The 112,599-nt window shown below is 70.5% G+C and carries 102 protein-coding genes and 2 pseudogenes (1 of these 104 only partly in view); 46 read left to right on the forward strand and 58 right to left on the reverse strand.

Annotated elements, in window-relative coordinates; translation table 11 throughout:
• Positions 1-405: 405 nt before the first annotated feature.
• The 3 genes from EV375_RS15350 to EV375_RS15360 are packed head-to-tail and all read right to left on the reverse strand — an operon-like array spanning position 406 to position 1,219.
• Positions 406-708 carry a hypothetical protein gene (locus EV375_RS15350; protein ID WP_130299931.1) on the reverse strand — a complete coding sequence of 101 codons (303 nt, stop codon included), beginning with the start codon at positions 706-708 and terminating at the stop codon, positions 406-408.
• Complete coding sequence (locus EV375_RS15355) at positions 705-974, reverse strand: DUF7848 domain-containing protein (protein WP_130299932.1); 270 nt, start codon at positions 972-974, stop codon at positions 705-707. The genes EV375_RS15350 and EV375_RS15355 overlap by 4 nt, the downstream gene beginning before the upstream one ends.
• On the reverse strand, positions 971-1,219 hold the full coding sequence (locus EV375_RS15360) for a hypothetical protein (RefSeq protein WP_130299933.1): 249 nt from the start codon (positions 1,217-1,219) through the stop codon (positions 971-973). Before EV375_RS15360 ends, EV375_RS15355 begins: the two co-directional genes overlap by 4 nt.
• A gap of 201 nt (positions 1,220-1,420) precedes the next feature.
• Between EV375_RS15360 and EV375_RS15365 the strand changes: the two genes are divergently transcribed.
• Positions 1,421-2,188 (forward strand): helix-turn-helix domain-containing protein, encoded by a 768-nt coding sequence (locus EV375_RS15365; RefSeq protein ID WP_486588494.1) that lies wholly within the window; start codon positions 1,421-1,423, stop codon positions 2,186-2,188.
• The gene (locus EV375_RS15370) at positions 2,185-2,406 is read left to right on the forward strand and encodes a DUF397 domain-containing protein (protein ID WP_130299935.1); all 222 of its coding nucleotides are present in this window, start codon (positions 2,185-2,187) and stop codon (positions 2,404-2,406) included. The genes EV375_RS15365 and EV375_RS15370 overlap by 4 nt, the downstream gene beginning before the upstream one ends.
• A 367-nt stretch (positions 2,407-2,773) precedes the next feature.
• Here EV375_RS15370 and EV375_RS15375 read toward each other — a convergent pair whose 3' ends face one another.
• From EV375_RS15375 to EV375_RS15445, 15 genes and pseudogenes are all read right to left on the reverse strand, one after another.
• Positions 2,774-3,334: a hypothetical protein gene (locus tag EV375_RS15375; RefSeq protein ID WP_130299936.1), complete on the reverse strand. Its 561-nt coding sequence runs from the start codon at positions 3,332-3,334 to the stop codon at positions 2,774-2,776.
• A 146-nt stretch (positions 3,335-3,480) separates the two neighbouring features.
• A complete protein-coding gene (gene nuoN, locus EV375_RS15380; protein ID WP_130299937.1) occupies positions 3,481-5,175 on the reverse strand; it encodes an NADH-quinone oxidoreductase subunit NuoN in 1,695 nt (564 codons plus the stop codon).
• Positions 5,172-6,836, reverse strand: a complete 1,665-nt coding sequence (locus EV375_RS15385; protein ID WP_130299938.1) for an NADH-quinone oxidoreductase subunit M — start codon at positions 6,834-6,836, stop codon at positions 5,172-5,174. Before EV375_RS15385 ends, nuoN begins: the two co-directional genes overlap by 4 nt.
• 3 nt (positions 6,837-6,839) lie before the next feature.
• The gene (nuoL, locus tag EV375_RS15390; protein WP_130299939.1) at positions 6,840-8,783 is read right to left on the reverse strand and encodes an NADH-quinone oxidoreductase subunit L; all 1,944 of its coding nucleotides are present in this window, start codon (positions 8,781-8,783) and stop codon (positions 6,840-6,842) included.
• Between the two features lie 13 nt (positions 8,784-8,796).
• On the reverse strand, positions 8,797-9,096 hold the full coding sequence (nuoK, locus tag EV375_RS15395) for an NADH-quinone oxidoreductase subunit NuoK (RefSeq protein ID WP_028437880.1): 300 nt from the start codon (positions 9,094-9,096) through the stop codon (positions 8,797-8,799).
• Complete coding sequence (locus EV375_RS15400) at positions 9,093-10,052, reverse strand: NADH-quinone oxidoreductase subunit J (RefSeq protein WP_130301867.1); 960 nt, start codon at positions 10,050-10,052, stop codon at positions 9,093-9,095. The genes nuoK and EV375_RS15400 overlap by 4 nt, the downstream gene beginning before the upstream one ends.
• Positions 10,053-10,206: 154 nt before the next feature.
• Positions 10,207-10,756 (reverse strand): annotated as a pseudogene (nuoI, locus tag EV375_RS15405) (NADH-quinone oxidoreductase subunit NuoI); the annotation flags it as partial.
• 73 nt (positions 10,757-10,829) lie between these two features.
• Positions 10,830-12,227 (reverse strand): NADH-quinone oxidoreductase subunit NuoH, encoded by a 1,398-nt coding sequence (gene nuoH, locus EV375_RS15410; protein WP_130301868.1) that lies wholly within the window; start codon positions 12,225-12,227, stop codon positions 10,830-10,832.
• A gap of 313 nt (positions 12,228-12,540) precedes the next feature.
• A complete protein-coding gene (locus EV375_RS15415) occupies positions 12,541-15,090 on the reverse strand; it encodes an NADH-quinone oxidoreductase subunit G (RefSeq protein ID WP_207228129.1) in 2,550 nt (849 codons plus the stop codon).
• Entirely contained in the window at positions 15,087-16,436 is a 1,350-nt protein-coding gene (gene nuoF / locus EV375_RS15420) for an NADH-quinone oxidoreductase subunit NuoF (RefSeq protein WP_130299940.1), read from the reverse strand. The genes EV375_RS15415 and nuoF overlap by 4 nt, the downstream gene beginning before the upstream one ends.
• Positions 16,436-17,332, reverse strand: coding sequence for an NADH-quinone oxidoreductase subunit NuoE (nuoE, locus tag EV375_RS15425; protein ID WP_207228131.1), 897 nt, complete (start codon positions 17,330-17,332; stop codon positions 16,436-16,438). Before nuoE ends, nuoF begins: the two co-directional genes overlap by 1 nt.
• Entirely contained in the window at positions 17,329-18,660 is a 1,332-nt protein-coding gene (locus EV375_RS15430; protein ID WP_130299941.1) for an NADH-quinone oxidoreductase subunit D, read from the reverse strand. Before EV375_RS15430 ends, nuoE begins: the two co-directional genes overlap by 4 nt.
• A complete protein-coding gene (locus tag EV375_RS15435) occupies positions 18,660-19,448 on the reverse strand; it encodes an NADH-quinone oxidoreductase subunit C (RefSeq protein ID WP_130299942.1) in 789 nt (262 codons plus the stop codon). Before EV375_RS15435 ends, EV375_RS15430 begins: the two co-directional genes overlap by 1 nt.
• The gene (locus EV375_RS15440; RefSeq protein ID WP_130299943.1) at positions 19,445-19,999 is read right to left on the reverse strand and encodes a NuoB/complex I 20 kDa subunit family protein; all 555 of its coding nucleotides are present in this window, start codon (positions 19,997-19,999) and stop codon (positions 19,445-19,447) included. The genes EV375_RS15435 and EV375_RS15440 overlap by 4 nt, the downstream gene beginning before the upstream one ends.
• Before the next feature lie 13 nt (positions 20,000-20,012).
• Positions 20,013-20,372 (reverse strand): NADH-quinone oxidoreductase subunit A, encoded by a 360-nt coding sequence (locus EV375_RS15445; RefSeq protein ID WP_055488006.1) that lies wholly within the window; start codon positions 20,370-20,372, stop codon positions 20,013-20,015.
• Between the two features lie 882 nt (positions 20,373-21,254).
• Here EV375_RS15445 and EV375_RS15450 point away from each other — a divergent pair.
• Entirely contained in the window at positions 21,255-22,022 is a 768-nt protein-coding gene (locus EV375_RS15450) for a C40 family peptidase (protein WP_130299944.1), read from the forward strand.
• Positions 22,023-22,151: 129 nt separating this feature from the next.
• Here EV375_RS15450 and EV375_RS15455 read toward each other — a convergent pair whose 3' ends face one another.
• Together EV375_RS15455 and EV375_RS15460 are read right to left on the reverse strand one after the other, a co-directional pair.
• Positions 22,152-23,036, reverse strand: a complete 885-nt coding sequence (locus EV375_RS15455) for a hypothetical protein (RefSeq protein WP_130299945.1) — start codon at positions 23,034-23,036, stop codon at positions 22,152-22,154.
• 31 nt (positions 23,037-23,067) lie between these two features.
• Positions 23,068-23,919, reverse strand: coding sequence for a peptidoglycan recognition protein family protein (locus EV375_RS15460; RefSeq protein ID WP_130299946.1), 852 nt, complete (start codon positions 23,917-23,919; stop codon positions 23,068-23,070).
• Between the two features lie 284 nt (positions 23,920-24,203).
• Here EV375_RS15460 and EV375_RS15465 point away from each other — a divergent pair, with 284 nt between their 5' ends.
• The gene (locus tag EV375_RS15465) at positions 24,204-25,217 is read left to right on the forward strand and encodes a winged helix-turn-helix domain-containing protein (protein ID WP_130299947.1); all 1,014 of its coding nucleotides are present in this window, start codon (positions 24,204-24,206) and stop codon (positions 25,215-25,217) included.
• Positions 25,218-25,293: 76 nt separating this feature from the next.
• Here the strand turns inward: EV375_RS15465 and EV375_RS15470 are convergent, their stop codons facing one another.
• Positions 25,294-26,577: a geranylgeranyl reductase family protein gene (locus EV375_RS15470; protein WP_055488008.1), complete on the reverse strand. Its 1,284-nt coding sequence runs from the start codon at positions 26,575-26,577 to the stop codon at positions 25,294-25,296.
• 172 nt (positions 26,578-26,749) lie between these two features.
• Between EV375_RS15470 and EV375_RS15475 the strand changes: the two genes are divergently transcribed.
• Positions 26,750-27,295, forward strand: coding sequence for a putative immunity protein (locus EV375_RS15475; protein WP_207228133.1), 546 nt, complete (start codon positions 26,750-26,752; stop codon positions 27,293-27,295).
• A gap of 65 nt (positions 27,296-27,360) precedes the next feature.
• Here EV375_RS15475 and EV375_RS15480 read toward each other — a convergent pair whose 3' ends face one another.
• The 3 genes from EV375_RS15480 to EV375_RS15490 all read right to left on the reverse strand — a co-directional run bounded on the left by EV375_RS15480 (position 27,361) and on the right by EV375_RS15490 (position 30,322).
• Complete coding sequence (locus EV375_RS15480) at positions 27,361-28,095, reverse strand: demethylmenaquinone methyltransferase (protein WP_130299949.1); 735 nt, start codon at positions 28,093-28,095, stop codon at positions 27,361-27,363.
• Positions 28,096-28,159: 64 nt separating this feature from the next.
• The gene (gene mqnC, locus EV375_RS15485) at positions 28,160-29,356 is read right to left on the reverse strand and encodes a cyclic dehypoxanthinyl futalosine synthase (protein WP_130299950.1); all 1,197 of its coding nucleotides are present in this window, start codon (positions 29,354-29,356) and stop codon (positions 28,160-28,162) included.
• 93 nt (positions 29,357-29,449) lie between these two features.
• Positions 29,450-30,322, reverse strand: coding sequence for a menaquinone biosynthesis protein (locus tag EV375_RS15490; protein WP_130299951.1), 873 nt, complete (start codon positions 30,320-30,322; stop codon positions 29,450-29,452).
• 286 nt (positions 30,323-30,608) lie between these two features.
• Here EV375_RS15490 and EV375_RS15495 point away from each other — a divergent pair, with 286 nt between their 5' ends.
• Positions 30,609-30,812: a cold-shock protein gene (locus EV375_RS15495; RefSeq protein WP_028432886.1), complete on the forward strand. Its 204-nt coding sequence runs from the start codon at positions 30,609-30,611 to the stop codon at positions 30,810-30,812.
• A gap of 462 nt (positions 30,813-31,274) precedes the next feature.
• Positions 31,275-32,147: a hypothetical protein gene (locus EV375_RS15500; protein WP_130299952.1), complete on the forward strand. Its 873-nt coding sequence runs from the start codon at positions 31,275-31,277 to the stop codon at positions 32,145-32,147.
• Between the two features lie 248 nt (positions 32,148-32,395).
• Here EV375_RS15500 and EV375_RS15505 read toward each other — a convergent pair whose 3' ends face one another.
• Positions 32,396-32,899 carry a spore-associated protein A gene (locus EV375_RS15505; RefSeq protein WP_130299953.1) on the reverse strand — a complete coding sequence of 168 codons (504 nt, stop codon included), beginning with the start codon at positions 32,897-32,899 and terminating at the stop codon, positions 32,396-32,398.
• 288 nt (positions 32,900-33,187) lie between these two features.
• Here EV375_RS15505 and EV375_RS15510 point away from each other — a divergent pair, with 288 nt between their 5' ends.
• From EV375_RS15510 to EV375_RS15545, 8 genes are all read left to right on the forward strand, one after another.
• Positions 33,188-34,132, forward strand: coding sequence for a TetR/AcrR family transcriptional regulator (locus EV375_RS15510; RefSeq protein ID WP_130299954.1), 945 nt, complete (start codon positions 33,188-33,190; stop codon positions 34,130-34,132).
• Positions 34,133-34,309: 177 nt separating this feature from the next.
• Positions 34,310-35,203, forward strand: a complete 894-nt coding sequence (locus EV375_RS15515; protein WP_486588495.1) for a beta-keto acid cleavage family enzyme — start codon at positions 34,310-34,312, stop codon at positions 35,201-35,203.
• Positions 35,204-35,548: 345 nt separating this feature from the next.
• Positions 35,549-36,577 carry a 3-hydroxyacyl-CoA dehydrogenase NAD-binding domain-containing protein gene (locus tag EV375_RS15520; protein WP_130299956.1) on the forward strand — a complete coding sequence of 343 codons (1,029 nt, stop codon included), beginning with the start codon at positions 35,549-35,551 and terminating at the stop codon, positions 36,575-36,577.
• 155 nt (positions 36,578-36,732) lie between these two features.
• A complete protein-coding gene (locus tag EV375_RS15525) occupies positions 36,733-37,185 on the forward strand; it encodes a thioesterase family protein (RefSeq protein WP_486588739.1) in 453 nt (150 codons plus the stop codon).
• 416 nt (positions 37,186-37,601) lie between these two features.
• Positions 37,602-38,537 carry a TauD/TfdA family dioxygenase gene (locus EV375_RS15530; protein ID WP_130299957.1) on the forward strand — a complete coding sequence of 312 codons (936 nt, stop codon included), beginning with the start codon at positions 37,602-37,604 and terminating at the stop codon, positions 38,535-38,537.
• Between the two features lie 157 nt (positions 38,538-38,694).
• Entirely contained in the window at positions 38,695-39,354 is a 660-nt protein-coding gene (locus tag EV375_RS15535) for a hypothetical protein (RefSeq protein WP_130299958.1), read from the forward strand.
• A gap of 16 nt (positions 39,355-39,370) precedes the next feature.
• Positions 39,371-40,324, forward strand: a complete 954-nt coding sequence (locus tag EV375_RS15540) for a transporter substrate-binding domain-containing protein (RefSeq protein WP_130299959.1) — start codon at positions 39,371-39,373, stop codon at positions 40,322-40,324.
• Between the two features lie 162 nt (positions 40,325-40,486).
• Positions 40,487-41,731, forward strand: a complete 1,245-nt coding sequence (locus EV375_RS15545; RefSeq protein WP_130299960.1) for a lipase family protein — start codon at positions 40,487-40,489, stop codon at positions 41,729-41,731.
• A gap of 110 nt (positions 41,732-41,841) precedes the next feature.
• Here EV375_RS15545 and EV375_RS15550 read toward each other — a convergent pair whose 3' ends face one another.
• From EV375_RS15550 to EV375_RS15565, 4 genes are all read right to left on the reverse strand, one after another.
• Complete coding sequence (locus EV375_RS15550) at positions 41,842-42,309, reverse strand: ASCH domain-containing protein (RefSeq protein ID WP_130299961.1); 468 nt, start codon at positions 42,307-42,309, stop codon at positions 41,842-41,844.
• A 4-nt stretch (positions 42,310-42,313) separates the two neighbouring features.
• Positions 42,314-42,529, reverse strand: a complete 216-nt coding sequence (locus EV375_RS15555) for a hypothetical protein (RefSeq protein WP_130299962.1) — start codon at positions 42,527-42,529, stop codon at positions 42,314-42,316.
• A 60-nt stretch (positions 42,530-42,589) separates the two neighbouring features.
• Positions 42,590-44,512: a long-chain fatty acid--CoA ligase gene (locus EV375_RS15560; RefSeq protein ID WP_486588496.1), complete on the reverse strand. Its 1,923-nt coding sequence runs from the start codon at positions 44,510-44,512 to the stop codon at positions 42,590-42,592.
• A gap of 81 nt (positions 44,513-44,593) precedes the next feature.
• Positions 44,594-45,898: an acetyl-CoA C-acetyltransferase gene (locus EV375_RS15565; protein ID WP_130299963.1), complete on the reverse strand. Its 1,305-nt coding sequence runs from the start codon at positions 45,896-45,898 to the stop codon at positions 44,594-44,596.
• Positions 45,899-45,970: 72 nt separating this feature from the next.
• Between EV375_RS15565 and EV375_RS15570 the strand changes: the two genes are divergently transcribed.
• Positions 45,971-47,368 carry a 3-oxoacyl-ACP reductase gene (locus EV375_RS15570; RefSeq protein WP_130299964.1) on the forward strand — a complete coding sequence of 466 codons (1,398 nt, stop codon included), beginning with the start codon at positions 45,971-45,973 and terminating at the stop codon, positions 47,366-47,368.
• 5 nt (positions 47,369-47,373) lie between these two features.
• Positions 47,374-48,405 carry a MaoC/PaaZ C-terminal domain-containing protein gene (locus tag EV375_RS15575; RefSeq protein ID WP_130301874.1) on the forward strand — a complete coding sequence of 344 codons (1,032 nt, stop codon included), beginning with the start codon at positions 47,374-47,376 and terminating at the stop codon, positions 48,403-48,405.
• Here the strand turns inward: EV375_RS15575 and EV375_RS15580 are convergent.
• The gene (locus EV375_RS15580; protein WP_130301873.1) at positions 48,374-49,006 is read right to left on the reverse strand and encodes a TetR/AcrR family transcriptional regulator; all 633 of its coding nucleotides are present in this window, start codon (positions 49,004-49,006) and stop codon (positions 48,374-48,376) included. The two genes, EV375_RS15575 and EV375_RS15580, sit on opposite strands and share 32 nt — an antisense overlap.
• A gap of 284 nt (positions 49,007-49,290) precedes the next feature.
• Here EV375_RS15580 and EV375_RS15585 point away from each other — a divergent pair, with 284 nt between their 5' ends.
• On the forward strand, positions 49,291-49,926 hold the full coding sequence (locus EV375_RS15585; RefSeq protein ID WP_486588497.1) for a TMEM175 family protein: 636 nt from the start codon (positions 49,291-49,293) through the stop codon (positions 49,924-49,926).
• A 103-nt stretch (positions 49,927-50,029) separates the two neighbouring features.
• On the forward strand, positions 50,030-50,926 hold the full coding sequence (locus tag EV375_RS15590; protein ID WP_130299965.1) for an MIP/aquaporin family protein: 897 nt from the start codon (positions 50,030-50,032) through the stop codon (positions 50,924-50,926).
• Between the two features lie 305 nt (positions 50,927-51,231).
• Here EV375_RS15590 and EV375_RS15595 read toward each other — a convergent pair whose 3' ends face one another.
• Positions 51,232-52,731: an MFS transporter gene (locus EV375_RS15595; RefSeq protein WP_130299966.1), complete on the reverse strand. Its 1,500-nt coding sequence runs from the start codon at positions 52,729-52,731 to the stop codon at positions 51,232-51,234.
• Positions 52,732-53,335: 604 nt separating this feature from the next.
• Here EV375_RS15595 and EV375_RS15600 point away from each other — a divergent pair.
• Positions 53,336-54,715: a hypothetical protein gene (locus EV375_RS15600; RefSeq protein ID WP_130299967.1), complete on the forward strand. Its 1,380-nt coding sequence runs from the start codon at positions 53,336-53,338 to the stop codon at positions 54,713-54,715.
• A gap of 269 nt (positions 54,716-54,984) precedes the next feature.
• Here EV375_RS15600 and EV375_RS15605 read toward each other — a convergent pair whose 3' ends face one another.
• From EV375_RS15605 to EV375_RS15615, 3 genes are all read right to left on the reverse strand, one after another.
• A complete protein-coding gene (locus EV375_RS15605) occupies positions 54,985-55,653 on the reverse strand; it encodes a class I SAM-dependent methyltransferase (protein WP_130301876.1) in 669 nt (222 codons plus the stop codon).
• Positions 55,654-55,843: 190 nt separating this feature from the next.
• Positions 55,844-56,482 (reverse strand): DUF4142 domain-containing protein, encoded by a 639-nt coding sequence (locus tag EV375_RS15610; RefSeq protein ID WP_130299968.1) that lies wholly within the window; start codon positions 56,480-56,482, stop codon positions 55,844-55,846.
• 422 nt (positions 56,483-56,904) lie between these two features.
• Complete coding sequence (locus tag EV375_RS15615) at positions 56,905-57,099, reverse strand: hypothetical protein (RefSeq protein WP_130299969.1); 195 nt, start codon at positions 57,097-57,099, stop codon at positions 56,905-56,907.
• A gap of 215 nt (positions 57,100-57,314) precedes the next feature.
• Between EV375_RS15615 and EV375_RS15620 the strand changes: the two genes are divergently transcribed.
• Complete coding sequence (locus EV375_RS15620; protein ID WP_130299970.1) at positions 57,315-57,662, forward strand: putative quinol monooxygenase; 348 nt, start codon at positions 57,315-57,317, stop codon at positions 57,660-57,662.
• Between the two features lie 160 nt (positions 57,663-57,822).
• Here the strand turns inward: EV375_RS15620 and EV375_RS15625 are convergent, their stop codons facing one another.
• The 5 genes and pseudogenes from EV375_RS15625 to EV375_RS15645 form a co-directional block, all read right to left on the reverse strand.
• On the reverse strand, positions 57,823-58,239 hold the full coding sequence (locus EV375_RS15625; protein WP_130299971.1) for a cupin domain-containing protein: 417 nt from the start codon (positions 58,237-58,239) through the stop codon (positions 57,823-57,825).
• 36 nt (positions 58,240-58,275) lie between these two features.
• Positions 58,276-59,106: a phosphoenolpyruvate hydrolase family protein gene (locus EV375_RS15630; RefSeq protein ID WP_130299972.1), complete on the reverse strand. Its 831-nt coding sequence runs from the start codon at positions 59,104-59,106 to the stop codon at positions 58,276-58,278.
• Entirely contained in the window at positions 59,096-60,325 is a 1,230-nt protein-coding gene (locus EV375_RS15635) for a Tm-1-like ATP-binding domain-containing protein (protein WP_130301877.1), read from the reverse strand. The genes EV375_RS15630 and EV375_RS15635 overlap by 11 nt, the downstream gene beginning before the upstream one ends.
• A 204-nt stretch (positions 60,326-60,529) precedes the next feature.
• Positions 60,530-61,806: pseudogene (locus EV375_RS15640) on the reverse strand (cytochrome P450).
• Positions 61,806-62,558: an alpha/beta hydrolase gene (locus tag EV375_RS15645; RefSeq protein ID WP_130299973.1), complete on the reverse strand. Its 753-nt coding sequence runs from the start codon at positions 62,556-62,558 to the stop codon at positions 61,806-61,808. The pseudogene EV375_RS15640 and the gene EV375_RS15645 overlap by 1 nt, the downstream one beginning before the upstream one ends.
• A 453-nt stretch (positions 62,559-63,011) precedes the next feature.
• Here EV375_RS15645 and EV375_RS15650 point away from each other — a divergent pair, with 453 nt between their 5' ends.
• The gene (locus EV375_RS15650; RefSeq protein ID WP_130299974.1) at positions 63,012-63,458 is read left to right on the forward strand and encodes an SRPBCC family protein; all 447 of its coding nucleotides are present in this window, start codon (positions 63,012-63,014) and stop codon (positions 63,456-63,458) included.
• A 323-nt stretch (positions 63,459-63,781) separates the two neighbouring features.
• Here the strand turns inward: EV375_RS15650 and EV375_RS29715 are convergent, their stop codons facing one another.
• Positions 63,782-64,156 carry an EF-hand domain-containing protein gene (locus EV375_RS29715; RefSeq protein ID WP_486588498.1) on the reverse strand — a complete coding sequence of 125 codons (375 nt, stop codon included), beginning with the start codon at positions 64,154-64,156 and terminating at the stop codon, positions 63,782-63,784.
• A 668-nt stretch (positions 64,157-64,824) separates the two neighbouring features.
• Between EV375_RS29715 and EV375_RS15660 the strand changes: the two genes are divergently transcribed.
• Positions 64,825-65,070, forward strand: a complete 246-nt coding sequence (locus tag EV375_RS15660) for a hypothetical protein (RefSeq protein WP_130301879.1) — start codon at positions 64,825-64,827, stop codon at positions 65,068-65,070.
• Positions 65,071-65,305: 235 nt separating this feature from the next.
• Here EV375_RS15660 and EV375_RS15665 read toward each other — a convergent pair whose 3' ends face one another.
• From EV375_RS15665 to EV375_RS15675, 3 genes are all read right to left on the reverse strand, one after another.
• Positions 65,306-66,586 (reverse strand): dicarboxylate/amino acid:cation symporter, encoded by a 1,281-nt coding sequence (locus EV375_RS15665; RefSeq protein ID WP_486588740.1) that lies wholly within the window; start codon positions 66,584-66,586, stop codon positions 65,306-65,308.
• A gap of 288 nt (positions 66,587-66,874) precedes the next feature.
• Positions 66,875-67,165, reverse strand: a complete 291-nt coding sequence (locus tag EV375_RS15670; protein WP_254666154.1) for a DUF4229 domain-containing protein — start codon at positions 67,163-67,165, stop codon at positions 66,875-66,877.
• Between the two features lie 229 nt (positions 67,166-67,394).
• A complete protein-coding gene (locus EV375_RS15675; RefSeq protein WP_130299977.1) occupies positions 67,395-67,919 on the reverse strand; it encodes a GNAT family N-acetyltransferase in 525 nt (174 codons plus the stop codon).
• Positions 67,920-68,095: 176 nt separating this feature from the next.
• Between EV375_RS15675 and EV375_RS15680 the strand changes: the two genes are divergently transcribed.
• The 9 genes from EV375_RS15680 (at position 68,096) to EV375_RS15720 (ending at position 80,264) form a co-directional block, all read left to right on the forward strand.
• Positions 68,096-69,184 (forward strand): DUF3344 domain-containing protein, encoded by a 1,089-nt coding sequence (locus tag EV375_RS15680; protein ID WP_486588499.1) that lies wholly within the window; start codon positions 68,096-68,098, stop codon positions 69,182-69,184.
• Between the two features lie 66 nt (positions 69,185-69,250).
• A complete protein-coding gene (locus EV375_RS15685; RefSeq protein WP_486588500.1) occupies positions 69,251-70,417 on the forward strand; it encodes a glycosyltransferase family protein in 1,167 nt (388 codons plus the stop codon).
• Positions 70,414-71,949, forward strand: a complete 1,536-nt coding sequence (locus EV375_RS15690; protein ID WP_130299979.1) for an exopolysaccharide biosynthesis polyprenyl glycosylphosphotransferase — start codon at positions 70,414-70,416, stop codon at positions 71,947-71,949. The genes EV375_RS15685 and EV375_RS15690 overlap by 4 nt, the downstream gene beginning before the upstream one ends.
• A gap of 212 nt (positions 71,950-72,161) precedes the next feature.
• Complete coding sequence (locus EV375_RS15695) at positions 72,162-73,520, forward strand: O-antigen ligase family protein (protein WP_130301881.1); 1,359 nt, start codon at positions 72,162-72,164, stop codon at positions 73,518-73,520.
• Positions 73,517-75,397, forward strand: coding sequence for a lipid II flippase MurJ (locus EV375_RS15700; RefSeq protein WP_130299980.1), 1,881 nt, complete (start codon positions 73,517-73,519; stop codon positions 75,395-75,397). Before EV375_RS15695 ends, EV375_RS15700 begins: the two co-directional genes overlap by 4 nt.
• A gap of 139 nt (positions 75,398-75,536) precedes the next feature.
• Positions 75,537-76,304, forward strand: coding sequence for a polysaccharide deacetylase family protein (locus tag EV375_RS15705; protein WP_130301882.1), 768 nt, complete (start codon positions 75,537-75,539; stop codon positions 76,302-76,304).
• Positions 76,301-77,494: a glycosyltransferase gene (locus EV375_RS15710; RefSeq protein ID WP_130299981.1), complete on the forward strand. Its 1,194-nt coding sequence runs from the start codon at positions 76,301-76,303 to the stop codon at positions 77,492-77,494. Before EV375_RS15705 ends, EV375_RS15710 begins: the two co-directional genes overlap by 4 nt.
• Before the next feature lie 8 nt (positions 77,495-77,502).
• Complete coding sequence (locus tag EV375_RS15715; protein ID WP_130299982.1) at positions 77,503-79,110, forward strand: hypothetical protein; 1,608 nt, start codon at positions 77,503-77,505, stop codon at positions 79,108-79,110.
• Positions 79,107-80,264, forward strand: coding sequence for a GNAT family N-acetyltransferase (locus tag EV375_RS15720; RefSeq protein WP_130299983.1), 1,158 nt, complete (start codon positions 79,107-79,109; stop codon positions 80,262-80,264). The genes EV375_RS15715 and EV375_RS15720 overlap by 4 nt, the downstream gene beginning before the upstream one ends.
• A gap of 82 nt (positions 80,265-80,346) precedes the next feature.
• Here EV375_RS15720 and EV375_RS15725 read toward each other — a convergent pair whose 3' ends face one another.
• Complete coding sequence (locus EV375_RS15725; RefSeq protein WP_130299984.1) at positions 80,347-81,675, reverse strand: glycosyl hydrolase; 1,329 nt, start codon at positions 81,673-81,675, stop codon at positions 80,347-80,349.
• Positions 81,676-81,818: 143 nt separating this feature from the next.
• On the opposite strand from EV375_RS15725, the gene EV375_RS15730 reads away from it, so the two are divergent.
• Both EV375_RS15730 and EV375_RS15735 read left to right on the forward strand, forming a co-directional pair.
• The gene (locus EV375_RS15730) at positions 81,819-83,240 is read left to right on the forward strand and encodes an ATP-grasp domain-containing protein (RefSeq protein WP_130299985.1); all 1,422 of its coding nucleotides are present in this window, start codon (positions 81,819-81,821) and stop codon (positions 83,238-83,240) included.
• Complete coding sequence (locus EV375_RS15735; RefSeq protein WP_130299986.1) at positions 83,225-84,577, forward strand: NAD(P)-binding domain-containing protein; 1,353 nt, start codon at positions 83,225-83,227, stop codon at positions 84,575-84,577. Before EV375_RS15730 ends, EV375_RS15735 begins: the two co-directional genes overlap by 16 nt.
• A gap of 115 nt (positions 84,578-84,692) precedes the next feature.
• Here EV375_RS15735 and EV375_RS15740 read toward each other — a convergent pair whose 3' ends face one another.
• The 3 genes from EV375_RS15740 to EV375_RS15750 all read right to left on the reverse strand — a co-directional run bounded on the left by EV375_RS15740 (position 84,693) and on the right by EV375_RS15750 (position 87,322).
• Complete coding sequence (locus EV375_RS15740) at positions 84,693-85,394, reverse strand: UdgX family uracil-DNA binding protein (RefSeq protein ID WP_130299987.1); 702 nt, start codon at positions 85,392-85,394, stop codon at positions 84,693-84,695.
• A gap of 189 nt (positions 85,395-85,583) precedes the next feature.
• A complete protein-coding gene (gene mqnE / locus EV375_RS15745; RefSeq protein WP_130299988.1) occupies positions 85,584-86,750 on the reverse strand; it encodes an aminofutalosine synthase MqnE in 1,167 nt (388 codons plus the stop codon).
• A gap of 116 nt (positions 86,751-86,866) precedes the next feature.
• On the reverse strand, positions 86,867-87,322 hold the full coding sequence (locus EV375_RS15750; RefSeq protein WP_130299989.1) for an Lrp/AsnC family transcriptional regulator: 456 nt from the start codon (positions 87,320-87,322) through the stop codon (positions 86,867-86,869).
• A 240-nt stretch (positions 87,323-87,562) separates the two neighbouring features.
• On the opposite strand from EV375_RS15750, the gene EV375_RS15755 reads away from it, so the two are divergent.
• The 3 genes from EV375_RS15755 (at position 87,563) to EV375_RS15765 (ending at position 90,293) form a co-directional block, all read left to right on the forward strand.
• On the forward strand, positions 87,563-88,246 hold the full coding sequence (locus tag EV375_RS15755) for a UbiX family flavin prenyltransferase (RefSeq protein WP_130299990.1): 684 nt from the start codon (positions 87,563-87,565) through the stop codon (positions 88,244-88,246).
• 49 nt (positions 88,247-88,295) lie between these two features.
• A complete protein-coding gene (locus EV375_RS15760; RefSeq protein WP_130299991.1) occupies positions 88,296-89,543 on the forward strand; it encodes a hypothetical protein in 1,248 nt (415 codons plus the stop codon).
• Positions 89,544-89,660: 117 nt separating this feature from the next.
• Entirely contained in the window at positions 89,661-90,293 is a 633-nt protein-coding gene (locus EV375_RS15765) for a rhomboid family protein (RefSeq protein ID WP_130299992.1), read from the forward strand.
• Positions 90,294-90,409: 116 nt separating this feature from the next.
• Here the strand turns inward: EV375_RS15765 and mqnP are convergent, their stop codons facing one another.
• Both mqnP and EV375_RS15775 read right to left on the reverse strand, forming a co-directional pair.
• Positions 90,410-91,294 (reverse strand): menaquinone biosynthesis prenyltransferase MqnP, encoded by an 885-nt coding sequence (gene mqnP, locus EV375_RS15770; protein ID WP_130301883.1) that lies wholly within the window; start codon positions 91,292-91,294, stop codon positions 90,410-90,412.
• 38 nt (positions 91,295-91,332) lie between these two features.
• A complete protein-coding gene (locus tag EV375_RS15775) occupies positions 91,333-92,784 on the reverse strand; it encodes a menaquinone biosynthesis decarboxylase (RefSeq protein ID WP_130299993.1) in 1,452 nt (483 codons plus the stop codon).
• A 247-nt stretch (positions 92,785-93,031) separates the two neighbouring features.
• Here EV375_RS15775 and EV375_RS29720 point away from each other — a divergent pair, with 247 nt between their 5' ends.
• Entirely contained in the window at positions 93,032-93,583 is a 552-nt protein-coding gene (locus EV375_RS29720) for a PLD nuclease N-terminal domain-containing protein (protein ID WP_486588501.1), read from the forward strand.
• A gap of 214 nt (positions 93,584-93,797) precedes the next feature.
• Here EV375_RS29720 and ccsB read toward each other — a convergent pair whose 3' ends face one another.
• The 6 genes from ccsB to hemL form a co-directional block, all read right to left on the reverse strand.
• Positions 93,798-94,961, reverse strand: coding sequence for a c-type cytochrome biogenesis protein CcsB (ccsB, locus tag EV375_RS15785; RefSeq protein WP_130299994.1), 1,164 nt, complete (start codon positions 94,959-94,961; stop codon positions 93,798-93,800).
• A complete protein-coding gene (resB, locus tag EV375_RS15790; RefSeq protein ID WP_130299995.1) occupies positions 94,958-96,937 on the reverse strand; it encodes a cytochrome c biogenesis protein ResB in 1,980 nt (659 codons plus the stop codon). Before resB ends, ccsB begins: the two co-directional genes overlap by 4 nt.
• Position 96,938: 1 nt before the next feature.
• The gene (locus EV375_RS15795) at positions 96,939-97,751 is read right to left on the reverse strand and encodes a cytochrome c biogenesis protein CcdA (RefSeq protein WP_130299996.1); all 813 of its coding nucleotides are present in this window, start codon (positions 97,749-97,751) and stop codon (positions 96,939-96,941) included.
• Positions 97,752-97,758: 7 nt separating this feature from the next.
• Positions 97,759-98,361: a TlpA disulfide reductase family protein gene (locus tag EV375_RS15800; RefSeq protein ID WP_130299997.1), complete on the reverse strand. Its 603-nt coding sequence runs from the start codon at positions 98,359-98,361 to the stop codon at positions 97,759-97,761.
• Between the two features lie 197 nt (positions 98,362-98,558).
• Positions 98,559-99,200, reverse strand: coding sequence for a histidine phosphatase family protein (locus tag EV375_RS15805; protein WP_486588741.1), 642 nt, complete (start codon positions 99,198-99,200; stop codon positions 98,559-98,561).
• 86 nt (positions 99,201-99,286) lie between these two features.
• The gene (hemL, locus tag EV375_RS15810; RefSeq protein WP_207228135.1) at positions 99,287-100,603 is read right to left on the reverse strand and encodes a glutamate-1-semialdehyde 2,1-aminomutase; all 1,317 of its coding nucleotides are present in this window, start codon (positions 100,601-100,603) and stop codon (positions 99,287-99,289) included.
• Positions 100,604-100,801: 198 nt separating this feature from the next.
• On the opposite strand from hemL, the gene EV375_RS15815 reads away from it, so the two are divergent.
• On the forward strand, positions 100,802-101,356 hold the full coding sequence (locus EV375_RS15815; protein WP_074466950.1) for a hypothetical protein: 555 nt from the start codon (positions 100,802-100,804) through the stop codon (positions 101,354-101,356).
• A 187-nt stretch (positions 101,357-101,543) separates the two neighbouring features.
• Here the strand turns inward: EV375_RS15815 and EV375_RS15820 are convergent, their stop codons facing one another.
• The 3 genes from EV375_RS15820 to EV375_RS15830 form a co-directional block, all read right to left on the reverse strand.
• Positions 101,544-101,987 (reverse strand): SRPBCC family protein, encoded by a 444-nt coding sequence (locus EV375_RS15820; protein WP_130299999.1) that lies wholly within the window; start codon positions 101,985-101,987, stop codon positions 101,544-101,546.
• 245 nt (positions 101,988-102,232) lie between these two features.
• Positions 102,233-102,883, reverse strand: a complete 651-nt coding sequence (locus tag EV375_RS15825; protein WP_130300000.1) for a TetR/AcrR family transcriptional regulator — start codon at positions 102,881-102,883, stop codon at positions 102,233-102,235.
• A gap of 95 nt (positions 102,884-102,978) precedes the next feature.
• Positions 102,979-103,722, reverse strand: coding sequence for a FadR/GntR family transcriptional regulator (locus tag EV375_RS15830; RefSeq protein ID WP_130300001.1), 744 nt, complete (start codon positions 103,720-103,722; stop codon positions 102,979-102,981).
• 213 nt (positions 103,723-103,935) lie between these two features.
• On the opposite strand from EV375_RS15830, the gene EV375_RS15835 reads away from it, so the two are divergent.
• From EV375_RS15835 to EV375_RS15865, 7 genes are all read left to right on the forward strand, one after another.
• Entirely contained in the window at positions 103,936-105,717 is a 1,782-nt protein-coding gene (locus tag EV375_RS15835; RefSeq protein WP_130300002.1) for an L-lactate permease, read from the forward strand.
• Positions 105,718-105,771: 54 nt separating this feature from the next.
• A complete protein-coding gene (locus EV375_RS15840; protein WP_130300003.1) occupies positions 105,772-106,476 on the forward strand; it encodes a helix-turn-helix domain-containing protein in 705 nt (234 codons plus the stop codon).
• Between the two features lie 293 nt (positions 106,477-106,769).
• Positions 106,770-108,374: an FAD-dependent oxidoreductase gene (locus tag EV375_RS15845; protein WP_130300004.1), complete on the forward strand. Its 1,605-nt coding sequence runs from the start codon at positions 106,770-106,772 to the stop codon at positions 108,372-108,374.
• Positions 108,375-108,492: 118 nt separating this feature from the next.
• Positions 108,493-109,287: an SDR family NAD(P)-dependent oxidoreductase gene (locus EV375_RS15850; protein ID WP_130300005.1), complete on the forward strand. Its 795-nt coding sequence runs from the start codon at positions 108,493-108,495 to the stop codon at positions 109,285-109,287.
• A 264-nt stretch (positions 109,288-109,551) separates the two neighbouring features.
• Positions 109,552-110,517, forward strand: a complete 966-nt coding sequence (locus EV375_RS15855) for a hypothetical protein (RefSeq protein WP_130300006.1) — start codon at positions 109,552-109,554, stop codon at positions 110,515-110,517.
• Positions 110,518-110,544: 27 nt separating this feature from the next.
• Complete coding sequence (locus EV375_RS15860; RefSeq protein WP_130300007.1) at positions 110,545-111,255, forward strand: DUF3558 domain-containing protein; 711 nt, start codon at positions 110,545-110,547, stop codon at positions 111,253-111,255.
• Between the two features lie 109 nt (positions 111,256-111,364).
• Positions 111,365-112,599: the 5' portion of a DUF2637 domain-containing protein gene (locus EV375_RS15865; protein ID WP_130301885.1), read on the forward strand. The gene runs 328 nt beyond the window's last position; the window shows 1,235 of its 1,563 coding nt (coding positions 1-1,235); the start codon lies at positions 111,365-111,367; its stop codon lies beyond the right edge, outside the window.

Raw genomic sequence — 112,599 nt, forward strand, 5'->3', positions numbered from 1 at the left:
GGCTTCGTGCCCGCAGGTGATTCGGCACTGGCCGGTGATCTCCAATGCCAAGGACTGGAGTTGAGTGGTCGGCCACGTGTCCGTCATGGTCAGGGCCTCGTGGACGGTTTGCCGCGTGCGGGTCTTCCGTCCGCCTCTCCGCCTCCCTCGCGGGAGGGAAGCGGAGACTGGTCGGTGTCCGCGCCCCCGCCGGGGCGGGACCGGGTGGGACAAACCGGAAACAGGTCATCGCCGGCAAGGGGCGGAGTCGTCACAGGTAGAGCTGTACGCCGCACTTCGCGCAGCAGACCTTGCCGTTGACCTTCTGCGTTGCGGGATGGGCGCATCGGATGGGTTGGGGTTCCGAACTTCGCGGTGGCGGCTCGTCGAGTTGCGGGTCGTCCCGATGCGGTCCGGGCGGTGAGGTCATCGCCTCCACCTCCACCAACGGCCTGCCGAACTGCCCGCTGTCTCACGCGCCTTGGAACAGTCCTTGTGGCGCAACTGCCGGTAGATCATGTAATCCAGTTCCGCTATGCACTGGCCGCAGCCGTACATCTCGCCGGTGGCCCCGGACACGTACACAGGCCCGAGCCACAGCACCCGCACGTCGTCGCGGCGGCAGTAGAGCATGCACAGGCCCGTCACCCATGGGTTGCCGTCATCGGTCTGTGCGACCAGCGGCCGCGCGTGGTCCCGGGACCGCTCGGTGGCCACGGTGAAGGTCACGGCCTGCCCCCGATCGCCCGGGCCGGCCGCTCGTCCTGGGGCCGCATGACCGCATGGTCCGAGAAGATGCGCAAGTAACGGCGGTGGCCGGTGTCTTGGGCGTGCTTGCGCATCCACTCCTCGACCGGTTCCGGGTCGTGCTGCGGCCCGGACTCCGCGCGGCATTCGATTGCCTCGCCCGAGACGCATTCAGCTTCGTAGATCGGTTCCGATGTCTCGTCCTGCTCGATGGTGAACGGGACGTAGCGGAACTTACGCCGGGTCATCGCGTTGCCCCCTGCGAACAGTTGAGGCCGCTGTGACGGAGAGCGGCGGCGAGCGCGCGGGCCGTCTCCACATTGCAGCACCCCAAGTCGATGAGCGCGCCCGGCCCCGGCCCGGTGCACGAGACCGTGTCGAGCGACAGCGACGGCAACTGCACCCCTGCGTGACTCAGCGCGTCGCTCAACTCGCCGCGCACCTCTTCCGCTTCCTTGAGCTTCCCCGAAGCTCCTTGTTTCTCCGTCGTCATACCTACCCAATCCGCACATTTGCCTGCAGCCCCGACCGGGGATGTACTACGTTGCGTAGTCATAGCGTTGCCCTGAATGACGGGCGATGACCAGGTGTTCATGTCCCCAGCCGCCTTTGGGGAGACGGGAGTTGCCCGGTGCCAGCACGTCCCCGCCAACTGACCCCCGACCGAAGTGCCCGCCATCTGTTCGGAGCGAAGATGCGCGCCCATCGGGAGCGCGCGGACATGAGTCTTGAGGGTCTGTCGGACATCGTGAACGTCAGCCGCAGCCACCTCGCCCGCGTCGAAGCAGCCGAAGCGATGCCGCCGCCGTCGCTGCCGGCGCGGCTGGACGCGGCATTCGGAACGGACGGGATCTTCGAGGAGCTGTACCGCCTGGCGAGCAGGGAGATCCACCCGGACCAGTTCCGGCGGCGAATGGAACTGGAAGCGCGGGCCAGGCTCATCGAGGAATACGCCTCGCAGATCGTGCCGGGTCTGGTGCAGACGGAGCCCTACGCCCGCGCTCAATTCGTCGTGTCCAATCCGAAGGCAACACGGGACGAGATCGAGGAGTTGGTGACAGCCCGGATGAGTCGGCAAGCGCTGCTTCGGGGCGATCCACCGCCCGACCTCTCCCTGATCCTCGACGAGGGGGTCCTACGGCGGGGCTTCGGCGGACCGGCAGTCATGCAGGGCCAGTTGGACCGTCTCGCTGAGCTGGCACACACGCCGACGAGCGTGGTGCAGGTTCTCCCATTCGACCAAGGGGGACATGCCTTGGTGGGCGGCGCTCTCACGCTGTGGGCCCTGGACGATGGGGCGCGGGTGGCCTACGAGGAGAGCATCTCAACCGGGACGCTGCTGGAGGATATTGGGATCGTGGCGGAGCGCCAGCGGGCATACGATCTGCTGAGGGCGTGCGCCCTGTCGCCGCGCGACTCGGCGGCGTTCATCAGGTCCGCAACGGAGGCGCTACCGACATGAGCAACAACCCCGACCTCTCCCATGCGGAGTGGGTCACGTCGAGCTACAGCGGCAATGGAGGCGGCAGTTGCGTCGAGTGGGCACCGGCTTACGTCAACTCAGGCGCCGTCCCCGTCCGCGACAGCAAGAACCCGGACGGCCCGGCGCTCACCTTCGGTCTCTCGGCCTGGACGTCGTTCATCGCCACCGTCCAGCAAGACGAGCTGCACATGCAGTGACCCCAATCCGACGACGTGACGCCCTGCCACTCCACACCAGCGAGTAACGGGGCATCACTCATATCACCGGGCACCCGACCAACGACCCCCGAGTAACCAGTTCGGAGTCGGCTCCTCCCAACTGGGCTACGCCGCATGCGACTTCCTCGTCGGCCCAGCAGGTTCGAGGTAAAGGACGCGAAGCAGATGACATTGATCTCACGGATCGAAGAACTCGCCACGATGTCGGACGTGGTTGCCGAACTCACTCCTGCGGACCGAGCGGAGTCGACCGCATCAAGCGGGAGATGCTGGAGGCAGAGCGCGACTACGCCTCCCGAGGGGACGTGCCCGCTGACTCGGGCTCAGTCGCCCCGCGCCAACATCCTCAGGACTTCGGGCTCTCGGGCAGCTTCACCGGTACGTCGGAGACACGGGCGTAGACCTCCGTCGGGCCGCCCTTCCAGGTCACCTTGAACGACTTGGCCTGGACGGCGCCGACCTTGCCGTTCGTTCGGCTCTGGTCACCGCCGTCGGGGCACTTGAGCTTCAGGGTCGTCCCGCCCGTGTCGCCGAGGGTGCCCGTGCAGTTCCGGCCCCGCTCGCGCAGCAGCGTCACCTTGTCGCCGACGAAGGTCAGCACGTACTGCTTGCCCTTCGCCTTCCAGATGCCGGTCAGCTTGCCGGACTCGCCGGACTCGCCGGACCCGTTGCCCCCGGCCTCGTCGGATGCGTCGTCCGGTGCCCCGGAGTCGTCGCCGGACGGCTGGTCCGGCTCCTCCGCGGACCCGGACGCGGACGCCGACGCGGATGTCTCCGGCTTGCCGCCCCCGCCCTCTCCCTTGCCGCCCTTGGCGTCGTCGTCGCTGCTCCCGCAACCGCTCACCAGCAGCGCACCGGCCGCGATCACGGCCACCGCTCCCGCTGCCCTCCGCGCTGTCGTGCGCACCCGAACTCCTTCGCAGTTCTCCGGCTCCGGCCCGCAGTTTGCAGGGCCACGTCAAGTTAGCAGGCGCCCGGCCCGCTGAAAACGCCGCTGCCCGGACCTCGTTGGAGGTGCCGGGCAGCGGCGTGGTGCGGCGTGGAAGAGCCGTGCTAGCGGACGAAGACGCCCGCCTGGCTCGCGAGGTCCAGGAAGTACTGCGGTGCGACGCCCAGCCCGATCGTCACCACCACACCGACCGTGATGGCGGACGTCGTCCAGACGCTGGGAACGGCCACCGTCGGCCCGTCCGCCTTCGGCTCGCTGAGGAACATCAGCACGATCACGCGGATGTAGAAGAACGCCGCGATCGCCGAGGCGATCACACCGACGACGACGAGCGCGCCCGCACCGCCCTCCGCGGCCGCCTTGAACACCGCGAACTTGCCCGAGAAGCCGGACGTCATCGGAATGCCCGCGAACGCCAGCAGGAACACCCCGAAGACGGTGGCCAGCAGCGGTGAACGGCGCCCCAGCCCCGCCCACTTGGACAGGTGCGTGGCTTCGCCGCCGGCGTCCCGTACGAGCGTCACCACCGCGAACGCGCCCAGCGTCACGAACGAGTACGCGCCCAGGTAGAAGAGCACCGAGGAGACGCCGTCCCGCGAGGTGGCGATGACGCCGGCGAGCAGGAAGCCCGCGTGCGCGATCGAGGAGTAGGCCAGCAGCCGCTTGATGTCGGTCTGAGTGATGGCCACGATCGCGCCCGCCAGCATCGTCAGGATCGCGACGCCCCACATCACCGGACGCCAGTCCCAGCGCAGGCCCGGCAGCACCACGTACAGCAGACGCAGCAGCGCGCCGAACGCTGCGACCTTCGTCGCGGCCGCCATGAAGCCGGTGACCGGCGTCGGGGCGCCCTGGTAGACGTCGGGCGTCCACATGTGGAACGGCACGGCGCCGACCTTGAACAGCAGGCCCATGACGACCAGGGCACCGCCGATCAGCAGCAGCGCGTCGTTGCCGGTGGTCTCGGCGAGGACGGCGCTCGTGGCCCGGTCGGCGTTGCCGATGGCGCGGGCGATGCCCGAGTAGCCGAAGGTGCCCGCGTACCCGTACAGGAGGGCCGCGCCGAAGAGCAGGAACGCCGAGGAGAAGGCGCCCAGCAGGAAGTACTTGACCGCCGCCTCCTGCGAGAGCAGCCGCCGGCGGCGGGCCAGCGCGCACAGCAGGTACAGCGGCAGGGAGAAGACCTCGAGCGCGATGAAGAGCGTCAGCAGGTCGTTGGCTGCGGGGAAGATGAGCATGCCGCCGACCGCGAACATCAGCAGCGGATAGACCTCTGTGGTCGTCCAGCCGGCCTTCGTGGCCTCCCGCTCGCCCTCGCCGCCCGGCACCGACGCGGGCTGCGCGGCGAAGGAGTCGACGTGGGCGGCCAGCTTCCCCTGGGAAGCTCCCTCGGCGGCCTTGTGCGAACGCGGCTCCAGCCGTCGCTCGGCGAAGACGAACACCGAGACGAGCCCGACCAGCAGGATCGTTCCCTGCAGAAAGAGCGTCGGCCCGTCGACGGCGATGGCGCCCATGCCCGCGACGGCCGCCTTGGTCGTCGCATGTCCCGTGACCGCGAGGCCCAGGACCGCCGCGAAGGCGGCGACGAGTCCGAGCCCGGCGAGGATCAACTGCGCGCCGTAGCGCAGCTTCCGCGGCAGGAACGCCTCGAGGACGATTCCGATGACGGCCGCCCCCAGCACGATCAGCGTCGGGGACAGCTGCCCGTACTCGATCTTCGGGGCCTGGAGTTGCTCCGCCCCCAGTGTCCACAGGCTGGGGACGGCCGCTGCCGTCCCCGCCGTTGCCACCGCGCTCACTCGTGGTCACCTCCGGCGTGCTCAGCCGGCTTGTTGTCGGACCGGCCCGTCTCTGCGACTTGGTGGTCCGGTTTCGGGTCCTTCTTCTGCACGTCCGACAGCGTGTGCTCGACGGCCGGATTGACGATCTCCGTCAGGGGCTTCGGGAAGACCCCGAGGAAGATCAGCAGTGCGACGAGCGGTGCCGCCACGGCCAGTTCACGCGCCCGCAGGTCCGGCATCGCCCGCACCTCGGGCTTCTCCACCGGCCCCGTCATGGTGCGCTGGTACATCAGCAGCACGTACAGCGCGGCGAGGACGATGCCCACCGTCGCGACGACGCCCGCCACCGGGTAGCGGCTGAACGTGCCGACCAGCACCAGGAATTCGCTGACGAACGGGGCCAGGCCCGGGAGCGACAGCGTCGCCAGACCGCCCACGAGGAACGTCCCCGCCAGCACGGGCGCGACCTTCTGCACCCCGCCGTAGTCCGCGATGAGACGCGAGCCGCGGCGGCTGATGAGGAAGCCGGCCACCAGCATCAGCGCGGCCGTGGAGACGCCGTGGAAGACCATGTAGAGCGTGGCGCCGCTCTGGCCCTGGCTGGTCATCGCGAAGACACCGAGGATGATGAAGCCGAAGTGGGAGATGGACGCGTAGGCGATCAGCCGCTTGATGTCCCGCTGGCCCACGGCCAGCAGCGCACCGTAGATGATGCTCACCAGCGCCAGCACCAGCACCACCGGCGTCGCCCACTTGCTCGCCTCCGGGAAGAGGCCGAGGCAGAAGCGGAGCATCGCGAAGGTGCCGACCTTGTCGACGACGGCGGTGATCAGCACCGCCACCGGCGCCGTCGACTCGCCCATGGCGTTGGGCAGCCAGGTGTGCAGCGGCCACAGCGGCGCCTTCACCGCGAAGGCGAAGAAGAAGCCGAGGAAGAGCAGCCGCTCGATGTTCGTGTCGAGCTGGAAGCCGCCGTCGGCACGGGCCTCCAGGATCCGCTGCAGCGAGAAGGTGCCCTCGCCCAACTGGTCGGAGGTCACGACGAAGAGGCCGATCACCGCGGCCAGCATGATCAGACCGCCGGCGAGGTTGTAGAGCAGGAACTTCACGGCCGCGTACGAGCGCTGCTTCGCGGCCTCCTCCTCGCCCGCCGCGTGCGCGCGGTCCCCGAAGCCTCCGATGAGGAAGTACATCGGGATGAGCATCGCTTCGAAGAAGACGTAGAAGAGGAAGACGTCCGTCGCCGCGAAGGAGATGATCACCATCGCCTCGGTGGCGAGCATCAGCGCGAAGAAGCCCTGAGTGGGACGCCACCGGCGGTTGGGGCGTGCGGGCTCCAGCTCGTCCGCGTCGTGCCAGGCCGCTCCGATGATGAACGGCAGCAGCAGCGCGGTGAGCGCGATCAGTACGGCCGCGATGCCGTCCACGCCCAGCTCGTACCGCACGCCGAAGTCCGGGATCCACGCGTGCGATTCGGTGAGCTGGTACCGCGCACCACCCGGTTGGAAGCGGGCCAGCACGATCAGTGAGAGCACCAGCGTCGCCACGGAGAAGAGCAGCGCCACCCACTTCGCGGCGTTCCTCTTGGCGGCGGGCACGGCCGCGGTGGCGACCGCGCCGACCGCGGGAAGCGCGGCCGTGACCGTCAGCAGGGGAAATCCTGCGCTTGCTGTAGACATGACTCAGACCGCCCTCATCAGCAGGGTCGCGGCGACCAGGACCGCCGCGCCGCCGAACATCGAGACCGCGTACGAGCGGACGAAACCGTTCTGGACCCGGCGCGCACGGCCGGAGAGCCCGCCGAAGGCGGCGGCGGTGCCGTTGACGGCGCCGTCGACCACCTTGTTGTCGGCGTAGACCAGCCCGCGCGTCAGGTACTCGCCGGGCTTGACCAGGACGACGTGGTTGATGTCGTCCTGGAGCAGGTCGCGGCGCGCCGCCCGGGTCAGCAGGCTGCCGCGCGGCGCGACCGACGGCACGGGCCGGCGCCCGTACTGCAGCCATGCCCCGGCGACGCCGAGGAGGAGGGCCACGACCGTCATGCCCGTCACCACGGCCGCGGAGAAGGGCGAGTGCCCGTGCTCGAACTGCGTGACCGGCTCAAGCCAGTGCACGAAGGACTCGCCGATGCTGAACAGGCCGCCCGCGAAGACCGATCCGAAGGCGAGCACGATCATCGGGATCGTCATGACCTTCGGGGATTCGTGCGGGTGCGGGCCCTCGTGCTCGCCGTGGGCCTCGGCCGCGGGCTCCACGTCGGGCTCGTCCGCCGACGGGGACGTGCTGCGCCAGCGCTCCTCGCCGAAGAAGGTCATCAGCATCACGCGCGTCATGTAGTACGCGGTGATGGCGGCGCCGACCAGCGTGACCGTGCCGAGGATCAGGCCCTGCGTGCCGCCCTTGGCGAACGCCGCCTCGATGATGAGGTCCTTGGAGAAGAAGCCGGACAGCCCGGGGAAGCCGATGATGGCGAGGTAGCCCAGGCCGAACGTCACGAACGTGACCGGCATGTACTTGCGCAGCCCGCCGTACTTGCGCATGTCGACCTCGTCGTTCATCCCGTGCATCACGGAACCGGCGCCGAGGAAGAGGCCCGCCTTGAAGAAGCCGTGCGTGACCAGGTGCATGATGGCGAACGCGTAGCCGATCGGGCCGAGTCCGGCCGCCAGCACCATGTAGCCGATCTGCGACATCGTCGAACCGGCCAGCGCCTTCTTGATGTCGTCCTTCGCGCAACCGACGATCGCACCGTAGAGGAGCGTGACCGCGCCGACCACGACGACCACCGTCTGCGCGTCCGGCGCTCCGTTGAAGATCGCGCCGGAGCGGGTGATGAGGTAGACGCCCGCGGTCACCATCGTCGCGGCGTGGATGAGGGCGGAGACCGGCGTCGGGCCCTCCATCGCGTCACCCAGCCAGGACTGGAGCGGCACCTGTGCGGACTTGCCGCACGCGGCGAGCAGCAGCATCAGGCCGATCGCCGTCAGCTTGCCCTCGCCCGCGTCCGTCGCGTTCTCCAGCACGGGCGCGAAGGTGAAGGTGCCGAAGGTGGTGAACATCAGGAAGATGGCGATGGCCAGGCCCGCGTCACCGACGCGGTTGACCAGGAACGCCTTCTTCGCCGCCACCGCGGCGCTCGGCTTGAACTGCCAGAACCCGATGAGCAGGTACGAGGCGAGGCCGACGCCCTCCCAACCGACGTACAGCAGCAGGTAGTTGTCGGCGAGGACGAGGAGCAGCATCGCCGCGAGGAACAGGTTGAGGTACCCGAAGAACCGGCGGCGGCCGACGTCGTGCTCCATGTAGCCGACCGAGTAGATGTGGATCAGCGTGCCCACACCGGTGATCAGCAGCACGAACGTCATGGCGAGCTGGTCGAGCTGGAAGGCGACGTCCGCCTGGAAGCTCTCCACCGGCACCCAGCTGAACAGGTGCTGGTGCAGGGCGCGTTCGTCGGTGGGCCTGCCCAGCATCCCGGCGAAGAGGACGACGCCGGTCACGAACGAGGCCCCGGAGAGCAGCACGCCCAGCCAGTGCCCGCTCCGGTCGAGTTTCCTGCCGCCGCACAGCAGTACCGCCGCGCCCAGCAGCGGGAAGCCGACGAGCAGTCCGATCAATGACTCCACTGGTTCGTACCCCTTACAGCTTCATCAGGCTGGCGTCGTCGACCGAGGCCGAGTGACGGGAGCGGTACATCATCACGATGATCGCCAGCCCGACCACTACCTCGGCCGCCGCGACGACCATGACGAAGAACGCCATGATCTGGCCGTCGAGATTGCCGTGGATGCGGGAGAAGGCGACCAGGGTCAAGTTCGCCGCGTTCAGCATCAGTTCGATGCACATGAACACCACGATCGCGTTCCGCCTGATCAGCACGCCGGCGGCACCGATGGTGAACAGCACCGCGGCGAGGTAGACGTAGTTGACGGGACTCACTTGGCGGCCTCCTCTTCCCGGGCCTTGCGGGCCTCACGGCCGCCTTCTCCCGCGTCGTCGGCGTCCTGCACGTCCCGCTCCGGGTCGTGCGGTTCGCCGTACATCCGTCCGGTGTGCTCGGTCTGGCCGTGGCTGTCGGCCGTGCGCTGTTCGAGCGCGGCCACCCGGTGCAGCGCCTCCTTGCCGACCTCGCGGACCTGGCCCCGCCGGCGCAGCGTCTCGCTGACGGTCAGCTCGGACGGCGTGCCGTCGGGGAGCAGGCCGGGGCGGTCGACGGCGTTGTGCCGCGCGTACACGCCGGGCGCGGGCAGCGGCGGAAGCTGCGTGCCCCGCCTGACGCGCTCCTCGGCCTGCTCCCGCTGCGACTTGGTCTTCTCGATGCGCTCGCGGTGCGTCAGCAGCGTCGCGCCGACGGCGGCGACGGTGAGCAGCGCGCCCACCACCTCGAAGGCCACGACGTACTTGGTGAACAGCAGCGTCGCCAGCGCCGGTACGTTCCCGCCCGCGTTGGCACGGGCGAGCCCCTCGAACGAGCGCACCGAGGCCTGGCCGATGCCGGCGACGAGCAGGATGCCCAGGCCGAGGCCGCAGGCGGCCGCGAGCCAGCGCTGGCCCTTGAGCGTCTCCTTGAGCGAGTCGGCGGCGCTCACACCCACCAGCATCAGCACGAAGAGGAAGAGCATCATCACGGCGCCGGTGTAGACGACGATCTGGACGATGCCCAGGAAGTACGCGCCGTTGGCGAGGTAGAACAGCGCCAGGATCACCATCGTGCCCGCGAGGCACAGCGCCGAGTGCACAGCGCGGCGCAGCAGAACGGTGCCGAGTGCGCCGATCACGGCCACGGTGCCCAGGACCCAGAACGCCGCCGTCTCACCCGCGGAGGTGGACGTGGCGGCGAGGTCGAACGCGCCGGCGGTCTGCGGCAGGGCCGCCGTGGCGGACAGTGCGGGCATGGTCACCGACCCTCCTTCGAGTCGTTCCCGGAGCGGTTGCCCTCGGCCCGCGCGGCGGCGCCCCGGAGGGCGACGTTCTCCTCGTCGGCGTCCTGCGCGGACGGGTCGACGCCGTCGGCGTCGGCGGCGGCGTCCGCGGGGGCGTCGGTGACGACCGGCTGGGCCGCGGGCTCGGCGGAGCCGAAGTCCCGTGCCGACTCCTGCGGGTCGCCGGTGTCGGTGGCCCGCTGCTGCTCGGTTCCCGGGGCCGCCTCGGTGACGAGGCCGCGGTAGTAGTCCTTCTCCGTCATGCCCGGGTAGATGGCGTGCGGCGAGTCGACCATGCCCTCCTCCAGGCCCGCGAGCAGCTCCTTCTTGGTGTAGATGAGCGATTCGCGGGAGGAGTCGGCGAGTTCGTACTCGTTCGTCATCGTCAGCGCGCGCGTGGGGCAGGCCTCGACGCACAGGCCGCACAGGATGCAGCGCAGATAGTTGATCTGGTAGACGCGGCCGTAGCGTTCGCCCGGCGAGTAGCGCTCCTCGTCGGTGTTGTCCGCGCCTTCGACGTAGATGGCGTCCGCGGGGCAGGCCCATGCGCACAGTTCGCAGCCGACGCACTTCTCGAGCCCGTCGGGATGCCGGTTGAGCTGGTGGCGGCCGTGGAAGCGCGGTGCCGTCGGCTTCTTGTACTCCGGGTACTGCTCGGTCAGCCGCTTCTTGAACATGTCCTTGAAGGTCACGCCGAAGCCGGCCACGGAGCTGCGGGGAGTCTCGGGGTGCAGCCCCTGGGCGTCGTTGTCAGGCACCGTCGGCCTCCTTTCCGTCAGTGTTCTGGGCTGCCTGCCCGTCCCGGTCCCCGCCGTCCGCGGACTCCGAGGCACCGGACGGTCCGACCAGCTCACGGTCGTGCCGTGAGCGGCGGCGCGGCACGGGCGGCAGGGTCTGCCCGGGCAGCGGCGGCACGGGGAAGCCGCCCGCCATCGGATCGAAGACCTCCGAGTCCGCCTCCTTCTTGGCGGCCTCGTCCTCGGCCTCCTCCTTGCGTCCGCGGAAGACGTCGACGACGAAGGAGATCAGCAGGATCGCGAGGGCCGCGCCGGCGACCCAGTAGACGATCCCCGCGAAGTCGTACCCCTCGTTGCGCATGGCCCGCACGGTCGCGACGAGCATCAGCCACACCAGGGAGACGGGGATGAGGACCTTCCAGCCCAGCTTCATGAACTGGTCGTAGCGCACACGCGGGAGCGTGCCGCGGATCCAGACGAAGAAGAAGATCAGGGCGCAGACCTTCAGGAAGAACCAGAGCAGCGGCCACCAGCCGTGGTTGGCGCCCTCCCAGTACGTGGAGATCGGCGCCGGAGCCCGCCAGCCGCCCAGGAACAGGGTGGCCGCGAGAGCGGAGAGCGTCACGATGTGCACGTACTCGGCCATCATGAACAGCGCGAACTTGATCGAGCTGTACTCGGTCTGGTAGCCCGCGACCAGGTCGCCCTCGGACTCCGGCATGTCGAACGGGGCGCGGTGCGCCTCACCGACCATCGAGACCATGTAGATCAGGAACGACACCGGCAGCAACGCCGCGAACCAGGTGTCCTGCTGAGCGTCCACGATCGCCGAGGTCGACATCGAGCCGGAGTAGAGGAAGACGGCCGCGAAGCTCAGGCCCATCGCGATCTCGTAGCTGATGACCTGCGCCGTGGCGCGGACCGCGCCGAGCAGCGGGTACGTCGAGTTCGACGACCAGCCCGCGAGGACGACGCCGTACGCACCGATGGATGCGGTGGCCAGGATGTACAGCGCGGCCACCGGAAGGTCGGTGAGCTGCATCGCCGTGCGGGTGCCGAAGATGGACACCTCGTTGCCGGGAGGCCCGAAGGGGATCACGGCGATCGCCAGGAAGGCGGGGATGGCCGCGAGGACGGGCGCGAGCAGGTACACGACCTTGTCGGCGCCCTTGACGACGACGTCTTCCTTGAGCATCAGCTTGATGCCGTCGGCGAGCGACTGCAGCATGCCCCACGGGCCGTGCCTGTTGGGGCCGACGCGCAGCTGCATCCACGCGACGACCTTGCGCTCCATGACGATGGAGATCAGCACGGTCACCATCAGGAACGCGAAGCAGAAGACCGCCTTGAGCGCGATCAGCCAGAGCGGGTCGTTGCCGAAGAAGGACAGGTCCTCCTCGGCCAGGAACATGCCGCCTGTGCGCGTGGCGTTCACGCGGCCACCTCCCCGGTGCGAGTGCGCGCGCTGCGCACGTTGCGCGGGTCCCCGGCGACGGCCGCGGACCGCTGCCGGACCTGTAGGAGCGCGGTCACGCGCTCACCTCCTCCTGTACGACGCGGAGTCGGCGCGCTCGCGCCAGGGCTCGCCTGCGGTTGCCGATGCACGGGTGCGAGCGCCAGGGCTCCATTGCCCGCGAACCCCCGCGCGGAACGCGCGCCTTCACTGCGCGCGGCCGGAACGGCGGTCACGCTGCCGCACGGAGCGCAATGCGCGTGACGCGCGCTCACGCGCCCACCTCCTCGTCTACGGCGCGATCGCGCGCTGCCGGTGCCGGCGCGATGCGGACCAGCTCGCCCGGGAGGGCACCGGTGTCCGCCTGTACGCCGCCGCCCACCGAGTTCAGCGGAAGCCACACGACGCGGTCCGGCATCTGCGTGATCTCGAGCGGGAGCCGGACGCTGCCGAGCGGACCGGAGACCGCCAGCATCCCGCCGTCGGCGACACCCGTCTCGGCCGCGGTGGCCCTGGAGAGCCGCGCGCGTGCCGGGTGCCTGGTGCCGGCCAGCGCCTCGTCGCCGTCCTGCAGCCGGCCCTGGTCGAGCAGCAGCCGGTGCCCGGCGAGCACCGCCTCGCCCTTGCCGGCCTGCGGAGTCGAGGACCCGGTCGAGGACGCCTCAGGAGCGGCCTGCCCGGGGACCCCGCGCGAGTCCGACTCCTGCCGGTCCCACTGGCCCAGCCTGTCGATCTCGCCGCGGATCGTCCGTACGTCCGGCAGGCCCAGGTGCACGTCGAGGGCGTCCGCGAGCATGTGGAGGACGCGCGCGTCGGGCTGTACGTGGCGGCGCGTCATCTGGTCCGCCTTGAGCGACGCCTCGAACGGCCGTGCCCGGCCTTCCCAGTTGAGGAAGGTGCCGGACTTCTCCGCGACGGCGGAGACGGGAAGGACGACGTCCGCCCGTGAGGTCACGTCGCTGGGACGCAGCTCCAGGCTGACGAGGAAGCCCACCTCGTCCAGCGCCTGCGCGGCACGCGCCGGGTCGGGCAGGTCGGCGAGTTCGACGCCGCCGACGAGCAGTGCGGCCAGCTCGCCGTCCACGGCTGCGTCGATGATGCCCGCCGTGTCCCGGCCGGCGCCCGAGGGCAGTTCGGCCAGGCCCCAGGCGCGCGCGACCTCGTCGCGGGCGCGGGCGTCGGAGGCGGGACGGGCACCGGGAAGCAGCGTCGGCAGCGCACCCGCCTCGATGGCGCCGCGCTCGCCGGCACGGCGCGGGATCCACACCAACCGGGCGCCGGTCGCGGCGCTCGTGCGTACCGCCGCGGTCAGGGCGCCGGGCACCGCCGCCAGCCGCTCGCCGACGATGATCAGCGAGCCCTCGGCGCGCAGCGCGTCGGCCGCGCCCTCGCCGGCCTCGTCGAGGCCGACCCGTCCGGACAGGGCGTCCAGCCACTCGGTCTCGGTGCCGGGGGCGGCAGGCAGCAGCGTGCCGCCCGCCTTCTCCAGACCGCGGGTCGCGTACGAGGCGAGGGAGAAGGTGCGCTGGCCGTGCTTGCGCATGGCCTTGCGCAGCCGCAGGAAGACGCCGGGCGCCTCCTCCTCGGCCTCGAAGCCGACGAGCAGTACCGCGGGCGCGGCCTCCAGTGCGCTGTTGGTGATGCCCGCCCCGTCCAGGTCGCGGCCGTGGCCGGCGACGTGGGAGGCCAGGAACTCGGCCTCCTCGCGCGAGTGGACGCGTGCGCGGAAATCGATGTCGTTCGTGCCCAGGGCGAGGCGGGCGAACTTCGCGTAGGCGTAGGCGTCCTCGACGGTGACACGGCCACCGGTCAGCACACCCGCTCGTCCACGCGCACCGGCCAGGCCGCGGGCAGCGGCCTCCAGCGCCTCCGGCCAGCTCGCCGGGGCCAGTTCACCGTCCTCGCCGCGCACCAGCGGCGTGGTGAGGCGGTCGGGGCGCTGCGCGTAGCGGAACGCGAAGCGGCCCTTGTCGCAGATCCACTCCTCGTTGACCTCGGGGTCGTGGCCGGCCATGCGCCGCATGACCTTGCCGCGCCTGTGGTCCGTGCGGGTCGCGCAGCCACCCGAGCAGTGCTCGCACACGGACGGCGAGGAGACCAGGTCGAACGGCCGCGAACGGAAGCGGTACGCCGCCGAAGTCAGGGCGCCGACGGGGCAGATCTGGATCGTGTTGCCGGAGAAGTACGACTGGAAGGGTTCGCCCTCACCCGTGCCGATCTGCTGGAGAGCGCCGCGCTCCAGCATCTCGATCATCGGGTCGCCGGCGATCTGGTTGGAGAAGCGGGTGCAGCGCGCGCACAGGACGCAGCGCTCGCGGTCCAGCAGCACCTGGTCGGAGATCGGCACCGGCTTGGCGAAGGTGCGCTTGGCGCCCTCGAAGCGGGAGTCGGCCGACCCCGTGGACATCGCCTGGTTCTGGAGGGGGCACTCGCCGCCCTTGTCGCAGACGGGGCAGTCCAGCGGGTGGTTGATGAGCAGCAGCTCCATCACGCCGCGCTGCGCCTTCTCTGCGACCGGCGACGACAGCTGCGTCTTGACGACCATGCCGTCGGTGCAGGTGATGGTGCAGGACGCCATCGGCTTGCGCTGGCCCTCGACCTCGACGATGCACTGCCGGCAGGCGCCGACGGGGTCGAGGAGCGGGTGGTCGCAGAAGCGCGGGATCTCGATGCCGAGTTGCTCGGCGGCGCGGATGACCAGGGTGCCCTTGGGCACGGAGATCTCGGCGCCGTCGATGGTGAGCGAGACCATGTTCTCGGCGTCTCCAGGCGGACGTCCCTCGCCCCCCGAGGAGGTCTTCGCGTCTGTGGTGACTGTCACGCCTTCACCTCCGGGTGAGCGCTGTGGTGGTGGTCGTCGGCCCAGATGACCGACTTGGCCGGGTCGAAGGGGCAGCCGCCCTCCTCGATGTGCTGCTCGTACTCCTCCCGGAAGTACTTCAGCGACGAGTAGATCGGGGAGGCCGCGCCGTCGCCCAGCGCGCAGAACGACTTGCCGTTGATGTTGTCCTGGATGTCGTCGATCTTGTCGATGTCGGCCTTGGTGGCCTTGCCTGCCTCGAAGTCGCGCAGCAACTGGACGAGCCAGTACGTGCCTTCGCGGCAGGGCGTGCACTTCCCGCAGGACTCGTGGGCGTAGAACTCGGTCCAGCGCGTGACGGCCCGCACGACGCAGGTCGTCTCGTCGAAGCACTGGAGCGCCTTGGTGCCGAGCATGGAGCCGGCGGCGCCCACACCCTCGTAGTCCAGTGGCACATCGAGGTGCTCATCGGTGAGGAGCGGCGTCGAGGAGCCGCCGGGCGTCCAGAACTTCAGCCGGTGGCCGGGACGCATGCCGCCGCTCATCTCCAGCAGCTGGCGGAGCGTGATGCCGAGCGGCGCCTCGTACTGGCCGGGGCCGGCTACGTGGCCGCTGAGCGAGTAGAGCGTGAAGCCCGGGGACTTCTCGCTGCCCATGGAGCGGAACCACTCCTTGCCCTTGTTCATCAGGGCGGGCACCGAGGCGATGGACTCGACGTTGTTCACGACGGTCGGGCACGCGTAGAGACCGGCGACGGCCGGGAACGGTGGCCGCAGCCTGGGCTGCCCGCGACGCCCCTCGAGGGAGTCGAGCAGCGCCGTCTCCTCGCCGCAGATGTACGCTCCGGCCCCGGCGTGCACGGTGAGTTCGAGGTGCTTGCCCTCGCCCAGGGCGTTCCTGCCGAGGAGGCCCGCCTCGTACGCCTCGCGCACGGCCAGGTGCAGCCGCCGCAGTACGGGGACGACCTCGCCGCGCAGATAGATGAACGCGTGGGAGGAGCGGATCGCGTGGCAGGCGATGATGATGCCCTCGATGAGGGAGTGCGGGTTGGCGAACATCAGCGGGATGTCCTTGCAGGTGCCCGGCTCCGACTCGTCGGCGTTGACGACGAGGTAGTGCGGCTTGTCGTCGCCCTGCGGGATGAACTGCCACTTCATGCCGGTGGGGAAGCCCGCGCCGCCGCGGCCGCGCAGGCCGGCGTCCTTCACGTAGGCGATCACGTCGTCCGGCGGCATGGCGAGGGCCTTCTTCAGGCCCTCGTATCCGTCGTGGCGGCGCTTGTACGTCTCCAGGGTCCACGCCTCGGGGGCGTCCCAGTGCGCGGAGAGGACCGGGGTGAGCAGGTTCTCCGGGGATTCGGTCGCCATCACTCGCTCTCCTCCCCCGACTCCGGCCGCACGGGGCCGGACTCGCTGGCCGGGTCGGACGCGGCCGTCGGCTGGGGCATGTCGTGCGAACTGGGGTGGGTCGCGGGCGCCTCTTCGCCGGGGCGCGGCATGGGCTGGTCGGCGGGACCGGCCGGGCCTCGCGGGTGTGCGCGCCTGCCCTCGGGCGCCTCGCCCCTGGCCAGCCGCAGCCCTGCGGTCGACGGTGCACCGCCGCCGCCGGTGGCCTCGACGGCGCCGGGGCGCTGGTCGGGGAAACCGGCGAGGATGCGCGCCGTCTCCTTGAAGGTGCACATCGGGGCGCCGCGGGTGGGCGTGACTTCGCGTCCGGCGCGCAGGTCGTCGACGATGCGCCGCGCGGACTCGGGCGTCTGGTTGTCGAAGAACTCCCAGTTGACCATCACGACGGGCGCGTAGTCGCAGGCCGCGTTGCACTCGATGTGCTCCAGCGTGACCTTGCCGTCCGCGGTGGTCTCGTTGTTGCCGACGCCCAGGTGCTGCTTGAGGTCGTCGAAGATGGCGTCGCCGCCCATCACCGCGCACAGCGTGTTGGTGCACACGCCGACCTGGTAGTCGCCGGAGGGCTTGCGCCGGTACATGGAGTAGAACGTCGCGACGGCGTTCACCTCCGCCGTCGTCAGGTCCAGCATCTCGGCGCAGAAGCGCTGCCCGGTGGGCGTGACGTGGCCCTCCTCGGACTGCACGAGGTGCAGCAGGGGCAGCAGCGCGGAACGGCTGTCGGGGTAGCGGGCGATGATCTCCCGCGCGTCCGGCTCCAGCCGCTCGCGCACGTCGGCCGGATAGTCCGGCGCCGGCATCGCGGGGATGCCGAGCATCGGTGCTTCGGGGCTGTTGCCCCGGTCGGGCGCGGTGGTCATCGGTCGACGCCTCCCATCACGGGGTCGATGGACGCCACGGCCACGATGACGTCGGCGACCTGGCCGCCTTCGCACATCGCCGCCATGGCTTCGAGGTTGGTGAAGGAGGGGTCGCGGAAGTGCACGCGGTACGGGCGGGTGCCGCCGTCGCTCACGGCGTGCACGCCGAGTTCGCCCTTCGGGGACTCCACCGCCGCGTACGTCTGCCCCGGCGGGACGCGGAATCCCTCGGTGACGAGCTTGAAGTGGTGGATCAGGGCTTCCATGGAGGTGCCCATGATGTTCTTGATGTGGTCCAGGGAGTTGCCCAGACCGTCCGGGCCGAGCGCGAGCTGCGCGGGCCAGGCGATCTTCTTGTCGCCGACCATGACCGGCCCGGGCTCCAGGCGGTCGATGCACTGCTCGATGATGCGCAGCGACTGGCGCATCTCCTCCAGGCGCAGCAGGAAGCGCCCGTAGGAGTCGCAGGTGTCGAGCGTCGGCACCTCGAAGTCGTACGTCTCGTAGCCGCAGTACGGCTGCGACTTGCGCAGGTCGTGCGGGAGCCCGGCGGAGCGCAGGATCGGGCCGGTGGCACCGAGCGCCATGCATCCGGCGAGGTCGAGGTAGCCGACGTCCTGGAGGCGGGCCTTGAAGACGGGGTTGCCGGAGCACAGCGCGTCGTACTCGGGCAGGTTCTTCTTCATCTTCTTCAGGAATTCGCGCAGCGCGTCGACCGTGCCGGGCGGAAGGTCCTGCGAGAGTCCGCCGGGGCGGATGTACGCGTGGTTCATCCGCAGGCCGGTGATCAACTCGTACAGGTCCAGGACCAGTTCGCGGTCGCGGAAGCCGAAGATCATGACGGTCGTGGCGCCCAGCTCCATGCCGCCGGTGGCGATGGCCACCAGGTGCGAGGAGAGACGGTTCAGCTCCATCAGCAGGACGCGGATGACGTTGGCGCGGTCCGGGACGTCGTCCTCGATGCCGAGCAGCTTCTCGACCGCCATGCAGTACGCCGTCTCGTTGAAGAACGGCGTGAGGTAGTCCATGCGCGTCACGAACGTCGTGCCCTGCGTCCACGTCCGGTACTCGAGGTTCTTCTCGATGCCGGTGTGCAGGTAGCCGATGCCGCAGCGGGCCTCGGTGACGGTCTCGCCGTCGATCTCGAGGATGAGCCGCAGCACTCCGTGCGTGGAGGGGTGCTGCGGGCCCATGTTGACGATGATCCGCTCGTCGTCACTCCTGGCCGCAGCGGCTGCGACCTCGTCCCAGTCGCCCCCTGTGACGTCGTAGACGGTGCCCTCGGTGGTCTCACGGATGCCCGCGGGTGCGTGTGTTGGCGTGCTCATCAGCTGTACGACCTCCGCTGGTCGGGAGCCGGGATCTGGGCGCCCTTGTACTCGACGGGGATGCCGCCGAGCGGGTAGTCCTTGCGCTGCGGATGGCCCTGCCAGTCGTCGGGCATCATGATCCGCGTCAGCGCGGGGTGGCCGTCGAAGACGATGCCGAAGAAGTCGTACGTCTCGCGCTCGTGCCAGTCGTTGGTCGGATAGACCTCGACGATCGAGGGGATGTGCGGGTCGCTGTCCGGTGCGCTGACCTCGATCCGGATCACCCGGTTGTGAGTGATCGAGCGCAGGTGGTTGACGGCGTGCAGCTCGCGGCCCTTGTCGCCGGGGAAGTGCACGCCGCTGACCCCGGTGCACAGCTCGAAGCGCAGCGCCGGGTCGTCGCGCAGCGTCCGCACGACCTGGACGAGGTGCTCGCGCGCGATGTGGAAGGTGAGCTCGCCGCGGTCGACGACGGTCTTCTCGATCGCCTCGCCGGGGGCCAGTCCCTGCTCCTCCAGGGCGCCTTCGAGTTCGTCCGCGATCTCGTCGAAGGATCCGTACGCGGTTCCGCCGCGTGGCCCGTACCCCTCTTCGCCGCGCGGGCCCCCGTAGGGGCGTGTGCTCGCGCCGGGCAGCCGGACCGTACGGACCAGGCCCCCGTAACCCGAGGTGTCGCCGCCGGCGCTGGCGCCGAACATGCCGCGGCGGACTCCGATGACCTCGCCGGCGTCCTGACGGGGCGCGGGCACGGAACCGTTCGCGTTCTCCCCGTTCACGTTGCTGTCGTCGTTGTTCTCACCAGTCAACGAAGGAGCCCCTTCATCTCGATCGTCGGGAGCGCCTTGCGCGCCGCCTCCTCCGCCTCGCGGGCGGCCTGTTCGCGGTTGACGCCGAGTTTCTCGCCCTGCACGTGCTTGTGCAGCTTGAGGATCGAGTCCAGGAGCATCTCGGGCCGCGGCGGGCAGCCGGGCAGGTAGATGTCGACGGGGACGATGTGGTCGACGCCCTGCACGATCGCGTAGTTGTTGAACATCCCGCCGGACGAGGCGCAGACGCCCATGGAGATGACCCACTTGGGGTTCGGCATCTGGTCGTAGACCTGCCGCAGCACCGGAGCCATCTTCTGGCTGACGCGCCCGGCCACGATCATGAGGTCGGCCTGGCGCGGCGATCCGCGGAAGACCTCCATGCCGAAGCGTGCGAGGTCGTAGCGCCCGGCGCCCGTCGTCATCATCTCGATGGCACAGCAGGCGAGTCCGAAGGTCGCCGGGAACATGGACGACTTGCGCACCCAGCCCGCGGCCTGCTCGACGGTGGTCAGCAGGAAGCCGCTCGGCAGCTTCTCTTCGAGTCCCATTGCGTACCTGCCCCTAATCCCATTCCAGGCCGCCGCGCCGCCAGTCGTAGGCGTACGCGACGCCGATGAGGGCGACGAAGACCAGCATTTCGGCAAGGCCGAAGATCCCGAGGGAGTCGAAGTGGACCGCCCACGGGTAGAGAAAGACGATTTCGATGTCGAAGACGATGAAGAGCATCGCCGTCAGGTAGTACTTGACCGGGAATCGCCCGCCGCCGGCCGGCTGCGGAGTCGGCTCGATGCCGCACTCGTACGCCTCCAGCTTGGCCCTGTTGTAGCGCTTGGGGCCGATGACCGATGCCGCGACCACCGAGAAGATCGCGAAGGCCGCCGCGATGGCTCCCAGTACAAGGATTGGCGTGTAGGCGTTCACCGCTCCCCGCTCCTTCCAGTCGACCCTGGGGACCCTCCCGGACCGGTGGGCCCAGTGGGACCGTCGACGCTGACTGCCGGCTGTCCGCCGGGCGAATGTCCTGCCCCCACGAAGATCGCTTCTATGTGAGGCAGTTCACAAGCCCTTGCGGGAGGCATCCTATGCCCGGGCCTTGTGATCTGCGACACGGGGTCCCGTCAGGAGTTTGTGATCTCCACCACCCGGGGTCGAAACCGCACGTCAGAGGGGGTGTGGATCTCCAAGTGCGAGGGCCCGCGCAACCCTTCGCCGCACGGGCGGGAAAGCTGCCGAACGAGCAGCCCACACGCCTCGTTGCGGGCCACGGACGCACCCGGCGGATCCGTCCCACGAACCCGCGGACCGGCAGGACCGATACACGAAAGAGACCCCTGCGCAGCGCGAGCGAGACCTCCGGGCAGCGACTGGAAGGCGCTCCTCGGTCCGGGCCGGTACCGCTCTGCGGGATTCCGGCGGCGGACCGTTTGTGAACGCCGGAACAAAGCTTCCCGGTCCGGCCACTTTCTTCACGCTTCACACATCGTCTCCTCAGCATCCAAAAGGTGTGACAGGGGTTCAATCGCCCATTCATGAACAGAATTGACGGCAGCGATGTGACCTGCGCCACGGAGCCTGCTGGCAGCTCCTGCCACCTTTGCGCGGCGGACACAAGAGGTGATATGCACCAGATCAATGCGCGCAATCCGGACAACTGCGTGGTCACGGGCCCGTATTCGGGCGTCCCGCCGTGACCGGGCCGAGACCTTCGAAGATCAACTCATTCCCAACTGGGCCAATACGGACTCACTGTGGCGCATCGCACCTTCTTTGAACGGATCATCCCGGCCCTGCTATCCATGCCTCATGTCCCGGAACGCTCACATACCCAGACACCGCAAACCGCGCACGACCAGCAACCTGAACAAGGCGCTGCGTGCGGGTGCGACGGGCGGCGTCATGGGCACGGTCGCCCTGACCACGGCGATTTCCCCGGCCTCCTCGGCAGCCGAGAAGCACGACAAGGCCGCCGACACCGCCGAGATGGCTGTGGTCAGCCACTCCGTAGAGGGGTCCACCACCAGGGCAGCCGACTCGCTCAAGACCAACGCCCTCCAGCGCGAGGTGAATCAGGCCGAGACCAAGGCGGCCAAGAGTGCGCAGACCACCGCGCACAAGGCCAAGCAGGCCGCCGAACGCAAGGCGGAGGCCGCGCGCAAGAAGGCCGCCGAGGAACGGGCTTCGCGCAGCACCGAGCGCACCACCCTCCCGACGAGCAGCGGCAACGTCGCCGGACTCATCAGCTTCCTCAAGGCCCAGGTCGGCAAGTCCTACGTGCTGGGCGCCAGCGGGCCTTCCTCCTACGACTGCTCCGGTCTGACCCAGGTCGCCTTCAAGCAGCTCGGTGTCAGCCTGCCGCGCACCTCCCAGGCGCAGTCCACCGAGGGCACCTCCGTCTCCCTGGACTCACTGCAGAAGGGCGACCTCCTCTACTGGGGCGGCGCCGGCAGCGCGTACCACATCGCCGTCTACATCGGGGACGGCAAGTTCATCGGCGCGCAGAACTCCTCCACGGGCGTCGTCGAGAAGCCCCTGGACTACGACCCGCCCACAGGGGCCGTCCGCGTCCTCTGACAACTCCCCGCTTCACACGGCACGAAGAAGGAAGGGGGCCCGCCGTTCGCGGCGGGCCCCCTTCTTCTGCCTCCGTACGGTGCCGGACGTTCCCGCGCCCGGATCCGTCCTTCCGCTGCCGACGCCCGGTCAGCGCTGAGGGACGTCCGGGAGCAGGGCGTCCGGATGGTCGATGAAGATGTTCGTCATGAAGCCGTTGAACGCCGGGATGTGGGCCCACCAGGGATTGCTGAAGCCCTCGGTGTCGACCAGATCACCGCGCTGCTGGAAGTCGACGGTGACCTTCGTCGGGCCATTGATGGTGTGCACCACGGGCGAGCCCAGCTTGGGCTCGCTGTGCACCTTCACGCCCGTGCCCCACGTCCCGAACTCCCGACCCCCCGGCTGCGGCTCACCCGGACCAGGCTGAGGCGGCGCCGGCCGGCCGCCGTCGACGGCCGCCGCCGTCTGTTCGAGGAGCCTGCGTGCCTCTCCCTCCGCCTGGTCGTACCTCTCCGGGTAGGCGGAACGCTGCACGCTCTGCGCCAGGTGTCCGGTGGACTGGTTCTTGTCCTCCGCGTCGGACGTGATCGCCCTCTCGAAGTACGAGCGGGCCGCGTGGTCGACGTCCAGGATCTGCTCCGGCGTGCCCCAGCCCTGCGACGGCCGCTGCTGGAAGACGCCGAGCGAGTCGCTGTCACCGTGGTTGAGGTTGCGCATGCCGGATTCGACGATGCCCGTCTCGAAGGCCGAGAGCATGACCTTGTCGTTGACCTTCAGATCCCTGCCGGCCCGGTAGATGGTCTTCGCTGCTTCGAGGTCGTATGCCATGGATTTCCCCCCGGTCTGTCGTGAGCCCTTCTCCTGCGCGGAATTCGCCGCCGCAGGAGCCTGTTCCGCTGCGCCCTGCGCTCCTCGCCCGCCATGTGCGTTCGCGCCCTGAGCGTCCTGTGCGTTCGTCGTGTCCTGCTCGTCCGTGTCACCGAGGCGGGCCAGTTGCCGCTTTCCCCAGTCCCGGATCTCTTCGAAGGCCATGGTGCTCCCTTGCGTCGGCTCTCCCGTCGCCTCAGCGCTGGGGGACTCCCGGCAGGAAGGAGTCCGGGTGATCGATGTAGATGTTCGTCATGAAGCCGTTGAACTCCGGGATGTGGGCCCACCAGGGATTGCTGAACCCGTCGGTGTCGACCAGATCACCGCGCTGCTGGAAGTCGACGGTGACCTTCGTCGGGCCATTGATGGTGTGCACCACGGGCGAGCCCAGCTTGGGCTCGCTGTGCACCTTCACGCCCGTGCCCCACGTCCCGAACTCCCGGCCCCCCGGCTGCGGCTCACCCGGACCAGGCTGAGGCGGCGCCGGAGCCGGCCCGCCCTGCCCGCTCAGATGCTTCTCGACCTCCTTGCGGAAGCCGTCCATGTCGCCCGGCCAGAACGCCGGGTCGCTCTTGCGCTCCGGTGCCCACTCCTTGTGCCCGATCGCCCGCGACGCCGGCTGGTGCACGTGCCTCAGCAGCGCCGCCACCCCGCGCGGGTACGAGTCGAGCTGCTCCGGGGTCCAGTCCGGGCGCGTGCCAACGGACTCGGCCTCGACCCCGATCATGTACTCGTTGCCTTCGTCCTTCGGCACGCTCTCCCAGGGGCCGCCCTTGCCCGCGTGGTACGCCACCCCCGCGGCGATGACGATCCAGGTGCCGTCCCTGGCCAGACCGAGCTGGGCGCGGGGCCCGGGCAGCGAGGCGTCGCCGTCCCTGACGATGTTCAGGCTCGGGTAGTTGCCTTCGGCGGGGCCCGCGGTGTGGTGCAGCAGGACCCCCCTCACGTCACCCATCTCGCCGTGACCGCGCGTCTGCCACCCGCCTTCCTCCTGGACCTTCAGGCCGCCCTGCCTCAGCACATCGGCCAACCACGTCATGTTCGGCATGAGGTGTCCCCCCTGTTTCCTTGCCGGCGATCCCAAGGGCCGTACGGTGCGGGGCAGTTGGGCCGCCCCACATCGGCCCGGGTCCGTTCGCTCCCAACACTCGGCGGAAAGCACCCGCGCACCCAAACACCTTCGATCTGACTCGAAAAGTGCAGGTCGCGAACGGTCTGGCTGAAACAGGAAGTTGACAGCGAAAAGACCGGGCCCTGCATCCTGAACAGGCAAGAACCCCCGAAGAGCTCGTCCTCTTCGGGGCCACGGGGGACAGAAACGAGGTACCAGCCATGCCCATCCGCATCCACTTCGAGACAGAGGACCTGGCAAAAACTCAAGTGGCAGGAGCGCCCGACCCGTTGTGGGAGACGCTGCTCAGCCTGCACGTACTTCAGGAGCGGGAAGGGACATCGATCTTCGGGAAGTGGAGGAAGCGCACGCGCGCGCTGGTCCCGGCATGGGTCGGGCAGCTCCTCTGCGTGCTCGCACCGCCCCGCGGATACTCACCGGACTTCCTCACTCCCGCCGAGTCCGCGAACGGGCTGGAGCCGGGGCTCGAAGCCCTGCTGTCCACTTCCCGCGAGCGGCTCGGCACGGACCTGCGCAGGCTCGCCGTCAACCGCCATGTCCCGGAGTGGGCGAGAGATGTCGGCCCGCGCGGCCTGGAGCGCCTGGCCGACGCCATCAGCAGCTACCACGCTCGGGCGATCGCTCCGTACCACACGCAGATCCGCGGCCATCTGGAGGCCGACCGCGCGGAGCGGGCCCACCGCGTGCTGAACGGCGGGGTGGAGCACCTGCTCGACGGACTGCACCCGAAGCTGCGCTGGGAACCTCCCGTGCTGGAGGTACGGGGCACTCACGTGGACCGCGACGTTCCGCTGGGCGGGCGCGGTCTGCGTCTCGTCCCGTCGTTCTTCTGCCGGCGCAATCCGGTCACGCTGCGGGAGGTGTCCCTCCAGCCGGTCCTGGTCTACCCGGTCGAGCACCAGCCGGGATGGGACGAGGCGGACTTCAAGGTGCGCCCGAAGACGGACACCGAGGAGAGCCCGTGTGCCGCGCTGCTCGGGCGGACCCGCGCGGCGGCACTCGAAGTCGTGGCCTCCGGCTGCACGACGTCGGAACTGGCCCGCCGCCTCAACATCTCACCGGCGACGGCCACCCACCACACCACGATCCTGCGGGAGGCGGGTCTGATCACCTCACACCGCGCCGGCGCAAGCGTCCATCACACCCTGGGGTCTCTGGGCTCGGCACTGCTGCGGCGGGCATCGCACACGGGAGACACGCTGCCTGCCGCGTGACAAAGGACCGGGGCGGCCTGAACGCCGGCCGCCCCGGATCGCACCGCACGCCGGATCGGCGCCGGACCCGCGCACGCTAGGCGCGCGGAGCGACCTTGCTCAGGCCGTTGATGACCCGGTCCATCGCGTCGCCGCCCGACGGGTCCGTCAGGTTCGCCAGCATCTTCAGCGCGAAGCGCATCAGCAGCGGGTGGGAGAGGCCGCGCTCGGTGGCCACCTTCATCACCTTCGGGTTGCCGATCAGCTTCACGAACGCGCGGCCCAGCGTGTAGTAGCCCCCGTAGGTCTCCTTGAGGATCTTCGGGTAGCGGCGCAGGGCCAGTTCGCGCTGTGCGGGCGTGGCACGCGCGTGCGCCTGGACGATCGTCTCCGCGGCGATGACGCCCGACTCCATGGCGTACGCGATGCCTTCGCCGTTGAACGGGTTCACCAGGCCGCCCGCGTCGCCGACGAGCAGCAGACCGCGCGTGTAGTGCGGCTGCCGGTTGAAGGCCATGGGGAGCGCGGCACCGCGGATGGGGCCCGTCATGTTCTCCGGGGTGTAGCCCCACTCCTCCGGCATGGAAGCCGTCCACGCCTTGAGGATCTCCCGCCAGTCCAGCTCCTTGAAGTCCTCCGAGGTGTTGAGGACGCCGAGGCCGACGTTGCTCGTGCCGTCGCCCATGCCGAACACCCAGCCGTAACCGGGCAGCAGGCGGTCCTGCGCGCCGCGCCGGTCCCACAGCTCCAGCCAGGACTCCAGGTAGTCGTCGTCGTGGCGCGGCGAGGTGAAGTACGTGCGCACGGCGACGCCCATCGGACGGTCCTCGCGCCTGTGCAGGCCCATCTTGAGGGAGAGGCGCGTGGAGTTGCCGTCCGCGGCGACGACGAGGGGCGCGTGGAAGGTGACCGGGGTCTTCTCCTCACCGAGCTTGGCGTGGACACCGGTGATGCGGCCCGCGGAGTCCAGGATGGGCTCGCCCACGTTGCAGCGCTCGTACATGCGGGCGCCGGCCTTCTCGGCCTGCCGGGCGAGCTGCTCGTCGAAGTCGTCGCGCTTGCGCACGAGTCCGTAGTCGGGGTAGGTGGCCAGCTCCGGCCAGTCGAGTTCGAGGCGCTGTCCGCCGCCGATGATGCGCAGCCCCTTGTTGCGCAGCCAGCCGGCCTCCTCGGAGATGTCGATTCCCATGGCGACGAGCTGCTTCGCGGCCCGCGGCGTGAGGCCGTCGCCGCACACCTTCTCGCGGGGGAAGGCGGTCTTCTCCAGGAGCAGCACGTCCAGGCCGCTGCGGGCCAGATGGTAGGCGGTGGTGGCCCCGGCGGGGCCGGCACCTACGACGATCACATCGGCGGTCCGCTCGGAGGTGACGGTGTCAGTCACAAGGACTCCCGCAAAGGCTGGGTACTGGGCAGTTGCAGTCTAAGAGGCCGTGCCGGGACCTCCTGCACGCCCCTTCGAATGGGCTCCCCGACCGGCGCCGCGTTGGGACAGTTCACGGGGCGCTTCCGCCCCGCCAGTATGGTGTGGCCCCGCCGCAGGCACACCGGCAAGGATGGGGCACGTGCCGACCGGACCGGGCGACTTCGAGCTGACGATGGACGAACTGCGGGCCGTGGCCCGCTACGCGGTCGAGAGCGCGCAGGAAGTCCTCGACGTCTTCGAGGACGCTCATCCCGAAGACGCGCGGCCTCGCACCGCCGTCGAGGCCGCATGGACCTTCACGAACGGCGCTCCACGGACAAGGCTTCAGCGCGTCGCCTCGCTGGACGCGCACCGTGCGGCGAGAACCGCCGCCGGCGAAGCCGCCGCCCATGCCGCGCGTGCTGCGGGCGACGCGGCGGCCGCCGCGTACCTGCATCCGCTTGCGAAAGCGACCCAGGTCGGCCACATCCTGCGGGCGGCCGCAAGCGCGGCGCGGGCAGCCGAGTTGCGCGCCGGCGACGACCCCTGCGTGGGGGACGCGATGATCCGGCGAGCGCGTCAGCGCGCGACGCCCGTCCTCATCGACGTCCTCGGTCGCTACCCCCTCGCCCCCACGGGACGGAGCCGCGTCGCACACCTGATGAAGTCCCTGGACGGCTCACTGCGGACGCCGTAGTGCGGGCCTCTGCGCCCCCCGTCGCCATGCGCCTGCCCCCGTCGCGTGCCCGGCAGGCAGGACTGTCACAGCGCCCCGCGGTCCAGACGGGACTTTGCGGACGCGCCCTGGGGACGTACGCCGCGGTGCAGGGCCACCACACCGCCCGTCAGATCCCTCCAGGCCACCTTCTCCCAGCCCGCCTGCTGGAGTTGGCGCGCCAGCGCGGGCTGGTCGGGCCAGGCGCGGATCGACTCGGCGAGGTAGACGTACGCGTCGGGGCTGGAGGAGACGGCCCTGGCGACCGGCGGCAGCGCCCTCATCAGGTACTCGCTGTAGACGGTGCGGAACGGCGCCCAAGTGGGATGGCTGAACTCGCAGATGACGACGCGGCCGCCCGGGGCGGTGACGCGGTGCAGCTCCCGCAGGGCGCCGTCGGTGTCGTGCACGTTGCGCAGTCCGAAGGAGATCGTCACGGCGTCGAACACGCCGTCGCGGAAGGGCAGCCGGGTCGCGTCGCCGGCGGTGAACGGCATCCACGGGAGCCGCTTCTTGCCCTCCTTCAGCATCCCGAGGCTGAAGTCGCAGGGCACCGTGTACGCGCCCGCCGCCGCGAACGGCTGTGACGAGGTGCCCGTCCCGGCGGCCAGGTCGAGCACGCGCTCACCCGGCCGCGCGTCGACTGCACTGGCGACGGCCCGCCGCCACAGCCGTGTCTGCCCGAGGGAGAGCACGTCGTTGGTGATGTCGTACCGCGCGGCGACGTCGTCGAACATCGCGGCGACTTCGTGCGGCTGCTTGTCCAGGGATGCGCGGGTCACGTCCCCATTGTGGCCCGTACCGCACGGCCACGCGCCGCCGGGGGCGCGCGGCGGCGGCCGGGGACTACTTAGCCTCGATCAGGTTGAGTTCGGGATGCGCGCTGCCGCCCTCGATCGCCGTCGAGGAGAAGTGGGAGACGACGCGGTCGTCGGAGGGGTCGTCCGCCGGGTCCTCGTGGACGACCAGATGCTCGTACGTCGTGCTGCGCTGCGCGGGCACCCGGTCCGCGGAACGGATCAGTTCGAGCAGCTCCATCCGGTTCGAGCGGTGCTTGGCGCCCGCGGAGGAGACCACGTTCTCCTCCAGCATCACCGAGCCGAGGTCGTCGGCGCCGTAGTGCAGGGAGAGCTGGCCGACCTCCTTGCCCGTCGTGAGCCAGGAGCCCTGGATGTGCGCCACGTTGTCGAAGAAGAGCCGCGCGACGGCGATCATCCGCAGGTACTCGAAGAGCGTGGCCTGCGTCCGGCCCTTCAGGTGGTTGTTCTCCGGCTGGTACGTGTACGGGATGAAGGCGCGGAAGCCACCCGTGCGGTCCTGCACGTCGCGAATCATCCGCAGGTGCTCGATCCGCTCGGCGTTGGTCTCGCCGGTGCCCATCAGCATCGTCGAGGTGGATTCCACGCCGAGGTTGTGGGCGGTCTCCATGATCTCCAGCCAGCGCTCGCCCGACTCCTTGAGCGGCGCGATGGCCTTGCGCGCCCGCGCCGGAAGCAGCTCGGCGCCGGCGCCCGCGAAGGAGTCGAGGCCCGCGGCGCTGATGCGGCGGATCGCCTCCTCCGGGGTGACGCCGGAGATCTTCGCCATGTGCTCCACCTCGGACGCGCCGAGCGAGTGGATCACGAGCTGCGGGAAGCGCTCCTTGATGGCGGCGAAGTGCTCCTCGTAGTACTCCACCCCGTAGTCCGGGTGGTGGCCGCCCTGGAACATGATCTGGGTGCCGCCCAGTTCGACCGTCTCGGCGCAGCGGCGCAGGATGTCGTCGAGGTCGCGCGTCCAGACGTCGTCGCTCTTCGGCGAGGCGTAGAAGGCGCAGAACTTGCAAGCGGTCACACACGAGTTGGTGTAGTTGATGTTCCGCTCGATGATGTACGTCGCGATGTGCTCGGTGCCCGCGTAGCGCTTGCGCCGGGCGGCGTCGGCCGCCGCGCCCAGGGCGTGCAGCGGAGCTGAGCGGTAGAGGTCGAGCGCTTCCTCGGGGGTGATACGGCCGCCCTCGGCGGCGCGGTCGAGAACGGCCTGACGGTCGGCGGTTTCGGGCACCGGGGCGTCCCTCCGGGGGTGGCTGGCGGCATTCCTTTGCCAGGCCAGCGTACGCCAGGGGCGTGTGGCGGCCTCGGCCAGCGCCCCCGGGCCTCAGCGCCCGGCAGGCTCGTGCAGCAGGTCGACGCGCACGTCCGCGGGATAGTCGCCGGTGGCGGCGGTGCGGCGCACGAACTCGGCGACGCCCTGCAGCTGCCGGCTCGCGAGGCGGAAGTCGAGGGTGGTGAAGTACCGCTCCAGCACCGGTGGTTCGAAGACCTCCCAGCGCGCGGCGTGCTCGGCGACCTTGGCGACCTCCTCCAGCGCCAGGTCGCGGGAGGAGAGGAAGCCGCGGTGGACCTCCTCCACCGTCTCCGGGTGCCTCGCGAGGTAGTCCCGGCGCACGGCCCACACCGCCATGACGAACGGCAGGCCCGTCCATTCCTTCCACAGCTGCCCCAGGTCGTGGACCTCGAGACCGGGCTCGGGCAGGTTGCGCAGATATGCGCGGAGCCCCAGGTCGCCGATGACGACGGCGGCGTCGGCCTCGCCCATCATCCGCTCCAGATCCGGCTCGCACGTGAAGTAGTCGGGCCGCACACCGAAGCGCTCGGAGAGCAGCAGCCGGGCCAGCCGTACGGACGTGCGCGAGGTGGAGCCCAGCGCGACCTTCGCTCCGTCCAGCCGCTCCAGCGGCACCCGCGAGACGATCTCGCACGACATCACCGGACCGTCGCAGCCCACCGCGATATCCGGAAGCGCGACGAGCTGATCGGCATTCCTGAGGAATTCGACGAGTGTGATGGGGCCGATATCCAGATCCCCGTTCACCAACTGGTCGCTCAGCTTTTCGGGGGTGTCTCTGGTGAGGTCCAGATCGAGCAGGGAGCCGGTGTGAACAAGGCCCCAGTACAGCGGGAGGCAGTTGAGGAACTGGATGTGCCCCACACGCGGGCGGGATCTGGCAACAGTCGGGAACTCAGTCACACCCCGGAGCGTACGCCGGAGCCCGGGAGGGGCCCGCACAGCCCCGGTCCGGGGGCACAGGCCCGTTCCCCGGGGGGCGGCCGCCGGGGAAACCCAGCAGCGCACGGCCGAGATCGTCCACCCTTCCGCGCCACGCGGCACCGTGCTAGGCTCGCAGCAAGTTGCAGTTTGGTTTCCTTGCAGTACAGAGCCTGCGGAGCATGTGACCGCAGGCTCTCGTCGTTTTCAGAGACTTCTTAGCGGGGTTCTGGGAGCAGGGCGACCCTTATAGGCCCAAGGAGGGCTTATGGCTACCGGAACCGTCAAGTGGTTCAACGCTGAAAAGGGCTTTGGCTTCATCGCCCAGGACGGCGGCGGTCCCGATGTCTTCGTCCACTACTCCGCGATCAACGCGACTGGCTTCCGCTCCCTGGAGGAGAACCAGCTCGTGAGCTTCGACGTGACCCAGGGTCCGAAGGGGCCGCAGGCGGAGAACGTCACCCCTCAGTGACCTGAGTCGTAACACCCAAGGAGCCCCTGCCGGACTTGCCGGCAGGGGCTCCTGCCGTGCGGTGCCGCTGTGCCGCGGCGTCCGCGGGGTTCACCGCGTTGCCCGCGTCCTCCGCGTCCTCCCCGTCCTCCGCGCAGGAGCGGTCCGCGGGGCCTGGACCTCGGTGCCGGGGACGGCGGCTCCGGATGCGCGGCGGAGCGGCCGTGCGCAGCCGAGGAGGGAGGGGCGGGGCCGGGCCGGCTGCCGTGCCCGCCGCCCTCACGGTCCCGGCGCGGCCCCTCGCGCAGTCGCCGCGATTGACACCGAATACCCCCGCATGTACGGAAGTTGCCCTGCTCAGGGTCTGTACGTGTGTGCTAAAAGTGCGTCCGCGCCGGGGGCAAATTGTGGCCGCCGCAGTACCGTCTGTCAGGCACCGGGTTAAGGGGACCATCGGGAACGCTCGGAGCACGGGAGCTGCTCATGCTGACCACATGCCCGCACTGCGGCACCAGATCGCCGGCCACGGCCGACGCATGCGCGGGATGCGACCGCGCCCTGTATCCACTCACGGCGCCACCGCCGCCACCACCGTTCAAATTCCGCACCAGGACGAACTATGTCCGGCTGGGCATCACCCTGGGCGTCATGGCCCTCCTGGTGGGTGCGGGCACGTCCTCCGGGATTCTGATGAACCGTGAGGACGCCCGGGACAACCGTGCGGCCGACAATCAGGTCTCGCAGTACAAGATGGTCGACACGGGGGCCTCCCCCGAGCCTTCGGTCACGTCCGAGGCGGCGTCGCCGAAGCCCAAGAAGAAGAAAAAGACCGAGTCCCCCAGCCCCACCACGAGCAAGCCCGCCACCAGCGCACCCCCGAAGCCCAAGCCTCCCGAGGAATCCCCCGGTGACGGACTGCCCGCCGGCTTCCACACCGTCATCGACGAGAAGGGCTTCTCCCTTGCCGTGATGGATGGTTGGGAGCGCAGGGAACTGAGCCCCAACCAGATCGGCTATCTGCCGCCGACAGGTGACGAGTACCTCCACGTCAGCGAGGTGCCCGGCGCGCCGAAGGCCTCTTTCATCAAGTTCCTGGAGATGGAGGAGGCGATGCAGGGGTCCAACGGCTACGAGCGGATCAGCCTTGCGCACGTCACGTTCCAGGGACACGCGGGGGCGCGCTGGGAGTTCGTCTACACGCCGGACTCCGGCGAGACGATGCACGTCGTCCAGCAGGCGTACATCGACGACAAGGGCACCGAATACACCATCTACTTCGAGGCCAGGCACCGCCTCTGGGACTCCAAGAAGGAAAAGGTCTTCAGCACGGCTCTCGACACCTGGAAGCAGCCTTAGGGCCTGTCCGGCGGACAGCCCCTGGCGATCATCTGGCGACAGCCCCGGAGAGCGGCGGGAACAGCGAGAACGGGTGAGGGCACGACGGCCGGCCGAAGGGAGCAGGTTCCAAGTCCCTCACGGTCAGGGGCGGTTGACCATTCCCCCAGGTCAACCGCCCCTGACGTCTCAGCACCGTGCGAGCGCCTCGCGGGGCCTCACACCGCTCGCGTGAATGCCCCGCCCGGCGGCGGACGGGCGTCCGCGCGCTACTTCAGAACGCCGCAGTTCGAGCCGCTGTTGTAGTACTCCTCGTCACCGATGACACCGCTCCACTCGATGCAGTGCCCGGCCCCCTTCTCCACGTACACCGGACCCGCGTAGGTAGTGAACTCGCCCTCGTCGACGACGGGTTCGGTCTCCTCGTCGTCGAGGAGCACGCGAACGGATGCCGCCATGTGGATCGGGTCGTCCTTCGCGTTGCGCACGGTGACGACGCAGTTCTTGCCGGTCCTTGAGTTGTACGTCAGGAAGACGGTGCCCAGGTCGGCGATACCGGCGGAGTTCACCACCGAGTACCCGGCACCGCACGCCCCGTTGTAGGCCGCCTTCGGTGCGGGGCTCGCGGGACCGGCGGTTGCACCCGCCGTGGCCGCACTCGGCGTCGCGCCGGTGGCCGTCGTCGCCGCGGAGGCGGAGCCCGCGGTCGCCAGCAGGCCGGTGCCCGCGACGAACAGGGTGACGGCTGCCAGAGCGGCACTCTTGGAACGCATAACTGTTCCCCCAGTCATGGTCATTGGTCTTGCCCGGTCGATGGTCGGTCGATCGGGATCAGCGGCGTCCGCAGATCCACCAGAGGAGACCTGCCAGGCGGTGCGGGGGTTGTACACCGATCCCGGACGGACCGGCGAGGCACCGGTGGTGCCGGTGGCACCGCGAGCGGGCGTTGCGCTACTGACCGGCACACCAGTCAGCATCACAACGGCCCTTCACCTTTACTTTTCCATGGAAACGACGATGCAGTGTTGCGTTTTCCTCAACACGCTCGTACCGTGACGCACATGCAGCAGGAACCGGGCAGCCGGGTCGCGGACGCCGTCGGCGACGTCTCGGCACGCGTACGGCAGGTGATCGGCGAAGCCGGTTGCAGCCAGCGGGAGTTCGCGCGGCGGATCGTCATGGACCCCTCGAAGCTCTCCCGCTCCCTGGGCGGCAGCCGGCGCTTCACCGTCGCGGAACTGGCGCGCATCGCCGACGCGGGCCACGTGGACGCCGCGTGGCTGCTGGGTTCGGGCGTCGGCGGTGCAGGCGCACGCACCGGCCCCCGGCGGAGCAACGGCCACGGGGGCGACAGCACCGTCCCCGCGGCGCCCGCGGGTGGCCGGCCGCTGCAGATCGTCCGCGAAACGGTGCGCCTCGTCGCCGAATCCGGCTTCCATGCCGTCCGCGTCTCCGACATCGCCGAGGCCTGCGAGACGAGCACCGCAGCCATCCACTACCACTTCCCCGGCCGTGCCGATCTGCTTGAGGCCGCCATCCGCTGGTGCATGGACGAGGACACGGCGCGCCGTGCCGCCCGCACCGCCGAGGCCGGCGACGCGGCGGACGAACTCCGCCAGTTGATCGAACTGCAGATCCCCTCCAGCCCGCAGCAGCGCCGGCAGTGGCTGGTCTGGCTCGACCTGTGGGCGGAGGCGGCCCGTTCGACCGCCGTCGGGCAGCTTCACGTCGACTACTACCGGCAGTGGCGCACGACCGTCGCCGACGTCATCCGCCGCGGCATCGCGCAGGGCGTGTTCCGCGACGTGGACCCGGAGTTCGCAGCCGTGCACCTCACCGCGCTCATCGACGGTCTCGCCGCCCAGGCACTGGCCACAGCCCCCTCCCCGGGCGATTCCGGACAGGGGGACGGCGCGGCCGTCGGCCAGGGGGACGGCGTCGAGACCATGCGGGCCGTACTCCTCGCCCACATCGGGACGGAGCTCGCCGCGAAGCCCGCCCCGTAGCCGGCGCCGCCCCAGCCCGCCCGACCCGTCCGACTTATTCGTCCCGTCCCTCTCGTCCGACTCATCCGATCCTTTCGGCCGGCACCCCGATCCGGCCCGCCCGCACCCGTACCGAGTCCCGTACCGAGTCCCGTACCGAGTCCCCGTCCCGTCAGGCCCCAGCAGCGGAGGAAGACCATGCCCATGAACGACTCCGTCATCATCACGTGCGCGCTCACCGGCGCCGGCGACACCGTCGGCCGCAGCCCGCACGTCCCGGTGACTCCCGAGCAGATCGCACGCTCCGCCGTCGAGGCCGCGGAGGCGGGCGCCGCGGTGGTGCACATCCACGTGCGCGACCCCGAGACCGGCGCGGGCGCCCGCGACCCCCGCCTGTACCGGGAGGTCGTGGAGCGGATCAAGGAGACCGGAACCGACGTCGTCATCAACCTGACGGCGGGCATGGGCGGCGACCTCGTCATCGACCCTGAGAACCCGCTCACGCACCTGCCCGGCACCGATCTCGTCAGCGGCATCGAACGGCTGCCGCACGTCGAGGACCTGCTCCCCGACATCTGCACCCTCGACTGCGGCTCGCTCAACTTCGGCGAGGGCAGCAACCTCTACGTCTCCACGCCGGACATGCTGCGCGAGGGCGCCAAGCGCATCCAGGAGCTGGGCGTACGCCCGGAGCTGGAGATCTTCGACACGGGCCAGCTGTGGTTCGCCAAGCAGCTTCTGGCGGAGGGGCTGCTGGACGACCCGACTGTCTTCCAGCTGTGCATGGGCATCCCGTGGGGCGCGCCTGCGGAGCCCGGCGTGCTGAAGTCGATGGTCGACATGCTGCCGGAGGGCGCCCAGTGGGCCAGCTTCGCGCTCGGGCGGATGCAGATGCCGTGGGCGGCGCAGTCGATCCTGTTCGGCGGCAACGTACGCGTCGGCCTGGAGGACAACCTCTACCTCAGCAGGGGAGTCAAGGCGACCAACGGCCAACTCGTCGAGCGTGCCGTGCAGATCACCGAGTTGCTGGGTGCGCAGGTCGCCACACCGGACCAGGCCCGCGAACGGCTCGGGCTGAAGCCCCGCGCCTGAGCCGCACCCCGCGACGCGCGGTGCCGGGCCGGGCCGGGCCGGGCCGGGCCGGGCCGGGAGACAACTCCCGGTGTCAGGGCGCACGTTCGGCCCCGGAGCACAACTCCCGGTGTCAGGGCGCACGTTCGGCCCCGGAGCACAACTCCCGGTGTCAGGGCGCACGTTGGGCCCCGGAGCACAACTCCCGGTCGCAGGGCGCACGTTCGGCCCCGGAGCACAACTCCCGGTCGCAGGGCGCACGTTGCGGCCCGGTCGGCCGGCTGCTCCGCCCTTGCCGCAACTGCGCCTCCCCCCTCCTTCCCACAGCAGACTTCCCGCAGCAGAGACCGTGAGGACACCACCACCATGACCGCACCCTCCCCCGGCGCATTCGCCGCCGTCTGCCCGCCCGAGGCCGTGCGCCGCGTCGCCTGCGTCGGTGCCGGCGTGATCGGCGGCGGCTGGGCGGCGCACTTCCTGGCCCGTGGCTACGACGTCACCGCTTGGGACCCGGCGCCCGACGCCGGACAGAAGCTCCGCCGCCTGGTCGACGCCGCCTGGCCCGCCCTGGAGCAGCTCGGCCTCGCCGAAGGCGCGTCCCCGGCACGGCTCACCGTCGTGCCCGAACTCCGGGACGCCGTCGCCGACGCCGAATTCGTGCAGGAGAGCGCACCGGAGAAGCTGGAGCTCAAGCGCTCGCTGCTGGCGGAACTGGACGCCGCCGCCCGGCCGGGTGTCGTCATCGCCTCCTCCACCTCCGGCTATCCCATGACCGATATGCAGGGCGAGGCCGCGGACCCGGGGCGGCTGCTGGTCGGCCATCCCTTCAATCCGCCGTATCTCATCCCGCTCGTCGAGGTCGCCGGCGGCGAGTCGACCCACCCGGGCGCCGTCGGGTGGGCGTCGCGCTTCTACGAGCTGGCAGGCAAGTCCGTCATCACGATGGACCGCGAACTGCCGGGCTTCATCGCCAACCGCCTCCAGGAGGCGCTGTGGCGCGAGGCGCTGCACATGGTCGCCAACGGCGAGGCGTCCGTGCGCGACATCGACGCCTCGATCACCGAAGGCCCCGGCCTGCGCTGGGCGTTCATGGGGCCCTGCCTCACGTTCGCGCTCGCGGGCGGTGAGGGCGGGATGGCCCACATGCTGGACCACTTCGGCCCGTCGCTGAAGTCGCCCTGGACGAGGCTGGAGGCACCGGAGCTCGACGCACCGCTGCGTGATGCCATGGTCGAGGGCTGCGAAGAGGCGGCCGCCGGCCGCTCCATCGCCCAGCTCGTCGCCGAGCGCGACCAGGGAGTCATCGACGTGCTCCGGGCGACGGGCCGTCTGCCGCAGGGCAACGGCGGGCACAAGGACCGAGGAGACTCAACAGCCGAGGGAGAGAGCACGTGAGCACCGATCAGGGCGAGACGACCGAGACGCAGGCAGCGGCCCAGAGCGAGCCGCCGGCCGGGCTGCCGAACGAGGCGGGCGCGACCGCGCCGGTTCCCGGTTCCGGTTTCGGTTCCGGTTTCGGTTCCGGTTTCGGTTCCGTACACGGCGGGCCGATCCCGGACCACACGGCGACAGTGCGCCCGGAGTGGATCGACTACAACGGCCACATGAACGAGGCGTTCTACGTGCTCGTCTTCGGGCACGCCACGGACGCCATGATGATCGAGACCGGCATGGGCCAGCAGTACCGCGGGGAGAGCGGATGCTCCCTTTACACGGCGGAGGCCCACGTCCGCTATCTGCGCGAGGTCACCGAGGGCACCGAACTCACCGTGCGGACGCGGATTCTGGGCGTCGACGCGAAGAAGGTGCGGCTCGTGCTGGAGATGCGCGCCGCGGACCGGGCGGAACCCGTCGCGACTTCCGAGCTGCTGATGATCCACGTGGACCAGGCGGCGGGCCGCGCCGCGCCCTTCCCCGACGCGGTACGTGAACGCTTCGAGTCGCTGACGGAGAAGGCGCCGGAGTGGGCAGGACGCTCGATCGGCCCCGTGCCCAAGTCGTAGCCCGTGCCCAAGTCATGGCCCCGTGCCCAAGTCATGGCCCGTGCCCAAGTCATGGCTCCTGGGCGCCGGTCACAGCTCCGGCGCCCCCGGCCTCAGGGCGCAGCGGCCCGCGCCCACGGGGCCCGTGCGTCGCTGCGCGGCGTCTCACATGTGCGTCCGCATCGCGGGCGTGCGTTGACGTCGCCGAGGCGCCGCGCACAGAATACGGTCATGATCCCCCGCACCCGTACCGCCGCTCTCGGACGCTTCTGCGTGCCGTGGCGGCGCGGGTGTGAGCGGTCCGGTCGCTAGCGCGTCTCGCCTCGCGCACGCGCGCATGGCAGTGCACGCACGCGTGGCACAAGCACGCGTGGCACAAGCGGGTGTGCGCACGCCGACTTCCCCCGCAGACCGCCGACTTCGAAGGATCATCACCCATGACCGTCACCTCCTCACCCACCCCTGTCCTGCGCGACGCCTGCGTCCCCGCCGACGGCATGTACGAGGGCCGCCGCACGCTGCGCCGCCTGCCGGAGGGCACGCCCGACCTGCCCTACGAGCTCTTCGAGCTCGTGCCGCAGGGCCGCGTCATCGGCGCCGAGGTCCGCGGCGTCGACCTGTCCCTGCCTCTCACGCCCGAGCTGCGGGAGGAACTGAACAGGGCGCTCCTGGAGTGGAAGGTGCTCTTCTTCCGCGGCCAGGGCCTCAGTTCACAGCAGCAGCGCGAGTTCGCAGCGAACTGGGGCGAACTGGAGACCAACCCGCTGCTGGCGCGCGGCTCCTCCGCCGAGGTCGTCCGGTTCGAGAAGGGCGGCAGCGGCGCGCCGACCTTCGAGAACGTCTGGCACGCGGACGTCACGTTCCGCGAACGGCCCGCTCTCGGCGCCGTGCTCCAGCTCCACGAGGTGCCGCCCGTCGGCGGCGACACCATGTGGGCGGACATGGCCGCCGCGTACGACAACCTCCCGGACACGGTGAAGGCACGCATCGACGGTGCGACTGCTGTGCACGACTTCATCCCGGGGTTCGCCCGCTTCTACGGCCCGGAGAAGCTGATCCCGATGCAGGAGCAGTTCCCGCCCGTCGAACACCCTGTTGTGCGCACGCACCCCGAGTCGGGCCGCCGGATGCTCTTCGTCAACACCTCCTTCACGACGCACATCGTGGGCATGGACCGCGAGGAGAGCGACCGTCTGCTGAGCTTCCTCGTCCGGCAGGCGCACGTGCCGGAGTACCAGGTGCGCTTCCGCTGGCAGGCGGGCGACGTCGCCTTCTGGGACAACCGCGCGACACAGCACTACGCGGTCGACGACTACGCCCCGCACCGCAGGGTCGCGGAACGCGCCGCGATCGCCGGCGACCGGCCGTTCTGACCGCAAGCGCTTCCCCGGCGACGCGGCCGTCCCGCCGCCGCAGCGCTGTCCCTTGGTATATGCCGTTTTCATGAGGGCAGCGCTGCGATGTCGTCTTCTGTGGCATTCTGGCCCCTCCATCGAACTCACGTGCTTGGGGGGGCATTTGATCGGGGACATGCTGCCCCCGTCGGGGGACGAGGCCACGAGTTCGGCTTCCGAGAGCAAGCGGTACCACCGGTGGCTGTTCGTCTTCTATCTGGTCGCGCTGCTGATCCCGTTCGCGGCCGCCGCACTGGCCCTGCGTACGAAGCACGACCTGGTGGCCGTGGTGGCCGTCCTCACCGCGATCTTCCCCCTGGCCCACGCGGGCGGCGTCACCAGGCGGGAGGACCGCCTCGTCGTCATGCGGCAACTGCAGGTCTTCCTGCTGGCGTTGCTGACCGCCGCCGTGGTGGCCTCGCTCGCCCTGTGGCTGGTGATGGGTGCACTCGGCGAGGACGTGACGGATGAGTCGGAGCTGACACGGGCCACCGGCCTCGGCGACGAAGCCACCACCGAGTTACGGGTGAGCAGCGGGCCCGGCCTCCACGACGAACTGAGCGTCACTCTCTCGGTGAAGGACGGGAGCGGCGGACACTCACCGTGCATCTCCCTCGGCAGCCTCGAGTTCAGCGGCGAGGACCTCAGGAACAGCGTGACCACAACCATGGACGACAAGGTCTCGGCGGTGCTGCCCCTTCACGTCGTCGGCCCCGAAGTCTCCGTCGAGATCAAGGTGATCACGACAAGGGGCTGTCGTCTGGCGCTCGAGCCCGAGCAGGTCGGCTACCACTGATCAGGAGGAGGACGCGATGATGCACGCCGGTCGCCGCACACGTCTGCGCCGTGCGGTTCTGTGTCTGGCGGTGCTCGCCCTGATACCGACGGCAGCCTGCGACAAGGAGCGTGCCAAGGCCCCGGAACCGAAGCCCTCACAGTCGCAGAAGCGTCCGACGATCTTCGACGGCTCCGTGATCGTCGGCGTCAAGAAGGGGCAGCCGGGTTTCAGCACGCGCAGCGGCTACGACTACGCGGGCTTCGAGATCGCCCTCGTGGACCAGCTCGCCGAGTACACCCCCTTCAAGGGCGCCGAGAAGCTCGACCTCCCCTCGTTGCGGCGCGAGACGATTCTCCAGAACGGCGGGAGGGACATGGTCGCCGCCACCTACAGCATCACGCCGGGGCGCGACAGGAAGGTCGACTTCACGGCGCCGTACTTCAAGACGTATCAGGGGCTGCTGGTCGCCAAGGACGACGACAGCATCAAGAAGCTCGAGGACGTCAAGGGCAAGCGGGTGTGCACCGCCTCGGGTTCGACGTCCGATCCCGACAACCCCGAGGACGAGAGAGCACGCAAGGAGGCGAAGGAGGCGCTGGGGAACGGCGTCATCCCCAGCACCCGTACCGATTACAAGGAGTGCGTGAAGGGCCTCGTCGACGGCAACTTCCAGGCGGTGTGGACGGACGAGATCCTGCTCCAGGGCTTCGCCCATGCGAAGAAGTACTCGGACGACGTCAAGGTCGTGCCCGGGATCGAGATCGGGCGGCTGGAGTGGTACGGCATAGGCCTGCACGAAGGCCAGGTCTCGGACTGCCGCAGGCTGAACCGCGCGCTGAAGAAGTTCCTCCGTGAGGACTGGCGCTCGAAGTTCCGGGACTACTTCCCCGAGCTCGCCGAAGAGGCGAGCTTCGAGCAGAAGTACAAGCCGTCCACCGACCAGTTCGAGAGGTTCGAGAGGGACTCCTGCGGCGCCAGGGACAAGTAGGGACTGTCGCGGCCGCTCCGCCGCCGCGTGACGTGACTGTCCGCGGAGTACAACGTTGTCTCGTGGGTGCGCACTTACTACGCGACCCCTTCCCGAGATACTGACGGGTCAGTACGTTCCATCCCAACGAGCCCAGCTCTTCGAACCGTTGGGAGACCCCCCATGCAGATCCCCATCCGAAGAAGAGGCCCTCGTACCGGAGGAGCCAGAATCAGAGCGGTCATCGCGGCGACGGCGGTGACCGCTCTGTGCGTTTCGGGCGGCGCCGCCGCCCCGGCCGCCGCGGCGACGGGTGACGCGTCCGCCTCCGAGCCGCGCGGCGCCGCCGCGGCCGGGCAGCCCGGTGACGTCGTCAGCGCGGAACCGAGCGAGTTCCAGGTCTTTCCGGGCGTACCGATCCCCACGCACGCCTGGACGATCCAGTACAACTCGACCGACGCGAAAGGGAAGTCCAACACGGTCTCCGGCACCGTCCTCGTCCCCAAGGACAACCGTGAGGGCCCGCGTCCCCTGCTGACCTACGCGGTGGGCACCGTCGGGATCGCCGACCAGTGCGCGCCGTCCGTGAACTTCCCGGTGGGCAAGACAAAGGAAGCCCCGCTGATCGAAGGAGCCCTGCTGCGCGGCTGGGCCGTCGCCGTCACCGACTACGAAGGGCTGGGCACACCGGGCACGCACACCTACACCGTCGGCCGGGCCGCCGGCACCGCGGTGCTGGACGCGGCACGCGCGGCGCAGCGGCTGCCCGAGGCACAGGAGTTGGGAGTCACGCAGGACTCGCCTGTCGGCATCATGGGCTACTCGCAGGGCGGGCAGGCCAGCGGCTGGGCGGCGGAACTCGCCTCCTCCTACGCCCCCGAGCTGAAGGTCAAGGGCACCGCGAGCGGCGGCGTCCCGGCCGATCTGCCGAAGGTCGCGGAGTACAACGACGGCGACGAGGAAGCCGGGCTGGTGCTGATGTCGGCCATCGGCCACGACGCCGCGTACCCCGAACTCGGCCTGGACGGCTACCTCAACGACGAGGGCAGGCGGATCACCGGGATCATGAAGGAGGGCTGTCTCGCCGAGGCGCAGGAGGCCGGCGCGAACAAGTCCGTGGAGGACGTCACCACCAAGGACCCCAACCAGGAACCGGACTGGCAGCAGCGCCTCGCCGAGGACAAGCTCGGCACGAAGGCACCGGGTGCGCCCGTGTACCTCTACCACGGTGAGGCCGACGAGATCATTCCGCACGACGTCGGGCAGCAGCTGCGCGCCGACTGGTGCGCCAAGGGCAACACCGTCGAGTGGACGAGCTTCCCGCTCTCCCCGCACGCGGCCACGGCGGTCCTCGCCTCCATCCCGGCGATGAACTGGCTCTCCGACCGCTTCAAGGACGAGCCCGCGCAGGGCGACTGCGGCAGCTGAGCCCCGCCCGAAGCCCCGCCGGCACGGATCACCGCCGGCGGGGAGCTCGCCCGGGACCGACCTCGCCCGGGACGGACCTCCGGCCCCGCCGACCTGCGCACGAGCGCACGTCAGCGGGGCCGGTAGCCGGGGATTCCCTCGATGAGGCGGAAGCGCTCCAGGACGACCTCGGTCGCGTCGTCGACGGTGAATTCCGGGTCGCCGAGCGCCGTGCGCATCTCGGCGCTGTGCCAGAACTCCTCGTGGGCCGAACGCCAGGAGGCCACGGACTCGTGGCCCTCCCCCTCGTCGCGTGCGTGCGCGAGGTCGACCTCCGACAGCGCGACGACGCGGACATCCGTGACCTCGATGACGCCGACGGGAGTCGCGGCCGAGTCGATCACGACGGCCCGGGAGCCGGCCTCGGGCAGCGGCTCCCCGTCGTGCCGGTACTCGCGCAGCAGGCTCGTGGTCGCGGTCTTGCGGCCCTGGAGGACGGCGGCGACGAGCTCTTCACGGAGCGGCCCCGGGAAGCCGAATTCGACGCGCGGCAGCGAGGCGTGCTCCTGTGAGAGTGCGGATTCCGATGAGGAGGTCATGCACTCACCCTAGGGCGGTGGGCGCGCGCTCCGGAGCCGCACCGCAGTGCCGCGGGTGCGGACCCGTCCGGGCGAGCGCGAGGACGCGGGCCGGGCCGGGCAGCCCGTCCGCGTCGAGCCCGTCCGCGTCGAGCCCGTCCGCGTCGAGCGGTTCCGGGCCGCTCCCGTCCGGGCCGATCGGCCCGGACCTGCTGACGACCGCCCACGGTTCCCCGTTCACGGGAGCCCCCGGGACGCCGCTCCGCTCGGCGCCCGCATCGGGTGCCGGCGCCGGCCCGCGTCACCGCTCGTAGAGCTGCGCGATCTCCCGCTCGAAGTCGCGGACGATCGCCGCCCGCTTCAGCTTCAGCGACGGCGTCAGATGCCCGCCCTCCTCCGTGAAGTCGTGCGGTAGGACCGCGAAGCGGCGGATCGACTCGGCGCGCGAGACCATCCGGTTCGCCTCGTCGACCGCCTGCTGGAGGTTGGCGAGCAGATCGCCGTCCTCGACAAGCTGCTCGGGGGTGAGGTCCTGCTTCTTGTGCATCTGCCGCCAGTGGGCGAGGCCGTCCGGTTCGAGGGTGATCAGCGCGGTGATGTACGGACGGTCGTCGCCGACGACGAGGCACTGGCTGACGAGCGGATGCGCGCGCAGCCAGTCCTCCAGGGGTGCCGGGGCGATGTTCTTGCCGCCGGAGGTGATGATGAGGTCCTTCTTGCGGCCGGTGATCGTCAGATAGCCCTCGTCGTCGAGGGTGCCGATGTCACCCGTCGCGAACCATCCGTCGTCCCCGGTGTCCGGGACGGCCGCTTTCCGCCGCGGGTCCCAGTAGCCGCCGAAGACGTGCGCCCCCTTCAGCAGCACCTCCCCGTCGTCGGCGATGCGGACGGCCGTACCCGGTACGGGCCAGCCGACCGTGCCGAGGCGGGGCTTGAGCGGCGGGGTGCAGGTGGAGGCGCCGGTGGTCTCCGTCAGCCCGTAGCCCTCGAACACCGAGATCCCGGCGCCCTCGTAGAACGCGGCGAGACGCGAACCGAGCGGTGAGCCACCGCTGATGACGTAGCGGCAGCGCCCGCCGAGCGCCGCGCGGATGCGGCGGTAGACCAGCAGGTCGTACAGGCCGCGCGCCGCCTTCAGAGCGGGACGGGGACCGCTCCCGCGTCCGTGCTCCTGTTCCTCGACGGCCTCGCCGTAGCGGCGGGCGATGCGCGCGGCACGGTCGAAGGAGGAGGCGCGGCCCATCTTCTCGGCCGTGGCGCGTCCGGTGTTGTAGACCTTCTCCAGCACGTAGGGGATGCCGAGCAGGAACGTCGGCCTGAAGCCCGCGAGATCGGCGAGGAGTTCCTCGGTCTGGATGCTCGGCGCGTGCCCGAGCCGTACGCGAGCCCGCATGCACGCGACGGCGACCATCCGCCCGAAGACGTGCGAGAGCGGCAGGAACAGCAGCGTCGAGGCCGGGTCCTTGCTGACGGACTTGAAGACGGGGTGCAGCAGTTCGATGTCGTTGTCGATCTCGGCGAAGAAGTTGCCGTGGGTCAGGACGCAGCCCTTGGGCTGCCCCGTCGTGCCCGAGGTGTAGATGAGGGTCGCGATGTGCTCCGGGCCGACGAGCCCGCGCCGCTCCGCGACCGCTTCGTCGTCCAGGTGCCGGCCCTCTCCGGCGATCTGGGAGAGCGCACCGGTGTCGAGCTGCCAGAGGTGTTCGAGGGCGGGCATGGCCTCCCGCTCGGCGGCGAGCAACCGCGACTGTTCGACGTTCTCCACGGCGCAGCCGCGCGCCCCGGAGTGCTGGAGGATGTAGCGGGCCTGCGCGGCGGAGGACGTCGGGTAGATGGGCACGGTGACAAGCCCCGCGGCCCAGCCGGCGAAGTCGAGCAGGGTCCATTCGTACGTGGTGCGGGCCATGATGCCGATGCGGTCCCCTGCATCGAGACCGAGACCGATCAGCCCCTTCGCGAGGTTCAGGACCTCCTGTGCGAACTCGGAGGCGGTCACGTCCCGCCAGGTCCCGTCGGGCTGCTTCCGGCTGAGCACCGCCTCGAAGGGCGCCTCGACGGCGTTGTTGAAGGGGATGTCGCCGAGTGAGCCGCTCGTGACCGCGGGTGCGAACGGCGGCATGACGACCTGCCGTACGACGCCGTCCACCACCTCCCTCTCCGGCTCGACGAGCGTGGGGCCCGCGGAGGCGGGCGCCTGGACTGGGCTGGCGGGCTGGGTCGTCACGAGCGGCTCCTGTTCGTGCGGTACCTCGTCGATGCGGTTGAACCAGTTGACCGGTGGCGCCGAAGGATTCGGGGGAGGACCTCAGGCCCTCTCCAGTACGGCGGTCACCCCCTGGCCCCCCGCCGCGCAGACGGAGATCAGTCCCCGGGCCCCCGCCTCGGCGCCGTCGCGTTCCGCGAGGAGCTTGGCGAGGGTGGCGACGATGCGGGCGCCGGTGGCGGCGAAGGGGTGCCCGGTGGCCAGCGAGGAGCCGGCGACGTTGAGGCGTTCGCGGTCCAGGGGCGCGAGCCCGCGCTTCTCCCAGGCGGCGAGGGTCGCAAGCACCTGCGACGCGAACGCCTCGTGGATCTCGAAGAGTTCGAAGTCCTCGATGCCGAGGCCGGCGCGCTCCAGCATGCGGGGAACGGCGTATGCGGGCGCCATCAGCAGCCCGTCCTCGCCGGGCCCGCCGTCCTCGTCGTAGAAGCTGACGGCTCCCGTCTCGTAGGCGGAGAGGTACGCCAGCGGCGCGAGACCGTGCCTCTCTGCCCACTCCTCACTGGCGAGCAGCACCGTCGCGGCGCCGTCGGTGAGCGGTGTGGAGTTGCCGGGCGTCATCGTCGCGTCCGGTTCGGAGGTGCCGAAGACCGGCTTCAGCTCGCCGAGTTTGTGCACGGAGGTGCCGGGACGCAGGTTCTGGTCCCGTGCCAGGCCCCTGAAGGGGACGACGAGGTCGTGCAGGAAGCCGCTGTCGTAGGCGGTGGCGAGGTTGCGGTGGCTGGCGGCGGCGAGCACGTCCTGGTCGTGCCGCGTGATGCCCCAGTCGCGTGCGGTGCGGGCTGCGTGCTCCCCCATGGACAGGCCGGTGCGCGGCTCGGCGTTGCGCGGGATCTCCGGTACGAGGTGACGCGGGCGCACGCGGGCGAGTTCCCTCGCCCGCGCCTTGAACGACTTGGCCCTGCGCGTCGCGAGGAGGATGCGCCGCAGCTCGTCGTTGACGCCGAGCGGGGCGTCGGAGGCGGTGTCCGCGCCGCCCGCGATGCCCGCGTCGGTCTGGCCGAGGGCGATCTTGTTGGCCACGGCGATGACCGCCTGCAGTCCGGTGCCGCACGCCTGCTGGATGTCGTAGGCGGGCGTGCGCGGGTCCAGCCGGGAGCCGAGGACGGTCTCCCGCGCGAGGTTGAAGTCACGGCTGTGCTTGAGCACGGCGCCGGCCACGAACTCCCCGACCCGGCGCTCGCCGGTCAGCCCGAACCGCTCGATCAGCCCGTCGAGAGCGGCCGAGAGCATTTCCTGGTTCGAGCAGGTCGCGTACGGTCCGTCCGAACGCGCGAAGGGGATGCGGCTGCCGCCGATGACTGCGACGCGGCGTGGGGTGCCGGCATGTGTGAGGCCGCTGGGACTCATCCTCGACCAAACTCCTGACCTGTAAGTAACCTTACTCGGAAGTAAATCTACGCGAGCTGGAGGATTCGGGGAATGGCTGACCGGTATCTGCATTGGACCAACACAACGCCCGGCCGTCTCCTCACCCGCCGTCTCGGCCTCCCCCGCCCGGTACCGCTGCACCGCTGGTCGGCGGAGCGACCGCTGCTCGGCGACGGCTCCTTCCCCGTGCTGCACCTGACGCCCGTGCCGCCCCGCGGCAGCGGGAACGACGCAGGCACGCACACGAAGGAGCTCACGGCGGTGCTCGCCGGCACCGGCCTCCCCGTCCGTACGGAAACCGGGGGCGCGGAACCGGGCGAACGCCATGCCGCCGTCGTCGTCGACGCTACGGGCATACGCGGCGTACCGGAACTGCGACGAGTGCACGAATGCCTCCACCCGGTCCTGCGGTCCGTCGTTCCGTGCGGCCGCATCGTGGTCCTCGCCGCGCGCCCCGACGACGGCGACCACCACCAGGCCGCGGCGCAGCAGGCGCTGGAGGGCTTCGTACGCTCACTGGCGAAGGAGACCGGCGGCGGACGCACGGCGCAGCTGGTCCGGCTCGCGCCGTCAGCCACGGTGGCCGACGCCGAGTCGACGCTCCGCTTCCTGCTCTCCCCCAAGTCGGCCTACGTCAGCGGCCAGGTCGTCGAGATCGGCGAGCACGCGTCCGCCGGGGCCGCGGCGGAGACCGCGCCGGCAGACCGGCACCGCCCCCTCGAAGGGCGCACGGCCCTGGTCACCGGCTCCGCACGGGGCATCGGGGAGTCCGTCGCGGCGACGCTGGCACGCGACGGCGCGCACGTCGTCTGCCTCGATGTCCCCCAGGCGGAGGCCGACTTGAACCGCGTCGCCGAGGCCCTGGGCGGCACGGCCCTGCCGCTCGACATCACCGCCGACGACGCGGGCGCCCGCATCGCTGAGGCGCTGCCGGGCGGCGGTCTGGACGTGCTCGTGCACAACGCGGGCATCACCCGCGACCGCAGGCTCGTCAACATGAAGGCCGAGCGGTGGGACCAGGTGATGGAGGTCAACCTGGCCTCCGTGCTGCGCACCACCGACCATCTGCTGGCGGCGGGCGCGCTGCGCCGCGGGACGGGACGCGTCGTGGCCACCGCTTCGATCGCCGGCATCGCGGGCAACGTCGGCCAGACCAACTACGCGGCGAGCAAGGCCGGAATCATCGGTCTCGTGCGCTCCCTCGCGCCGCGCGCCGCGGCGGAGCACGGCGTCACCGTCAACGCCGTGGCACCCGGGTTCATCGAGACGAAGATGACGGCCGCCGTGCCCTTCTTCATCCGGGAGGCCGGCCGGCGCATGAACTCCCACTCCCAGGGCGGCCTCCCCGTCGATGTCGCCGAGACCACCGCGTGGCTGGCGGACCCCGCGTCCTCCGCCGTCAACGGCCAGGTCGTCCGGGTCTGCGGCCAGAGCCTGCTGGGGGCGTGAGCACCATGACAGTCCGCCGTCTCTCCGCCCCGCCCCGGCTGCCCCTGGTCCTCGCCCGGGGAGCCCTCGCCTCGCGTTCGAAGCGCGGCCCGTACGAACAGGCACGGCTGCCCGGCGAGCGGCTGGTGCTGCCGGACGCGCGCATCGACGCGGGGAGGCTGCGCGCGTACGCCCGCGTCTGCGGGTTCGACGGCGACACCTGGCCGGCGGCGCAGCGTCCGGACGGGGGGCCCGGCGAGGTTTCCGGTGGGGGGCCGCCCGGTGGGGGGCCCGGCGCACCGGGCGCCTCCCTGGTGCCGCCCACCTACCCGCACATCCTCGGCTTCCCCCTCGCGATGCAGCTGATGGCGCGGCCCGACTTCCCCTTCCCGATGCTCGGCCTCGTCCACACCGGCATCGAACTCACCCAGCACCGCGCGCTGCGCCCGGAGGACCGCCCCGAGATCTCCGTGCACGCCGAGGGCCCGGCACCGCACCGCCGCGGCAGCAGCTTCGACGTGGTGACGGAGGCACGGCTGGGCGGTCAGCTGGTGTGGCATTCACGCAGCACCTACCTGTGCCGGCACCGCACCGCGGACACGTCCGGCGAGGGGCGGGGCGGCCGGGGCGGCCGGCGCCGGGACGACGAGGCGGAAGCGGCGGCCGCGCCGCTGCCCCTGCGCGAGCAGTGGGACCTGCCCTCCGGCCTCGGACGCCGCTACGGGCGTGCGTCCGGCGACCGCAACCCGATCCACCTGCACCCGCTCACCGCGAAGCTCTTCGGCTTCCCCCGTCACATCGCGCACGGCATGTGGACCTTCGCCCGCTCACTCGCCGCGACGGGCGCCGCCGCGGGCTGCGAACAGCTCACCGCACGCGCGGAGTTCAAGGCGCCGGTGCCGCTCCCCTCGACCGTCGCCCACCACGCCGACGAACCGACGGCCTCGGCAGGCGGCTACCGCGCTCCCGTGCGCGTGCACCGCTTCGAGCTGCGCAGCGGCGAAGGGGAACGGCAGCGGCTGCACCTCACCGGTGAGGTGACCAGCGAACGCCCTTGATCATTTGCTCCAGGCCCGTCCAGCAGAAGTTCATCAGCGTGGCCGCGGTCTCCTTCGGTGAAGGGACGGCGTCCGTACGGGCGTTGGCCCACACCGCCAGCGATTCGGCCGCGCCGACCATGGCGTGCGCGAGCCCGGAGACTTCCCGCTCGGCGAACTTCTCGTCGCAGCCGGCGTCGACGGCGGCCCGGGCCAGCAGCAGCGTCACCAGTTCGGTGATCTCCGCCCGCATCGCGGCGACTTCACGGGCGAACGGCTCGCCCTGGGTGTCGGCCCTGTGCAGCACCGACCAGCCGTCGGGCCGCGCCGCGGTGTGCGCGAAGAAGGCGCACAGCCCGTTCCACAGCTGCTGTTCGGCACGGGCGCCGGGGACCTCGTCCCTGCCCGTGACGCCCCGCACGGCCTCGACGAGAGCGGCCCGCTCCCTCCGTATGCACGCCGTGAACAGGTCTTCCTTCGACTTCAGATACAGATAGACCAGCGGTTTGGAGACTCCCGCCTGCTCGGCGATGTCGTCCATCGACGCAGCCTGATAGCCGTGCCGCGCGAAACCCACGACAGCCGCGTCGAGCATCTGCCGCTCGCGCACCTCCCGCGGCATCCGCCGGCGTCCCCCGGTTCTCGTGCTGTTGGTCCCCACCTGTACGCCCCTCCGCTCCGTTCCCCCGTCTCCCCACGGAATTCCCGGATGTCAGAGTACGCGGACCCTGCGTCAACTCACCTGGCGAGCGCCCGACTGCCCCGCTTCATAAGCGGGGCAGTCGCCTCCACCGCTCCAGTCCTCCGCCGCGCGCCCGCAGGCGGCAGCACAGCACTCGCGTGCGATTCGCCGGGCACTGGCGCGGGACGAATCCCCCCATACCAACAGCCCCTAACATCCCCGGCGTGGATCACGAAGCGGCCGCCGGCCGGGAACGCGGAGGACTGGAACGCCTGGAGAACCTCTCGGACAACGTCTTCTCCATCGCCATGACGCTGCTGGTGCTCGACATCACCGTGCGGCGCGGGCTCAGCACCGAGGGCTTCCGCGAGGCCCTGGGCCTGACCCTTCCCCACATCGCCGCGTACGCGCTGAGCTTCGCGGTCATCGCCGAGTTCTGGCTCGACCACCGCCGCATCCTGGCGGCCTTCCCGGAGGTGGACTCGAAGGTCACCGGAATGACCCTGCTCGGACTCGGACTGACCGCGCTGGTCCCCTTCCCCACCGCCCTGCTCGCCGAGTACAGCAGCCAGCCGCAGGCCGTGGCCGTCTACGGCCTGAACGTCGCCACGTTGAACGCCGTCCATCTGTCGCTGCTGCTCAGCTCACACCGGCGCCTCGGACGCACGACCGACACCGCCGAGATCCGGCGCCGCCGTCTCGACTCCTTCGACCTGGCCAGCACCGTCATCGTCTTCGGTGTCACGGTTCCCCTCGCCTTCGCCTCCCCCTCAACAGCCAAGTGGGTCTGGCTCGCCCTCATTCCGGCCAAAGTCCTGATCGGACGCATGCAAGGGCGCGCCCGTAGGCCATCGGGTTGAGATACGGGGTGACGCGCGCTCAGCCTCGCCTCGTCACAAGCCCCCCTGCTTACGGTTTCGCAAAGGGGCAGGCAGGGCCGTTCCGAACGACCAAGGAGAGCCGATGGCTGAGCAAGCCGCGAGGATCAGTCGACGCCGCGGTTACAGGACCGGACTGGGAGGCGAACTCCTCGCCGAGTTCCTCGGCACCTTCGTCCTCCTTCTGATCGGCTGCGGATCGGTCGCCGTCGCCGTCGTCGGTCTCTCCGGTTCGGGCCGGCAGGCCGGGGCCTTCGGCCCCGCGAACTGGCTCATCATCTCCTGGGGATGGGGTCTGGCCGTCGTCTTCGGTGTGTACGTCGCAGGAGGCATCAGCGGCGCCCACATCAATCCGGCCGTGACGCTCGGCTTCGCGGCGCGCGGCCACTTCCCCTGGAAGAAGGTGCTCCCCTACTGGGGTGCGCAGCTCGTCGGCGCGTTCATCGGCGCCGCGATGGTGTACGCCACGTACCACTGGGCGATCGACGCGTTCAACGCCAAGGAGGGCATCGGACGCGAGAAGTCACTGCCGACCTTCTCCATCTTCGCGACGTTCCCCGCCGAATACTTCGGTGATTCGTGGTGGGGTCCCTTGCTCGACCAGATCGTCGGCACCGGTTTCCTGCTGCTGCTCGTCTGCGCACTCATCGACATGCGCAACACGGCCCCGATGTCGAACATGGGCCCGTTCCTCATCGGTCTCGTCGTCGTCGCGATCGGCCTGACCTACGGGACGAACGCGGGCTACGCGATCAACCCCGCGCGCGACTTCGGCCCCCGCCTGTTCACCTTCTTCGAGGGGTGGGGTTCCATCGCCTTCCCGGGCAGTTTCGACTGGTTCAGCAGTTACTGGTGGATCCCCATCATCGGGCCGCTCATCGGCGGCGTCATCGGGGCGTTGGTCTACGAGCACCTGATCAGCAGGGTCATCGTCGCCCGTGGCGAGATGCACCCCGAAGGAGAAGCGGGCCCCGCGGAGTAGCGAGATCGCGCTCCCTCCGCACCACCGGAAAACGACGAAGACCTCCGCGACCGGAAGCCCCGCACGGCTCCGGCACCGGGGGTCTTCGTCGTGTCCGCGCGCTCCGGCGGGCACGACGGACGAGACGGCGGCGGCCGGCGGGAAGGGAGCGGAGGAGATGGGGAGGCGAGGAGAGGCAGTCGGAGGTGCGGTCGGGGAAGACCCCGGAATCTCCGCCCCCGGAAAGGCTCGCCGGTACGTCCCGGCCAGGACGCCGTGACGCGTCCCGGCACAGCACGTACCGGCGAGCCGGACGGCCGACCGGATCAGGATGCCGAGGGCTCCCGCGCGGAGAGCGGCGCGGCGATGTCCTCGAGGGAACGCCGCTCCGCCGGTACCGCCAGGAACGCCGCGACCACACCGGCGAGGCACATCAGTCCCGCGCCGATCTGGAAGGCGAGGGTCGTGTCGCCGAGGACGCCGTTCTCCGTGAGCTCGGCGAAGATCAGCGGACCGGTGATGCCTCCGACCGCCGTGCCGAGCGCGTAGAAGAACGCGATGGCCATCGCCCGGGTCTCCATCGGGAAGATCTCACTGACCGTGAGGTAGGCCGAACTGGCGCCCGCGGACGCGAAGAACAGCACGACGCTCCAGCAGACGGTCAGCGTCGTCGCCGACAGGTGACCACCGGAGAAGAGGGCCGCGGTGCCGAACAGCAGCACCCCGGACCCGATATAGGTGCCGGAGATCATTATTCGGCGCCCCACCGTGTCGAAGAGCGGACCGAGGAGAATCGGGCCGAGGAGATTGCCGATCGCGATGGCCACGAAGTAGTAACCCGTGGAACCGGGCGGCACATCGTAGAAGGCCGCGAGAATGGCGCCGAATCCGAAAGTGACGGCGTTGTACAGAAACGCCTGGCCGACGAAGAGGGAAAGCCCCAGAAATGCGCGGGAGCGGTACTTGGAGAAGACCGTGCGCGCGATCAGTCCGAAGCCGACGGCCTCGCGCTGGTTGATGACCATCTCCCCGGCCGGCTCGGGCAGGCTGCCCTCGCCGTACTGGGCGATGCAGCGCGCCTCGGCGTCCTGCACGATGGCTTCGGCCTCCTCGCCGCGGCCGTGGATGAACAACCACCGTGGACTCTCCGGCACGTTTCTCCGCACCAGCAGGATGACCAGGCCGAGGACGACGCCGAACGCGAAGGTCAGGCGCCAGCCGACGTCCTTCGCGAAGATGTCGGTGTCGAGCATGGGGATCGAGAGCATCGCCCCGGCCGCGGCTCCGAGCCAGAAGCTGCCGTTGATCGCGAGGTCGACGCGGCCGCGGTAGTACGAGGGAATGAGCTCGTCGATCGCGGAGTTGATGGCCGCGTACTCGCCCCCGATACCGAATCCCGTGATGAAACGGCACAGGAAGAACCACCAGCTGTCGAACGACAGCGCCGTCAGGGCCGTCGCCGCCAGATAGACGGCGAGCGTGATCAGGAAGAGCTTCTTGCGTCCGAAACGGTCGGTCAGCCACCCGAAGTACAGCGCGCCGAGACACGCCCCCGCCACGTACAGGGCGGCCGCCAGTCCCGTGACCTGCGCCGAGGTGATGTCGAGTCCGCTCCCGGACTCAGACAGCCGCCCCGCGATGTTGCCGACGAGGGTGACCTCCATCCCGTCGAGGATCCAGACCGTCCCGAGGCCGATCACGATCATCCAGTGCCAGCGCGACCAGGGCAGCCTGTCCAAGCGCGCCGGTACCGCTGTTCTGACTGTGACGGCGCCCGTGCCCGTGCCCGATGAAAGCGTCCCGCTGCTTCCACCTTCAACTGCCATTGCATACTCCGTCTGAATTGTTCGGTGTTTTCAGGTCATGCCCGCTCGTCCCCCTGCTGTCGGAAGACGAGCTCAACGGGCCTTCCTGGCCGGACAGTTAACACCCTCGATCACCCGCGGAAGGGCCGTATCGAAACACAGGTCCGTACGGTTTCCGGTCAAGTGACGGGCAGCGGACCGCACTTCACCCATGGCAGAACATCCCGGACGGCGAATTACTTCAAGAACCCTTCGAAATAAGATTGAAACCATTCGGCGGAGAGACAGTGAAATGTCATATGCCCCGCCTTCGCCGGCGGTTCGGCGGATATGAACAAGCGCACTGGACGCGGGCTACGGGCCGCCGGTGGGCGAGGCCTTCCACAGCCTGCCTGCCCCCTGCGCGTCGCCTGCGCACTGAGCACTCGCGTCGAACCCGTGCTCCTCGGCGCCGGACACCCCACGCGGTGGAGCCGAGTCGTCGCGCGCACGGCACGCACAGAGCACGCGCCACGGCCCATTAGCCGTGTTGCACAAGAAACTTCGGCCCCGGACGACTCAGTAGTAGGTTCTCCGATCCAATCCCCCCACGGGCCCCGTGCCCGCGCGAGCGAAGAGGTTCCACGTGAAGCGTGTTACCAGCCGCGCCATGATCACCGTGGCCTGCATATCCGGCCTGCTGATCGCGGGCACCGCGATGCCCCACGCGTTCGGCACCACGACGAAGCCGGCCGGCGAAGCCGCCGGGCCGGACGGTCCCTCCGCGGACGACGGCCGAAGACGCGGCGCCGAACTCTCCGTCAAGCAGGGCCGCTCCGAATCCGCGAGGATCAGCCGCCCCTCGGACAGACGCGGGCCCAACACTCTGAAGGACACGGACGTCAAGCTCTCCTCCTACGACGCCGAGGCCGGCCGGGCCGTTCTCGGCCGGAGTGACCGGGCCGGAGAGGACGGCGGCATCGACGTCCGCAAAGGCGATGTGATCGCCAGCCCACCCACCAAGGCGGCCCCCGAGGGCGCGCTGGTCAAGGTCGATGACGTGAAGGCCGAGGACGGCGGGAAGGCCGAGATCCTCACCTCTCGGGCCAGCCTCACGGAGGTCTTCGGCGGTGCGAAGGCCGACGGGAAGATCCCGGTCTCGCCCTCGGAGTGGAAGATCGACCCGCTGGTCAAGGAACTCGACGTGGCCCGGGGCGCGGCGAAAGCCGGGCGCGGGGCCGACGGCGAGAACCTGCATCTCGACTTCGGCACCGGACTGCCCGGCGGCGACGAGGCGGGGCAGGAACAGCCGACCGAAGTGGACGGCTACCTCGACATGGCGCCGAAGGTGGACTTCTCCTACGACGGGCACGGCTCGGCCGATCCCCGCGACGCGACCGCCTCCCTCGGAGTCGGAGGAGCGTACAAGGCCGGCTGGCACGTCAAGGGCACTGTCGCCGAATCCGGGTTCGCACGCCGCATCCCCCTCGCCGAGGTCACCGCACATCCCGTGATCATGGTCGGTCCTGTGCCGGTCGTCGTCTCCGTGAAGCTGACGCTGGTACTGAAGGTGCAAGGGAACGGCCGGATACAGGTGGACGTCCAGAAGGACGTCAGCGGAACGGTGAAGGTCGGCACGGAGTACTCCAAGGCGACGGGCTGGGAGTCGGACGCCGACGCCGACGGCACGACCCTTCCGGGTGGCAGGGCGGAAGTCTCCGGGCAGGGTGAGCTGCGCACGATGCTCGGCCCCGAAGCGAACGTCGGCCTGTACGACACGGTGGGCGTGACCGCGTTCTTCGGCCCGTACCTGCGGGCGACCGCCCAGTACTCGGAACAGCTCCCCGAGACCGACGGTCAGGGAAACGGCGAGTGGCAGCTGAACGGGGGCCTGACCCTGGAAAGCTCCCTCTACGTGCAACTGCCGTTCGTGATCATCGGCAACCGTCCGTCGAAACAGATCAACTTCCCGCCCGTGACCCGCGAGTGGTTCATCACCAAGGGCCGGATCCCGGCCGGCTCCTGACCACCGGCAGAGCGGAGAGGCACTGGCCCGGCACACGAGCTGCGCTCGCGACGTGCGCGGCGCTCGCGACGCGTACAGCGCTCGCGACGTGTGCGGCCACCCTGGCTCACGGTTCCGAACCAGGGTGGCCTCGCGTTCGGCACGCCCGGGCGTACGAACGGCGTGGCCCGCTTCTTGCCGACGACTGATCTTCCATGCACAGGCGGGCACGAAAGTACGGCAGACGGCTCCTCGAAGCCCACCCGGCCACCGAGGGCCGAAGACCGATCTCAGTCCCCGCGCCGGGCAAGGACCAGGCGGCAGCGAGGGCTGCCGTCCGGCCGACGGCCGAGAGCCTCCAGGGCGAGGGTCGTGACCGTGAAGCCCGCGTCGGTCAGATCGCGACGCACCTCGGGGAGGCGGAACCTCCGGTAGTACATGACGAAACGGGGGTGCCAGAGCGCGTTGCGCACCCGCATCGCGGCGTCGAACCCCCACAGCGCCCAGTACTGGCCCGACCCCACACGCGGCGGCGCCGCGACGGGGAAGGCGAACAGGCCGCCGGGGCGCAGCGCGGCGTGGACCTGCGCGAACAGCGTGGGCCGCTCACTCGGGTAGAAGTGGCCGAACGCCCCGAAACTGACCACCAGTCCGAAGGCGTCGCGGGCCGGCAGCGCGCGTGCGTCGGCGCGCACCCACTCCGCGCCTGGTACCGTCCGGCGGGCCTCGGCGAGCATGCCCTCGCTGAAGTCGACACCGGTGACGGAGCCGGTGCACACCCGCCGCAGCACCCGGTCCACGCCGAGCCCGGTGCCGCAGCAGAGGTCGAGCCCCGCCTCGAACGGCCCGAGCGGACGCAGCGCGCGAGCGGTGGCGTCCAGCACCTCGTCCGGGGTCCGGAACGGCGTGCTGCGGAACTTCGGCGCGAGCAGGTCGTACCCGCGCTGCGTGGAGGACATCGCCTGCCGGGCCAGTTCGAGGAGGCCCGGTCCGTCCGGGGAGATGAACAGCGTCACACCCTCACGCTAGCCCGAGCCGCGGCCGGCGGCTGCTGCCCGTCCACACGCCGCTCCGGGAAAGGCGTGAAGAGCGGATCCACGGCAACCGCGTCGACGGGGCCGGTGCCGGACGTCGCCCCGGAGACGCCTTTCACTTCACTTGCGCCAGCGCGTCGTAATCCACCAGCCCGGTCTCCTCCTCGACGGCGATGTGGTCGAGGACGATGGTGTTGGCCCTGGTCGCCAGCGAGCGCACCATCGAGTTGCGGGTCTGGTCGCGTACCAGGCTCAGCAGGTTCAAGGTCGTGCCGTCCTGCTTGCGCATACGGTTGACGAGGACGCGCTCGAACTCCTTGCCCCTGGCCTTCTCGATGTCCTCCAGGTACTTCTGCTGGGAGGCCGTCGACCGGTTCGGCAGCGTCACGCGCAGCGTGCGGGCCACCTGGATGACCCGCTTGTCCAACTCGGCGTCCCCGTCGACGACATGGTCTCCCACGAGCCGTACCGACCGCTCCGCGCTCCGCTCCCGTGCGGCACGGCCGGCAGGCAGTTCCCACAGAACCGCGGCGCGCACGTTGCGCATGAAGTCACGGTCGAGCGAGGTGAGTGGCCCGTACTCGGTCTTCCAGGTCCCCTTGCCGTCGTCGTGCCAGCCGGATCTGGAGAGAGCGGCGGAACGGTTGCCGTCGAAGAAGTAGACGGGTACCAGCAGCGAGAGCAGCGTCGCGACCAGACCGAGAATGACCAGCGCAGTCCCGGCTGCCCGCCCCGACGGCACGGTGGAACGCATCTGTCTCCCTCTCCACACGGTCTTCGAAACGCGCCCCGCACGATTTTCGAAACGCGCGAACGATAACGGACATTAACGGTGCGCGTGAGACCGCGCCGGGGGCTTCATACCGATCTGACAAAGCCCTCCCGGAACCTGCCGACGCCGCTGCCGCCGGCGGACGGGAGCCATGTCGTGGAGGCGGTCACAACCTGCGGACCCTGGCAGCCGGCACAGAGGGCCCCTCGCGCGAAGTCCGGCAGCGGGCCTCACATACGCGGTCCGGTCCGCGTGGGAGCCGCCCCTCCCCCAACGTGCGTGGCGGCGACGTGACTTGGCGCTCCATGCACGCTCGGAGCCGCTGCTGCACCGTGGCCGGCTCCGGACTCCGCGCGGAAAGCGTCCAGGCCGACGCTGCGGGCCCGCGGCACGCCGGGGGAGGCTCACTCCGAAGCGCGCACCGCTTCCGCGATCTCCTCGTCCGCCAGGGCGATGGCAGCGTCGGCCCGCCGGTACCAGACCTCGCGCCGGGCAGGGGCCAGGGTCGTCCAGGGGTGACGCTCGGCGGAGAACCCGAGCGTCGCGTACAGCGCCATCGCGTACCGCTCCCGGCGGTCGGGATTGCCGTCGGAGGTCACTTGGTCTCCTCGGTGCTTGTGGGTCGGACGAGGTGGAGCCGTCGGTCTCGGAACGCGGCGACTCCCGGCCCGCCAGGTTCGCCGCCGCACACCAACTATGTATGTTGGCCCGTGCGGTTGACCGACCGAGGGACCGCTTTCAGTTCACCGACTGCCGGCACCGGTCCCCATGCAGCGCCCCACAGGCAACCTGCGGGCCGGGGAGAGAGAGCAGCATGATCTTCATCACGGCGAAGTTCCGGGTACTGCCCGAGCACGCGGACCGCTGGCCCGACATCGCGCGCGACTTCACCGAGGCGACGCGTGCGGAACCGGGCTGCATGTGGTTCGACTGGTCCCGCAGCATCGACGACCCGACGGAGTACGTCCTGGTCGAGGCCTTCCGTGACGACGAAGCCGGCGCCGCGCACGTCGGTTCCGAGCACTTCAAGACCGCGCGGCGCGAACTGCCTCCGCATCTCGCCGGGACTCCCCTGATCATCAACGCGAACATCGACCAGGACGACTGGTCGGAGCTCGGCGAGATGTCCGTCGACCAGGCAGGTCCCGAGGACGGGAGCTGAGCACCGGCGGCCGGCCCGCAGGGTGCCGCGGTCACCGAGGGCACCGGCCCGCGCGCGTCCCCTGCAGCGGTATCACCGATCGCCCCGTCACCTTCGTCGCCGGACGGCGACCACCGCTCGGCCACGGGTGCCGCGTGGCCGCCCGCGGTGGGACTTGTGCTCACTCACGGGACGCCACCGCCCACGTGGGCGCCTCCCCCGGCGCCAGCTCGACGAAGCCGGGCAACCCGCGCAGAGCGTTCTCGGCACCGCCCGGCGTGTACGTCGCCACCAGCCGCAGCGGGCGCCAGCCGGTGTTGAACGTGGAGTGCGGCGTCCCCTTCGGGATCCAGACGGCGTCGCCCGTACGCACCGTGAACTCGGGGTCGTCGCCGACCGTCTGCCTCCCCTCGCCCTCGATGACGTAGAGGATCTCGTCGGCGTCCGGGTGCTCGTGCCGGTCATGGCCCTTGTTGGGATTGATGACGACCTCTCCCAGAGTCGATGACGCACCCGGAACGGCGTCCGGCGTCACGTGCCACTTGATCGATCCCCAGTCGAAGACCATCGTCGGGATCGTGCTCGGCTCTCGGCGCATGGAGAACTCTCCTCTCAACAGGGTTGCTTACGCACGTCACTGGCCGGAGACGGGAAGCTGCTTGAACGCACGGAGCCGGCCGGCGATGGCGCGTTCCGTGGGCAGCCGTTCCATCGACGAGGCGCCGAAGAACCCCGAGACGCCGTGCGTCCGGTCCAGGACGTGGCGCACGTCGTCCGGCTCGGCGAGCGGCCCGCCATGGCACAGCACGTGGATGTGGGGTGCCACGGCGACGGCGGCGTCGCGCATCTCCTGGATGCGTTCGACGGCCTGGTCGAGAGTGATCGCTGTCCTGGCGCCGATGCTGCCCTTCGTCGTGAGGCCGAGGTGCGGAACGATGATGTCGGCACCGGCCTGCGCCATGGCTGCGGCCTGCTCCGCGTCGAACACGTAGGGCGCGGTGAGGAGTTCGCGCTCGGCGGCGAGCCTGATCATCTCGATCTCGTGGTGGAAGCCCATGCCGGTCTCTTCCAGGTTGGCCCGGAAGAGGCCGTCGATGAGGCCGACCGTCGGGAAGTTCTGCACGCCGGTGAACCCGATGGCGCGCAGTTGGTCGAGGAACCACGGCATCCGGCGGAACGGGTCGGTGCCGCAGACGCCGGCGAGGACGGGTGTGGATTCCACGACGGGCAGCACCTCGCCCGCCATGTCCAGCACGATCGCGTTGGCGTCGCCGTACGGCATCAGCCCGGCCAGCGAGCCGCGGCCGGCCATCCGGAACCGCCCGGAGTTGTAGACGATGAGCAGGTCGGCGCCGCCTGCCTCGGCCGCCTTGGCGGACAGCCCCGTGCCCGCACCGGCACCGATGATCAGTTGTCCTTCGTCGAGCCGGCTGCGGAAGGCGGCGAGTGCCTGATCACGATCCATGGCGCTCCCTCTGGATGAGCCGGTGCAGGTGGTCGGCGGCCGATTCCGCGAACTCCGCGTCGTTGACGTGCAGTTCGGTGTCGACGACCTCGACGGCACTGCCGTCGACAGCCTCGAGCGCGGCTGCGACGCACGCGGCGTCCGCCCGCGGGTCCCAGAACGGCCCGCCCGGAGCGTCGAGGGCCGAGAATCCGCCACGCGGTACGAACAACGCGGCCGGGCCGGCCGACGCGGCGAGCTTCGCGCCCAGCACACCGCCGATCTCGGCGGACTCGGCCGTGCTCGTGCGCATCAGCGTCACCGCCTCGTTGTGGGCCAGCAGTGTGCGGTCCTCGAACTGCTTCGGCACGGTGCTCCGCGGACCGAAGTTCACCATGTCGAGCGCACCGAGACTGACCACCTGCGGCACGCCGGCCGTAGCTGCCGCGGTGAGCCGGTCCGGGCCGGCGGACAGCACGCCGCCGCCGACCTCGTCGGCGATCTCGGTGGTGGTCAGGTCGAGCACTCCCGCGAGGTGGCCGTCGGCCGCGAGCGCCTCCATCGTGCGACCCCCCGAGCCGGTCGCGTGGAACACCAGGACCTCGTAGCCCAGTTCTTCGAGCCGTCGCCGCGCCGTGTCCACGGCGGGTGTGGTGACGCCGAACATCGTCGCAGCGACGAGTGGCTTGTCCTGCGGTCCGGCGCGGGCGGTTCGCCGGGCGTCGTATGCGGAGGCCATCCCGGCGATCGCTGCCGCCGCGTTGGCGAGGACCTGCCGGGAGACCGAGTTGACGCCCGCAATGTCGACGACGCTGTACATCAGCGTGACGTCGGACGTGCCGACGTAGGCCGAGACATCACCGGCGGCCATCGTCGAGACGAGCAGCTTCGGCATACCAACGGGCAACGCCTGCATGACGGCCGCAGCGATCGAGGAGCCGCCGCTGCCTCCGAGGGCGAGCACACCACTCAGCCGGCCGCGAGCATGCAGCTCCTCCGCAACGGCCTTGGCTCCGGCAGCCATCGTCGCCAGCGCGTGCCCCCGGTCGCGCCGGGACCTCAGCGTCTCAAGGTCTGTGCCCGCCGCCTCGGCGACAGCGGCGGCCGTCACGTCTGCCGCGACGTCCGGCGTCCCCAGCACTCCCGTGTCGACGAGCACCACTTCGAGCCCCCGCTCGACGACGAGGTCGCGAACGAATGCGTACTCCCGGTCCTTGGTGTCCAAGGACCCGAACAACATCACTGCCAAGCCGGTTCCTCCTGCGGTTTCGCGCGTGACGATCGACCGCCTCATACTCTGGTCGGCCGACCGACCCCTCTCAAGGGCGATTTCCAGCGGCAATGGCCCGAAGACCGGGGGTGGCTGCACGTGACCTCACCGCGCGTCACGCACGTCGCCCGGTGGGGAATCCGGACGGTGCCGCCGAGAGCGCCGCTCATTCGGTCAGCGGTGGGCCGGGGTCCGGGGCGGGGTCCGGCGCACCGGCAGGTGCGTGATGCCGTTGATGAAGTTGGAACGCAGGCGGACCGGCGGCCCGTCGAGTTCCAGCTCCGGCACGCGGGCGAGCAGCTGGCTGAAGAAGATCCGCATCTGCATGCGGCCGAAGTGCGCGCCGAGGCACATGTGAGGGCCCTGGCCGAAGGCCAGGTGATCGTTGGGCGTGCGGGTGATGTCGAACCGGTAAGGGTCGGGAAAGGCACGCTCGTCGAAGTGCGCGGAGGCGTGGTAGACCACGACCTTGTCCCCCGCGCGATCCGCTGCCCGGCGAGTTCGGTGTCCCGAGTGGCTGTGCGGCGGAAGCTGAGCACCGGCGGGTGCCAGCGCAGCATCTCCTCGACGGCCGACGGCACGAGCCCGGGGTCGGCGCGCAGCCGCCGGTAGGCGTCGGGATGTTCCAGGAGGGCCAGGACGCCGCCGGGCAGGGCGCTGCGCACGGTGTCGTTGCCGGCGATCACGACGAGGAAGAAGAACATCGCCAGTTCTTCCCCGGTGAGTGGACGGCCGTCCTCGACGGTGGCGGTGGCCAGCGCGGTCATCAGGTCGTCTGCTGGGTGGCTGCGCTTGTGCCGGGCGAGTTCGTGCGCGTAGTCGAACATGTCGCGCAGCATCGCGGGCGAGCGCGGGTTGACGGGTCGTCCGTCGGCGTCGCGTACGACGTCGGCGTGCTCGGGGTCCTGGTAGCCGATGACCCGGTTGGTCCACTTCAGCAGCAGACCGCGGTCGGAGGCGGGGACGCCGAGCAGTTCGGCGAGGTTGGCGAGCGGGAAGTCGTCGGTGACCTCGGCGGGCAGGTCGAAGCTCTCGCGCTCGGCGACCGCGTCCAGCAGTGCGGCGGCGCGTTTCGTGATCTGCTCGGTGAACTGTTCCAGCCGTCGCCGGGTGAAGAGGGCGGCGGCCAGGCGGCGGATCCGGCTGTGCTCGGGCGGGTCCATGTTGAGGATCATCCGCCGGATGAAGTCGAGGTCGTCGGGGGCGGGGTCGCGGATCTGGGTGGCCCCGAGCCAGGACGAGTACACCGCGGGGTCGCGCAGCACGGCACGGACGTCCCGGTAGCGGGTGACGGCCCAGTAACCGGGCCCTGCCGGCCAGTCGTCGACCTCGTGCTCGTCCTGCCGGCAGACGGGCGCCTCGTCGCGGAGGCGGTGGAAACTGTCGTGCGGGATGCCGCGTGCGAACACGCGCGGGTCGAACACGTCGGGTCTCGCGGCGGGTGCCGCCATCAGTGCCTCGCGAGGAAGCGCTCGACGCAGGTTGCGAGGGCCACCGGAGACTCGTCCATCGCGTAGTGCCCGGCATCGGGGAAGATCTCGAGTTCGAGGTTCGGGTACCAGGCTCCGAAGGTGGCCCGCATGGTCTCGGCGCCCAGCGCGGGATCGTGCCGCCCGGCGATCACTTGGATCGGCACGTTGCTGCCCTCGACCTCGGTGTGGAAGTCGGTACGCGCCCACGCGTGCAGATAGGCGGCCAACGCGTCGCGGTCCGAGTTCTCCAGCGAATGCCGCACCATGGCGTTCAGCCATGTACCGGTATGCCGGTTTCCGGTGGTGAAGTCGATGATCGCGCGGCGGTTGCCGGGGCTGTCGGCGGCGCCGGCGAACAACTGCCAGCTCTGCTCGTCGAACGGCACACCGCTCGCCGGCACCGGTGACACACCGACGAGCGCCCTCACCCGGTCCGGCGCATCGGCGTACACCCGCTGCATGACGGATCCGCCCATCGAGTGCCCCAGCAGCGAGAACCGGTCGACGCCGAGGTCGTCGGCCGCGGCCAGCACGTCGCCCGCCGCCTCGGCGATCGAGTACCGGCCCGTCTCGCCGCGACGCTCGCCGTAACCGCGGTAGTCCAGGAACACATAGCTGAACGCCTCCCCGTCCAGGTGCGGCAGCAGGGCCTGCCATGACCGCGACGAGCCGAACCAGCCGTGCAGAACCAGCACGGTGTGCGCTCCGGTGCCGACACGCTTGATGCTCATCTTCCGCCCTCCGTCACCGAGTTGGGACTCCGGCGATGCTAGGGCGAAGGCCGGGGCCAGGGAACACGGCACCTCGCTGCCACGACGACCGGGCGTCGCCTCAGTACGACGCGCCGACGCCCGGTCACGCCCTGCTTGCCGGGGCTCGCCGGGTGGAACGCGGCATGTGCCGGGCCCAGCCGTACCCACGGAGGAGACACTCCACCAGGACCCGAACGGGGCAACTCCTCCGGTCCTCCCCGTACGGCTCGGGCGGCTCCGGCCAGCGGGTCGGCGGTAGACCGGGGCCTGAAGACGGGCGTGAGCACGAGTCCCGCCACGAGCCATGGGCCGGTGTCACACCCCGCGGCTAGCCTTCCCGGGCAGGCACCGGTCGGTGACGCGGAACCCCGGCTCGACTGATGAACCGGCCATCCCCCCGACCCCTTCCAGGACTCGACGAGTGGAGATCTGATGGCAGGACAGTTCGATGTGATCACGGAGATCGACCGGCCGATCGAGGAGGTCTTCGCCTTCCTCGCGGACGGTGAGAACGACCCGAAGTTCAGCCCCCGGGTCCTGGAGATCGCGAAAACGACGGACGGTCCGACGGGCGTCGACACCGTCTATCGGAGCACGGTCAAGGACGCCGGGATAAAGACCCGCAGAGATTTCCGGATCACCGAATTCGACCCGCCCCGCAGCATCCGATGGACGGAGACGTCGAAGAACCTGGTCACGGGCGAGGGCGGTTACGACCTGGAGCCCGTCGGCGACCGCAGGACGCGGGTGCGGTTGTTCAACACCTTGACAGGACACGGCCCCGGCAAGCTGATCGTCGGCGCCGCGCTGAAGGCGGCCCGCAAGGAGGCGGACGAATTCGGCAAGCGCATCAAGACCGCGGTGGAGTCCGCCCGTTGAGGACGGCGTACCCGCGGCACGAGCCCGGTGGTTCGCGGGTGACCGGGAACCGGACACTCGACGGCCACATCCAGGAGCTCATCCACCGACCCACCCGCATCGACCTGGCAGCAGGCTGCCATCGACGTCCTTCGAGGTAGTGCTCTTCCGGGAAGTCGTCGATGACACGCGTGAGGTGTTCGAGGGGCGCCAACAGCATCTAGCCGAAAGACGTTGAGGTGCAGTCAGCCTCCCATGCTCCCGTGCGGGACCGGCCTCCGCAGCGGTTGCCGTACAGCAGTGAAGTACAGCACCGCCGCGCAGGGTGACCGGAACGGCCGTGGTCAGTCCGCGCCGCCCTGCATCGGGGCCCAGAACTCCTCGAACGACATCGTGCCGTCGCCATCCGTGTCGAGTACGTCGATGAATTGCTGCGCCTGCTCGTCGGTGAGGTGCTCACCGCGCAGCTCGGCGACGACCTGCTGGTACTCCTTGGCAGTTATCTTCCCGTCGCCGTCGAGGTCGTATGAATCGAAGACCTTGCGCGCGGCCGCTTTCATGTCCACCACGTGGGTTCGCCCTTCCTCGTTGTCGGATGTTGCGCGATGGTACTGCGCGACGATCCCCTGCAGCACACCGAAGCGGGGCGCGCACCAGGCCGGCCGGATGACTATCAGGACGCCGATGGGCAGGGACAGCAGGGACCCCAGGTGTTGCACGTGATGCACCGCTTGGCAGCTGCTCTGAAGGCTCTGGATATGCAGCCCGACGCGGGCAATCTCTTTGCCGCGCCGCGGACTTCAGGCCGCACCTTCGTGATTGTTCGTGTGCGCCCGGCGGCTTGCTCATGATCCTCCGCCAGCGTGCGGTGAACTCGTTACGCAGTTTGCAAAGCTTGCCTGAACGCGTCCGTCACAAAGAATCCACAAGCATCCACGAGATCAGTGTGACAGTTGCGACCTCCTACGGCGCAGAGGGATGTGCGGCTGGCTGGTCCCGGCCGTATGCGGAACGAAAAGACATCTTGCGTCCTTTCATTCCACGCCCCGCGGCGCGCGACGGTTCAGGGCTCAAGGGCCTGGCCTGCACCCGGCCCCGTCGGCGCCGCGGGTATCGACAGATGACCGGCGCCTAGGTTCACACACCGAAAGAGCGCGTCGGCACGCACATGGAGTCAGATGATTCGCAACGTCGAAGGCGGTGAGTTCGTGCCGGCAGCAGGCCGGTAGAGGGAGCTCAGGCCGGGTTGTCCTCCGGCGCTCCTGAGACACATGCACCCAAGAGATCGGACGTTATGAGTCACGCTCACGAACCCGCCCCCACAAGCCATCGCCAGGGCGGGCCCCGTGATGAATCGCGATCACGATGGAGAGCCTTCGTGGTCCACATGATCGCCGACATCGCAGCTGCTTATGTGGGCCTGTGGATCGTCTTCCACCTGCTCGGTGCCGACCGAGCCAACTTGTTCGTCCAGTACGTTCAAGACATGGCGTACTGGCTCGCCGGCTGGTCCCAGAACATCTTCTCAGTGGAGAACGAAGGTCTACGCCTCGTCCTCAACTACGCCCTGCCAGCTCTCGTCTACCTCCTCGTCGGGCACGCAATCGCCGCCAAGATCCGACGCACTCGGTGAATTCACCGGCGGGAACGCCGGCTCGACGACAGCAAAATCCAATCGCAGATTTCCGGATTCCCGGGGAAGCCCTCAGCGAGAACTGCGACGCCGAGTTGCTCCCCCCGACCTCGGGGGTTCTTATGCCACTTCGCTGCCAGACACCTTGAGGGCACCTGGCATGGAACCGGAACAAACAACTCCCCCGACCTCCGGTAAGGCCAGGGGAGTTGGCAAGCCGCGCGGCAGGAGCGCCCTACGCCGCCGCCGTCGCCGTCCGCGTCTCCGGCTCGAAGCCGTCCAGGTCGATGCTGCGCGCCCCGGCGTACTTGTCGCGGTCCAGGATTCCCTCCCGGGCCGAGACCAGCACCGGAATCACTGCCTGACCCGCGACGTTCGTCGCCGTCCGCATCATGTCCAGGATCGGGTCGATCGCCAGCAGCAGGCCGACGCCCGCGAGGGGAAGTCCCAGCGTGGAGAGGGTCAGGGTGAGCATGACCGTGGCGCCCGTCAGGCCCGCGGTGGCGGCGGAGCCGATGACGGAGACGAAGACGATCAGCAGGTACTCGCGCAGGCCCAGGTCGATGCCGTAGAACTCGCCGATGAAGATGGCGGCGATGGCCGGGTAGACCGAGGCGCATCCGTCCATCTTCGTCGTCGAGCCGAAGGGCACCGCGAAGGAGGCGTACTCGCGGGGGACGCCGAGTCGTTCGGTCACCTTCTGCGTGAGGGGCATGGTCCCCACGGACGAGCGGGAGACGAAGGCCAGTTGGATCGCCGGCCACGCACCGCGGAAGAACTGCAGCGGGTTGACCTTCGCGACGGTGGCGAGCAGCAGCGGGTAGACGCCGAAGAGTACGAGGGCGCAGCCGATGTAGATGTCGGCGGTGAAGGTGGCGTACTTGCCGATGAGGTCCCAGCCGTAGTCCTTGATGGCGGTGCCGATGAGACCGACGGTGCCGATGGGGGCGAGCCGGATGATCCACCACAGCGCCTTCTGCAGCAGGGCCAGCACGGCCTCGCCCACCGACAGCAGGGGTGCGGCCTTCTCGCCGAGCTTGAGGGCGGCGACGCCGACGACCGCGGCCATGAACACGATCTGCAGCACCTGGAGTTCGGTGAAGGGCGTGATGATGTCGGTCGGGATGATCCCGGTGAGGAAGTCCAGCCATGATCCGGACTCCTCGGGCTTCCCTGCGTCGCCGGCCGAGAGGCCGGTGCCCGCGCCGGGGTTGGTGACCAGGCCGATGAGGAGGCCGATCGCCACGGCGATCAGCGAGGTGGCCATGAACCACAGCAGCGTCCGGGTCGCGAGCCGCGCCGCGTTGTGGACGTTGCGCAGGTTCGTGATCGAAACCATGATCGCGAAGAAGACGAGCGGAGCGACGGCCAGCTTCAGCAGCTGGACGAATATCTCGCCGGTCTTCGTGAGTGCCGTCCCGAGCCAGGCGACGTCGCCGCTGCGGGCGACCCAGCCGAGCAGCACGCCCAGGAGGAGGCCGAGCAGGATCTGGGCCCAGAACGGGACCCTGGGTATCCGTCCGCGCGAGGACGAGGGCGAGGAGGCAGGCGGAGCGGAGCCACCGGGCGGTGTGTCTGAAGTGGTTTCTGAGGGCCCGGAGAATTCTGAGGACGAGGGCACGGTCGGACTCCCGCTGGAGAGTGGGCTTCGGTCCCCGGAAAGAACTCCGCCGGGGCGTTACGAGCACCCACAACGCCCCCGGGACGGGCTGCCATTCCCAGCGGGCGTCAGGAGCGTGTGACAAGCCTTACGTGCGGCGGGCGACCCTACGGAGGCCGAGCGCGGGAAGCAGCGGGCGCGGCGTCACGCGACGCCGTCCTCCTGGCTCTGGTTCGCCGAGAGCCGTTCCTTGGCCCGGCCCACCCCGTCGACGAGCTGTTCCGACATGGCGTCGCGCTGCTTGCGCAGCAGTACGAAGCTGAGCGGGGCCGAGACCACGAGAGCGAGCAACACGATCCACAGCGGGTTGGACCGGCCGATGCCTTCGGGGATGATCCCGGTGTACGCGAGGACGGCGACGACGAGGAGACAGCCGGCGAAGACGCCGGCCCGCATGGCGGTGTAGCGGAGCGTTGCGTGCGACTTGCTGCTCACGAGGGTCTTCTCCGGGCTTCTCGGCTTGTTGGGGTCTCCCCCGGCCGCAGGCCGAGGGGAAGTGCGCCGCTCCTTGTGCGGCGCCGGCCGTTCGGCGCGGCGCTGCCGGGCGCCGGGCGGCTCCATCCAGTCAAACACAGCGCCGTGGACGATCACTCCGGCCCCTTCCCACGGCCGGGACCCCCGCGGCAGGCCGTCAGGGCGTGGTGCTCCGCCGGAGGTCCGTGATCTATACGAGGTCCATCCAGAGTGTGACGTCGTCACGCAGCTCGCCGTCCGCGACCTTGATCGCGCCCGGGAGACGTCCGACCTCGCGGTACCCGCAGGCCGCGTAGAACTGCTCCAGGCCGAGGCCGCCGCGGCAGGTCAGCCGCAGAGCGGTGATGCCGTCCATTCCTCTGGCCGCCTTCTCGGTCGCGGACATCAGGTCCCGGCCGTGCCCCTTTCCCTGGAGCGAGGGGTGGACCATCACCGTGTAGACCGAGCACCAGTGGCGCTTGAGCCTGTGCGTGTTGAGGACGAGGAAGGCGCCGGCGGCGATCGCGCCGTTCTCGTCGCGGCCGATCAGCATGCGCGTGCGTCCGGCGTCGACGGATACGAGGTGGGCCAGCAGGTCCTGGCGTATCGCGTCCGGTGTCACCGGCGGCACGAAGCCGATGGCGCCTCCGGCGTTGGTCACGTCGGCCCACAACGTGCACAGTCCGTCTCGCAGTTGAGCGTCGATAGGCGGATCCAGTTCGAACGTGAGCGGCATGGGACCGACCTTATCCGAGCATTCACCGGCGGTTTTCAGTGACCCGTCCGGCCTCATACCGGCCTCCAAGTATCGGCTAGTCAGTGAAAAGGTAAAGATGACCGGCGTGCCGTCTGAATCTTCGTGATCGCCTTTGTAAAGGTCTCTCTGTTTCGTGACGGGAGACGGAGTCATCCATGGTGGAAAAGAGAAAATCAGCGGTTCGCGGACTGTGCTGCGCGGTGTTCTGCGCGGCCACGACGATGTCGCTGGCGCCGCCGGCGTCATCCGCGCCGGCCCCCGAACCGCGTCAGGCGCTCAAGGAGCGCTATCACGCGACGGTCAACGGCGGGATCGCCACCGCCGCGAACTCGTCGATCACATGCCTCAAACCCGTGGCGAATGCCGCTTCGTGCGACTCGGCGCAGAAGGGCGGGGCCGGCCGGAACAGCGAGTACGACATGTTCTACTCCGACATCGACCGTGACCCGAACACGTACAACTCCACACGGGCCGCACTGAGCATGCCGGCGAACTCGCAGGTGAAGTACGCGCGTCTGTACTGGGGCGGCAATCTCCGCGTCGGAGAGGTCAAGCCCGCCAAGGACAACGGACGAGTCCTGGTGGCCGAGCCCCGCGGGTCGTACCGCGCGCTGAAGGCGGACACGATCCGAACGCACCGCCGCTCGGACGGGGCGGACGCCTACCAGGCCTCCGCGAACGTGACGTCCCTGGTGAGAAGCAGCGGGCCCGGCGCCTACAGGGTGGCGCAGCTCAACGTCGCGAAGGGCCAGTCCAAGGCCGGTGCCTGGGGCGGCTGGACGCTCGTGGTGGCGTACGAGAACAAGAAGTCGCCGCGACGGCACCTCAGTGTCTGGGACGGATTCGCCGCGACCGACGGCTACAGGAACGGCTTCTCCATCGCGACGCGGCCGATGAGTTTCCCCGCGGGCGCCAAGGGTTCCGTCGGCGTCGTCGGCTACGACGGCGACCGCGGTTCCGGCGGAGACTCGATTCTCCTCTCCGCCAACAAGCGCGAGGGAACGCCGCTTTCGGATTCGGCGAACCCCGGGAGCGACGCTTTCAACTCCACGATCACCAATCTGGGCCGCGAGGTTTCAGGACGCGTTCCCGCGCACCGCAACACCCTCGGATACGACTCCGACCGGTTCGATGCACAGAAAGCGCTGCGTTCCGGCGGGAACAGCCTTCTCTTCCGCTTCACGTCCGGAAGGGACGACTACCTGCTCGGCGCCCTCTACACGCAGGTGAACGCCCGCCGCTGAGATCCGGCGATCCACCCTGTTCCGCTCAAAAAGCCTGTCCGGTAGTGACGTTGAGGAGACGTTCGGGTGCTTTCGCAGCGCAGAGAGCGAAGAGACCGGCTCACGGTCCTTCATCTGGCACAACCGGTGGACGGCGGGGTGGCAAGGGTCGTGACCGATCTGGTCGGGGCCCAGACGAAGGAAGGCGTACGCGCCATCGTGGGCTGTCCGGAGGGCGGAAGCCTCTCCCGGCAGGCCGCGGCGGCGGGTGCGCAGGTGGAAGTGTGGGAGGCCGGACGTGAGCTCGGCCTCCGAGTCGCCGCAGAGACCCGGCGGGCGCACCGGCTGATCCGGCGCGTGGCACCCGACGTCGTCCACGCGCACAGCGCGAAGGCCGGGCTGGCCGCCCGGCTCGCCCTGCGGGGCGGTGTCCCCACCGTGTACCAGCCGCACGCCTGGTCGTTCGAAGCGGTCGGAGGGCTCACGGCGCGGCTCGCGCGCGCCTGGGAGCGCCGCGCCGCGCACTGGACGGACCGCGTGCTGTGCGTCAGCGAGGCCGAGCGCCGCACCGGCGAGCGGGCCGGCGTCGCGGCGCGCTGGGCCGTCGTGCACAACGGTGTGCCGGAGGCCGAGATCGAGGACCGCAAAGCGGCACGTGCCGCTTCGCCCCTCCTGAACGAAGTACCGGCGCGGGCCCCGATCGTGGTCTGCGTGGGCCGGCTGTGCCCGCAGAAGGGGCAGCGGATCCTGCTCGACGCATGGGCCGGCGTCGCCGAGCACGTGCCCGATGCCTGGCTCGTTCTCGTCGGCGACGGACCCGACCGGCGGGAGCTGGCCGCGGCCGCCCCGGACAGGGTGCTGTTCGCGGGCGCGAGCGACGAGATCGGCCGCTGGTACGCGGCGGCCGATCTGGTCGTGCTGCCGTCCCGGTGGGAGGGCATGGCGCTCACTCCGCTCGAGGCGATGGCCTGCGGGCGGCCCGTCGTCCTCACCGATGTCGGAGGCGCACGGGAGTGCCTGCCGCCGGAACAGCAGGACCAGTGCCTGGTGCCGCCCGGCGACGCGCGGGCCCTGGCCGACGCGGTCGCACGCCTGCTGGGCGAACCGGAACTGCGGGACTTCATGGGCGAGGCCGCACGCAAGCACGTACGGGCCGACTTCGACGTGCGCCGCACCGCGGAGTCCGTGCTGGCCCTGTACCGCGACGTGCTCGACGCGCACGCACCGGCGAGCCGTTGGCGGGCCGCACGATGACGACGGACCGCACGGACGAGAGAGCCGGCAGCGCACGCATCGCGACCCGTCCGGAGCCGGGAGGGGCCCCGGACGGAAGCACCGCGGTGAAGACCCCTCACCCGGCGGGCGACCGGACCGTACCCCCGCCCGTGGGCGGCCTGCGCAAGCGGCGGAACCTGCTGCGCCTGCGCCACCGGGGCAGCGCGGCGCTCGCCGCCGCCGACGCGGCCGCCTCCGCGTCCGTCGTCTCGGCGGTCGGCGGCGGGACGGACGCGGACAGCCTGCTGCTCGTGCCCGTCGTCCTCGGGGCGCTCGCCCTCAACGCCCAGGCGGGCCTGTACCGGCCGGGGCTGCGGACGTACGCGCTCGACGAGCTTCCCGCGCTGACCGCCCGAGCGGCACTGGCCTGGTGTGTGGCCGCCGCCCTCCTCGCTTCGTCCGACAGCCCGTCGGCCCTGAGCTGGATGGTCCTGCTCGCAGCCGTCGCGGCGAACGCCGCTCTCGCGGGCACCGGGCGCGCCCTGGTGCACGGCTTCCGGAGGATCAGGGCACGGCGCCGGCCGCGCCCGGCGCTCATCGTCGGCAGCGGGCGCCTGGCCCGTACGGTCGCGGACGTCTTCACCGAGCACCCCCGCTACGGGCTGCGGCCGGTCGGCTTCGTCGACCTCGTCGGCGGAGCGGACGGCGGCGGCGACGCCGAGGACGGTGACGCGCCGCTTCCCGTGGTCGTGGTGCTGCAGGACGCCACGAGAGCGGTCATCCAGAACACCGTCCGGGACGTGGTGTTCCTGCGCTCTCCCTGGGAGGAACCGCAGAACGCCCTGCTGGCACGGGCGTTGGGCGAACGCGGAGTGGCCGGCTGGCTGGTACGGCCCGGCTGCGCCGTCGGAGTGCACGGCACGCACGACACCGGCCCCGCACACGTGTGGGGGTTCTCGTGCAGACGCCTGTCCCTGGAGTGCCCCGGTTCCGGGTGGAGCTGGCGCAAGCGGCTCCTGGACCTGGCGCTGGTCGTTCCGGCGCTGGTCGTCGCCGCTCCCCTGCTGGCCGCGTGCGCGGTGGCCGTGCGGATCTCGGACGGGCCCGGCGTCGTCTTCCGGCAGGAGCGCGTGGGCCTCGGGGGCGGCCCGTTCACACTGCTGAAGTTCCGCACGCTGCGGCCCGCGAACGAGACGGAGTCGGCGACGCGGTGGAGCGTCGCGGGCGACGAGCGGATGAGCGCGGTGGGCCGGCTGCTGCGCCGTACATCGCTGGACGAGCTGCCGCAGTTGTGGAACGTGCTGCGCGGCGACATGAGCCTGGTCGGGCCGCGCCCCGAACGCCCCTATTTCGTGGAGCAGTTCAGCAAGGACCACCCGGGCTACGCCGAGCGGCACCGTTCGCCCGTCGGCATCACCGGCCTCGCCCAGGTGTACGGGCTGCGCGGCAACACCTCCATCGAGGACCGGGCGCGCTTCGACAACCACTACATCGAGACGTGGTCGCTGTGGCAGGACGTACGGATCATGTTCCGCACCGTGACCTCGTTCTTCCGCCTCGAAGGACGGTGATCGGGGTGACGGTCGCACTGCCGGAGAGCCGGCGTCCGCCGCTCGGCGACGGCGGCCGGAACGTCCCGGGGCATGACCGGGAGACGAAGGGACTGACGAGCGCCGCGGGCGGACCGGGGGGCCCGGACGGAACAGGCGCAACGGGCGGCGACCGGTACGCACGGCAGCGGCCCCCCGTGACGAGTGCGGCGTTCTGGCGCCAATGGGCGCCGATGGCGCCCGCCGTGGCCACCGTTCTGGTCCTGTGCATGCCGGTGCAGACCGGCGACGTGACCATGTCGGCAAAGGTCACCCCCGCAGACGCGGCCTCCCTGGTGCTGGTGGTGTGGTGCCTGGTGAGGCTGCTGCGCGGACGCGGCGGTCGGTTGACACCCATGGCGGCTTCGGTGCTCGGGGCACCGGCTGTCGCCTTCGCGGTGGCGACCGCCGCGTCCGCCGATCCCTGGGCGAGCCTGCCGGGCTTCGTCCGGTATCTGCAGATCTTCGTGCTGATCCCCGCTGCGCTGCTGCTCCTGCTGCGCGGCACCCGGGACTTCCGGCTGCTGTGCTGGGCGATGGTCGTGCTGGCCCTGGTGCAGGGCTCGGTCGGTGTCGTGCAGAGCGTGACGCTCACCGGTGCCTCGTACATGGGCAAGGACGTGCGCGCGGTGGGCACGTTCGGGCCGCTGGACGTCATGGGGATGTCCACAGTGGTGTCGCTCGGGCTGGTGGCCGCGTTCGCGCTCTGCCTCGCGGACCCGCGCGAGAGTTCACGGCGGCAGCGCGTCACCGCGATGTGGTGCGCCGCCGCGCTCGTGCCTCCGCTGGTCCTCTCCTACAGCCGCGGCGCGTGGATCGCCACGGCAGTCGCGTGCCTGGCGGTGCTGCTGCTGGCGGGTGCGCGCCGGGCCGTGGCCGTTCTCCTCGCGCTGACCGCCGCGTCGGTGGTGCTGGTGGGCGGCTTCGGAGTCGGCTCGTCCATGGTCGAGGAGCGGCTGACCAGCATCACCGACATCGGTTCCGCCCCGGACCGCTCCGTCACCGACCGCTACAGCCTCTGGTCGGCGGCCACCTCGATGTGGCAGGACGATCCCCTGACGGGCGTCGGCCCGAAGAACTTCCCCGCGCACCGCGACGGGCACGCCTCGGTGGGGCTCTCCTCGGGCAGCGACACCGCAGGAGCCGGCATGCAGTTCCAGAAGGAACCGCTGCTCTCCCCGCACAACATGTATCTGCTCGTCCTCAGCGAGCAGGGCCTGATCGGCGCCGTGGCGCTCGTCGGCGGAGGTGGCGTACTCCTCCTGTGCGGGCTGCGGCGCCTGTACACCGCCCGCCGGGCCCGGCCAGGCGCATCGACGGACGCCCCCGGCACCGCCGACTGCGGGCTGGCTGCCGTCGGGCTCTTCGTGTGGCAGGGCGTCGACTTCCTCTACGCGGACATCGGCGGCCCCTCGACGGTGATGACCGCGGTTCTCCTGGGCGCCATCACCTGGTGGGCCCTGGTCTCCTCCCCCGCGGCCCCGGCCGCCGCCCCCCGTCCGGACTCACCCGCGACCACCGCCGACGGCAAGGCAGAGGCGCCCGCCCGATGACGGAAACGCACGCCTCCAGCACCACTACCCAGGACGCGGCGACGTCAACGGGCCCCGGCACCGCGAGCGACGGCCTCGACCGGAACGGCATCAACGGCGGGAAGGGCGACGGAAGCCCTCCGCCGCTGGGCAGGTTCCTCGCCCGTGCCGCCGTGATCACCGCTGCGCTCACGGCGGCCGGCGCGCTCTTCGGCCTGCTCCGCGACCAGGCGATCGCCAGCCTCTTCGGCGCCGACGCCGACACCGACGCCTTCCTCGTCGCATGGACCGTCCCGGAACTGGCCGCGACGCTGCTCATCGAGGACGCGATGGCGCTGATCCTCGTCCCCGCCTTCAGCCTCGCCCTCGCCCGGCGCGGCGCCCCTCCCGGCCCTGCGGACGGCGGCACCCTGCTCGGCGCGGACGCCGCCGCAGGCGACCCGGTGCTGGGTGTCGTACGGCGGACCCTGCCCCGGCTGATGCTGGGCCTCACCGCGACCGCCGCGCTGATGCTGCTCGCCGCCCCGCTGCTGGTACGGGTGCTGGCACCGGGTCTGCAGGACGCGCGTACGGCGGTGGACTGCATGCGCCTTACGTCTCTGACCGTGGTGACCTTCGGGCTGGCCGGCTACTTCAGCGCCGCGCTGCGCGCCCACCGGCGCTTCGTCGCGCCCGCAGCGATCTACGTCGCGTACAACATCGCGATCATCGCGGTCATGCTCGCCGGCCACACCCTGTGGGGGGTGCGGTCGGCCGCCGTGGGGGTCGCGGTGGGCGGCGGCCTGATGGTGCTGGTCCAACTTCCCTCGTTCATCAGGCAGTTGCCCTTGCGCGGGAAGCGCAGGACGCCGGCCGCGCTCCGGGAGGCGGACACCCCTGCAAGGAACGCTCACACGAAGGCCGTGCTCCCGGTGGGGTCGGCGGGGGCGGCCGGTCCGGCGGTCCCGGCACTCCCGCCGGTGGCGTCCGACCAGGACGCCACGCCCGCGACCCCGCCCGCTCCGGCTGCGGGCCCGGCCGCGTACTCCGGCCGCGTCGCGATGATCGGCCTCGGTGTGCTGGCACCGGTCGCGACCTTCGCCGTCAGCCGCCAGGCACAGGTGCTCTTCGAACGCTACCTCGCCTCTCCCCTGCCCGCGGGCGCCATCTCGCACCTCAACTACGCGCAGAAGGTCGCGCAGATGCCGATGGTGCTCTCGCTCATGGTGTGCACCGTCACCTTCCCCGTCGTGGCGCGCGCCATGGCCGACGGCGACAAGCTGCGGGCGCGGCTGCGCGTGGAGCGTGACCTGGCGCTGGTCGCCATCGTCGTGCTGCTGGGCGCCGCGTACGTCGTCGCCTGCGCGCCGCAGCTCATCCAACTCCTCTTCGAGCGAGGTGCGTTCGACGCCCGTGACACCGCCGGCACCGCCTCGGTGATGCGGGTCTACAGCTGCGGCCTGCTCGGTCACAGCCTCGTCGGCGCGCTGGTACGTCCGTTCTTCTCCGGTACGCGGCCCACCTGGTACCCGGCCACGGCTATGGCCCTGGGGCTTCTCGTCACCGTCGTCGCGGGGGCGATCGCCGTGCGTCCGTGGGGAGTTCACGGCATCGCCGCCGCCAACGCGGCCGGGATTCTCACCGCCGCGCTGCTGCTCCTGCACGGCCTCGGTGCGCGCGTGGTCGCCATCGATGTGCGCCGGGTCGCCGCCGGGCTGGTCCGGCTGCTGCTGGCGGCTGCCGTCGCCTCCGCCGCGGGCTGGGGTGCGGCCCTGCTCGCCGGCGGTCCGCTGGCCGGCGCCACGGCCGGCGGTGTGACCGTCCTCGTCGTCTTCGCGTCCGTGGCCCGCCTCGTGAGGGCCCCGGAGGTGCCTCAGCTGTTCGCCACCGTCAAACGAAGGTTCGCTCATGTCCGCTGAGTTCCGCGCCCGCATCCCCGCCCTGCCGCTGCCCTCGCCCCAGCGACGTGTGCCCGTGCCGGCGTCCGCACGCGAGCCCGTGACCGTACCCGCGACCGCCCGCACAGGCACGCGGCGGCGGAGACCCCCCTGGGTGCTGATGTACCACTCGGTCTCCGGCTGCACGGACGACCCGTACCGGATCACGGTCTCTCCGTACCGGCTCGACCGGCAGCTGCGCTGGCTGCGCGGCCGCGGCCTGTCCGGCGTGAGCGTGGGCGAGCTGATGCGGGCGCGGGCCGCCGGACGCGGTGCCGGACTGGTCGGGCTGACCTTCGACGACGGTTACGCAGACTTCGTCGACAGCGCCCTGCCCCTGCTGCACCGGCACGGATGCACGGCCACCGTCTTCGTACTGCCCGGCCGGCTCGGCGGCGAAAACGCATGGGACGAACTCGGCCCGCGCAAGCCCCTCCTGGACGCCGAGGGCATCCGCACCGCCGCGGCCGAAGGCATGGAGATCGGCTCGCACGGCCTGACGCACACCGACCTGACCAAGGCCGACGACCCCACCGTCGAACAGGAGACCAAGCAGAGCCGCGCGCTCCTCGCGGAGATCACCGGCACCGCCCCGGAGGGCTTCTGCTACCCGTACGGGACGGTCGATCCCCGCGCCGTCGAGGCGGTGCGCGACGCCGGTTACGGCTATGCCTGCGCCATCGACCCGGGGGCGCTCACCTGCATGCACGCCCTGCCGAGGGTGCACATCGACGCCTCCGACAACTCCGTACGGCTGTTCCTGAAGCGGACGCTGAATCCGCTCCGCCGCAAGCCCCTTCCCCCCGAGCAGGGGCAGCCGAAGGACACCGGCGCGGCGGCCGCAGAGGACGAGGGCGCGGTCGGCAGCGGGACCGGAGGCGCCCGATGAAGGTCGCGCACATCATCACCGGACTCGGCGTGGGCGGAGCCGAGCAGCAACTGCGGCTGATGCTCCGCCACTTGCCGCTCCGCTGCGACGTGTTCACCCTCACCGCACCAGGTGTTGTTGCTGACGGCATCCTCGCCGACGGCCACCGCGTCACGCACCTGGGCATGACCGGGAACCTCGACGCGACGATCATGCCGCTGCTGGTCCATCTGCTCCGTGAAGGGCGCTACGACCTCGTCCACACCCACCTCTACCGGGCCTGCCTGTACGGGCGCCTCGCGGCACGGCTCGCCGGAGTGCGTGCCGTCGTGGCCACGGAGCACTCCCTCGGCGAGGACACGATCGAAGGGAGGCGGCTCGGTCCGGGCATCCGCGCGCTGTATCTGGCCTCCGAGCGGCTGGGCTGCGCCACCGTCGCGGTGTCCGACACCGTCGCGCAGCGGCTGCGGCGGTGGGGTGTGCCCGCTTCCCGGCTGCACACCGTGCCCAACGGCATCGACGCCCGCCGCTTCCTCTTCGACCCCCTGGCCCGCGTCACCACACGCGGGCGGCTGGGCATTCCCCAGGACGCCTTCGTCGTGGGAGGCGTGGGGAGGCTGGTGCCGGGCAAGCACTTCGAGACGCTCGTGCGGGCGGTGTCCGTACTGCCGGACGCGCGGCTGGTGTTGGTGGGCGACGGCCCCGAGCGCGAGACGCTCCGCGGCATCGCGACGGCACTCGGCTCGCTCGACCGCATCCACATGCTCGGCGAGTGCGACGGGACGGTCGCCTCGGCCGGTGTCGGCTCGTGGGAGATCCCGGACCTTCTCGCCGCGATGGACGTGTTCGTCTCGCCGTCGTCCGAGGAGTCCTTCGGGCTCGCCGTGCTCGAAGCCCTCGCGGCCGGGCTGCCGGCGCTGCACGTGACGTGCCCGGCCATCGACGACCTGCCGCCCGAGGAGGCACCCGGCGCCCGGCGCATCGGAACCGGCGTGCCCGAACTCACCGCGCTCCTCTGCGAGTACAGGAACGCGGAGCCCGTACGGCTGCCCGTACCGCCCGTCGTGGAGCGCTACGACATCGTCCGCAGCGCCGAGCAGCTGATGGCCGTCTACCGCGCCGTGACAGGCGCACCGCAACTGCCCGCAACGGCACCGGCCGCGGCCACACCCGTACCGGCGCCGACATCGCTACCCCTGACAACGAGGTGAGTCCTGCCATGCCCAAAGCCGCACAGGGATCGTCCCAAAACCCCACCGCGGACGGCTCGGCGCGCACGGCGCAGTCCCGGAACGAAGCCCGCCCGCCGAAGCCCGGCACCGGCGACGGTGCGGGGGCCGCAGCCCCCGAGGGCGCGGAGAGCGCCGCGGAGAAGAACCCGGCCGGCACGTCGGAGAGCGGCGGGGTGAAGTCCGAGGCTGCCGTGAGGTCCGACGCCGCCGTGGAGTCCGACGCCGCCGTGAAGGCGGAGGACACGGTGAAGTCCGAAGCCACGGTGAAATCCGAGGCGGCCGACGCCAAGACCGACGCCGAACCCGGAGCCCGGAGCCACGCCGAGACCGACGCCAAGACCGACGCCGAATCCGGCGCCGGGAGCGGCACCGGGCCCGAGTCCAGGACGGACGGCACGACGGACACGAAGACGCAGCCGGTCACGAAGGCGGCGACAGGGGCGAAGCCGGTGACGAAACCGGAGACCGGCGCGAAACCGGAGGCGGGCACGAAACCGGAGGCGGGCACGAAACCGGAGAGCGGCGCGAAGCCGAAGGCCGAGGACGTCACCAGGTCCCGGTCCGGCACCGGCACCCGTACCGGCGCCGAGACCGCCGCCAAGCCCGGGGCCCGTCCGGCCAAGACCGCTTCCGGAACCGACACCGGCACCGAATCCGCCAAGGACGCCACCGCCGGAAGCGCCGGAAAGCTCAGGATCCGGAGCCGGAAGGCCAGGAAGGGAACCGGGAAGCCGGAAACGGCGGCCCCGGCGGCGTCCGCGGCAGCCCCGGCGAACGGCGGCAGCAGCAAGACCTCCGCCCTCACCAGAACAACTCCGCTCCGCAGCAACGCCGTTGTGACCGACGGCTCCTCCGCCCGGGCCCGCCGCCGCACGCGTGCCACGGAGCCCTCCGTGTCCCCGGTGCGGCGGCTGTCCGTCCGGTTCAGGGCGTGGCTGCGCCGCACGCCCCGATGGTGGCCGCTTCCCGTCTGCCTCCTGCTGGGCGCCGGGGGCGGCGCCGGGTACTCGGTGATGACGCCGCCGCAGTACTCCGCTGTCAGCTACGTCGTCGTCTCACCGTCCGGCCGGTCGGAGGCGGGGGGCGCGCTCGGCTACGCGCAGGCGTTCGGCAAGATCGCGACGGACCCGATGATCCTCGCAGACGCGGAGAAGCGGGCCGGCCTCCGCCGGGGCACGATCCGCGACGGCATCCAGGCGAGCACGTCGCCCGATGCCCCGATGGTTCAGATCACCGCGACCTCGTCCAGCGCATCGCAGGCGGCGAAGAACGCCGACGCCGTCGCGAAGGCCCTCACGAACACGGCCAAGGCCTCGGTGAAGCGGACCGGCGCGCGCCTGACCCTCCTCTCCCAGGCCGTGGCGCCCGCGACGCCCGTCTCACCGTCCCGGGAGGTCGCGGTCGCCGTGGGAGCGTGCGCGGGCGGACTGATCGGCGGGCTTGTGCTGCTCGTCCGTCCGCAGCCCCGTCGCCGCCCGGAGCACACCGGCGTGCCCGCGACGGCCGGCGGCGGCCGGATGCCCGAGGCGACCCCCGGTGCGGGCGCCCCGGCGGAGTCCACGAGCGCCGACTCCCTGACGGAGGCGGGACGATGACCAGCGCCAGTGTCTGCCGGGACCCGGCGGCGTTCGCCGGACTCGCCGCGGAGTGGGACGGGCTGCGCCTGCGCAGCCCGGGATCCACTCCCTTCCAGTCCCATGCCTGGCTGCACTCGTGGTGGCGGTCGTACGGAGGGCGGGGCCGGCTCCGCGTCGTACTGGTCCGCGAGAACGGCCGGCTCGTCGCCGCGGCGCCGATGATGCTCACCCACCGGCCCCTGCCGACGCTGGTCGCCCTCGGGGGCGGCATCACCGACTTCTGCGACGTACTGCTGGACGGCGAATACCCCGCCGCCGCCCCGTGTCTGGCGAGGGCGTTGCACCGTGCGTCGCGCGGAGCGCTGATCGATCTGCGCGAGGTGCGCCGCGGTGCCGCGGCGGAGCAGGTGTACGACGCATGGCCCGGCCCTCGTCACAGGCTCGCGGACTCCGTGTGTCTCGAACTGCCCGGTGTCCCCATGGAGAAGCTGCTGGAGCGGCTGCCGGCCGCCAGCGCCAAGCGCACTCGTCAGAAGCTCCGCAAGATCGACAAGTTGGGGGTCAAGGAGCACGACGTACTGCCGACGGAGGCCGCCGGGGCCGTACGTACCCTGCTGAAGCTGCACGCGATGCAGTGGGAGGGCCGCGGCGTGACACCCGAGCATCTGCGGCCGCGCTTCCGCGCCCACCTGGAACGCACCGTCGAGCGCTTGGCGGAGAGCGGCGACGCGACCATCACCGAGTACCGCGTCGACGACGAGACCGTGGCCTCGGACATCACCTTCACCAGCCGGGAGATGGTCTGCGGCTACCTCTACGGCGCACACCCGGGGCTGCGGTCCCAGCGGGTCGACATCACCACCATGCTGCTGCGGCACGCCGCGGCACACGCTGACGCCGTGGGAGCAGGCACGCTCAATCTGCTGCGCGGCGCCGAGCCGCACAAACTGCGATGGCAGGCCGAAGCCGTGGCCAGCGGGCGTCTTGTGATGGCGCGCCGGGAGATGGCGCCCGCGCTGGGGATGCACCTCGCGCAGGTCAAGGGGCGTGAACTGGCCGCCGGAGTTGTGCGCCCCGCCCGGGACGCCGGGTGGTTGCGGCACTTCCGTACCGGCGGCCTCGGGAAGGCCGGAACGGACCCGGCCGCGGAGGCCGATGAACAACGGTCGTGAGCGTGGGGCTCCTCCGCCCTCGGGGGGCGGAGGAGCCCCACGACCCATGAGCGAGCCGGCCCCAACCTCGCTGAGGCCGACGCTACTTGTGGAGCCCCGCTCGGGACACCCATGAACCGGGCACGACCTTGTCGAACCGCAGGCAGTACTTGCCGACGGCGAAGCAGTCCTCGTACCACGGGATCCGCGAGCCGGGTTGCGTCGGTACGGGGATCGCGGTGCGCGAGGGCGAAGGCACCGGCGCGGGCGGCTGAGCCCCAGGTGCACGGGACGAGCTCGCGCCGGGTGACGGGGCGGGCGTCCTGCCGGACCGGCCGAAGACCGCGGCGCGGAACGCCTCGGCGGAATCCGGATTGCCGGTGCACTGCCACACACCGTGCGGGCAGTAGTCGGTGAGCGTCTGGTACAGCGGCTTGTGGCGGTCGAACCAGTCGAGCATCCGGCGGACGTACTCCGGGTTGTCGCCGTTGCGGAAGAGTCCCCACTCGGGGTACGAGATGGCCTTGCCGTGCCTTCTGGCGAAGTCGACCTGGTCCTGGAGGCCGTACGGCTCGTTCACCTGGGACTCGAAGGAGTGGCCCTCCGGCTGGTCGTAGGCGTCCATGCCGACGATGTCGACGACGTCGTCGCCCGGGTAGCACTTCGTCCACGGGTAGGCGTCCCGGCCACGGCTCGGAGCGAAGTCGAAGCGGAACTTCTGTCCGGGCACCGAGCGCATGGCTGTGACGATGTTCCGCCAGTACTGCTTCCAGGCCCTGGGGGCGGGCCCGCAACGGTGCGTGTACGTCGCGCCGTTCATCTCCCAGCCGAGCACGATCACGGTGTCCGGTGCCTCCTGCTGGACGAGGCGTTCGGCGAGGGTGCGGAAGTGGCCGTCGAAACGGCCTGCCGCACCGGCGCGCAGCAGCTTGCGCACCTGACGGTCCCGCAGACCGTCCTCGTTGCGTGGCGTCATCGGCACGTTCAGCACGAACATCCGGTCCTGCTGAGCCCGCCGCCACCGCGTCCACGGTTCGAGAAAGCCCGGGCTGCCCTCGATGTTGGACCACCGGTCGCCGGGGAGATACGTGTGGCCCACCTTCAGTTCCGTGCCGCCGAGCCAGTGTTGCAGCTCCGGAATGTGCAGCAGGCCGCCCGGGTCGGCCCGCACGAACGTGCCGAGGGGGGCGAGCGGAGCGTTGGCCGCCTGAACGCCCGTCAGCGAGGCGGGGTGCGCGGAGAAGCCGGCGCTCCCCTGTTCGGCGCCGGGGCCCGAAGCCGGTCCGGCGTCGCTCGACATGACGCTCCGGATGAACGATTCCTTCTCGAAATGGGGCAGATTCATCGGCAGGACCGTGCAGGAAGCGAGAAGCCCGGCGGCGACGACGAGACCGCAGACCCCCTTGTATCCGCGGCGTTCGGGGCTCCGCATCCATCCTCCTGTCCGCCGGCGGCCTCTCCGGCCACGAAACACGCATTTCATACCTAACCGTTCAGGACGGCTCGGTGCGGTCTGATAGCCCAATGGGGATATTTTCTCCCTGTTCGCACTATTCATGACGCAAGGACATACCCATGCCGCCGTTCGACACGGAAGTCCCCGTCCTCCTGCTCCGGCTCGACCCCAACCCGTTCCACCACGGAACGCTCGGAGCCGTCAGGTCCCTCGGGCGCACGGGGATCGAGGTCCACCTCGCACAGGGGGCGCCGGGCCCCGTGGACCGCTCCCGGTTCGTCCACCGGATGTATTCGCTTCCGCCGGACGGCACTTCGGACGTCGAACTCGAACTGGCGCTCTCCCGCGTGTCGGACGCCATCGGCAGGCCGACCGTGCTCATCGCACTGGACGACCGTGGCGCGATCGGCGTGGCAGCCCTCGCCGACCGGCTGCGCAACCGCGGCTTCCTGCTCCCGGAAACCGCACCGGACCTGCCCGCCCGCGTCGCCGACAAGGCCGAACTGGCCGGACTCTGCCGGGACCTCGGCATCGCTCATCCGGTCACGGTGGCGCCGGACAGCGCCGCCGCTGCGGCGCGCGAGGCAGCGCTGCTGGGGCTGCCCGTCGTCGCGAAGTGGAGCCGCCCGTGGCTGCTGCCGAAGGGCCTGCGCAGCACCACGCTCGTGCGGACGCCCGCCGAGGCCGGCGAGTTGTACGAGATGAGCGCTCACGCGGGCAGCCGGCTCCTGCTTCAGCAACGACTGCCCGGCGGCCGCGGAACGGACTGGTTCTTCCACGGTTACGCGGACGGCGACCGGGGCTTCCTCGTGGGCGGTTCGGGACGCAAGGAACGCTCCTGGCCCCCGCGCACGGGCCTGACGGCGGTCGGCACCTGGATCGCGAACCACGAGGTGGAGGAGGAGGCGGCACGCCTCGCGGCGCGGGTCGGCTACCGCGGCATCCTCGACCTCGACTTCCGGTTCGACCCCGTGACGGGCACGTACCACCTGCTCGACTTCAACCCGCGGCCCGGCGCACAGTTCCGGCTCTTCACCGACGACGGCGGACTCGACGTCGTCCGCGCGCAGCACCTGCATCTGACGGGGCGTGAGGTGCCCGCGCAGCGCGGCGGGCCGGGTCGGGTGTTCGTCGCCGAGAACTACGCCCTGCTGTCGGCGATGGTCACGGTCGCGTCCCTCGGGATGCTGCGGAGGGAAGGGCCGCACGGGCCCGGAGCGCGCGGCGGGCGAGGTGGCCGGAGTGCGCTGGACGAGCCAGGAGGCCGCCGCGGTTTCCGGCCGCGGGGGCGGCACGTCCGCTGCCCCGGCCGCGCCGTGGAGCGCGCCTGGTTCGCGGCCGACGACCCGCGTCCGTTCTTCGCCATGGCCGGGGCATGGCTCGCCCGCGGCGCACTCAAGATCTGGCAGCGCGTCAGGTCAGTCAGGGCGGCACTTCCGGCGTCCGCGCCGGGTCTGCCGTCCGCACCGCATTTCCGCTCCGCCCGTGATGAGCGGTCAGTGAAAGATCAGAGAGAAGGAAACGCATGTACGACCTCGTAGTGGTGGGCGCAGGCCCCTACGGCCTCTCCATCGCCTCGCACGCCGCGGCCGCCGGACTCAACCTGCGCGTCCTGGGACGTCCCATGGCCTCGTGGCGGGACCACATGCCCAAGGGCATGTTCCTCAAGTCCGAGCCCTGGTCCTCGAACCTCTCCGACCCGGCCGGTACGCACACGCTCGCCGCGTACTGCTCCGCTCGCGGCGTCACGGTGGAGCACGGAAGACCCCTGCCGATCGGCACGTTCACCGAGTACGGGCAGTGGTTCGGCAGCCGGGCCGCGCCACCGGCGGAGGAGCAGACGGCGACGTCGATCGTCCCGTGCGCCCGCGGCTTCCGCGTCGAGACGGCGGAGGGGGACGTGCTGGTGACGCGCACCGTCGTCGTCGCCGTCGGTGTCATGCCGTTCATGCACAAGCCGGGTCCGCTGCGGAAACTGCCGCCCGCGCTCGTCTCGCACAGCAGCCGCCACCGCGATCTGAGCCGCTTCAAGGACAGGGACGTGACCGTCGTCGGCGCCGGGCAGGCGGCTCTGGAGACGGCGGCGCTGCTCGCCGAGGGGGGTGCCCACGTACGGGTCGTGGCGCGGACCGACCGCATCAACTGGAACTCGCCGCCGCAGCCGCTTCAGCGCTCGCTGCTCAAGTCGCTGCGCGATCCGCACTGCGGACTCGGCACCGGCTGGCCGAGCTGGGTCTACTCCGAGATCCCGTGGGCGGTGCGGAAGCTGCCGGGTGCGCTGCGGCAGCACATCGCGCGCACGGCGCTCGGTCCCGCCGGTGCCTGGTGGCTGCGCGACCGCTTCGAGTTCGCGGTGCCGGTGCTGCTGAGCAGCCGTCTCAGTGCGGCGGAACAGGTGGGCGACCAGGTGCGGCTGCGTCTGGAGTCCGTCGACGGCGTCGTGCGCACGGTCGAGACCGACCACGTCGTCGCGGCGACCGGCTTCTCCCCGCGACTGGCGCGGCTGTCCATGCTCGACGAGTCGATCCGCAGCATCCTGCACCGCGTCGGCACGAGCGACGCACCCGAGCTGAACGCACGGTTCGAGTCCTCGCACCCCGGGCTGTTCTTCGCGGGGCTGCTGGCGACGCCGTCCTTCGGTCCGTCCATGCGCTTCGTGTACGGGGCGACCTTCGCGGCGAACCGTGTGGTGCAGGGCGTGCAGCGGCGGCTGGCCGAACCGCGGCTGCCCACCGTGCCGCACGCCGCACGCTCCCGCACGATCGAACAGCACCGCAGAGACGATCAGTTGACCGGACCGACGGCGCGGAGCCAGGGGCGCGGACAGGGGCCGCGACGTGCACAGGGAGGGCGCGGGCCGACAGCCGTGCGCCGCTGAGCTGTTGAGACGCTGAGCCGCTGAGCCGCTGAGCGCCCGGAGAGCGCCGGTACGGGGCCGTTGCAAGACGCGGCCGGCTCCGTACCGGCGGCCGAGCGGGGCCGGGACTCAGGGGTCAGGACGAGCGCAGCACGTCGGCGGCCACCCGCAGATCGGAGACGAGACCCCTCCGGGCGTTCTCCCGGTCCTGGTCGTCTGCGCGCAGCACCGCGGAGGGATGGATCGTCGCGACGATGTGGCGGTTCCGTCCGTGAACGTCCCGCTCCATCAGGACGCCGCGCTCCCGCGTCACCCGGAACGACGGCCCGAGCAGGGCCTTGCCCGCCGACGCTCCGAGCACGACCACCACTTCGGGCCGCGTGAGGTCCAGCTCAGCCGCGAGCCACGGACCGCACGCGCTCAGTTCGCGCAGGCTGGGTGCCTTGTGGATGCGTCGTTTGCCGCGCCCCCCGGACGCGTACTGCCACTTGAAGTGCTTGACCGCGTTGGTGACATAGCACTGCCCGGGGTCGATGCCCGCCTCCTCGAGCGCCCCGTCGAGGATCCGGCCCGCGGGCCCGACGAAAGGCTCCCCCCGCCGGTCCTCCTGATCGCCGGGCTGTTCGCCGATGAGGAAGAGGCGGGCGGACGCGCTGCCCTTCCCGAAGACGGTCTGTGTGGCATCGCGGTGCAGAGGGCAGCCGCGGCACTCCGCGGCCGCCGCGCGCTGGGCTTCGAGACCGGCTTTGCCGCGGCTCTTCCCGGAGGGGAGAAAGGGCTCGGCGGTGTAGTCGTCCTCCGGGCCGCCGACCGCGGCCGGCTCGCGCGCTGCTGGCATGCGCCCGCGAGTACCCCGCCGGAGCGGCCCCCAGACATGACGGGGCGGGAAGCCCCGGGCATGTTCAGGGGGAAGCTCTCAGGACGGCCGGGGGGAACCAGCCGGAGACGGCCGGGGGCCGGGGCCCGAACGGGTTCGAGGGCCCCCGGACCACGTCGGGGACCGGGGCCCGGAACCACGTGAGGGGACTCAGATCCTCATCGGCTGCGGCGACTCGCGGCGCTCCGGGTCCGGCCCGTCGTACTCGCGGATGACCTCGTAGCGGGTGTTGCGCTCGACGGGCTGGAAGCCGGCGTCGCGGATCAGGTCGAGCAGGTCCTCACGGGTCAGCTTGTCGGGCGTGCCGTAGTTGTCCGCGTCATGAGTGATCTTGTACTCGACGACGGAGCCGTCCATGTCGTCGACGCCGTGCTGGAGGGCGAGTTGAGCGGTCTGGACGCCGTGCATGACCCAGAAGACCTTCACGTGCGGCACGTTGTCGAACAGCAGGCGGGAGACCGCGAAGGTCTTCAGCGCCTCCGCGCCCGACGCCATCGTGGTGCGCGCCTGGAGCCTGTTGCGGACCTTTCCGTCCTGCATGTCGACGAAGTCGTGCTGGTAGCGCAGCGGGATGAAGACCTGGAATCCGCCTGTCTCGTCCTGCAGTTCACGCAGGCGCAGCACATGGTCGACGCGGTGGCGGCGCTCCTCGATGTGCCCGTAGAGCATCGTGCAGGGCGTCTTGAGGCCCTTCTCGTGCGCGAGCCGGTGGATGCGCGACCAGTCCTCCCAGTGGGTGTCGTGGTCGACGATGTGCTGGCGGACCTCCCAGTCGAAGATCTCGGCGCCGCCGCCCGTCAGGGACTCCAGGCCGGACTCGATGAGGATGTCGAGGATCTCGCTCGCGTCCATCCCGGAGATCGTCTCGAAGTGCTGGATCTCGGTGGCGGTGAACGCCTTCAGGGAGACGGTGTCGGGCAGCGCTTCCTTGAGGGCGCTGAGCGAACGCGGGTAGTAACGCCAAGGCAGCGTCGGGTGCAGGCCGTTGACGATGTGGAGCTCGGTGAGGTTGTCGCCCTCCATCGCCTTGGCGAGCTTCACCGCCTCCTCGATGCGCATCGTGTACGCGTCCTTCTCCCCCGGCTTGCGCTGGAAGGAGCAGTACGCGCAGGAGGCGGTGCACACGTTCGTCATGTTGAGGTGGCGGTTGATGTTGAAGTGAACGACGTTGCCGTTCTTGCGCGTTCGCACCTCGTGGGCGAGGCCGCCGAGCCAGGCGAGGTCATCGCAGTCGTACAGGGCGATGCCGTCCTCACGCGTCAGCCTCACACCTGCGCGGACCTTCTCCTCCAGCTCGCGTTTGAGCCCAGAGTCCATGCGTCGCCCTCCTAGGATTTGTGCTTCGCGCGCCTTTTTGAGCGTACTCCCCGCTCCCATGGCCCACGGGACCGGCCGGTCCCGCACCGTCGGCGCGGCCGTGCGGTGCCCCGGCGTCAGGCCTCCGGGGGCAAGTCGGTGACCCGGTTCTCCCACTTGGTCGAGAGCACCACTGTCGTGCGCGTACGGGAGACGCCCTTGGTGCCGGACAGCCGGCGGATGAGGGACTCCAGCGCGTCCACGTCCGAGGCGCGCGCCTTGAGCATGAAGGAGTCGTCGCCGGCGATGAACCAGCAGTCCTCGACCTCGCTCAGCTCACGCAGCCGCCCCGCCACGTCCTCGTGGTCGGTGGCGTCGGTGAGCTGGATGCCGATGAGGGCCGTGACACCGAGGCCCAGCGAAGGCGCGTCCACCGTCGCGCGGTAGCCGGTGATCACGCCCGCGGTCTCGAGGCGGTTGATGCGGTCGGTGACGCTGGGGCCGGAGAGACCGACGAGCCGGCCCAGCTCGGCGTAGGAGGCCCTGCCGTTCTCCCGCAGCGCCTGAATGAGCTGCCTGTCCACCGCGTCCATGGGTCCTGGTGCCTCCGTTGCCGAATCGAGGTCTCCCCGCCGGGGCAGGGGAAGGGTTCCCCCGCCCCGACGCAGGGGAACCGTGGGCTCCGCGAAATCTCAGGTAACGAATCTAAGGCATGGGGGCGGCTCGCCCTCAGACACCTCTCCTCAGGCCGCCCCGGGGACCTCCGTCACGTGTGGATCTCCCGCGGATCACCCGCGGACGCGTCCCCGCGGGCCGCGCGTAGGCTCGGTCGCGTGACTTCCACGACCGGAACCAGCACGCCTCGTACGCCGTGGATCGTCGGTGTCTCCGGCGCTTCCGGCACGCCGTACGCGGCCGCCGTCCTGCGTGCACTGCTGCACGCGGGCGAGGCCGTGGACCTCGTCGTGAGCCGAGCCGCGCGGCTGACGATCCTCGACGAGACGGGGCACCCGTTCCGCGACGCGCACGCCCGGGAGGATCTGCGCCGCTGGCTCTCGTTCGGCGCCGACGGCACCCCCGACGCCTTCGACCCGGACGTCTCGGCGGTACGGCACTGGCCCGCCGGTGACCTCGCCGCGGGGCCCTCGTCGGGGTCGTATCCGGCGCGGGGCATGCTCATCGTTCCGGCGAGCACCGCGTGCGTCGCCGGTGTCGCGCTGGGGCTGTCGAAGGATCTGCTTCAGCGGGCCGCCTCCGTGACCCTCAAGGAACGGCGGCCGCTCGTCGTGGCCGTACGGGAGACGCCGCTGCACGGGCAGACGCTCCGGCACCTCGTCTCGCTGGACGACGCGGGAGCGGTGGTGCTGCCCGCGTCGCCCGCCTTCTACGCGGGCGGCAGTACCGCGCAGCACCTCGTCGACTTCGTCGCGGGCCGTGCGCTGGACGCGGCCGGTGTCCCGCACAAGCTCTACCGGCGCTGGGAGGGCGAGTTGGGGGGCCGCGCCGCCGGATCGTAGGTCCGGCCGCAACTGGCGCCGCGGGCCTGTTGTGCGATTGGCTCGGGGGATGCAGTTCTTCCGCCCGCCGTCCGGGCTGCACGCTTCCCGTACTCCGCTCCGCGCGACCGCCGTACTGAGCTGCGCGCTGCTGGTGGCCACGTCCGTGTCGGCGTGCAGTTCGGCCCAGCGCCTGACGACCGGCATGAAGGTGCGGAACTCCGTCGTGAAGCTCGGCGACCAGCCCGCCTCCACCGTCATCGTGTCCGTGGACGGATCACCGCGCCAGGCCCGCGAATTCCTCACCGCGCGGGCAGGAGGCGGGAAGCAGCACGCCTCGATGCAGGCGGCGCGCATGCTCTCGCGCGCCGAGCTGACCGTTTCGGCGGGGACGGACGACGAGGAGACCCCACTGAAGGAGATGCCGGAGTCCGACGCCGCGAACGTGGCGGCCGCGCTGAACTTCGGCGGCAACGACGTCGCGGCGGTCAAGTCCGTCAAGGACGAGCTGTATCTGCGGGTGAGCCTGCGGACGATGGCCAAGTACACCGCGGACCCGGAGAACACGCGTGAGACGGCGTCGGAGATCGTCGATCTCGCGGACGAGCTTCCGCCCACCCTGGGGGCCGCCAGGGACGCGCTGAAGGGCAAGTGGGTGCGCGCGGACCCCGAGGCTTTCGACGACTTCGCGCGCGTGGCCGAGACGCTGGCGGAGCGGCAGCAGAACAAGAGTGACCAGAGGGAACAGGAAGACCAGGAAGACCAGGCGGGCACAGAAGGAGACAAGGGGGTCATAGGGGATAAAGGGGAGAAGAGTGCGCAGAAGAGTCCGGAGGGTGAGAGCGACGAGGCGAGGCGGAGCCGCGAGATCCGGGACGCGGTGACCATCGGCTCGGCGCTCGACGGTCAGTCCCAGCGCGAATTCATCAGCGGCGTGCAGGATCTGCTGCGCGAGCACGCCGAGTTCGAGGCCGCCGGCGAGTTCAGGGGCGCGGAGCGCGTACGGATGACGCTGCCCGGGCGCAAGGCCGCGAGCGATCTCGTCACCGCGCTGCGGCCGCTGGGTGCGGAGATCGACCCCGCACGGGTGCCCGAGAGCGACATCGTGGCGGACCTGGCGATCCGGCGCGGGCAGCTCACCTCGCTCACCCTCGACCTGGGCCAGTTCACGCGGGGGGACGCCCACCTGCCGCTGCGGCTGGAGTTCAGCGGTGGCGACGCCGTCGCCGTGACCGCTCCCGGCGGCGCCAAGGAGCTCATGCCGCAGGACCTGGTGGCGACCGTGATGTATGGCGCCCTGGGCACGGAGAAGTTCTGACGCCATCCTGGAGAGCCTGGCCTGCCGCATCCTGGACCGCGGAACTTCGCGAGCCCTCTGCCACGTTCTCAAGGTCACAGGCATCGGCTCCGCGACTGTCCCTCAGGGGGAGACTCGATGGCGTACGGATCAGGGTCCGGCATCAACAGCACGAACAGCGACAGATCGCCGCGGCAGGGCGCCAAGCCGGCCGCGAAGCTGATCCTGCTCTGGACGGGGCTGCTGTGGCTCCTCGAAGTCGTCGACCAGGCGACCGGCAACGCCCTGGACACCTTCGGCATCGTCCCCCGCCGGCAGAGCGAGCTCGTCGATGTGATCCCCGCCGCCTTCATGCACTTCGGATTCGGTCACCTCATCGCGAACACGGTGCCGCTGCTCGTCCTCGGGTTTCTCGCTGCACTGCGGGGCACCGGGCGCTTCCTGGCCGTCGCCCTCACGATCATCGTGGTGAGCGGGCTCGGCGTGTGGCTGGTCGCACCTGACGCCAGCAACACGGCAGGGGCTTCCGGCCTGATCTTCGGGCTCTTCGGCTATCTGCTCGTACGCGGCTTCGTGGACAGGCGGATCACGGACGTCGCACTGGGCGGTGTCGTCGCCGTCTTCTACGGCTCGATCCTGTGGGGCGTGCTGCCCACGGAGGCCGGGGTCTCGTGGCAGGGCCACCTCTTCGGCCTGATCGGCGGCGTCATGGCCGCCTTCATGACCTCGGCCGCCCGTACGGCGGGAGGCGGCAAGCCGGCCTGGCACTGAGGGAGCGCCGCCAGGGCCGGCACCGGACCGCACCTGCGGTGCCCCGTGCCCGACCGGCCGTGCACCTTCCTCACCGCCTGCCCGGGCCGCGCCGTCAGACGCTCAGGTCTGCGCCGTCAGGCGCTCAGGCCCCGCACTGTCAGGTCCAGCAGCGCGCACACGAACAGCGCGATGCCGATGAACCCGTTGACCGTGAAGAAGGCCCGGTTGAGCCGGGACAGGTCCCCCGGCCTGACGATGGAGTGCTCGTACACGAAGGCCGCCGCGACGATCAGCAGGCCCAGCCACCAGAAGACGCCCGCACCGGTGAGCACCCCGAACCACGCCAGCAGCGCCACCGTGACGACGTGACTGCCGCGCGCCCCGTGGAGCGCCGCCGCGATACCGAACCGAGCCGGCACGGAACGCACCCCGTGCGCGCGGTCCGCCACGACGTCCTGGCAGCCGAAGATCAGGTCGAAGCCGCCGATCCACACGCCGACGGCGAGGCCCAGCACCACGGCCTCCCACGACCAGGCTCCGGTCACCGCGATCCAGGCGCCGATCGGCCCGATCGCCTGAGCGAGGCCGAGGATGGCGTGCGGAAAGTCCGTGAAGCGCTTCCCGTACGGATAGACCACCATCGGCACCACGGCGACGGGCGCCAGCGCCAGGCAGAGCGGGTTGAGCAGGGCGCACGCGCCCATGAATACGGCGACGGCGATCAGCGCACCCGTCCACGCCGACCGCACGGAGAGCGCGCCGGTGACGAGTTCGCGCCCGGCGGTACGGGGATTGCGGGCGTCGATCTCGCGGTCGATGATCCGGTTCGCGGCCATGGCGAAGGTGCGCATCCCCACCATGGCGACGGTGATGAGCAGCAGCTCACGCCACTGGACGGTGCCGCTCGCACGGGACATCGCCGTGAGCGCCGCGATGTAGGCGAACGGCAGCGCGAACACGGAGTGTTCGATCATCACCAGACGCAGGAAGGCACGCACGCCTCCGCGCGTCCGGCCCATACCGGCCCGTGCGCCGTCCCCGGTCACGGCGTCGCCACTCACAGGCCGTACTCCTTCCAGCGTTCGGTGACGAGCCGCGCGACATCGGGGTCGGACTCGATGGCGTGCGGCCAGCCCCCGTCGCGCGTGTAACCCTCCTCCGGCAGCTTCGCGGTCGCGTCGACTCCGGCCTTGCCGCCCCAGAACTGCTGGTACGAGGCGTGGTCGAGGTGGTCGACCGGGCCCTCGACGACACTCAGGTCGCGGGAGTAGTCGACGTTGCCCAGGGCCCGCCACGCCACTTCGTGCAGGTCGCGCACATCGCACTCGGCGTCGACGACGACGATCAGCTTCTCCAGGGAGAGCATGTGCGCACCCCAGATGGCGTGCATGACCTTCTGGGCGTGCTTCGGGTACTTCTTCTCGATCGAGACGATCATGCAGTTGTGGAAGCCTCCGGCCTCGGGCAGGTGGTAGTCCACGATGTCCGGGACGATGATCTTCAGCAGCGGCAGGAAGAACCGCTCGGTGGCGCGCCCCAGCGGTCCGTCCTCCGTCGGCGGCCGGCCCACGACGATCGACTGGAAGACCGGGCGCTTGCGCATCGTCACGCAGTCGATCGTCAGCGCGGGGAAGTCCTCCTGCGGCGTGTAGAAGCCGGTGTGATCGCCGAACGGCCCCTCCGGCAGCGTCTTTCCGGGCTCCAGCCAGCCCTCCAGCACCACTTCCGCGTGGGCGGGCACCTGGAGCGGCACCGTTTTGCAGTCGGTCATCTCCACGCGCTTGCCCTGGGTGAAGCCCGCGAAGAGGTATTCGTCGATGTCGCCCGGAAGCGGCGCCGTTGAGGCGTACGTCACAGCGGGCGGACAGCCGAAGGCGATGGCGACCGGCAGCTTCTCGCCGCGCCGCGCGGCGACCTGATAGTGGTTCCGGCTGTCCTTGTGGATCTGCCAGTGCATGCCGATGGTGCGGCGGTCATGGCGCTGGAGGCGGTAGAGGCCGAGGTTGCGCACGCCCGTCTCGGGGTGCTTGGTGTGCGTCAGACCGAGGTTGAAGAAGGAGCCGCCGTCCTCGGGCCAGGTGAACAGCGCGGGCAGTGCGTCCAGGTCCACCTCGTCGCCCTCGAGGACGACTTCCTGGACGGGGGCGCCCTTCACCTTCTTCGGCGGTACGTGCGTCATCGCGCCGAGCTTGCCGAAGGCCTCCCGCATCCCGACGAAACCCTGCGGCAGTTCGGGCTTGAGCAGCCCGCCGATCTTCTCGCTGATCTCGTCGTACGACTCGAGGCCCAGGGCCTTCAGCAGGCGGCGGTCCGTGCCGAAGACGTTCATCGCGAGGGGAAGGGAGGAACCCTTCACGTTCTCGAACAGCAGCGCCGGCCCGCCGGACTTCTGCACCCGGTCGACGATCTCACCGATCTCGAGGTGCGGATCGACTTCCGCCTTGATCCGCGTCAGGTCCCGGTCACGCTCCAGCGCCCGCAGCAGCGAGCGGAGATCGTCGTATGCCATGCGCCCCAGTATCCGGCATGGGTTCCCGGCCCCGACCGACCGCCCCCGGCCCCTTCCGGACACCGTTACGCTGGCTTACGTACGTACGGCGGAATGCCGCGATGCACCCTCCGGCACGAACGCGAACACGAACACCTACACACAAGCGACATACCAGCAAGAAGCAGCCAAAAAGCAGCAAGAAGCACCGCACCAACCGCACTTCCGGCCCACCGTGCCGAGTCTGCTCGCTTAGGGGGCGTCCCGCATGCTCAGGTATCTGCCGTTCCTTCTCGTCCTGGCGGTGTGGATCTACGCCTTCATCGACTGCCTCAATACTCCTGAAAAGGAAGTACGGAAGCTGCCGAAGGTGGTGTGGATCATCATCATCCTGCTCTTCGGGCAGGTGCTGCTGGGCCCCGTCGCATGGTTCGCCGTCGGGCGGCCGCGCAAGAACGCGCCCTACGGTGCGACACGGCCCGACGAGCGCCGCTGGGTCGCCCCGGACGACAACCCGGAGTTCCTCAAGTCCATCAAGCGCGGTGCGCAGCCCGACGGTTCGCAGGACGACGGGAAGCCGGGCGAGGAGCGGAACGGAACGGGCGGCAAGGACGGCGCGGACGCCCGCCCGGACTCCGGCAAGGGCGCCCGCCCGGACTCCGGCAAGGGTGGCGTCACGGACGAGGACACCGGCGCGGCCGGGCGCGAGCCGCGTCCCGGCGCCGAGCCGCAGGAGGCCGAACTGCACCGCCGCGACGAGGAGTCGGGACGGCGCGAGGGCGGCAAGGGCGGCCCGGACGAGACACCGCCGAAGAGCTGAGCCCACGCCGGGCAACCGGATCTCCGTCGGGCCCGGAGACGGCGCGGAGCCCCCGCGGCGAGGGCGGCGGGAGCCCTCCGCGGCGGGCGCACCCCGCGGATGCGGCAGATCCCCCGGGATGCAGTGGCGCGCGCCCTTGGACGTACGGACGCCCCGGGGGCTGCGGGGCGAGCGGAGCGGCGGAGGCTCGGCGCCGGCACCCCGCGTACGAGCGTCAGCCGTCGACGCCCGCGTACGAGTGCTTGCCGTTGAAGAAGATGTTCACGCCGTAGTAGTTGAACAGGAAGCACGCGAAGGCGATCAGGGCCAGGTAGGCGGCCTTGCGCCCCTTCCAGCCGACGGTCGCGCGAGCGTGCAGGTAGCAGGCGTAGGCGACCCACGTGATGAACGACCAGACCTCCTTGGGGTCCCAGCCCCAGTAGCGGCCCCACGCGTCGCCCGCCCAGATCGCCCCGGCCACGATGGTGAAGGTCCAGAAGGGGAACACGGCCGCGTTGATGCGGTAGGCGAACTTGTCGAGCGAGGCCGACGAGGGCAGCCGCTCCATGACCGACGTGGCGAAGCCGCCCGGTGTGCCGCCGTCCAGCAGCTTGGTCTCGTACCGGTCCCGGAAGAGGTACAGCGCCGTGGAGACGAAGCCGAGGTAGAACAGCGCGCCGCAGGCGATGGCCAGCGAGACGTGGATCCACAGCCAGTACGAGTGCAGCGCCGGTACGAGCTGGGCGCTCTCGGTGTAGAGCACCGTCACGGCCAGGCCGAGGTCGAGCAGGACGGTCGTCACGAGCGGCAGCCCGATCCAGCGGACGTTCTTCTTCGCGACGAGGAAGGCGAGGTAGGCGCCGACGGCCACCATGGAGAAGGCGGTCGAGAACTCGTACATGTTGCCCCAGGGGGCACGCTGCACCGAGAGCGACCGGGCGAGCACGCCCGCGGAGTGCAGGAGGAACGCGAGCGTCGTGAGCGACACCGCGATCCGGCCGTACAGATCGCCCTGTTCGTCACCGGCGGCGGCGCCGGGGCCGTCCGGCAGTTCGCCTCGGCGGCCCGCGGAGGAGCGGACGACGACCTTGGGGCGCGGACGCTCCAGCACGGAGGTTCCCGACGCCTTGCCGCCGGCCGCGGCGCCCTTCGCGGCTGACGCCGTGCCGGAGTCCGCGGCCGCCTCCGAACCGGCGCGGGCGTCCTCGGCCGCCTCGCGGTCCTTCTCACGTCCGGGGCTCAGCGCGGCGGCGGTGCGCGCCACCTTGCTGCGGCTGCCGAAGACCCACTCGGCGATGTGCGCGACGAAGGCGAGCGCGTAGACGGCCATCGCCGAATAGATCAGGTAGTTGCTGATCTCGGCCAGATTCTCGTTCGTTGCGGCAGCGGCGATGTTCACGTGCGTTCTCCTCGCGGCGAGGCTTCGGCGCCGTCCTCGGCCCTGGCCTTGTCGTCCTCGTTCTCGTCGTCCTCGTCGTCCGTGTCCTGCTTGTCGTGCTTGTCTTCCTTGTCGTGCTTCGCGTTCTTCTCGTGCTCCGTGTGCTTCTCGTGCTCCGTGTGCTTCTCGTGCTCCGTGTGCTTCTCGTGCTTCCCGTGCCGGCTCCCCGGCTCGGTCTCCGGCTCGTCCGGCACGGGCGGGGCGTCGTTCTGCATCGCGTACGCCAAGTCACCCAGTTCCTCTGGGAGTCTGGCCGACTCGCTGCGTCCGAGCCCCGCCATCTCCACGACCGTACGGCCGTCGGGACCCGTGACCGCACGTACCCACACGCGCCGCCGCTGGATGAACAGCGAGCCCGCGAGCCCGCCGATCGCGGCGAGCGCACCGCCCAGCGCCCAGCCGCCGCCGACCTCGTGGACGACCTGGAACTGAGCCCACTGGCGCACGCCTTCGAACTTCAGCTCACCCCCGCCGTTCGGCAGCTTCATCGTCTCGCCCGGAAGGATCTTCTTCGCCAGCGGGCTGCCGTCCGGCTTCTTGAACTGCTTCATGCGCTTGGTGTCGAGCTGGTAGACGCTCTGCGCGGCGCCGTAGTCGAGTCCGAGATCGCCGTGGTACGCGGTGAGGAAGAGCACCGGGAACCTCAGCGCCGGCGACTGCGAGAACATCGTTCCCGACCCCGAGCCGCCGAAGGTCGGCACGAAGAAGCCCTGGAAGCCGAGCTGGTCCTTGCGGTTCTTCGCGTCCCGGTAGTCGGTGACCTTGACGACGCCGGACGAGGTGAGGTTGCCGTCCTGCGGGAGGAAGGCGACGGGGCCGCGAAAAGCGGTCTCGCCCTTGCCGTCCTTGACGGAGACGACCGGGGCGTAGCCGTTCCCGTTCAGGAAGACCTTCGAATCACCGATCTGCAGCGGGTGGTTGACCTTGATCGAGTCCTGCTTCTCCGTGCCGTCGGCGCCCTGCCAGTACGAGACGTCCGCGCGGTAGTCGCGTGCCGTGCCCTTCTGCGGGCCGGACTCCTCGTACGTGGCGTGGAAGTCCTTGAGGCTGAAGCCGAAGGACTCCAGGTCGTCCGGGTCGAAGAGGGAGCCGGACCTGAAGTCGTCGTACTGGGTGAGGGTGTTGGAGAAGCCGTCGCCCTTGATGATGAGCTTGCCGCCGTCGGACTTCCACAACTGCCCGGCGGCGAAGGCCAGCAGCAGCACGATCAGGGCGATGTGGAAGAGGAGGTTGCCCGCCTCGCGCAGATAGCCCTTCTCCGAGGCGACGGCGTCGCCCTCGCGCTCGACGCGGAAGCGCCGTCCCGCCAGCAGCCGGCGGGCGCCGCCCAGCACTTCGTCCGGGGCGGCGTCGGTGCGCCAGGTCGTGTAGGCCGGCATCCGCTCCAGGCGGCGCGGTGCGCGGGGCGGCCTGCTGCGCAGCTGTCCCACGAACTGCCAGGTGCGGGGGACGATGCAGCCGGCGAGGGAGACGAACAGCAGGATGTAGATCGCCGAGAACCAGACCGACGTGTAGACGTCGAAGAGCTGGAGCTTCTCGTAGACCGGCGAGAGCACGTCGTGCTTCTTCTGGAAGTTCTCGACCTTCAGGCTGTCGACGTTGCTCTGCGGGATCACCGAGCCGGGGATCGCCGCGAGGGAGAGCAGAAGCAGAAGGATCAGCGCGACCCGCATCGACGTCAGCTGACGCCAGAACCAGCGGGCCCAGCCGACGACTCCGATGGAGGGGACGTTGAGCTTCTCCTCACCGGGCGCGGTGGACAGCGAGGACAGCTGGGACTCGGCCTCGCGTGCGAGCCGCGTCTCCTCCGGGGTCCCCTCGGGGGCGGTCCCCTCGGGGGCCGCGCCCGCCGTCGCGGGATTACCGCTGCCGCCGTCTGCGCCGGTCCCGGCTGCGGTGTCCGGTCCGGTGCCGGATCCGGTGTCCGTCGTACGCATCTCAGATTCCCACGGTGTAGTCGGACGACCAGACTTGAAGGTCGTACACGATCCGGTCCCAGACCCCGGTGACGAGCAGCACGCCGACCGCGACGAGCATCAGGCCGCCGGTCCGCATCACCCACGCATAGTGCCGCTTCACCCAGCCGAAGGCTCCCAGCGTGCGGCGGAAGGCGACGGCGGCCACGACGAACGGCACGCCGAGCCCCAGGCAGTACGCCACTGTCAGCAGTGCGCCCCGGCCCGCGCTGGCCTCGTTGAACGCGAGGGTCTGCACCGCGGCGAGGGTCGGCCCGATGCACGGGGTCCAGCCGATGCCGAACAGAACGCCGAGCATGGGAGCTCCCGCGAGACCGACGGACGGACGCCGCTGGATGCGCAGTTCGCGCGAGGTCAGGCGGGACAGCGGGCCGAGCGCGCCCATGAACGCGAGCCCCAGCAGGATCGTCAGGGCACCGAGGACCCGGGAGATGACCGTCCGGTGCTCCTGCAGCGTCGCTCCGAAGCCCCCGAAGAGCGCGCCGCCGGAGACGAAGACCGCAGTGAAGCCGAGCACGAAGAGGCCCGTCCCGAGGAGGATCCGGCCGCGCCTGGCCTGCGCCAGGTCGGTGCCGCTGACGCCGGTGACGTAGCTGAGGTAGCCGGGCACGAGCGGCAGGACGCACGGGGAGAAGAAGGAGACGAGACCGCCGAGTACGGCCACGGGGACGGCCAGCAGCAGGGCGCCGCTGAGGACCGTGTGGTTCACCTCCGCCGTGGCGGCCGCGAGAGCGGCGCCGGCGGAGGAGGCCGCGGCGGTGGCGGGCGTACTCATGCGGGGGTCACTTCTCCGCCGTCAACGGGTCGAGCGCGGAGCGCAGTTCCTTCTCGCCGAGTTCCTTCAGCGCCCGTACGGCGATCTTCCCGTCCCGGTCGAGGATGAGCGTGGAGGGGATGGCCTGCGGAGAGAGGCTGCCCCGGGGGAAGCGGAGGATGAGCTTGCCGCTGGGGTCGTAGAAGCTCGGGTACTCGATGCCGTAGTTGCGCTCGAACGCCTTGGCGTTGGCGCGGTCGAGATCGCGGGTGTTGATCCCGACGAACTGCACGCCCTTGCCCTCGGTCTCCTTGGCGACCTTGGCGAGGTTGGGCGCCTCCGCGCGGCAGGGCGCGCACCAGGAGCCCCAGACGTTCAGGACGACGATCTTCCCCTTGTAGTCGGAGAGTTCCAGCCGCTTCCCGTCGACACCCTTGCCCGAGATGTCCGGTGCCTTCTGCCGCTCCCCGCTCCTGACCTTGGTGATCTTTCCGGTGCCCCGCACGAACTTCGTGTCCCCCGACGACGAACCGGCCTTGTCGTCGCTGCACCCGGCCAGCACCGACGCACTCGCCGCGAGCAACGCGATCAGCAGTGCGGGGCGGCGCCGGAAGGCTCGGGTCTGACTCATGTGAAAAGTTTCGCATGAGCTCCGAGCCGATCTTCCACGCCCCCTTGCGCCCGTTGAGCACGGGCCGCCCCACTTGCGGTGGCCCGCTCCCGACCGGCCCCGGCCGGCCCCGGCCGGCTCCGGCCGGCTCCGCTCCTCCCCGTGGCGGCCCGGCGGCGCGCGCTCCGCACAGCCCTTCGGGCCCCCTCAGGACGACCTCAGGCCCCGCGTCCGCCGCCCCCGGTGGACTTGGCGCCCGCGCGCAGATGCGGAGGCACCAGATCGCGCGCGGGCTCCGTGTAGCCGACCGAGACGATCTTGTCCCCCTCGAAGGTGAACGAGGTGAGGGAGGCGAGCGTGCACTGCCGCCGGCGCGGATCGTGCCAGAGCCTGCGGCGCTCGACGAAGCTGCGCAGCGTCCAGATCGGCAGCTGATGGGAGACGCAGACGGCCTCGTGGCCGCGCGCGGCGTCGCGGGCCGCGTCCAGGGCGGCGCGCATCCGCTGCACCTGGTGCACGTACGACTCGCCCCACGACGGCCGGAAGGGGTTGAACAGGTGGCGCCAGTTCGCGGGCCTGCGCAGCGCGCCGTCCCCCACGCCCACCGTCCTGCCCTGAAAGACGTTGTCCGCCTCGATCAGGCCCTCGTCGCTGGCGACGTCCAGACCGTGCGCCTTGGCGATGGGCACCGCGGACTCCTGCGCACGCTCCAGCGGCGAGGCCACGACGTACGTGATGTCCCGGCCGGCGAGATGTTCGGCCACCCGGTCGGCCATCCTGCGTCCCAGCTCGGAGAGGTGGTAGCCGGGCAGCCGTCCGTACAGCACCCCGTCCGGGTTCTCGACCTCGCCGTGACGCATCACGTGCACGACGGTGACGGCCTGCCCGCCGGCGTCGCGCTCGCGTCTTCCGGCCTCGCGGCCCGGGCCCTTACCGCCCGCCGCGCTCATGCGGTCGCCTCCGCGGCGGCGCGGGCGGCGGCGGGAAGCGCCTCGGCGACGCGCTCCAGCGCGCCGTCGTCGTGCGCGGTCGAGACGAACCAGGACTCGAAGGCGGACGGCGGAAGATAGACGCCCTGCTCCAGCATCGAGTGGAAGAGGGCCTTGAACCGGAACGCCTCCTGCGCCCTCGCGCCCTCGTAGTCCGTGACGGGCTCGTCGGTGAAGAACACGGAGAACATGTTGCCCGCGGCCTGGAGCCGGTGGGCGACGCCCGCCTTGTCCAGCGCCTCGGTCACAGCACGGCGCAGCTGCTCGGAAGCCGAGTCCACCGCCGCGTACGCCGCGTCGTCCAGCAGCCGCAGCTGCGCGACGCCGGCGGCCGTGGCGACCGGGTTCCCCGACAGCGTGCCGGCCTGGTAGACGGGGCCGGCAGGTGCGAGGCGCTCCATCACGTCGCGCCTGCCGCCGAAGGCCGCCGCCGGGAAGCCGCCGCCCATCACCTTGCCGAACGTCATCAGATCGGGGACGACTTGGTCGATTCCGTACCAGCCCTGCTTGCTGACGCGGAAGCCCGTCATCACCTCGTCCGAGATGAACAGCGCCCCGTGCGCCCGGCAGATCTCCTTGAGTTGCTCGTTGAAGCCGGGCTTCGGCGGCACGACGCCCATGTTGCCGGGGGACGCCTCGGTGATGACGCACGCGATCTCGTCGGGCTGCGCGGCGAACGCGGCCCGTACGGCGTCGGGATCGTTGTACGGCAGCACGATGGTCTCCGCCGCCTGCGCGCCCGTCACGCCCGGGGTGTCGGGCAGGCCGAACGTCGCGACGCCCGAACCCGCCGACGCGAGCAGCGCGTCGACATGACCGTGGTAACAGCCCGCGAACTTCACGACCTTCGCACGCCCGGTGAAACCGCGCGCCAGGCGGATCGCGGACATCGTGGCCTCCGTGCCGGAGGAGACCAGCCGCACCTGCTCGACCGGCCCGACGCGGTCCACGATCTCCTCCGCGAGGGCGACTTCGTCCTCGCCGGGCGTTCCGAACGACGTGCCCCGGCTCACCGCCGCCTGGACGGCCGCGATCACTTCGGGGTGCGAATGGCCCAGAATCATCGGCCCCCACGAACAGACGAGGTCGACGTACTCACGCCCGTCGGCATCCATGAGGTACGGACCGGCCCCGGACACCATGAACCGGGGCGTACCGCCCACGGCTTGGAAGGCGCGGACCGGAGAGTTCACGCCACCGGGCGTCACGGCGGCGGCGCGGTCGTAGAGCGACTGCGATACTGGGGCCTCGTACGAGTAAGTCACGAGGACCATGGTGTCAGAGCATCCCGACGGCACCGCGTCGTCGTCCCGCGGGTGGGTATAGGGGACATGAGGAGCCGGTCAGGTACCGGCCCGGTAACACGGGGATTACCCGCCCGCCGCGGGGCGTTTCACGACCGGCAGGACGGGGAGGTCTCTGTCACGATGATCGGGTTGCGCGGCGGCGGCCGCGAGTGGTCGGGTGGTGACATGCAGCGCGGTGGTGGACTGGGAGAGGGTACCGGGGACCTCGGTCCGGAGCGCGCAAGCGGACGTCACCGGAGAGACGCGGCGGAAAGAGACACTGGGAGCAGCAAGGGTGGCGGCCGAGTGGGGGTGACCTACAAGTACTTCGGCGCCCCGGACGGCGCTACGGCGGCCCGGGTCCCCGTCTCCATGCGCCCCGAGGAGCTCGGCGGTGACGAGTTGGGTCACGGCATGTTCACCAAGATCAAGCCGGAGACCATGGCCGCGATGGTGCTCACAGGCATCGAGGGCATACCTCTGCACCGGGTGCCGCCGCTCGAACTCGTGGTGCTGCACCCGGATTACGCCGTCGTGAAGCTGCCGATGACGGTCGTGGACCCGCTGCGCGGAATCGGCGAGGAGTCGGTGGGCGCGGCGGCTTTCATCTGGTCCACGGTGCCCGATCGCGCGGGCCCCCAGGACGCCTTCAACGTGTACCAACTCCTGCACGAATGGCAGGACTTCTCCGACCGCCTGCACATGGCGGGCCACCAGCCGTACTGCCTGGTGTGGCCCTGAGCGTCCGGTCGTTCGGCCCGGTGCGGCCCCGAACGCGTTCCGGTGCGGCGCCCGGGCCGGGCCCGCGCAGCCGGGCACACGGCTGAGACCGGCAGTCATGCACTCGCGCGCGAACCGTGCCCCGGCGCGGGCCCGGTGACGGGCCCGGCGATCGGACACCCCCGGAAGGGGACCGGACCGTCCCCGGTCAGGCGCCCGAACTTCCGTTCCCGTCCGCGGCCTTCTCGGCTGCGCGCTTGAACTCGCCCAGGTCGTAGTTGGTGAGCGTGGAGTCCAGGTTGGTCAGGGCTCCGAGACGCTCGACGAAGTCCTGCGGGTTGTACTCGATCTGGAGCGTCACCCGGCTCTTGGTGTCGCTGAGCCTGTGGAAGGTGACCACCCCGGCGTGCTCGACGCCCTCCGTGGTCCTCCAGGCGATGCGCTCCTGAGGGATCAGTTCCGTGACTTGGGCGGTGAAGCTCTTCTCGGCGCCGGGGAGCGAGAGCCACCAGGAGAAGGACCTGTTGTCGATACGGACGACGTCCTTAACGTGGCTCAGGAACTTCGGCCACTCGGCCACGTCGCTCCACAGCGCCCAGCTCACCGCGACCGGAGCTTCGACGTCAACGGTCTCTACGAGGGAGGAGGACACTCTTCGTCACCTCTCATGGGAAGGGGCTCGTTACGGTGCGCTGAGTACCCCGGGACAGGCACTCAAGGCATGTTCGCCGCCACCGATTCGCCGGGGCCCCCTGGCCGTCCGCCCGTCGCTCGTCCAACTCCTGTCCATGTGGACGATGTTGGCTGCTCGCAGGAAATTCTTCGGATCGCGGGCGGGACGGACTTCCCACCGGGGCGCGTCCGGCGGGGCGGGTGCGCTCGTCCGCCGGACAGGCCCTACGGGCTCTCAGCGGTCAAGTAGCGCCGGACCGTGGGCCCGAGCCAGCCCACGATCTCCTCGTGCGTCATCGCCACCGCGGGCGGCAGCTTCAGCACGTACCGGCTCAGGGCCATGCCCAGGATCTGTGAGGCGAGCAGGGCGGCGCGCGCGGGGACCTGCCGGGGGTCCGGGCACACGGCGGCCACCGCGGGCGACACCTGGTCGCGGAAGACCGACTGCACCCGTTCGGCGCCCGCGGGGTTGGTGACGCCGACGCGCACCATGGCGTTCAGCGTCTCGTCGCCCTCCCAGCGCTCCAGGAAGTGGCGCACGAGGCGCGTGCCGACCTCCTCGGCGGGAACGCCGGTCAAGTCCGGCAGCCGCAGGTCGATTTCGGAGGCGGCGGCGAACAGGCCCTCCTTGTTGCCGAAGTAGCGCATGACCATCGACGGGTCGATGCCCGCGTCCCGCGCGATGGCGCGGATCGTCGCGCGCTCGTAGCCGTCGGTCGCGAACCGCTCCCGCGCGGCGCGCACGATCGCCGCCCGAGTTGCGTCGGAGCGGCGTGGGGGCCGGCCCTCCGCCGCCTTCGGCGGTGCGGCCGCCGGGTGGGCACCGGCGTCCGCACCTGCTCCCGCGGCGGAACCTGCCCGTGCTTCGTCTTCCATGCCAACGAATGTAGGCCAACACCTGTTGACAGGCTAGTCGGCGAGGCGCCGGCGTGCGGTGCCGCTCCGCCGCCAGGACCTGTACGGGCCCGTGCTCAGGGAACGGGCGACAGGGAGGGTACGACGATGTCCCGGTGCACGGAGCGGATGTGCGCCTCCACCGCCTCACCCGCGCGTTCGGCCTCTCCCGCCGCCACGGCGTCGTAGATCGCCCGGTGCTCCGCACGCAGCCTGGTGGCCACCGCCTCCCAGTCCTCCACCCGGTGGAAGACCGTCAGCAGGGTCTGCCGGACCGCGTTGCGCACGGAAACCGTCAGGTCGGCCACCATGCGGTTGCCCGCGGCATCGGCGATCGCGACGTGGAAATCCGTGTCGCAGTCGTTGAACACCTCCCGCGGAAGCCCCACCGCGTCCATGCGGTCGAGCTGTTCGCGCATCCGCGCGAGATCGTCCGCCTTGGCGTGCTCGGCGGCCAGCCTGGCGCTCGACCGCTCCAGGACGGCACGCGCCTCGACGACGTCGTCGAGGGAGAAGTGCGCGAGTGCTATGTGCAGCCTGAGGAACTGGGTGAGTCCGGCGCCCGGCATCGCGATGATCACGTTCCCCGAGTCCGGCCCCGTGCCGACCCGGGGCCGAAGGGCGCCCTGGGCCTCCAGCACGCGCAGCGCCTCCCGGATCGCCGCCCTGCTCACGCCGAGCATCTCGCTCAACTCCCGCTCCGGCGGCAGCCGGTCGCCGACCTTGAGCCTGCCGTCGAGGATGAGCTGCTCGATCCGGGTGAGGACCAGTTCGTACGTGCGCGAACGGGTTACGGGTTCCCAGTCGTCCGGTCCGGCCATGAAACCCCTCCCAGATCCGCGACGTCGGGCCGCTCCCCGGCACTCACCACCGGACCGGGGACCACGCGGTCGCGGTGAGCGTAACCCAACAGCCCGCACTTTGGTCTGACCAAGTTCTGTCAGTCATGTGCCTTCTCTGGACAGCGAGTTGGGCACTTCATAGTGTGTGGCAGCTTCAACGCATGGTCTGACCAAATCCGTACGGGGATGCCCTTGTACCAGCCCGCTCTCTCACCGCTCTCCGGCGGCCTCGCACTGTCGGCCCTCGTCGCCGCACTGCCGCTGCTGACTCTTTTCCTCCTGCTCGGAGCCGCACGGGTCAAGGCACACTTGGCCGGCCTCTCCGCCCTGGCCGTCGCGCTGGGCATCGCCGTCGCCGTGTACGGGATGCCGCTCAAGCTGGCCGCCCTGTCCGCGGCCGAGGGCGCGGTCTTCGGTCTCTTCCCCATCGGCTGGATCCTCGTCACGGCCATCTGGCTGTACCAACTCACCGTCGTCAGCGGCACGTTCGAGGACCTGCGCCGGTCCCTGCGGCTCATCAGCGACGATCCGCGCGTCCTGGCGGTCGTGCTGGCCTTCTGCTTCGGCGCCCTGCTGGAGGCCCTCGCCGGCTTCGGCGCACCCGTGGCGATCACCGGCATCATGCTCATCGCCCTGGGGTTCCCGCCCTTCCGGGCGGCCGTCACGGTCCTCGTCGCCAACACGGTTCCCGTCGCCTTCGGCGCCATGGGCATACCCGTCATCACGGCAGGCGCGCTGACGAAGATCCCGTACACCGAGATCGGCTCGTACGTCGGCCGGCAGGTGCCCGTGCTCGCGCTCGTCGTGCCGCTGCTGCTGACGGTGATCGTGGACGGCTTCCGCGGACTGCGTCAGATCTGGCCCGTGGCCCTGGTCTGCGGAGTGACCTTCGCCGTGGTGCAGTTCGTCAGCTCCAACTACATATCCGTCGAACTGACCGACATCATCACCTCCCTCGCCAGCCTGGTGGCGGCAGTCGCCTTCCTGCGGTTCTGGCAGCCGAAGGGCAGCGAGCAGGCGAGAGCGGACCTTCTCGGCGCCGGCGGAGGGGCCGGGCCCGGCGGACGGGGACGGCCGGACACCGCAGGACGCGCCTACGGCGGGCACAGCCCGGGAGGCCACAGCCCCGGAGGCCAGTCGGTGCCGGCGGCGCGAACCACACACGACGGGCGGCCCGCGCCCGGAACACCCGGCGCGCACGCAGGCGATCAGGCTCCGCCGGAGACCGACGGCAGGCGGCTGGCCGCGGCCTTCACCCCGTACATCATCGTCATCTCGGTCTTCTCCGTGGCCCAACTGTGGACCCCGGTCAAGGAGTTCCTCGGCAGCACGAGCATCGCAATCCCCTGGCCGGGGCTGCACGGGAAGCTCCTGACCGTCAACGGCAACCCGGTGGACTCCACCGTCTACAACCTGGCGTGGCTGTCGTCGCCGGGGACTCTGCTGCTGCTCTCGGGTGTGGTCACCGCGCTGGTCCTCCGCATCGAACCGCAGGTGGCGCTCAGGGAACTCGGGGCCACGATCGTGAAGTTGAGGACAGCTCTGCTGACCGTCGCGTCCGTACTCGCCCTCGCCTACGCGATGAACCTCTCGGGCCAGACCATCACCATCGGCACCTGGATAGCCGGCAGCGGGAGCGCGCTCGCGCTGCTCTCGCCGGTGCTGGGCTGGTTCGGAACAGCGGTCACCGGCTCCGACACGTCCTCGCAGGCGCTGTTCGCCAGCCTTCAGTACACCGCCGCGAAGGGGGCCGGCCTCGATCCTTCACTGCTCGTCGCGGGCAACGCCTCGGGCGGCGTCGTGGGCAAGATGATCAGCCCTCAGAACCTGACGATCGCCGCGACGGCCGTGGGGTGTGCCAGCCAGGAGTCCGAGCTGCTGCGCTCGACACTCAAGTGGAGCCTCGGACTGCTGCTGATTCTCTGCGTGTTGATCTATGCACAGTCCGGCATCATGGCCTGGACGCTGCCCTAGGTCCTTTGACATTCTTTGCCCCGGCCCGTGGCTTGCCGTGAGGAAGCAGAAGAAGTGGACCGCTTGTCCCTGTACCCGTCGTCCGACCCCCGCAGACCCGCGTTCAACCGTGAGGCGGCACGCAGCACGCGCCAGGCGCTCGGGATGCGGGCCGAGGACGTCGCGTCGACGATGCTCAGCGCCTACGGGGTGCAGGTCACGCCGCTGACCGTGCTGAGCTGGGAGTCGGGCGACCAGAGCCCCGGGGAGCGGGAGTTGACCGCACTGGCGGGTGTGCTGTGGTGCTCCGTCGGGGATCTGATGGGGTCGCTCAGCAGCGTGCACCAGCACCGCCTCGCCCGCGGGGTCTCCACGTTCGACATGGCACTGCGGCTGGGCCTCTCCCCCACCGAGTACGAGGAGATGGAGCGCGGCGGTGGCTGGCGGCTGACCCGGCGCCAGGCCGAACTGCTCGGCGACGCACTGGCGTTGCCGTTGCGTGCCCGCCTGGACATCACCGGGCGGGACGCACGGGCCGGCGAGCTGCTGCGGCGGGCGGTCACGACCCGCTGGCAGCCGTACGTGCAGCCCGTGTGCAAGCTGCTCGACCTGCCCAGGGCCCGCGTCGGCGGGATATTGCACCACCTGCACTCCGAGTACCAGGAGATGGTCGGAACCGTGGACTGGGGCGGCGGGACGATCTCCATGGAGCCCGGCGAGGAGGGGCGCGCCTTCCTCGCGCGCCTCGTGGACGTGTTCTGCGAGCGGCTCGAAGCCTGACGCCTGATTCTGCATGCGATCCAAGAGCCTGACGCCTGATCCTGCGCGCGGCCCAAGAGCCTGACGCCTGCGTCCGCCTGCCGGCCACTCGGACTCAAGAACGGTGCCGCGAACGGTGCCGCGGACACCGGCGGGCCGCAAGCTCCGGGCCGCCGATGGTCGGGCCCTCCCTGTTCCACCCGTGCCAACATGCGTGGGCCAACACGCGTTGACACTCCCGCCGTGCCGTCCTACCGTTATGCCAACGAGCGTTGACCAACATGCGTTGGCACCTGCATTCCGGGGAGGCTTCCATGGCACGCAGCGGCACGGACGGCACGGCCAGCACCGGCACCCCGCTCCCGGACGCCCCCGGTACGGCGGACGTGCTCGTCGTCGGAGCCGGCCCCACGGGGCTCATGGCCGCCGGCGATCTGGCCGCCGCGGGGCACAGCGTCACCCTCGTCGAGCGACGGGACGAGACGATCAGCAACCTCTCCCGCGCACTCGTCGTGCACGCCCGCACCCTCGAGCAGCTGGACGCCCGCGGGCTCGCCGACGAACTGATCGGCACCGGCGCGCGGATGGACTCGCTCGGCCTCTTCGGACGGGCGGTGCTCCGTCCCGGACAGCTTCCCGGGCGCTTTCCGTTCGTGCTGGTCACGGGCCAGTTCGAGGTGGAGCGGCTGCTGGAGCGGCGCGCCCGCGAGGCAGGAGTGACCTTCCTGTACGGCACTGAGGTCCTCGGCCTCCGCCAGGACGGCACCGGCGTCGAGGTGGACGTCACCCAGGCACCCCCCGACGCGGAATCGGGCGCGGCCTCGGCGGTGGAGCCGGAGGCGGAGACCCCGGCAGCGGTACGCACGCTCCGCGCCTCGTACCTCGTCGGCGCCGACGGCGTGCACAGCACCGTCCGCGGACTTCTCGGGCTCCCCTTCCCCGGCAAGTCCGTCCTCCGCTCGATCGTGCTGGCCGATGTGCGGCTGTCCGACCCCCCGGCCACGCCCTTCCTCGTCAACGCCACGGAGGACGGCTTCGCCCTCATCGCCTCCTTCGGGGGCGGCTGGTACCGCGTCATGGGCTGGAACCGCCACCGGCAGCACCCCGACCGGGACCCCTCCGGCCAGGAGCGCGGGGAAGGAGAACCCGGCCTGGAGGAGGTCCGGGAGCTCGCCGCCAAGGCGCTGGGCTCCGACCACGGGATGCACGACCCCCGCTGGATCTCCCGCTTCCACAGCGACGAACGGCAGGCGCCGCGCTACACGGTGGGCCGCGTCTTCCTCGCGGGCGACGCCGCGCACGTCCACTCGCCCGCCGGAGGCATGGGCATGAACACCGGGCTCCAGGACGCCGCCAACCTCACCTGGAAGCTCTCGGCTGTGCTGCGCGGACACTCCCCCGTGGCTCTGCTGGAGACGTACGACAGCGAACGGCACCCCGTCGGCGCCCTCGTGCTGCGCATGAGCGGCGCCATCCTCCGGCTCGCCCTCACCCGCTCCGCCGCGGGCCGTGCGCTGCGCTCCGCCGGCGCCGAAATCGTCAACCGCGTACGGCCGTTGGCGAACCGCGCGGTGCGGATGGTCTCCGGCATCGCCATCTCCTACAAGTCTCCGCGCGGCTCCCACCCGCTGGCCGGCAGACGGGCGCCCGACCTGCCGCTCACCTCGGGACGGCTCTACGAGACCCTGCGCCGGGGCGCGTTCGTCCTCGTCTCACCGCCGGAGGGCCCGCCCCCGGACACGGGCGAGGAGGCCGACGACCGTACCGTGCACGTCCGTTCGGCGGCCGTCGGCACGCGGACGCTGCTCGTGCGGCCCGACGGCTACATCGCCTGGGCTGGCGACCGGCCGGACCGGCGGAGCCTGCGTCGCGCGCTGGCGGAGTGGACGGGATCGCCGGCCGTCAGGTCCGCGGCCTGAGCCCTCCCGGCCGCCGGCCATCAGGTCGTGGTGTGCCCTCTCCCGGCCGCCGCCCGGGAGAGGGCAGACCACGGCCGCCCCGGCAGCCAACTGGCCCGTACGACGTAGCCTTTGGCCCATGAGCATCCGTACCGCCGTCATCAGTGGCGCCAGCAGCGGCATAGGTGCCGCCACCGCACGCCGGCTGGCCGCCTCCGGCTACCGGGTCGTGCTCACGGCCCGGCGCCAGGACCGCATCGACGCCCTGGCCGCGGAGTTGACCGACGCGGGTCACGAAGCGGTGGCCCACCCCCTCGACGTCGCCGACCGGGCGGCCGTCGACGCCTTCGCGGCGGGGCTCGACCGCTGCGACGTCCTGGTCAACAACGCGGGCGGCGCCCTCGGCACCGACCCCGTCGCCACCGCCGACCCCGCGGACTGGCGCCGCATGTACGAGGTCAACGTCCTCGGCGTGCTGCATCTCACGCAGGCGCTGCTGCCGGCGCTGTGCCAGTCTCACCCTGGGCCTGACGGCCCGGGTGCTGCCCCCGACTCCGGCGAGGGGACGGTCGTGGTCGTCTCCTCCACCGCGGGCCACGCGACGTACGAGGGCGGAGGCGGTTATGTGGCCGCCAAGCACGGTGCGCACGTACTGGCCGAGACGCTGCGCCTGGAGCTGTGCGGTGAGCCCCTGCGCGTCATCGAGATCGCGCCCGGCATGGTGAAGACCGACGAGTTCGCCCTCACCCGCTTCCGCGGTGACACCGAGCGGGCCGCCAAGGTCTACGAGGGCGTGGACGCACCGCTGACCGCGGAGGACGTGGCGGACACGATCGACTGGGCCGTGACCCGTCCCCCGCACGTCAACGTCGACCTTCTCGTCGTACGCCCCCGCGCCCAGGCGTCGAACACGAAGGTCCACCGCCGGCGCTGACGGCGGGCGAGCAGGCGAACGGCCCGGCACCGGCGCGCGAGCACGGGGCCGACTGCCACCGCCTCACGCCGGCTTCGTCACTACTGCGCGAAGGCCGCACCGCCACCCGTAAGGGGCGGAACGGAAAAAGCGAACTTCGCGCAACATAGACACCCCTTGGCCGGACGGCTCCGCCGTGCGTGCGGTAGACATTGTCTTCCGTGGCCCGCCACGGCTCCGACACATTCCCGACCGGACGGCTGAGCGCCGAGCAGGAGGCAGACAGTGCAGCGGAGGGCAAGGACGTACCTGAGCGGCGTCGCGCTGGCCGTCATGCTCTCCGGAGGTCTCACCGCGTGCAGCGGATCGTCCGACGAGGGCAACGGCGAGGACACCAAGCAGGGCAACTCGTCCCCCGCCCAGCCCCCGGCCGAACCCGGCAGGTACAGCACGCTCCCCGAGCCGTGCGGGGCCGTCGGCATCGGCACCCTCAAGAAGCTGCTCCCCGGCGCCGAAGCGGCCGAAAGCACCCCCGGAAGCACCACGTCGGGCAAGAACGCGGACGCCGACCCGGACGACTCCCCGTACAAGGGCGAGGCCACCGTCACCTACGACACGGACCGCCGCGTGGGCTGCCGCTGGAAGAGCGCCACGAGCCTCGCCACCCGCCATCTCGCCGTCGACCTGGAACGCGTCGTGTCCTACGACCCGGCCATGAGCGACGACAAGCAGGCACAGCTGCTCTACGACGAGCGCGCGGGCCAGGCCGAGATCCCGACCGACGACGAAAGCGACTCACCGGCCGAGGACGGCGACGCGGACAAGGGCGAGAACGGCGACGCCGAGGGCGACGCCGAGAGCAGCGGCAAGAGCAGCGGCAAGAGCGAGGACGCCGGGAGCCAGGACGCGGACGGCAAGAACCAGGGCGGCGGCGGGAGTGAGAAACCCGACAACGGGGCCGCCGGTGAATCCGACGAGGACCCCGACGCGTCCCAGTCACCGGACGAGGATCTCTCTCCTCGTATCCTCGACGGGATCGGTGACAACGCCTACATCGACGACGAACTGGACACCACGGATTCAGGTGTCCATCGTGACATCACGCTCGTCTTCCGCAGCGCGAACGTGATCGCCACGATCCGGTACGACCAGTGGCTCACGGACAAGCGGCGCACCCCGGACAGCGCCGAGTTGCAGGAGAAGGCCCGTAGCGTCGCCGAAGAACTCGCCGGGGAGTTCGACGACAACTGACGCAGACCTACTGGAAGCGAAGGAATCATGCCCCGTAACGCACAGCGGACATCACAGCGACGCTCGCCGCGTCTCGCACGGACGCTCGCCTGCGCGGCAGTGGCGGTCCCCGCGCTGCTGGTGGCGGGATGCTCCTCCGACTCCGGCGGCCAGAGCAGCACTTCGGCTCCCGCCGACGACAATGCCGAGCCGAGTGCTGCGCCCGTGAAGTTCAAGGAGCTGCCCGACGCCTGCAAGACCGTCTCCCGCGACACGGTCAAGAAGCTGACCCCGAAGACGGACAACGCCTCCGGCAAGCGGATCGGCTCCGGCAACACCAAGGACTCCGGCAGCTGCCTGTGGAGCGGCCTGGACAAGTTCGACTACCGGCAGCTGACCGTCTCGCTCAAGCGCTTCGACTCGGACGCCTCGCGCGGCTCCGGCAACGAGTTGGCCGGCACGTTCCTGACGCAGCAGGCCGACGCGGTCAAGTCGGACAAGTCGAACAAGGACGTCAAGTCCGCCTCGGCCGGCGGGATCGGCGACAAGGCGACGTCCGTGAGCTACGAGGCCGAGAGGAAGAACGGCAAGAAGTCCGAGGACTTCCGCGAACACAGACTCGTGGCGCGCAGCGCCAACGTCGTCGTGACCGTCGACTACGCCGGTGCCGGCTTCGAGAGCGGCAAGACCCCCGGCGCCGACGAGTTGAAGAAGAACGCCGAGAAAGCGGCCAAGGAAGCGATCGCGTCACTGAAGTGACTCACCGCCCCGCGGCACACCCGCGCGGCGCGGACTTGACGCATGTGCCAGTCTGGTGCGCCGCGCAGGTTTCCAAGGGTGGGGGACAACTCCAGTGCAGGCCGTACAACTGACTCGTACACACCGCATATTGGCCGCGGTGGTCGTCATCGGTGCCGTGACGATCGCCGCCATCGGTTTCGCCGGATCCTTCGCCGCCGTGCGCGACCTCGCCGAACAGAAGGGCTTCGGGGCCTTCGCGCCCTTCTTCCCCATCGGCATCGACGCGGGCATCGTCGTACTGCTCGCGCTGGACCTGCTGCTCACCTGGATCCGCATCCCGTTCCCGCTGCTGCGCCAGACGGCGTGGCTGCTGACGGCGGCCACCATCGCCTTCAACGGCGCCGCCGCCTGGCCGGACCCACTGGGCGTGGGGATGCACGCGGTGATCCCCGTCCTCTTCGTCGTCTCCGTGGAGGCCGCGCGGCACGCGATCGGACGGATCGCGGACATCACCGCCGACAAGCACATGGAGGGCGTGCGCGTCTCCCGCTGGCTGCTCGCCTTCCCCTCCACCTTCCGGCTGTGGCGCCGGATGAAGCTGTGGGAGCTGCGCAGCTACGACGAGGTCATCCGCATGGAACAGGAGCGGCTCGTCTACGAGGCGCGGCTGCACGCCCGCTACGGACGCAACTGGCGGCGCAAGGCCCCCGTGGAGTCGATGATGCCGCTCAAGCTCGCGCGCTACGGCGTCCCGCTCTCCGAGACCGGGCCCGCCGGTCTGGCGGCGGCCGGCATCGAGGCACCCGCCACCCTGACCCGCGCGAGCGGCGCCGCACCGGGCCTGGCCTCCCCGGCCGGCGGACGGCAGCGCGCCGAGCTCACTGCCGGCGCGGAGCGGGAGGTCGGGGAGGACCGTCAGGAGCGCCGCGACGGGCACGCGGCGGCGACCGCACCGGAGCGCACGGAACCGTCGCAGCCGTACGGGGAGTACGCGAACGAACAGCAATCGCAGTACGGCGAGTACGGCCACTACGGCGAGTACGCGTACGAGCAGAGGCCGCGGTACGGGCAGTTCGGGGAGCAGGAACCGGAACAGGAACCGGAGCAGCCGCAGCCCCGGCCCCAGCCGCGGCAGCACGGCACGGCACCGGCCCCCGCGCAGGAGCCCGGCCCCGCGCAGGAGCCCGACCCCTCCCGCGAATACACCTACGCCGCGGAGACGCAGCCCTCCGGCCCCCAGGTCACCGTGCCCGTCGGTCCGGGCCGGCGCCGCGCGCTGGGCAACTCCAACGCGCCGGGCGGCAGCAGCGGCCCCGCCTACCTCCCACCGCAACGGACCCAGGAGCAGCAGCTGTTCATGGA

It is taken from the genome of Streptomyces sp. CNZ301, assembly GCF_004217425.1.

What these genes read in the sequence shown, in the direction of transcription:
- EV375_RS15370 (WP_130299935.1), top strand. Translation starts at nt 2,185, where the DNA reads ATGAGCAACAACCCCGACCTCTCCCATGCGGAGTGGGTCACGTCGAGC.
- EV375_RS15465 (WP_130299947.1), top strand. Translation starts at nt 24,204, where the DNA reads ATGCCCATCCGCATCCACTTCGAGACAGAGGACCTGGCAAAAACTCAA.
- EV375_RS15850 (WP_130300005.1), top strand. Translation starts at nt 108,493, where the DNA reads ATGAGCATCCGTACCGCCGTCATCAGTGGCGCCAGCAGCGGCATAGGT.
- nuoF (WP_130299940.1), bottom strand. Translation starts at nt 16,436, where the DNA reads ATGGCGACCGAATCCCCGGAGAACCTGCTCACCCCGGTCCTCTCCGCG.
- EV375_RS15535 (WP_130299958.1), top strand. Translation starts at nt 38,695, where the DNA reads ATGCTGCCCCCGTCGGGGGACGAGGCCACGAGTTCGGCTTCCGAGAGC.
- EV375_RS15845 (WP_130300004.1), top strand. Translation starts at nt 106,770, where the DNA reads ATGGCACGCAGCGGCACGGACGGCACGGCCAGCACCGGCACCCCGCTC.
- EV375_RS15475 (WP_207228133.1), top strand. Translation starts at nt 26,750, where the DNA reads ATGGGGCACGTGCCGACCGGACCGGGCGACTTCGAGCTGACGATGGAC.
- EV375_RS15705 (WP_130301882.1), top strand. Translation starts at nt 75,537, where the DNA reads ATGTACCACTCGGTCTCCGGCTGCACGGACGACCCGTACCGGATCACG.
- EV375_RS15605 (WP_130301876.1), bottom strand. Translation starts at nt 55,653, where the DNA reads ATGTCCTCCACGCAGCGCGGGTACGACCTGCTCGCGCCGAAGTTCCGC.
- EV375_RS15590 (WP_130299965.1), top strand. Translation starts at nt 50,030, where the DNA reads ATGGCTGAGCAAGCCGCGAGGATCAGTCGACGCCGCGGTTACAGGACC.
- EV375_RS15725 (WP_130299984.1), bottom strand. Translation starts at nt 81,675, where the DNA reads ATGCGGAGCCCCGAACGCCGCGGATACAAGGGGGTCTGCGGTCTCGTC.
- EV375_RS15430 (WP_130299941.1), bottom strand. Translation starts at nt 18,660, where the DNA reads ATGAGCACGCCAACACACGCACCCGCGGGCATCCGTGAGACCACCGAG.
- EV375_RS15460 (WP_130299946.1), bottom strand. Translation starts at nt 23,919, where the DNA reads ATGCCGAACATGACGTGGTTGGCCGATGTGCTGAGGCAGGGCGGCCTG.
- resB (WP_130299995.1), bottom strand. Translation starts at nt 96,937, where the DNA reads ATGCGTACGACGGACACCGGATCCGGCACCGGACCGGACACCGCAGCC.
- EV375_RS15715 (WP_130299982.1), top strand. Translation starts at nt 77,503, where the DNA reads ATGCCCAAAGCCGCACAGGGATCGTCCCAAAACCCCACCGCGGACGGC.
- EV375_RS15365 (WP_486588494.1), top strand. Translation starts at nt 1,421, where the DNA reads ATGCGCGCCCATCGGGAGCGCGCGGACATGAGTCTTGAGGGTCTGTCG.
- nuoE (WP_207228131.1), bottom strand. Translation starts at nt 17,332, where the DNA reads ATGACCACCGCGCCCGACCGGGGCAACAGCCCCGAAGCACCGATGCTC.
- EV375_RS15510 (WP_130299954.1), top strand. Translation starts at nt 33,188, where the DNA reads ATGCAGCAGGAACCGGGCAGCCGGGTCGCGGACGCCGTCGGCGACGTC.
- EV375_RS15515 (WP_486588495.1), top strand. Translation starts at nt 34,310, where the DNA reads ATGCCCATGAACGACTCCGTCATCATCACGTGCGCGCTCACCGGCGCC.
- EV375_RS15775 (WP_130299993.1), bottom strand. Translation starts at nt 92,784, where the DNA reads ATGGCATACGACGATCTCCGCTCGCTGCTGCGGGCGCTGGAGCGTGAC.
- EV375_RS15550 (WP_130299961.1), bottom strand. Translation starts at nt 42,309, where the DNA reads ATGACCTCCTCATCGGAATCCGCACTCTCACAGGAGCACGCCTCGCTG.
- EV375_RS15625 (WP_130299971.1), bottom strand. Translation starts at nt 58,239, where the DNA reads ATGCGCCGAGAGCCGAGCACGATCCCGACGATGGTCTTCGACTGGGGA.
- EV375_RS15795 (WP_130299996.1), bottom strand. Translation starts at nt 97,751, where the DNA reads ATGAGTACGCCCGCCACCGCCGCGGCCTCCTCCGCCGGCGCCGCTCTC.
- EV375_RS15385 (WP_130299938.1), bottom strand. Translation starts at nt 6,836, where the DNA reads ATGTCTACAGCAAGCGCAGGATTTCCCCTGCTGACGGTCACGGCCGCG.
- EV375_RS15730 (WP_130299985.1), top strand. Translation starts at nt 81,819, where the DNA reads ATGCCGCCGTTCGACACGGAAGTCCCCGTCCTCCTGCTCCGGCTCGAC.
- EV375_RS15765 (WP_130299992.1), top strand. Translation starts at nt 89,661, where the DNA reads ATGGCGTACGGATCAGGGTCCGGCATCAACAGCACGAACAGCGACAGA.
- EV375_RS15815 (WP_074466950.1), top strand. Translation starts at nt 100,802, where the DNA reads ATGCAGCGCGGTGGTGGACTGGGAGAGGGTACCGGGGACCTCGGTCCG.
- hemL (WP_207228135.1), bottom strand. Translation starts at nt 100,603, where the DNA reads ATGGTCCTCGTGACTTACTCGTACGAGGCCCCAGTATCGCAGTCGCTC.
- EV375_RS15400 (WP_130301867.1), bottom strand. Translation starts at nt 10,052, where the DNA reads ATGCCCGCACTGTCCGCCACGGCGGCCCTGCCGCAGACCGCCGGCGCG.
- EV375_RS15690 (WP_130299979.1), top strand. Translation starts at nt 70,414, where the DNA reads ATGACGACGGACCGCACGGACGAGAGAGCCGGCAGCGCACGCATCGCG.
- EV375_RS15570 (WP_130299964.1), top strand. Translation starts at nt 45,971, where the DNA reads ATGGCTGACCGGTATCTGCATTGGACCAACACAACGCCCGGCCGTCTC.
- EV375_RS15530 (WP_130299957.1), top strand. Translation starts at nt 37,602, where the DNA reads ATGACCGTCACCTCCTCACCCACCCCTGTCCTGCGCGACGCCTGCGTC.
- EV375_RS15860 (WP_130300007.1), top strand. Translation starts at nt 110,545, where the DNA reads ATGCCCCGTAACGCACAGCGGACATCACAGCGACGCTCGCCGCGTCTC.
- EV375_RS15830 (WP_130300001.1), bottom strand. Translation starts at nt 103,722, where the DNA reads ATGGCCGGACCGGACGACTGGGAACCCGTAACCCGTTCGCGCACGTAC.
- EV375_RS15520 (WP_130299956.1), top strand. Translation starts at nt 35,549, where the DNA reads ATGACCGCACCCTCCCCCGGCGCATTCGCCGCCGTCTGCCCGCCCGAG.
- EV375_RS15650 (WP_130299974.1), top strand. Translation starts at nt 63,012, where the DNA reads ATGGCAGGACAGTTCGATGTGATCACGGAGATCGACCGGCCGATCGAG.
- EV375_RS15355 (WP_130299932.1), bottom strand. Translation starts at nt 974, where the DNA reads ATGACCCGGCGTAAGTTCCGCTACGTCCCGTTCACCATCGAGCAGGAC.
- EV375_RS15595 (WP_130299966.1), bottom strand. Translation starts at nt 52,731, where the DNA reads ATGGCAGTTGAAGGTGGAAGCAGCGGGACGCTTTCATCGGGCACGGGC.
- EV375_RS15700 (WP_130299980.1), top strand. Translation starts at nt 73,517, where the DNA reads ATGACGGAAACGCACGCCTCCAGCACCACTACCCAGGACGCGGCGACG.
- mqnP (WP_130301883.1), bottom strand. Translation starts at nt 91,294, where the DNA reads ATGGGCCGGACGCGCGGAGGCGTGCGTGCCTTCCTGCGTCTGGTGATG.
- EV375_RS15735 (WP_130299986.1), top strand. Translation starts at nt 83,225, where the DNA reads ATGTACGACCTCGTAGTGGTGGGCGCAGGCCCCTACGGCCTCTCCATC.
- EV375_RS15800 (WP_130299997.1), bottom strand. Translation starts at nt 98,361, where the DNA reads ATGAGTCAGACCCGAGCCTTCCGGCGCCGCCCCGCACTGCTGATCGCG.
- EV375_RS15675 (WP_130299977.1), bottom strand. Translation starts at nt 67,919, where the DNA reads ATGCCGCTCACGTTCGAACTGGATCCGCCTATCGACGCTCAACTGCGA.
- EV375_RS15580 (WP_130301873.1), bottom strand. Translation starts at nt 49,006, where the DNA reads ATGCCGCGGGAGGTGCGCGAGCGGCAGATGCTCGACGCGGCTGTCGTG.
- nuoH (WP_130301868.1), bottom strand. Translation starts at nt 12,227, where the DNA reads ATGTTCCTGGCCGAGGAGGACCTGTCCTTCTTCGGCAACGACCCGCTC.
- EV375_RS15825 (WP_130300000.1), bottom strand. Translation starts at nt 102,883, where the DNA reads ATGGAAGACGAAGCACGGGCAGGTTCCGCCGCGGGAGCAGGTGCGGAC.
- EV375_RS15360 (WP_130299933.1), bottom strand. Translation starts at nt 1,219, where the DNA reads ATGACGACGGAGAAACAAGGAGCTTCGGGGAAGCTCAAGGAAGCGGAA.
- EV375_RS15750 (WP_130299989.1), bottom strand. Translation starts at nt 87,322, where the DNA reads ATGGACGCGGTGGACAGGCAGCTCATTCAGGCGCTGCGGGAGAACGGC.
- EV375_RS15660 (WP_130301879.1), top strand. Translation starts at nt 64,825, where the DNA reads ATGATCGCCGACATCGCAGCTGCTTATGTGGGCCTGTGGATCGTCTTC.
- EV375_RS15680 (WP_486588499.1), top strand. Translation starts at nt 68,096, where the DNA reads ATGGTGGAAAAGAGAAAATCAGCGGTTCGCGGACTGTGCTGCGCGGTG.
- EV375_RS15455 (WP_130299945.1), bottom strand. Translation starts at nt 23,036, where the DNA reads ATGGCCTTCGAAGAGATCCGGGACTGGGGAAAGCGGCAACTGGCCCGC.
- mqnE (WP_130299988.1), bottom strand. Translation starts at nt 86,750, where the DNA reads ATGGACTCTGGGCTCAAACGCGAGCTGGAGGAGAAGGTCCGCGCAGGT.
- EV375_RS15500 (WP_130299952.1), top strand. Translation starts at nt 31,275, where the DNA reads ATGCTGACCACATGCCCGCACTGCGGCACCAGATCGCCGGCCACGGCC.
- EV375_RS15575 (WP_130301874.1), top strand. Translation starts at nt 47,374, where the DNA reads ATGACAGTCCGCCGTCTCTCCGCCCCGCCCCGGCTGCCCCTGGTCCTC.
- EV375_RS15495 (WP_028432886.1), top strand. Translation starts at nt 30,609, where the DNA reads ATGGCTACCGGAACCGTCAAGTGGTTCAACGCTGAAAAGGGCTTTGGC.
- EV375_RS15760 (WP_130299991.1), top strand. Translation starts at nt 88,296, where the DNA reads ATGCAGTTCTTCCGCCCGCCGTCCGGGCTGCACGCTTCCCGTACTCCG.
- EV375_RS15610 (WP_130299968.1), bottom strand. Translation starts at nt 56,482, where the DNA reads ATGCGTTCCACCGTGCCGTCGGGGCGGGCAGCCGGGACTGCGCTGGTC.
- EV375_RS15565 (WP_130299963.1), bottom strand. Translation starts at nt 45,898, where the DNA reads ATGAGTCCCAGCGGCCTCACACATGCCGGCACCCCACGCCGCGTCGCA.
- EV375_RS15505 (WP_130299953.1), bottom strand. Translation starts at nt 32,899, where the DNA reads ATGCGTTCCAAGAGTGCCGCTCTGGCAGCCGTCACCCTGTTCGTCGCG.
- EV375_RS15695 (WP_130301881.1), top strand. Translation starts at nt 72,162, where the DNA reads ATGGCGCCCGCCGTGGCCACCGTTCTGGTCCTGTGCATGCCGGTGCAG.
- EV375_RS15740 (WP_130299987.1), bottom strand. Translation starts at nt 85,394, where the DNA reads ATGCCAGCAGCGCGCGAGCCGGCCGCGGTCGGCGGCCCGGAGGACGAC.
- EV375_RS15635 (WP_130301877.1), bottom strand. Translation starts at nt 60,325, where the DNA reads ATGTTGTTCGGGTCCTTGGACACCAAGGACCGGGAGTACGCATTCGTT.
- EV375_RS29720 (WP_486588501.1), top strand. Translation starts at nt 93,032, where the DNA reads ATGCTCAGGTATCTGCCGTTCCTTCTCGTCCTGGCGGTGTGGATCTAC.
- EV375_RS15805 (WP_486588741.1), bottom strand. Translation starts at nt 99,200, where the DNA reads ATGCGTCACGGCGAGGTCGAGAACCCGGACGGGGTGCTGTACGGACGG.
- EV375_RS15720 (WP_130299983.1), top strand. Translation starts at nt 79,107, where the DNA reads ATGACCAGCGCCAGTGTCTGCCGGGACCCGGCGGCGTTCGCCGGACTC.
- EV375_RS15440 (WP_130299943.1), bottom strand. Translation starts at nt 19,999, where the DNA reads ATGGGACTCGAAGAGAAGCTGCCGAGCGGCTTCCTGCTGACCACCGTC.
- EV375_RS15540 (WP_130299959.1), top strand. Translation starts at nt 39,371, where the DNA reads ATGATGCACGCCGGTCGCCGCACACGTCTGCGCCGTGCGGTTCTGTGT.
- EV375_RS15545 (WP_130299960.1), top strand. Translation starts at nt 40,487, where the DNA reads ATGCAGATCCCCATCCGAAGAAGAGGCCCTCGTACCGGAGGAGCCAGA.
- EV375_RS15630 (WP_130299972.1), bottom strand. Translation starts at nt 59,106, where the DNA reads ATGGATCGTGATCAGGCACTCGCCGCCTTCCGCAGCCGGCTCGACGAA.
- EV375_RS15645 (WP_130299973.1), bottom strand. Translation starts at nt 62,558, where the DNA reads ATGAGCATCAAGCGTGTCGGCACCGGAGCGCACACCGTGCTGGTTCTG.
- EV375_RS15450 (WP_130299944.1), top strand. Translation starts at nt 21,255, where the DNA reads ATGTCCCGGAACGCTCACATACCCAGACACCGCAAACCGCGCACGACC.
- EV375_RS15620 (WP_130299970.1), top strand. Translation starts at nt 57,315, where the DNA reads ATGATCTTCATCACGGCGAAGTTCCGGGTACTGCCCGAGCACGCGGAC.
- EV375_RS15710 (WP_130299981.1), top strand. Translation starts at nt 76,301, where the DNA reads ATGAAGGTCGCGCACATCATCACCGGACTCGGCGTGGGCGGAGCCGAG.